Raw genomic sequence first — 89,215 nt, forward strand, 5'->3', positions numbered from 1 at the left:
GCGATCCAGCACCTTGCGGGCATGAAGGACAGCAAAACCATCATCGCCATCAACAAGGACGACGACGCCCCGATCTTCCAGGTCGCCGACATCGGTTTGGTCGGCGACCTGTTCACGCTCGTCCCGGAACTGACCGGCAAGCTCTGAGCCCGCCGCATACAAACAAAAGGCCTCGCGGAAACGCGGGGCCTTTTGCGTTTCAGCGCAACGCCAGAGTCAGGCACTGGCTGAAATCGTCCAGTACATAGTCCGCAAACGGCCCGCAGTTGGCGAAACCATGCTTGCGATACAGTCCCAGCGCGGGTTCGAACGCTGGCCCGCGTCCGGTCTCAAGGCTCACGCGCGCATACCCCCGCGACTGCGCCACGCCGAGCAGGTGAAGCAAAACCGCCTCGCCCACGCCCTTGCCCAGCCACCCATCGGCCACGCGCATCGACTTCAATTCGCCATGCCGCGCGTCCAGTTCGCGGATCGCGCCCATCCCGGCCAGCGCGTCGTCCGTCCACGCCGAATAGAACGTCACCCCCGGTTGCCGCAGCAGCTCGACCGGTAGTGCGTGCACCTTGCAGGCGGGCGAATTGGCATGCATCCCTGACAGATGCCGCGCGACTAATTCGCGGATGGGCTCTCCTGCAAGATCGTCCTCGATGATCGTCAGCTTCACAATCAATTCCCCCCGGAATGCTTGTCCGCCCGCCGCTTGCCAAAGCGCATGCCCATCTCCAGTCGCGCCCGCAACTGGGCGTAATAGGCCTCAAGGAACGCGCGCTCGTCCCCCGATCCGGCAACCCAGTCGATCTTGCGGCAGATCGTCGCGGCCACGTCCTGCATCGCTTCGGCACGGTTTTCGCGCAAAACGCGCTCAAGCACCTGCAGTTCGAACTCGCCATAGACCGCAAGATCGGCATCGCCGAACCGATAGGTCGCACCGGTCACCTGCGAGTGTCCGCGCGCCGCGCCCGCGACCGACAGCGCCTGTTCCAGCTTGCGCTTGGGTGCCTCGACCACCCAAGTGCCTGCGATGATATCGCCACAGCGCAACCGGTCGCGGTTGAAGAACGGGAACAGCACGAAGATCAGGAACCACGCGAGGCCTGCCCAACTCGCCATGTCGGTGTCGCCGCCATCGGCCCATGCCGAGAAGAAGAAGATCAGCGGCATGAACAGTTCGATGTCGCGCACCAGATTGCGCGCGATCACCGCCTCGGTCGTGAGCCGCGCGCCGCCCGCGCTGCCCGACCGCGCGGCAACGCGAATCCCGGTCATGCGCTTGCCCGGCGTCGCCCCGCGCGGTCCGAGTTCGAAGTAGAGGAACCAGGCATTGCGGAACAGGAACATCGCCACGAACCACAGCACGACGATCGCCTGAATCGCGCGACCGGCTGCCGTTTCCTCGCTGCGGTCGAGGTTGATGCCGACCTTCTGCGCGATCGTGATCAATATCAGCGTCAGCCCAACGATCGCACCCGTGATCAGCGCAAGGTCGATGAACAGCGCCGCCGCGCGTGCCCCGCGCGAGGCGAGCAGGAACTGCAGCGGCACGCCTTCGGGGGTCACGATCACGCGCCTGCGCTTCGCCTCATGATCGAGGATCGCGCGTGCCTGCGACCGGCTTTCCTGGTTGCGACGAAAGGGCAATGCCAGCGCCATCAGCCGAGCCTCCGACGCAGGAACGCGAAGAAGTACCCTGTCCACAATACCAGCATGAAGCCGCCGACGATCAACCGCGAAGGCGTCGAATCGACAAGTTGCCGCGCAAAGCCTTCAAGCAACGCGGCAACGATGAGCATCAGCACGACGCCGGTCATGACCTGCGCCGAACGCCGTCCGGCGGCCGCTGCGGCATCGAGCACCGAGGCATTGCCGGGAAAGGCCATCGCCCGCCCGATGTGGATCCCCGATGCGCCTGCCAGCAGGATCGCAAAAAGCTCGGTCGTCCCGTGGATCGAGAGCCAGCCGACGAAATCGAGCAGCAGCCCTTGCCCATGATAGAGCCACAGCATCGCGCCCAGAAGCGCAGTGTTCTGGATCAGCAGCAGCATCGTCGGCAGCCCGAAGGCAAAGCCGAGCGCGAAGCACAGGATAGAGACTTGCGCGTTGTTGCTGAACAGGGCAGCGGCGAACACGCTCATCCCCTCCTGTCCCTGATTGCCGAACAGCGTGCCGCGCAGCACCTCGCGGCTCGCGCCGGGCACGCGTTGATCGGCAAAGCCGCTTCCGACGAGTGCGTAGTACCATTCAGGATTCGACGCGACGAGCAGCCAGCCGACCGCCGTGCCCGCGATCATCAGGGCCAGCGCCACTGCAAGGTCAATGCCGAGCCCGCGCACCGACGCGCTCCATTCGCCGCCGAGAAATCGTTTGAACCACGACCACAACGACGCGCGCGGACCATAGACGAGGAACCACGCGCGTTGGGTCAAGGCCTCGAGATAGCCGACCAGCGCGGCATCGAGCGAGGTCTCGCGCGCGATCGACAGGCTGGACGCGGCGGTGCGGTAGAGCACGGGCAGGGCGAGCAGGTCTTCGTCTGACAGCTTTCGCACGCGGCCCTGTTCCATGCGCTTGACGATGGCTTCGAGCCGCTTCCATTCGGGCTCCCGCCCCAGCCGGAACCGGTCGGAGCGCAGCGCGGCCTGTTCCGCCGCCACCGCCTGTTCGGGAGCCTTGGCGAACCAGCCGCCAACGGTCCGCGCGATGCCTGTCGTGACGGCGTTCATCCAATCCTCCCGTCACGCTTGATCGCGAGGTAAGCGTCGAGCAGCCGCGTGCCGATCTTGTCATGCGGCGCTTCGAGCACGCGAACGCCCAGATGGCGCAGGCGTTGCAGCACCAGCGCGCGCTGGCGGGTGAGCGATGTGGCAGTCACTGCCTCTGCGACGGCCTGCATTCCATCGACCGGGGCGCTGACGATCCGCGCAAGATCGGCATCGTTCATCACCACGAACAGCACCAGATGGCGCTCGACCAGCCGCCCGACGTTCTCGATCATCAGTTCGGCGCTGGTCGGGTCGGTGAAGTCGGAAAACAGCACGATCAATGAACGACGCTGCAGCCGCGCGGCCAGAGTAGACAGCGCGAGCGTGAAGTTCGGCTCGCCCGGATGGTAATCCAACCCCGCCGCCGCACGTTGCAAGCGCGCGAAGTCGCGGCTCGACGTGACGAAGGGCGTTGCGACTTCTGGCCGCGAGGCAAAGCCGAACAGCGCGACGCGATCCTGCGCCTTGAGCGCGACATAGGCCGTTGTCAGCGCGGCGGTTACGGCGCGGTCGATGCGCGGCAAGCCCTCGATCGGTTCGCACATCGCCTGTCCGCAATCGAAGGCGAAGACGATCTGGTTGTTGCGCTCGACCTCGTATTCCTTGGCGAACAGGCGTCCGTGGCGGGCAGAGCTTTTCCAGTCGATCCGCCGGCGGTCCATGCCTGGCTGATATTCGGCCAGCGCCTCGAAGTCGGTGCCTTCACCCCGGATGCGCCGCGCGATCATGCCGAACTGGGCGTCGCGCATGAAGATCTGTAGTGCGGGGCTGCGGATCGGCGCGATGTTGGGCCAGACCCTGACAATATCGTTCAGCGCACGGCTGGCCTGACGATGGGCAAGCCCCAAAGGCCCGTCCCAGCGCAGCCACATGCGCCGCACCGCGCCGGTCCCGCGCCCGGAGGGCGAGAGCATCGCCGAGCCGCTCCACGCCCCATCGGCCGGGGCCAGTGCCAATGTCACGCGTCCGCCGGGGGCGAGGCGCGGGTCGCATTCGAGCGCTGCTTGCGGATGGGCACGAGGTCCGGTGCGGGCAAGGTCTGCCAGCACGATCAGCGGGACGTCCTCACCGACTTCCGCATCGGCAGGGACGATCACGCGCAAGTCGGTCAGCGACCCTGCAAACAGCCCGTCGAGCACGACCAGCACCAGCAGCGCGCCGCCCAGTGCAGGTGCCGCGATCCATGCGCCGGGCGCAGCGGCTGCCAGGACCAACGCCAGCGGGGCAAGCGCCGCAACCAGCAGCACCGCGCGCGCCGTGGGGAGCAGCGCGGGGTAACCGGTCAGGGCGCTGCGCCAGTTCAACGCGGTGCTTCCGTGCCTTCGACAAGGCTCGCCACGATTGCTTCGACCTGCTTGCCCTCGATCTCGGCAGCCGGGCTGAGCAGCAGGCGGTGGCGCAAGACGGCGGTGGCGAGCGCTTTCACATCGTCGGGTATGACATAGCCGCGCCCGTCGAGCGCGGCCCGTGCCCTCGCAGCGCCTGCCAGCAGCACGGCGGCGCGGGGCGATGCGCCCGATACCAGATCGCCGGTCTCGCGCGTCGCCCGCACCAGCCTGACGACGTAATCGACGATCGATTCGGCCAGCGTTACCGAAGCGACGGCCTCGCTGGCGCGGGCGAGCTCGGCATGGCCGGTGACCGCTGCGATGCCCATGTCGGCGGGCCGTGGCGCTCCCCGGCCTTCGCCGTAGCGCGTGACGATCCGCGCCTCTTCGGCGGCGGAGGGATAGTCGACCAGCAGCTTGAACAGGAACCGGTCGAGCTGCGCTTCGGGCAGGGGATAGACGCCCTGACTCTCGATCGGGTTCTGCGTGGCGATGACCATGAAGCGGTCGGACAGGGCGTGCGCCTCGCCGTCGAGCGTCACGCGGCGCTCCTGCATGGCTTCGAGCAGCGCGGCCTGCGTTTTGGGCGGGGTGCGGTTGATTTCGTCGGCGAGCACCAGTTCGTGGAAAATCGGCCCGCGCGTCAGGGTGAACTGGCTGGTCTGGAAGTTGAACAGATTGGACCCCAGAATATCGCCCGGCATCAGGTCGGGCGTGAACTGGATGCGCCCGAAATCCAGTCCCAGCGATGCAGCAAGGCATTGCGCCAGAAACGTCTTGGCAGTGCCCGGCGGGCCTTCGAGCAGGACATGGCCGCCCGCGAACAGCGCGACCAGCAAGTGATCGAGCACCTCGGTCTGTCCGACGACGGCCTTGCCCACTTCGCCGCGAATCTTCGCCGCCAGCGCGCCAAGGTCCTCAAGGGTCATTTCGCTCACGTCAGGTCCTTTTCGATTTCCCGGATCACGGCGGCGCGCCGGGTCAGGTCATGGGGTTTGCGGCTGCTGCGCAGATGCGCGGCAGCGGCGGAAAAGCGAGGCCCTGCAAGCCCACGACGATCTTGCGCGGCATCGATCAGGCGCTCGGTCGCCTCGGGCGTCTGCCCGCGCGGTAGACCGAGCGCGAGCGCCAGCCGCTCGCGCGTCGCATCGGCATAGGGCGCGGCGATAAGGTGGACGCGGCCCGCACGCTGGATCAGCCCCGCCGCGTTGCCAACCAGCGCCGCCTTGCCGTGCGCGATGTCCGGACCGCTTTGCAGAGTCGGGCCGAAGCGATGCAGCGCGCGCCATGCCACTGCCAGCGCGGCCAGCAAGAGGCATATCGTCGCAGCCAGGAAAGGCGGCTCGAACGCCAGCGTCAGCAGGTTGCGGCCTGCCCCGAAGCCGTTGAAGGTCATGTCGAAGGCGATGGGCTGCGCATTGTCGTCGGCAGTTGCCAGCACCAGATCATGTGCCAGCAGCGCGGTCGCCTTGTCGGCCAAGCCCCAGTTGTCCAGCAGGTCGGGTTCGAACACCAGCACCACCGGGTACAAGTCTTCGTCCTCGCCACCATAGCCGGGGTCGATTCCTGCCAGCGCGTTCAGTTCGGGATAGTATCCGTCATCCTCCATCCATGCGGCGAGGATCTTGCCGTTTGCGGCGTTGACGATCGGGACCAGCCCCTTGCCCGATCCGCTTTCGACAAAGCGGTCGTCGGGGAGCCTTCCGCGTCGACCTTCGCTCAATCGCCACCCGCCAGTGGTCGAGCCCTTGTTGGCCCCGATTTCGACGCTGACATTGTCGGCGAACCCCGGCCAATTGGGAGTCGCCGTGCTTTGCACATCGACCCAGCCGCGCTTGGCCTTCTGCGCTCTTGAGGGAACCGCGAACCATTTTGGCGCAACCACGATCGTCGGCCCGATATAGCGCCGCGCCTCGACGACTTTGGCAATCTCCTTGCCCTTCGCCTCGGCGGGCGGAGTCAGGATCAGCAGACCGGGCTGCGTCTCAAGCGCACGGCGGTTGCGCTGGCGGACGACATCGAATCCCTGATTTTCCAGCATCTTGGCAAGACCGGCATAGCCGTTCAATCCGTGCCCCCCGACATGCGCCCCGCCGTTGTTGCCGCTCCCCCCGGTGTTGTTGCCCAGGAACCAGAGCAGCGCGACGAACGCCAGCGCGCCGGTCAGCAGCATCCCGATTACGGTCCCGCGCGAGAAGGGCGAAGCCGCGCTCACGCCGCCTCGATCCGTTGCAATGCGAACCGGGCATAAGCCTCGCGTGCCTTAGTCCAGTCAGTGGCATCGAGCGCGCGCAGCGCATAGCGGGCGCGCTCGACAAGACCCGCGATCTGCCCGAACGCGCTGCGCGCCTCAGCCGGAAGCGCCTGGTTCACGCCGATTTCCCGCGCCGTGCTGGACGGGGTCAACCAGTCGGGCCGCGCGCGGGCGATCTGCCCGATGCTCCGCTGCAGCAGCAGATGCGCCGCCTCGTCATAGCGACCCTGCAGCGCCAGCGCGTCGGCGTCCTCGAGCAAGGCCAGCGCATCCTCGCGCGCAGGAGCCCAGTCGGGCGAGGCGGCGTCGACCCGGTTGCGCCGCGCCAGCCACAATGGCCAGAGCAGCGACCACGCGATCCATGCCACGCCGATGATCGCTCCCAAAAGCAGCGCCTGTTCGATCCAGCTCCACCCGCTGCCGAGAAGTTTGCCGACCGGCGACAGCAGCCATTCCAGCCAGCGCCCGATCGCCGCCAGCCAGTCGGGCGTAACCGGTGCAGGATCGGGAGGAACCGGCGCGAACTGGACATCGCCCGCATCGCGCATCGCGCGCCATGCCGCCTCAGCTGCTGCCGCGTCGCTCGTTGCCGGATTTGCCGCTGCAGTTGCCGTCACGCCGACCTTGGTTGCACGCTCGCCCCGCGCGGGCAAGGGCTACTGTCCCCGGATACGCTCCATCGGGTATGTCCCCAGCATCCGCAGGCGCTTGGCATAGTAGCGCAATTCCTCGAACGCGCGGTCGACCGCCGGATCGCCCGGTGCACCAACGATATCGGCGAAGAACTCGGTCGCGGCGAAGCTCGCCCCGCGCTGGTAGCTTTCGAGCTTGGTCATGTTGACGCCGTTGGTGGCAAAGCCGCCCAGCGCCTTGTAAAGCGCGGCAGGGATGTTGCGCACTTCGAACACGAACGTGGTCATCGCAGCCCGCGTGATCGCCGCAGGGTCGAGCGGGGTCTGCGCCAGAATGACGAATCGGGTGGTGTTGTCGTGCGCGTCCTCGACGTTGTCGGCGATGACCTTGAGCCCGTACAACTCGGCAGCGATGCGTGGAGCCAGCGCGGCAACGGTCGGGTCGCCGAGTTCCGCCACATAGGCCGCAGCGCCCGCCGTGTCGGCATAGCTCAGCGGCACGATGCCGCGCTCACGCAGATAGAATCGCGACTGGCCCAGTGCCTGCGGATGGCTGTAGGCGGCGGTGAATGGTCCATCGCCCAGCGCCATCAGGCTGGCATGAATATCCAGAAAGTGCTCGCCCACGATCGACAACCCGCTTTCGGGCAGGAGGAAGTGGATATCGGCGACGCGGCCATTCTGCGAATTTTCGATCGGGATGATGGCACAGCCAGCGCGGCCTTCCTTTACCGCGTCGAGCGCGTCCTCGAACGAGAAGCACGGCAGCGGGAGGCAATCGGGCATAGTCTCCAGCGCGGCGCGGTGGGAATTGGCCCCCGGCGCGCCCTGGAACGAGACCGCGCGCGCCGGATCTGCGGCGGCGGCGGCGGCCATCTGCTCGACCAAGACGAGCGCGGGTGCGGGATAGCTCTGCATGATCTGCGCGCGATTAGGACCCCATCGCAACGGCGGCAAGAGCGATTGCCGATTTGGGCATCAAACTATCTTGCGCTGGGGCGGGGTGCTGACTAGAGCGTGCCGCAACTCGCGCGGGGGCCGGCAGGGTGTCGGCGTGCGCCATTGGGGTTCGTAGATGGACGACCGTTTCAACACCATTGCCGGATGGACCTTGTTCGGTGGCATCGTGGCTCTGGGCCTTTCGAGCCTTTCGGCGCATTATTACCTCGCCGACAAGGAGCATCGCCCGGAAACGATGGGCTATGCGATCGAGGGCGTCGAGGAAGAAGGCGGCGCTGGCGCTGCGGCTGAATTGCCCCTGCCGAATCTGCTCGCGGCTGGCGACGTCAAGGCTGGTGAGGCGATTTTTGCCAAGTGCAAGGCGTGCCATACTGCTGACCAGGGCGCTGCCAACGGCATCGGACCGAATCTCTACAAGGTCGTTGGCGAAGGCGTTGCCGAAGGCCGCGCTGGCTTTGCCTTCTCCGATGCGCTCAAGTCCAAGGGCGGAACCTGGGATTTCGCCAGCCTCGATACCTGGCTGAAGGATCCCAAGGCTTACGCGCCGGGCACCAAGATGTCGTTCGCAGGTCTGCCCAAGGCGCAGGATCGCGCCAACGTGATTCTCTATCTCAACTCGCTCGGCTCGAATCTGCCGCTGCCTGCGCCGGTCGCGGTTCCTGCCGCAGGCGCTGCACCTGCAGCAGTTGCCGTCGTCGGCGATGCGACCAAGGGCGAGGCGGTCTTCGCCAAGTGCAAGGCCTGCCACACGATCGATCAGGGCGGCGCCAACGGCATCGGCCCGAACCTGTTTGCCGTCGCCGGTGAGAAGGTCGCAGGCGATCGCGGCGGCTATGCCTTCTCCGATGCGCTCAAGACCAAAGGCGGCGTCTGGGACGATGCCACGCTCGACGCCTGGCTGCTGAGCCCTGCAAAGTTCGCACCCGGCACAAAGATGACGTTCGCTGGGCTTCCCGACGCACAGCAGCGCGCCGATGTGGTCGCCTACCTCAACACCAAGAAATAAGCGTCTTTCACAGACACATGATGGGCGTCCGGAGCGATCCGGGCGCCCTTTTTGCATGCACTTTCGGGGCATTGTCGGGGCGAACTGCTTCAGGCAGGCTCAAGGCTTCACGATTGGGAGCCCCGACCTTGCGATCAGCCCTTGCCGTCGTCTTCATCCTGACCGCCAGCCCTGCCTTCGCGGCTGGTCCTGCAACTCAGCTCGACGGGGCGTGGACGGTCGACCTCTCGACCGATCCGGCCCAGCCCTACACCAAGCCGATGATATTGGCACTCAAGCCCGACGGGACGGTCACCGGCAGCTTCTATGAAAGCGACATTCAGGCCGGACGGTGGAAGACCGATCGCGACCGCACTTGCGTGAGCTTCCGGACAACAGACGGCGCTGGCCCATACCATACGGCGGCGTGCCTTGTCGGGGACCGAGTCGAGGGGCAGACCTGGGCCGCACACCGCAACTTCCTGTTCAATTGGAACGCGACGCGCGCTGCGCCCTGATCACTCGGCCTCGTTGCGGCCCTTGAAGCCCTGCGCGATCACGTACCACTCGGACGAATCCTTGCGGCTGGACGGCGGCTTGGCATGCTTCACCGAGGTGAAGTTCTTCTTCAGGATGTTCAGCAAATCGGCATCGGTGCCTCCCGCGAAGACTTTGGCGACGAATGCGCCGCCCGGTGCCAGCGTGGTGATCGCGAAGTCGACCGCAGCTTCGACCAGTCCCATCGTGCGCAAGTGATCGGTCTGCTTGTGGCCCACGGTGTTGGCGGCCATGTCCGAGACGACAAGGTCCGGCGCGCCGTCGAGAGCGCCGAGCAGCGCGTTGGGCGCCTCGTCGATCATGAAGTCCATTTCGAGGATCGTGACACCCTCAATCGGTTCGGTCGGCAGCAGATCGATCCCGACGATCGCCGCGCCCGGAGCTTTCTTGCGCACGACTTGCGCCCACCCGCCGGGTGCAATGCCAAGATCGACCACGCGCTTGGCGCTGCGCAACAGGCTGAAGCGCTCGTCCAATTCGATCAGCTTGAACGCGGCACGGCTGCGCCACCCCTCGGCACGAGCCTGCTTGACGTAGGGATCGTTGATCTGGCGTGACAGCCAGCGCGATGACGACGCGGTGCGTTTCTTGGCGCTGCGCAAGCGCTCGCCCGGGTCCTTGCCTGAGCGGCTCATGCAGCAGTCCTTTGTTGGGCTGACTTGGGAGATGCCCCGCCAGCCATAAGGCTGCGCAGGATGCCCTCGCGGATGCCGCGATCGGCGATGCCAAGCCGGTCGGCCGGCCAGATCTCGAGTATCGATTCCAGGATAGCGCAGCCGGCCACCACCAGATCGGAACGCTCGCGTCCGATGCAGGGCAGGGCGATACGCTCTGCCGGGGTCATCTTCGACAAGCGTTCGCTGATGGCGCGCATCGATTCGGCCGGTACGACCAATCCATCGACCGCGCGCCTGTCGTACTGCGGGAGTTCGAGGTGGAGGCTGGCCAGCGTGGTCACCGTGCCGCTTGTGCCGAGCAGGCGAATGCGCCCGGCACCGGTTGCAGCGTCGCGCATTGACGCCACGCGCTCGGCGAAATCGGCGAAACCTTCGTCGACGCGGCGGCGCATTTCGGCATAGGCGATGGCCCGCGCTTGCGGCGTGTCGTCGATCGCGCCGACGCTTTCGGTCAGCGAAACGACGCCCCACGGAGCCGACTGCCAGTCGATGATGCGCGGCACGGTGTCGCCGGTTTCGACCAGCACCATTTCGGTCGAACCGCCGCCGATGTCGAAGATCATCGCTGGACCCTCGCCCTGTTCGAGCAGGATGTGGCAGCCCAGGACGGCAAGGCGTGCCTCTTCCTGCGCGGTGATGATGTTCAGGCGGATTCCGGTCTCGTCATAGACGCGGTCGATGAACTGCGCCCCGTTGGTCGCGCGGCGGCAGGCTTCGGTTGCGACCGAGCGCGCCAGATGGACGTTGCGCTTGCGCAGCTTGTCGGCGCAGACATGCAGCGCCGCGAGCGCGCGGTCCATCGCCTCCTGCGAGAGGTATCCGGTCTGTGCGAGACCTTCGCCCAGCCGAACGACGCGGCTGAACGCATCGATCACCACGAAATGCTCGCCCGAAGGCCGCGCGATCAGCAGGCGGCAGTTGTTGGTGCCAAGGTCGATCGCGGCATAGGCCTGCCGGTGGTGCGGCAGCGGTTTCTGCCAGATCGCCGGGCGTTCGCTGGTGGCGGGGGCGGCAGGCTCAGACTCTGTCTCGGGAAGGACGGGCGCCGTTGAGAGATCCCCAACATCGGCAAGCGTCGCTGGTCCGGCCAAAGGCGTTGGCGCAATTGGGCTGATCCTGCCGGGAGACTTGCCGGCGATCTTGCCGTGATGCGGCCGGGATTTGCGCTTTCCCTTCTTCTTGCCGGATCGCACGCCATGCCTGTTGGCCGGCGGATGGTTCTCCGCCATAATCGAATTCGCTTATGTTTTCCCGTGCCGCCTGATGCCTGCCGGGTACTTGGCACCAACGCTAGCGATGCCGGGCCTTTCCCGCAAGGGCGACCCCCAAAAATGCGCTGCCCGCCGCTTGACTCGGGCAAGGTCGCCGCCTAATTGCGCGCACTCATTGCCCCGTCGTCTAATGGTAAGACACCGGTTTCTGATACCGTTTATCGAGGTTCGAGTCCTCGCGGGGCATCCATCACCACAGAGCTAACGATCTGATTTGACGGGCTTTTCCTGCGCCTTGTCTTTTGGCGTTCCCTCATGCGCTCCCACAATGCCTGTTGCGCAAGTTCGATCGCGTCAAACTGCCCGGCCGACATCGAAGCGCGCGGAATGCCGGTAAGCTGCTTTGAGTCTCGCGCCCGATTTCGCACCCGAAACCCGCACGAAACTGCCGTTTTTCAAATAGCGAAGGCGTCTGCGTAGCAGCGGTTGGAGTTTGAGTCTGAGGGATAATTACGGGGGATGACAAGCATAGGCCCGTAGTCGGTTGACGGCCCGACCTTGACGCTCTCCATTACCGACACAGCCCGACTCACAGGCTGCAGCTAAGGGGCGATGACGTGGCACTGATCAAATGCGGCGAATGCAGTCGAGACATTTCCGACCAAGCTACAAGCTGCCCAGGCTGTGGTGCCCCGGTGGTAGTGAGTGAGAGCACCGCAAGGGCACCTGACCGGCTGGCGCTGAGCGATGGCAAGTTCATCGCTACTCGAGAGATGATGGCCGCGCTTGGCCGATCTGCCGTCCATGCCTGCAAGTACCGTGTGGATAGCGCGGACGATGCTGCCGGGACACTCACCTTCACCACGGGCGTCACGATGGGCTCTTGGACAGGTGTAAGCGGTACAATCATCTATCGCGAGGCATCGCCATACCTGTTCGAGGTCATCGGCTCGGCAAAGCAGAACGTCAAAGGTGGGCAGGTTGTCGCGCTGGATCTGTTCGGCGAGGCAAAGGGCAAGGTCGACAATGTGATAGCCGAGATGCGGCGCCAAGCCAGTGCAGGCGATGTCGCGCCCGTCTCTGCCGAAAGCAGCGCCGCCACAGGGTGCGCGGTCCTATTGTTCGGCCTCGCCTTCGTACCAGCCGCGCTGGTGGTCGGGCACTTCGTCTAACGCCCAAAAATCGCGGGTCCTACCTACGACATTCCCGGACCCTAAGCGCTGAAGGACCGCAAATTTGGCGTCACGCACCAATTTTTGGCATCGCAAGAGTTTGAAGTTTCACTCGACTGCATATTCGGACTTCGAACTCTCGCAATGCTAAAACTTGGGCTGTGATGCTATGCAAGGCTCGCTTGATCACCTTGCAATGCATAGTAAAGCGCGATCGATGCCGAACGCCGCCGCCCCGCCACCCCATCAAAAATCGCAATTGGCAACTGGCTTGAGCCTAACAACGAATCTAGCCTCTTGTTCACTTTCTCGCGCGCTTCGTGATCTAATCGTCCTGCGCTCGCGAGGAAGCGGGCTGCATTGACGAACCGTTCAAGCGGACCTTCGCAGTCAATCCACATGCGTACTGCCTCGACTGCTGAATTATCGCGCTGAAGCCGTTCGTAGACTGCGAGGTTTGCCGACTCGGGGCGATCCCAGCGGTTGAAACTGGTTCGACTAAAGCTGCCGTCCAATAACTCGACCAACTCAGTCGTTGGCGATACACCCGCGCCTATGAGTAAAGCCGACGCCCATTCTTGGTCCTGTACCCCGATGTCGAGTAGTGAGCGCCTCGGCTTGAACGTGCGCAATCGATCAGGAGCATAAATGGCAACCAGGCATGCGTCCTGAACAGTGCGACTATGTTCAAGCCGGGTCACTAAATGCTCTGTTATGGTGTCGTGATCGGGAAATTGTTCCCGCAGCAATTGCGCTATCAACAATTGGTGCTCGTCGGCGCTGTGGCGGGTTGGCTTCATCTCCAAGCTCTTGAGACAAGCATTCAGCAGCGCGTCAGTGCTTGGCCGAAGCTGCGCATAAGCGCGTAGCGCGTCGACGCTGGCGCCTTCGTCACCACGCTCAAACAAGTCCAGAAACGCTCGTTGCGCCTCGACCGAACGCCAAGGGGCCGCCGCAAGGACGTCGAGAAGGCCTCCCCCGTTGGCGAATTTATCAACTCGCTCAGGCAGCGTGGAACCGAAAACCTTTTCTAGCTGCCCCCAATGCTCGCACAAGAACGAGTGGAGTGATGGTGTATCGTTATGCCATTCGCCAAACACCAGCCGCAAAGGCTCGCCGCGATCCCATTCATCGCGAACCGCGTCTAGTCTATTGATCGCCAGCAGACCAACAAGCGCGGCAGCCCGCTTCACGACGTGTTCTGGACCAACAGACTTCATGTCGGCTACGAGAGCCAAAACCGATTCATCGATCTCCCGCCCGGGCAAATGCCTATAGTTGCCGATACTCAAACGGATTTTGAGTTCGGGATCGCTCTCACGGTCGTACCAAGCGAGTATCCTAGCCATGGGTGGACTTCCGGGATCGCTGATCGCAGTTTCAGCCAGAACCGATCTCAGCTCGACAGGAAGCGGGGCCGCAGCACCGAGTATTTTGGACCGCAACTGGTGATCGTCTTGAAAACCTAGGGCAAGACCTTGGTAAGTAGGGTCAACCGAATCGATGTCCTCAAGCGCGAGGGTGCGCACGTCGGGATGTCGGGAGAATGATGTAAAAAGGTTGCAAGTAACGGAAAAGATGCCCCTTGAGTGCTTGCCTGACCGAAGGAGAATCTCCACAGCCTTCTCGTCTCGCCCGTCGCAGCCAGCATGCGCCAACCCTTTTGCGAGAATATCTTTGCGAGCGTCGTCACGCGAACCCAGGTCCAGCAATCTCTCTCGGCTAGCTACTTGATCGAGAAGAATTTCTGGAATTAGGCTAAGTAGATGGATGCAGCGCGCGTCGTCAGCGACCGCCGCCCGCAAATTGTTTGCAACAGTATCGTCGCCAAGGCCCCACCCCTTGAGTAGGCATCTCGCTGTCCAATAGAGCGTAAAACCGGAACCGGTCCGTAGATCTTCTAGAAGTGCCGACTTGAGGCGTTCATCGGCCACGCTCGAGACGACCAAGAGCAACTCATTGCCGTGATATTCGCGGTTTTTGTCTACGAGCCAGTAGGCGACAACCGCCTGACGGAGAACCGCATCAAATTCGGCGAACTTACAGAGGCCCTCGTTGCGGTGCCGCACAAGAACTAGCGGAAAGTCACGTTCGAACTCATGCTTGAGCCACTTCCTGATGCGGTCGTCGGCCGGAGAACATGCAAGAAGATAACGTGTGGAGTCCTCGGGATCCCAACTGTCCCTGTCCGGACCGCCGTTAACGGCTCTAAGAGCGCTTGTCACCAATGTCTCGTCGTCTGCCCAATACCGACCGAGAAGCTCGCTCGCCACGCTTTGATCATGGTAATCAACGCTCTGGGAGAAATGCTGCCATTTATGCAGGCTGTCTCGAAAGTGGGGCCGCAGATCGCCGATCGCAGCTTGCCGTGCAATTCCCGCGAGACCCAAGCTCGGATCGATCGACAGCGCGGCTTCCTCGAATATTTCGTCAAGCCCTCGCAGCTCTGGCCAGCCGAGGCGAAGCGCTTCAAGCATCGACCCAGCGACATTGAGCCGCTGAGTTTTCCCGAGACCGAAGTGCAAACGCTCGCCAACACTCCTGTCGCCAGCATAGACCTTAGCAAGCGCGGCTGCTGCGGCGTATTGGGTGCCGCGATCGTCATCGTGTAGGCCCAGCCAAAGCGTCTCGAGAAGATCCGGCGCTTGACGCCATGTGCCCAAGGCATCGAAAATGGTGCGCCGCCAGGTGGACCGGCTCGGACTCCACGCTTCGAGCTTGCGTCCGACAATCGGGCCGAGATTGGGATCGTCAAGTGCGCCCAAGGCCGAACTAAGTGCATCCCGCCGCGCGACCAGCCAGTCCCCAGTCTCAATCGTGCTGAACCCGACCTCGATGAGCGCACCTGCCGCAGCCGGAGAACGGTTCGGTGCGGTGAATGCGGCCTCAACCAGCAGACCTGCTGCCTGCATCATCGCCAGCGGTTCGCGAACTTGGGCTTGGATGGCCGCGAGCAAAGCCTCAAATTCGTCGCGCCGAGCCGTGCTCGCAAGCAGCATTACGATGACATTTCGCCAGCGAGGATCGCCTGCTCTCGCAGCAGTGAATTCTTGGGCTTTTGAGAATGGCCAACTTTGAAGGTGCTCGGCGGTCAGAAACTCCTCAAAGCTTGCGTGTGCGAAGCCGATCTCGCCCGGCGCCTTTTCTACAATCAGGCCCTGAAGTTCCGAGTTCACCGCAAGAATCTCTGTGGCGGCGGAGCTTGCTCGGTCTAATGCTAGGCTGAAGCCGTCTACGAGATACTCGCGGATAATGCGCCGCGCCTGAACTAGTGCGAACCCTGCATCGCCCGCTTCGGAGCGAATGTTGAACGCTAAGCAAGCCAACGCTGCTCGGCGTTGCTCCGGATCGCGCGCATGCTCGAATCTCCCGCGCTGGTCAAAGGCGGCGGTCGCTCGTTTCTGCGGATGTTGCTCGAGGAGCAAGTCGATGAGCTGGCGATAGGCCTCAATCTTGCTGCGCGGCAGAATGCGATCACGCAGCGCGAGCGTGATCAGCCCCACTAGAAGGAGCGGCACCTCAGCGAGAGTCGACAGAGCTCCATCGCGCGAAAGGTCGGAAGTAAAGCGTGCCAACCGGCTCGTTGCATCTGTGCTCCCGTCGCGCTCTGGGGCGAAACGTCCAAACCAGCAACTCGCAAGCGCTCGCTGTTGCTGCGGCGAGAACGGCGCCAACACGGCCGATCTCCAAGTTGCCGGGACCGAACCAAGCTTCTCAAAGCCGCGAGGTCTGGCGGTCATCAGCACGGGCACGTCATGTGCGCTTGCAAAAGTCAGAAGCAGTTGCAGCGTTGTCCGGGCCGCCTGCTCATCGGCCCATTCGTCGAGCCCATCGATCAGAAGAACCACGCGTCTCTCGTCCACCGCTCGGTCAACAAGGTCGACAAGGCTGTCGCCCGTCAGGAGCGGTTTGAGGCTTCGACGTACGATCTCTTTTAGGCCAACCCGCGCGCCATCAGCGGCAACTTCGCGCGACCATCGCGCAAATGGAATGTGAAGCGGGAGCTTATCGCCCCATCGGCTAGCCAGCTCAGGAAAGCGATCTTGTGTTCCCAAGAGGTCGAGCGCGAAGCACCGCAGCAAGGTGCTCTTGCCCGAACCAGCGTCGCCGAGGATGACGATTCTCTCTCCATGCCTGCTCCATTCGCGAAACGGCACGCGCCGCCTGTCTAGAGCGCGCTTGGTGCTCCGCAGGAAGTCACCTTTGCTAGGGTCCCCACTGATGGGCGCCATAGCCCGAGAGACTGGCGGCCCCTCCCCTGGATCGGCGGAGCGGAGTTCGGCAACTACGACGTCAGGTAGGAGAAAACGTTCGCCGATCGAAATCGGTGAGCGCTCATCCACATCATGAATGCTTGAATAAGTTCCAGGGTCGATGAAATGAAAATGGCTGTCGTAGACTTTGCCTAGTTGCGCTCGGACGCGGGCGAATGCCACACCGTCGAGCCGTTGGCCGAGTGAGTTAGCGACGTCCGGTCCGAGGAAAGCCTCGACCCAAACGCGACCAAAGAAATCGTCCACGAGTGTGGCGTGGCTGCGCAATTCGTCGGAAAGCTCTTCACTACCTAAGACCCGAAGATTGACCCCAGCGGCCTTGAGCCGCCGCGTCTGCACTTCGATTTCGTCCTGAAAACCAGCGTCAGCAGTGCTCGATTGCAGGGCAAGCGTCAGCGAGATCGAATGTTTAGCCCATTTCCCCTTAAGAAAAAGTCCGACCGAGCTCCGCAGGTTTGTGGCCGAGAATTTTGCGCGTCGTTTCGCCTGCCAACAGTGATAGGTGCCGCCCGGCGAACGCGCGTAGATGTCAATGCCATCCTGCGCCTGACCGCTCCGCCCGTAGCGTGCCGCGTGTTCGACGCTCCCGAGCGTCAGCACGAGACGGTGACACAACCGCTCGAAATTCTCCCAAGTGAGGTCGCCAAAGGGAAGAAGTTGCATGCGCGTGACGACCGGCGGCGGAACGGGCTGGTCATTTGGAGGAGAGAATAATCCGTCGATCGTTTGAGTAGCCATGTCAGCTTTCAGCTATTGCGCAATTGCGCGCCTCTGTCACTCGATAGAAAATGACAGGTCTTCATTCCCAGATGAGGTCGGTCAGTTGGAAAAGTCGGTCGGTTGGAAAAGATAGAAGCGGCCGATTTTCGTTGTTCTGTGCCGAGGATTTTAGCGGCAGTTGCGCTTATAATAACGCACAGTCATCGCTCGATCGGCCCGCATGACACGTCGTGGCTGCTGCACTCACTGCAGCGCAGGCGGGCGCTGACGAACATCATGTCGGTGCTGCGGCGTTGTTCGTGGCGCTGCCTGGATAGTACACCAGCATCGATGCGCCCGACGTGACGACAGGCGCAGCAGGTCACCTGCAGGTCAAATCCGTGCCGCCGATAGTCGCTGATCTTGTCGAGACGCTTGGTTCCCATGCGCGAACGCGGTATTAGATGAGACAAAAAGCCTCCCGGCGGCTTCAAAATCAGCTGCAAGGTCTTCGATTTCGTCCGAGACCATTTTAAGAAATAACCGAATGAACATCGAAGGAGAGCACTGTGAATGTAGTGATCTGGGAGAAGGCTGCCCAGGATGCGCAGCCGCGGGAGTTAATTGAAGCGCAGGTGCAGGTCTGCCCGCGCATTGGTGAAGACATGCTTCTGCTCGTCCAAGGGGACCAGTTTGTTGCCTCTGTGATCGCTGTTGTGCACGGTATCGGTGATGGTGAGCTAAACGACCCTACCACCCGGATAGTCGTGCGTCGCAAAGACGGCTAAATCCGTGGGTCACAAACGTATATTGGTCTCAAATTTTTGTGTTGTTCGTCACTGACCTTAGCTCGAATGCCAAGTACGGGGAGAATGCGACCCGAAGGGCGTGGAGACACGCTCTCAACTTCACCCCGCCCGCGCTAGTCGCTGGCGGGGGTTTTTGTGGCTGGTGGTGAGCAGTTCAGGATTGCGGGCGTCATTGTCAGGGCGAGGTGACCGCAAGCAGTGTGGCGAACTAGTCACCTACGAGAACGGATCGTGAATCATTTCCACGAGTTTGGTTAACCGAACCTTTCGCGCGCGCGTATTTCCGGCTAAAACACGAAGTCCCGCCAATCACTCGGATAGGCGGGACTTTGCTACCAAGGGCCGGCAAGCCCTCGACCTCATGCAAGGCGTCGTATGAATCAAGTTGACGACGCGGTCAAGGCTTGTCGGGCTATTGAGATAAGGAAAATCTTATATGGCCACTGAAGATTACATGCCTGCCGTCGACATCGACAAGTTTCTCAACAAGGTCCGTCGCCAGCGCGAGGCTGCCAACGCGACCGCCGCCCAGATCGAAATGGAGCTCGTACGATTTGACGGCGAGAATGCCGCCATCGAGTTCAACGTGGACTGGTCTGAGGAAACGGTCTGGGCGACCCAAAGGCAGATGGCTGACTTGTTTGGCAAAGATGCCAACACCATCGGGGAGCACATTGGCAATCTGTTAAGCACAGGTGAGTTTGAGTCGGCGGCAACTACCCGGAAATTCCGGGTAGTTCGATTGGAAGGGGGCCGCCAAGTTAGTCGTGACATCGAGCACTACAACCTTGATGTGATCCTCACGGTCGGGTACCGTGTGAACGGCGATAAGGCCGCGTCCTTCCGGAAATGGGCAAACGGGGTCCTCAAAAGCTATCTGCTCAAGGGCTACGCGCTAAACGAACCCCACCTTCGCGAAAATCCGCAGGCCCTGCGCGATCTAGCGGCGCAGGTGCGGGCCTTGCGCAGCGAAGAGATCACCATCTACCAGGCTGTCAGGGACTGTTTCAAAGTCGCGGCGTCGGACTACGATAAGGACTCTTCGCATGTCCGGACGTTCTACGCGACGCTGCAGGATAAATTCCTCTTCGCGATTACCGAGAAGACGGCGTCGCAACTGATCCTCGGCAGAGCAGATGCACGCAAACCAAACATGGGCGTGATCGGTGCAAAGGGCATGTTCCCCACGCTACAAGAGGCGAAAACCGGCAAGAGCTATCTCGCCCGGGACGAACTTTACGTCCTGCACATCCTTTGCGAGCAGTTCCTGCTCTATGCGGAAAGCAAGGCGATCAGAGGTAAGTCGATGACAATGGCTGATCTCGCCCAAAAGCTGGACCAACTGCTTACGACGCACGAATATCCGGTGTTTGAAGGCTATGGGCGAGACTATCTCAAGGACCGCGCGATGCAGCACGCAAAGACGGAATGGGATCGGCTGCAAGTGCTGATCAAGAGTGGAGAGCACCTTCCTGCGGCGGCTGCGTAAGCGGTACGCGTGAAGTTGAGGGCTGCGCCCGCGCAGCCCTCAGGCGTCGCTCAAACCTTGCGAAATCATGGCTATCACGGCGCGTTCAACCCTAACGCCCACTCCCGCGCCGCGATCAGGCGCGCGGTGTTCGTCGTGCAGATCGCGAGATCACCCTCACTCACTCCCACCAGCTCGGCCGCTCCACCGGGTCCGTTAGCACATTGGGCGCTGTCACCCGTGGCGCCGGTTCCAGGCTCGCTGCGTGGACGTGAGATGATCCGCAGAGCAGGACATCAAGAAATCGAGGTGGTTTAGCCACGGTTAACAAATTATTGCCATGGCAGAGTCAGCCCGGAATTATAGGGGCAGAATGGAGTTCACATGGACAATGCCGTATTAGTTTCCTTGCGCATTTTGGTCAGCACTCTCGCCGAGAGCAAAGCGCTCGACGAAGCATCTTTGGCGTCGATCAGAACTGCTTTTCGAGAAGCGGGGGCCTCATTTTATGAACGAGGCGATGACGAGGGTGGCAGGGATCTTGTTGATCTGTCCCTGTGGACATTTGGCGCGCTCAGGCGGGTAAGAGCCGCTGGTTGAGCCAGTTATTTAAGGATATTCAGTCGCCCAGAGCGTCAGCCCACGCCCGGACACCAGCCAGTTTCGCGCGGCAATCGCCCCATGCATCGCGCATCCTGAGCACGTAATCGAGCATCATGGCATCGGTTCGCCTTGCCGGGCACGGCCCGTGCTGGTGTATGACGAGCGGGACCATTGGCCATCTGATGCAATGAACCTCCTTGCCATGGCCGGCGGAGAGAGGATTTCCTTCACGCGAGCATCCGAGGGAAAATTGCTAGCGGCGTAGCTAGGCCTTCCCACTTCTATGCTCGCTGTTCCGTTGACGGCTGTAACGCTATGCTTCGTTAGCCCCCTATTCGAGCCTGTGGTTCGCGTTATCCCCTATTTCGGCTCTCATGCCGATGCAGTCGTGCTCCAAGGAGCAACGCAACCTCGCCGCTCCGATGGTCGCCGGCATGACACAGGCCTGATCCGGCACCCGTCCATGTCCTACTTCCGCGAAACCTGCTTGGCAACGGGCTGGGATCGAGGATCGCTAGCACACGAACTGCCGAGTTGGTCAGGGCGAGCTTACATGCGGCATGCTTGCGGCGACTGATTTCGAAGACTGCTCGCAGACTATAGTGGACTGGAAAGCCGCGACCGAACCTCCCCATCGCCCCCTTCAGCAAAATCAGCCGGTTGCAGTAAACTTCTGCTTGGCCACGGTTGGTTGTGATGCAGGCGGGTCGAAGTTGCCAGACTCACAGTAGCTCAGGATATTTTCGGTTGCAGTTCTTCGAGTCTGCATTCCGCGCATTGGCGGAAATCTGCCGTTTCTGGACAATCGAACGTGTCGGCATATCAGCGGCGATAAAGAGAGTTCTTCGAGTTCGGGCAGTCCTGTGGACACGTGGGCTAGGGTCGGTTGACCCGCTCCTGTCCACACTTTGCTGAGGGCCGCGGAAAAAAGTGCGGTGCCGCGCATTTGGCTCTTGATCGCCCCCGATTGCAGGGAGTCGCTGCATTGCATAGCTGGATACTAGAAGACGAAGCGAATCGGACGTGCGACGAGTGGAGTCTAATTCCGCGCTGCTGCCCTCTTGTGTCTCCAACAGGTTGAGGCACTATAGGTAGTGGTTGGGCTTGAGGGGAACCTCTAAGCCTTATCAGAAAGGCCGGGGGTGCAACCCCGGCCAATCCCGACACACCACTGCACTCGAAGGCGGTGGAACTCGATGCTTTGTTGAAGCCCATGCAATTTGCATGTGGTTGGCTATCGGGTCAAGCGGCCTTCGGGTGTTTCCTTCTGCGGAGACACTACCATGATGACCCATACTAAGCCGGAAAGCCCGGAGATCCTGCCGTTTACCTCCTACTTCGTTGCAGTCGATCTGAGCCGTACGGAGCACGATCTGCGCCCGATCATGGATTGCTTGAGCCATTTCCCGGACTTGTTGAAGGTCCAAGCCAGCGCTTGGATTGTCTCGGTCCTTTGCAGCGCGGAGGAATTATTCGCCACGCTGCAGGCTGCGTTACCAGAGGGCGGTCGGTTATGGATGAGTGAAACCGCTGGCGCGTGCGGCTGGATCGCTGGCGACTATCGCACTGCTCTGCAAATCAGGTCCCGCGTGCGGATCTGACGGGTTATGCGCCGGTCGGCACAGGTCGGCCGGCCCATAGCATGCGATCCGTTTTGAGGGGCAGGAGGCATAGGAGGGCGGTCTAGGCCATGGTGCCACGTCGAGGCCCCGCCTTGCGCCTGCCTGCGATGTCTGGCTGGCATGGCGGGGACGTCGCAGGGAAAACTGCGGGTCCTACCTACGACATTCCCGGACCCTAAGCGCTGAAGGACCACAAATTTGGCGTAATTCCCCAATTTTTGGCATGGCATAAGTTCGGAGTCAGAGTTTGCCGGGCGCAAAAAAGCCCCCGCAAGCCGAAACCTGCGGGGGCAGTCTTTCCCCGGAGAAAAGCCATTAACGACGGGGAAAACTTTACCTGGTGGGCGGAGAGATCTGACTCAGGCGGCGGAATGGAAGCGCCGCGCCCTTGTTGGCGAGTTGGGAGAGAACAGCGTCAATGTCGTCGGGAACCGGCACAGCATGCCCCATCAAAAGCCGCCCATCGAAAATACCGGCAACCGCTGCGCTTGCCGCTCGCTCTTCGAGCCTGCCAGCCCCGGCTGTAAACGAGAGCGCTGCCAATGCTGCGTACGCTTCTGTGATCCGGGCTGCGGCATCCTGCGCTTCGTCCTGCAAAGCCGCTACGAGAGGTGCGGCGAGCGAACGGACACGCTCGAGCGCCTGTTGCCTGATCGCAGGCAACTTCTGCTCTTCGGCCCGGACGCGCTCCCTCAATTCTCGAATTCCCGAGTAGAGCCCCTTGCGTTCCTCCCTCAAATCATCCTCTTTGCGGGTGTTGGCGGAAACCTCCCGCGCCGGGATCTCGGCCAAGAGCGCATTGGCAATCGCTGCGCCCTGCAATTCGGGGTGCCTGAGTTCCGACTGCTCGGCATCGATCTCGCCACAGCGATGTTGCGCGGCCCCTATTGCCTGGTTGAGGCGTGCGATCTCCGCTTCAATCAAACGGATTGCCTCGTTTTCCGGGGTGAGGTCGAGCGACTGAAGGTCGGCCGAAACCGTGGCGAGGGCATTGCTCAAATCGGTCATGTCGATTTCCTGTCTCAGATGATGCGGGGCGATGCGTAGGCCTTGGCCCAACGTGCATCGATTTCGGCTCGGGCCTCCGCACTCGGCTGTGCGCATTTAGCGGCAACGTCCCGGTCGAGCGGCAGACTGCCCAGTTCCTTCACGATCGCTTGCGCGCTGAAGCCGTGGGGCGAAGACAGAAGGGTCGCACACACCCGCTCCCGGCCTCGTGACTTGTCGGACGCAAACACGGTCGCGGCGCGGGCTCGTTCCTGCGCAACAGCGGTCGCAACTGCCCGGTCAAGGTCGGCCTTTGTGACCTGGGGAGCGCGAACGATGGGCGGGGATGCTTGGGCCGGTGCCGACACACGCCTTGCGGGAGTAGCGGCTGCAGGGCGAGGGCTTGCGGTCCCGGCAGAAAGCTTACCCCCTTTGCGGGCATAGAAAGCGGCGAGGCGGGATGAGCCGGTTCCGTCAAATCGGCTCAGGTCTTCTTCAATCTGATATGGCATAGTCATTTCCTTGTCGTTCGAGAGGTTGGGCACAAATTCGTGTGTCAGAAATAGCCGCGCGCGGGGGCCGGCGTTGCCCCGCTCGAGGCGGATGCCCCGTTGGAAACAAGCTGCTTGAACACGGCGATTGTGTTGTCGTTCAGCATGTCCAGCCGTCCCCCGAGCGCATTGATCAGGGCGGATGTCTGGTTATCGATCGCGCTGGTCGTAGCCTGCTGCTGCGAAGCCAGTTGCGAGAACGGGCTGTCGCTGGCTGTCGCGGCGTCGGCGATGGCGGACTTGCCCGCAATGGCGCCGTCCGTGATGGCCTTGACCTGGTTCTGCAGGTCGAAGAACGCGCTGGTCGAGCCGTACAGTTGGCGCTGAATGTCGAGCAAGTCGGACGCGGCCTGAGAAAAGGCGTCGAATGCGGTCGCGTCACCGGCCTTCACTCGTTCGGCAAGCGGGTTGTAGACCGCCAGCGCGGCGCTGTTGCGGTCGCGTAGGGACAGGGCGTCATTGCCGACCGTGAGGGCCTTCTGCAGGTCCTTGAGGCTTCCGAGCACCTTTTCATTCGCCGACTCTACCGCTTCAGCCCGCTTGATGCCGTACAGCGCTTCGAGGTCGGCATATTCCGCCGCGCTGGCGCCTGCTTCGGCGAACACGTCCTTGAGGCGGACGAATGATCGATTGAGCGTGTCGAGCGCAGCGCCGACCGGATCGCGGTAACCCTTGAGGTCGGAGAACACGCTTTCGAAATCGAGTGCGCGCTGCAGCTGCTTGTCGAGATCCTTGCCAGCCTTGAGCAAGCGCTGCGCACCTTCGCGGATGCCAGCGATGGCACCGTCCTGGATAGCATTGAGCAACGCAGCGCGTGCGGCTTCCTCAGGATCTTTCCCGTCATAAATCAGGTCACCGCCCGCGTTCTGCTGCTTCCATTTCTTGTCCGCGACCTGCGACGAACCGGAGCCTGAGACGGAAATCCAGCCGCTCGAGCGCGTGCCGATTGAAACATCATATTTCCCGACTACGCCCCCCAGCCGGTCGGCAATGCTGTTCAGCTTCGCGCTAATGCTGTCGCCCGTGTTCGCCGCGCCTTTGGCAAGTTCGCCGTTGCTCCCGCCGCTGGACACGCCGCGGTTAGAAATCACGGCGAAACCTGAAGTCGTCTTTTTGAACGCGCTGCCCAGCACGCCACCGATCAGACCGCCCGCGATGCTGCCAAGAGGTCCTGCGAAGTCGCCAAGGCCTTTAGCAACGGATTCGAGCCCCTTCGAAAGGAACTTCTCTCCGAGCTTTTCGCCCAGCGCGCCGCCAAGCAAGCTACCCGCTCCCGAGCCGCTCGAGCCCAAGATGAGCTGGCTGGTCGCACCACCGAGGCCCGCGCCTTCGAGCATCTTGGCGAAACTGCCACGCGAGCCAAACACGGAGTCGAGCACTGAGGTTATTTCCTCGCCCAGCAATTTGATTTGCCGGTTGCCGTCAGCATCGGTGGTCGACCAGCCGGCACTGCCGACCGCTTTGACAACGGCACCGGCCGGGCCACGAATGCCGGAATAATCCCCGCTAGACAGGCCCGCGACGATCGATGTCACGCCAGCGAGTGCCGAGCCCGCGCCGCCGACTTGCTGAAGAAGATCGATCGAGTCGGCGATGCGGGCATTCCACTCGCCCTGTGCATCTGCCGTGCGGATCACGCCATCGGTGACGGCGCCCTGCTTGTCGGCGAGCCCTTCGAACATGGCATCCCAGCCGCGATCAAGCGACTTGGTCATCAGTTCCGCGTTCCAATCTGCGCTTTTGCGGATGGTCGCCATTTCCGCATCAAGCAGCTTTTGCAGATCCTTGAGTTCGTCCTTGCCGTCGTCTGCCTTGGCGGCCTTCACCCGCGCCACCTTCGCCGGTTTCGGTGTGGCATAGGTGTCCTTGAGCCGCTTGCCGGCCAGGTCGCCCATCATCCGGTCGAGAGTCAGACTGCCAGCGCGCGCATTGTCGAGCGCCTGCCGCCCCTCCGCGATCTGAGCGTTGATCTCTTTGAGCTCTTGCTGTTGCGCGTACACAAACTGAAGCCGCCCGTTGGGAGCACGAACACCACGCTTGGCAATGTCTGCCTCGAGTTCGCCGCGGCGCTTAACCAGCGCGGCAATGTCCTTGCCAGCATTCGGAATGGCGGCTTTCTCAGCCTGTTGCTGCCGCTGTTTCTTGATCAAGGCGTCGAGCGCGCCGGTTGCCGCGTTGGCGCCATTGTACATTTCCCAGAGTTTGCCGATGAAAGGCGTGGCCACGATTGCAGCCGTGCTGAGTGCGATTCCCCATGGGCCGCCAAGGAAGGCCGCCAGCCGGGAGGTTCCGCCCGTCATGAGTTGCACCGCCTGGACGGTCTGGCCAAGCTGCGAGGCGAATATCTGCGAGGCGTTCGAGCCCAAGCTGAACATCGTTGCGGCATCGCCGATCTGGTAGCCCAACTGGAGCATCCCCTGCCGTGCCGCGCCCGATCTGACGCTCACGTTATCGTTGGCGTTGGCAAGCCCTTTCGACGACACGCCAGCGCGGTCCATTGCCATCTGCAAGCGCTCTGCGGCTTCAGCCTGCACCCGGGCTGCGATCGCTGCTTGCGTCTCGGTTTCGGCAAGATCCTTGGCCGCTGCGATGCTCAGACGCGTGGCCTGGCTGAAATCACGTTCTGCGAGTGCTGCCGCCTTCGTCGCATCTGCCAGTTGCCGCGCAATCGCGGCGCGCTGTTCGGATACCGCAGCGGCCTGTCGCGCACCGGCAACGTCTAGATCGATGCCACCGGTTGCCGTCACCTTGCCCGACAAGGCGGCCTCGAGATTGCGCCGCGCCGACTGCGAGTAGTCCGAAACTCTCGCACTCACCTGTGCGAGTGCCGATTCCATGTCAGACACGAACGCGGCCTTTGTCGAACCCTTGACCATGAGCGCCGCGTCTATGTCCCGTGCCGCCCCCTTGCTGAAGCCGGTGACGCGGTCGGCCGCCTGTGTCGTCATGCTTTCGACTTCGGCAAGGAACGCGGCCTTGGCAGGATCGCTGTTGCCTTTCTCCAAGCGGATGAATGCGGGAAATATTGGAGCGGTCATGATGAAACCTTTTCGAGGGCTTGCGCGGCGAGGCGAGGCAAGTCGGCCTGCACCGCTCGCATGATGGATTGGACGTCGACGCGCGCCGCCCGGCTGGTCCGCGGAATGCCGACGAATGCGATCACGAGTTGCTTGGCGATCTGGCCTTTCCGTGCCGTGCCGTTGCGCTTGAGCGAGCGGGCCGAACGGGACTGCCCAGTGATGGCAACGCCCACGTTTTCGACAGCCAGCAAGGGACGGCCATTCACCGACTTCAGGAAAATCAGTTTGCCGATGCGCTGCTCGAGGCCGGTTTTGACGTAGAGCTCCGGGGTTATCGCGAACCGGCCCGCCTTGCTCGGGATCTGGTCGGTAGCAATCCAAAGCCAGCGGCCCTGGGTTGGTCGGATGTCGGCGCCCCCGGTATAGGCTTCGATCGCGCCACGCGTGCGAGCACTGCGGGAGCGGACGAACACAACGCCCGATGCGCTCCAAGCGTCCGCACCGCGCCGATGGATACCGCGGCCGCTGCTCAGGTCCGATGCCGAGCCTAGCCCGTTGCCGAGACGGCCAAGGCCAGCGCCCTGCATGGCGGCCCGGATTGATCGCAGTGCAAGCTTTGCGGCCTGGTCGGTAGCCTCCAGCGCGGCGAGTTCAAGCCTGCGATCAATGGCGAGACCGAATGCGCGGTACGGGCCGGCATAGTTGGCGCGGCCAATCTTTGCTGCCAGTCTTGGCATGTCATTCCCTCCAATCGAGAGAGAAGGGGGACCTATAGGTATCCCCCTTTCTCTCTATAGGGTTATTAGGGGGAGTGTTTCCCGCACGGCTTCCCGCGCTTCCCGCATGGATTTCTGCGGGTTTCAGGTAGTGTTTCCCGCAGGGGGCCTGCGTTTCCCGCATCAGTGTTGCCCGCAATACTTTCAATGACTTAGCCATTTTCTGCGGGCTCCCCGATTTGCGTTTCCCGCAAGCCGAGAACAGGTTTCCTGTCCTTGCCCCTCCAGAGTTCGGCGCGTTCGATCTTGCCCAGACGAAAGAGCCGATCCATTGCGGCGATGAGCCGTTCCTTAGAAACCTTCTTGGCCTCAGGCATGGCTGCGAATTGTTTGGGCGCGTAGTTCGCCCCGGCCTTTTCGGACACTGCGCGCTGCTGCCTGTTGCGCTCCCGAAGACAGGCCAGAAAGAGGGCATTGTCATAGGCAGCCCGGACGGTTTCACCGTGCTCGCTGCGTTTGTCGTCGGGGAGATCATCCTCTCGCACGAATGCCCAGTCAGCCCATGCGAAGGTGATTGCCTCGCCCTTCCTGGAGTAGTTTGCCTTGGTCACTGTGAGGGTGCGCAAGTCCGTCTCAGGATCATGCGCAAGGGTGACTTGCGAGCGCACCGCGTTCGCCCATGCAGTCGAGCCGCTGAAGCTGGCACCGTTGCCGCCCTTGCTTGTGTGCCCGAATAGAATGATCGCGGCGGCGTGTTGTGAGGCCAGCCGGTTGAGCAAGTTCGAGAAGCGAGTAACCTCGCCCCGGTCGTTCTCGTTGCCCGTGAACAGGTGACTGAGGTTGTCGAGGAACACCAGTTTCGCGCGCGTGCGCTGCATCATGCGATCAAGGCGCCGATATGTCGCGGCTGGTCGGATTGTACCGTCGTGCTGAAAGGTTCCGAGCTCAGTCGAGAGCTCGCCCCTGAGGGTCACAAGGTGCAGGCGGCCTGCCAGCTGTGCCATGTCCTGCCCGAGCGCCTTGCAGATGTGCGCTTGTCGCCAGTGGAGGGCCTCCCCATCATCCTCGCACGATAGATAGATCGCAGGGCCTGAGGTCACGTCCAGACCGATGCACCGCACGCCCGCCGCTGCGGCCGACGCGAATTGCTGCCCTAGCAGAGACTTGCCTGCACTGCCCGGTCCTGAGAGCAGCGTCACCTCGCCAACGGGGGCGATCTGTTCGATCGCGAACGCGGTAGGTTTGGCTTCCCGGTTGGCCAGTGCGGCGAGGTCAAGCGACTTGAACGCCTGCCCAGCCACTGAGGGCGATGGAAAGGCGATCTCGGCAAGCGGCGTAGCTTGGTCGGCGAGCGCATCCTGTGCTGCCTGAAATTCGGTGGTCAGTCGGCGGCGCTCTGCAAGATCAAGGATCTGTGCGGCGAGTTCGTCGGGATTGAGCAGGCCCTGTCCGTCTGCAGTGAGACGTGCGAGGTATGCCACACCGCCAAGTTCCTTCATGCCTTCGTCGGCTTCGAAGTACGGCTTCAGCGTCACCGGGGTGACCTTGCTGCCCCGGCCGATCAGAGCGGAAGTGCGTTCGAAAATCTTTCCATGGATTGTGGCGTGGAAATGTTCTGGCTTCAGGTCGCCGGCCGAGCGCATAGTCGCATTGTCGATTAGCATCGCGCCAAGAAACGCGGCCTCGGCTTCAACATTTGAGGGCGGCGCGCTTTCGGCGCGGCTGGTCGTGAGGGGGTGAATGGTCGCCACGATCAGGACTCACCCCCATCACGCATGTCGATCAGTGCGAGGCGTCGGGTTTCAGACTGGTCCAGAGCATAGGCGAAGGCGTGCGCCTCTTCGCCGAACCATCTACGGCGTGGCGAGCCCGACCGGCCTTTAGTGGTGACACTCCAGACAGTGACCCCTGCGTCCTGATAAGCCTCAAGGATGACTGCCAGCCAATCGGCCGAGCGCAGGGGCGGAAGCGTGAAATGCTTCACCGGCCGGCGCTCTTGGTCTTGTCCTGGAAGACAACACACATGGTGCGGCCCATCCTCGCGCCAATTGCGCGGGCGTGATCGAGATGGTCGAAGTGCGAAGTTGCGAGCCGGAGCGGCTTTCCGTACTGGTCGAGGCCCAGCACGTCGAGGCGGTATCCGTGGGCAAGGCGCTCTAGGACGACACGGCCATTTCGAACCGGGACCTTTACGCCCGGCTGATTACGCCGCGCCAAGATCTCCAGCGCCTCCCGGCGAAAGGATGCCACTAAGGGGCTCCGCTCAGTCATTGGCGGCCTCCTTCAATTCCCTGAGCCTAAGACTGACGACAACAGCAAGGCAGTCAGAAGCCAAACCCAATGCGTCGGCGGCCTGCTCGATCACGCGGGCTTGCTGCGCGGTCATGTCGGTCGACATTCGCGGCAGGTTCTTGAGGTGTGGTGCAGCAAGCGCCATCGCTTTGCTGCAATGGATGATCGCCTCTTCGACCGGGGTTAGGGGCGGGATTTCAACCATGGGCACCGCCCAAGGCGAGAGATGCCACGATCGACGCGCACCCGAGCGTCATGCCGAACCTGAGCGCCAAGATTTGCGCACGCCATGTCGGAGGCGTAGAAGGTGCGACGGCCCCCGAGCCAGCCCCGGCTGCCTTCCGGGGCTTTCCATTGCTGGCCATGATCAGGCCGCCTCGCCCTGCAAAAGCTTCATGAGGCTGGCGGCGGGGATGATCGTACGCCCGCCCACGCGGCGCGTTTCCAGCTTTCCGGCTGCAATGTAATTGTAGATTGTGGACTTCTTCAGGCTGGAAGCGTGGACCGCTTCCTTCACACTATAGGCCAGCTTTGGCACTTCGATGGTCATGGCACGTTCCTATCGGTTGCGTTTGAACCGATATGGAAAATGCTGATTTAGCTGCGGGCTGTCAGTCCGAGCCGCTTAGTGCGGCTTAGGAGTCGGATCCGTATGCCGCAAAGATCTCAAGAAGGTCCACCACGTGCTTGGCATCTCGTTCGGCTGCTTCAGCAAGTGTCATGTTTGGCGGAACGGTTTCACCTCCAGCATCGAAGTTAATGTAGCGTTCTATCAGTTCCTCTTGTGCGTACAGGCCATAAATCGTCCCATCTAACTTAACTGATTTTGCCCAAGAATTCACACGGTTTGCATAGGTCACTGCATCTCTTGCTGATTCCCTACTGCAGTTATGCTTATTTGCAGCTTGCGTGAGTGCATTTTCGTAGGTGCCCGCTATCTTTTGGGTCGCTCGGACAGAGGCGGCGATTTGCAGCCATGATTTCCGCTTCTCAAAAGCCTTGGCTTTTTCTCGAGTGGAGTTTGATCCAACGAATGCCAACGGAGAGCCGAGAGTCACAGGCTTGCTGGAAAGCGCGTCTGCCAAAGCGCGGCGAACCGCCCAATGAATAGGTACTTCAGAGCGCAAGAGGGCGATAAGTGCGTTCTCTCTGTCGACCCGAGCATTCATGAGCGCTCGGAACGCCTCCCGGTTAAGGTCGTCATCCTCCGCTATCCATTCGCGATCTGTCATGCTTCCCCCGGAATTGTGGCGCGGCTGGTCGCCCGGCCGCGCCGCTGTGGTCACTTACGATCAAGCCTGAGCCGTTTCCGAGCCCGTTCGAGGTGTGGCTTCATCATGGCGTGCTCGGCAAAGAGTTGGGGCGGCATCCCCGGTTGCGTTTGGTCCAGTCCGTAGTCTGGAAAGGCGGCTTCGCAATCTTCATTGCTTCCCATGTATAGCTGCCCGTGTGCGAATACCGGCCCGCATCCATCGTCCCCGGCCTCGCATCGGTCCGTCTCCGGGTCGAATCCCTGAGGGTTGTCCTCCACGCCTGAGTCGGGATCATCGTCTTCGGCATCCTCGTGGACCATGCTGTTTGCCATCTCAGCCCCGCCCCTGGCCAACTTATGCCGCCCCCTCGTGTGCCATTCCGGCCAAGCAACATCGCGCCCGTCACCATCCATCATGGCCAAAGCCGGATTATGCGTAACAAAGGCATCCTCTAGTTCTTCTTCTTCGCCATCGGGATCGCCCTCAATCGCCTCGAGGTTGTCGAGCAAGCCGATCGCGCTTTCGACCCACCCCGCAAGCAAAGCGCGATTGTTTGGGTGAAAGAGGCCCATGCGTTTCTCGACGCTGGCAAGCGATTCCCAGCACGCCCTTAGGTCCCATCCGGCCTGATCATAGTCGTTCAAATCCTCCCACCGTTCCCGCCAGTGCCAGTCCTGAGCCTGTGGGAAGCGCTGCGCCCTTTCTGTGTCGAGCATTGCCTTTCGGGCTTTGGCCTTGTCCAGCGCTTGTTGGGCATCCTGAAGCGCCTGCGTAGCTGTGGCGGCATCGGGGAAGTCCGAAACCTGCATGAACACGGTGACGGGCACTACCGGGCCGCGCATATGCGAGTGGTGCATGGTCATGCTGCCTTCTCCATTGCCGAGAGGGAGCGAAGGGCCGAGAACGCCAGCCGCATCGGATATTCGAAATCCTCGTCGCGTTCTGCCAAGCCTTCCATGTCGCCCGTGATGAGCGCCACCTCGCCCTTCTCAAAGTCGATCATGCCGAGCATTGCGGCGTGCAGTTGAATGCGGGCGCCCTCGATCGTCGTTGCCGTAGCTGCACGGATTATCTCGTCTGCGGCGTCGATCTCATCCCAACATGCCTGCGCTGCTGGTGAGCGCTCATCATCCATCCCGCCGCGTTCGAGAGGTGTAAGGGTATTGTAGATTCGCAGCGCCGTAAGTCGGCGGCCCCACGCTTCCTTAATGCTGCTGTCTGGCGCGTGGCTCATCAGTGCGGCGATGTCTCGCTTGATCTGTGTGAGGTGGTCCAAACCGTATGGATCTAGGGAGCCGTTGGACCCCTCGAGAATGTAATCCAGTTTCCAGCGCAAGGCCGGAAGGTCGGGGGCGCCCATACGAATAAGGTCCCAACGTGCATCGCTATATGCGTTGCAGGCGTCATCCTGTGCCGCAACATCGCCCAAGGGGGCAACGCGCTGATACTCAGCTTCGGCCTGAAGGAAGTGCTGCATTGCGATCTGCCAATTGCAGGCGGTGCGGTCGCGTTCTACTGGCTGTACATTCATTTTCGACACTCCGTTTGTCGAGGGTGATAGGGAGCCGTGGAAAGGTCCAGTTCCCACGGCTCCCGCTTCATCGGGATTGCCCCGGTGAATTCATGCGGCCGCTGCCTTGATTGGCGTCACGTTCGCGGCTGGTTTGCCGGTCACATATTCTGCCCATGCGGTCATGAGTGTGCGGCGAAGGTCCATGAGGTCCGAGCGCAAATATGCTCGTTCTGTTTCGGTCCCGACGCTGTGCGCAAGCGCCATTTCCGCGACCATAGGCGGAATCGTCGGCATGATTTCGGCGGCCCAGTCCCGGAAGCTGGAGCGGAAACCGTGGACGGTGAATTGCGCCTGCCCAGCCGTTCGCAGGGCCTTGGTAAGGGTCATGTCGGAAAGTGATGTTTTGCCGCCCTTGCCGGGGAAGATGAGCCCTTTGCCGTTGCCAAGCGCCTTGGCCCGCTCAAGCACTGCCACGGCCTCAGGCGTGAGCGGGATTGCGTGACCTACCTTCATTTTCATGATTTCGGCGGGGCGCGTCCATGTGGCGGCGTCGAGGTCAACCTGCTCCCAACGCGCATTGCGCACTTCGCCCGATCGCGCCGCGGTCAGAATTGTAAAGATCAGGGCGAGGCGTCCCGGCGTGCCATCTTGGCCGATCAGCGCTTGCACAAATGCGGGAGCGTCCTTGAACGGCATGGCGGCGAAGTGGCCTGTGCGCCCATGCTTGGCGAGGCCCTTGCGGACTTCCTTGGCGTCGGGGAGGTCCGACTTTCTCCAGCCCTTCGACTTCGCGAAGCCGAGCACCTGATTTATCCGCACTCGCACCTTGCGCGCCATCACGGGTTTGTCTGTCCAAATCGAGGCGAGGGCATCGCGCACCATCGCGTGATCGATCACGTCGACGCGTTCACGGCCAATATGTGGCACTACATGGGTTTCCAACGAGGCCTTGAATGCGGCGGCATGCTTGACCGCCCAGCCTTTTTTAAATTCGGCATGTGCAAGGTCGACCGCTTCGGCAAAGGTCGGGATCTGACGGCGCTCCCGGTCGCGCTCTGCGATAGGATCAAGGCCGGCATGGGCGATCTTACGCAAGGCTGATGCCTTTTCGCGTGCCTGCTTCAGGGTCAGCGAGCGCAACAGCATGAGCGGGATTGCGCTGGTTGCCTCGTCCTCGCCCTTCTTGCTCTTGGGCGAGAGGTCGACCGCGCCAAGGCCGATGTCACGGCGCTTGCCGTTGGACACCACGCGTAGGACCCATGAGCGCGCCCCGGTCGGCTTCACAAGCAAATAGAGCCCGTCGCCGTCTGCATGGCGCCCTGGCTTTGCGCCCCTGACACTTTCAACAGTGAGCTTGCCCATGTCTCGGTTCCCTCATTCGTTCCCTCACATAACATTGGTTCTGGCTGGATTGCAATGGAGAACATTGGAAAGGGATGCGGCCTACGCCCCGTGATATATAGGCTTTCTTGGATGATGCCGGAGAGCATTGGAAAGGAGTTATAGTCCTCGCGGGGCATCCATCTTCCATCCAGAATCCGGCTGTCGGCAATCGCCTGCTTATGGTGGACTTGCGCCCTCATCGAGCCCAAGCCAACGCGCCGCGCCAGGGATGCGTCGCAGGAGAAGCCATTCGATTGCCAGCACGAGCGGGATCGAAATCGCGAGCATCGGCAGCAAGGCAGCAAGTCCCACGATTATCGCAAGAAGCTTGAGCGAACTGCCCGATTGCGTGGCTGGGAGTGGGGCGCCGAGCCGATTTCGAGCTTTCTGCCGACGCCACATCAAAAATCCGCTGACCGAGAGTGTGATCAGCATCAGCGCGGTTGCCAGGCCGATGATCTGGTTCACGACACCGAACAGTGCGCCCTCATGCCAAGCTATACCATAGCCCACGATGCGGTCGATCGGGTGGCTGTCGGCAAAGGTCTCACGCGCGATCAAGGCACCCGTTGCGGCATCGAAGCGCAGCGTTTGTGCAAGCGGGCGGTTTTGGGTGTCGGATCGCACGGTCCAGTCCGGTCTAGGCGGGGCTCCGAATGCCTGAGGCGCGCCGGGTGGAACGATCATGACCGGGAAAGGCAAGTGCTGCGACTGCGCCTTGGCGACGAACGTCGAGAGTGTAGGCCCTTCCGTAGTGCGCGTTACACGGCTGTTCTCCGGGCCTGCCATTACGTTGTGATCGTGCATGGCGTGGGGATCGACTTCGGCTGCCTCTCCGCCCGTTGACCAAGCCTGACGGCCCTTGACCAACCCCAGTTCACTGCGGACCGCCTTGAAGCCGCTGCCCCAGACCGAGGCCCAAGGCAGGCCCGTGGCCAACAGCACTAGTGCCAGTCCTGCGACCCAGAATCCGGTCACGGCGTGGACGTCGCGCAGCAAGGTACGCCGCCCCCGACCGAAGCGAGGCCAGACTACGCCGCCCAGGCCTGCACGCCTTGGCCACCAGAGATACAGGCCCGACAGGATCATCACGATGGCCCAGCTTGCGGCAAGCTCGACGAGCCAGCTTCCGCGGCGACCGAGCAGCAACTGGCCATGCACGTCGTGCGCAATCTGCGCGATTCGCGTCGCCGGATCAATCGACCCGAGCACCTTGCCCTGAGGTGAAACGAAGACATCGAGCACTTGGCGATCATTCGGTCTACTCAGCAGGATCATCGCCGCATCGCCCGTCCGGGCCGGAAGCCGATAGGCCTGCATCTGCTTGCCGGGAAACGCCGAAAGCGCAGCGGCGACCTGCGCTTCGGGTGCGACACTGCCCCGCGTGGGCAATCCGGCAAACGCGCGCTCCTCCCAGGCATCGATCTGAGGCTTGAACAGGTAGATCGCGCCCGTGATCGAAAGCACCGCGATCATCGGCATGACAAACAGCCCGGCATAGAAATGCCAGCGCCAAATCTTGCGATAAATCGCGGCGGCTTTCGACTCACGGTTCATGTTATTGCCCCCCTTCAGAACCTTGAGCGAATACCTGCATAGACCGCTCGGCGTTCGACCGGATAATAGATCGCCGAAGCTGCGGTAGCGGCGATGACCGCCGAGACGTCTCCGAGCGCCTTCTTGCCGGTCAGGTTGCGCACGTCGGCAAAGACGTCGAGGCCCGGTCGGACGGTCGCGCCTGCGGTCAGGCCGATAAGCGCATAGCCTGCGGTTCGGACGGTGTTGCGATAATCGGCGAAGGCCCCTTGCGGCAGCCATTCCAGCGTTGGCGCGATATGCATGGCGTCGCTGCCGATGCGGACTTCGCTGCGCAGGGCGTGGCGCGGGATAACGGGCAGGCGGTTGTTGCCGAACTGCACATCACCCCGGAAGCGGAAGTCCGAATACTGCCAGGTCTGGCGCAGGCGCAGCCAATCGCTTGGGGTCCAGGTCAGCCCCGCCTCGATGCCCTGATGCCGCGTGCGACCGGCGTTGAAGGTGGCCGCCGGGATGCCGACGTTGGCGTCAGGCGTATATTGCAGCATCTCGCCGGTCAGGTCGGCGCGATAGGCCGAAATGTCCCATTGCACCGGCCCCAGACGACCGCGAGAGCCGATTTCCGCGGTCCAGGCGCGTTGTTCGGCGACCGGTACGAAGGCTGCCTGCTGGGCGAGCTCGACGAATGTCGGGAATTCGGCCGACCGGCTGTAGTTGGCGTAGACCTCGACGCCATCGGCCGCACGCCAGAGCACGCCGAACTTGGGCGAGACGGCGTCGAACGATGCGCGTCCGATCACGCGCGAGGGCACGGTGCGGACCTGCTCGCGAAAGCCATCGGCATAGATTGCGCCGACTATCAGGCTTAGTTCAGGGACCGGCGTCACGCGCAGTTCGCCATAGACGGTCGAAGTCCGCGCACGTTGCTGCGCGCGGAAGGTTTCGGCTCCGCGTTTCCCGGCGATGTTGACGAACTGGCGTGCACGGGTCGTGCCCCAGCGCGATTCTCCACCCAGCGTCAGCGAGACGATCCCGGCATTGAACTCGGACCGCGCAAACACGCCGCGATCTTCGGACTTCTGGTCAATGACCATGAAGATCGGGTGATAGAGCTGCTTGTGGTTATAGAAGCCCCCCAACGAAAGCGAGACGTCGCCGAGATCGACGGTGGTGCGGTTCTGCAATCGCAGCGAATCGATGTCGCGGGCCTGATCGCCCGCGAAGTTGCCCTTTTCCGGGGTCGACAGGGCATCCGCTATGGTCAGCGCACCGGGCAGCTGCTGGCGGATGGTGTTGGAACTGACGTAGAAGCGGGTGCTGACCGCGTCACTGATCCCGATCCCAACATTGCCATTGAACCGCAGCGAGTGCCGGTCGGCGTGCTGGCGGTCACCATCATGGCGGTCGGCGCTGATCGCGCCCCATGCGTTGACCTGCTCATTGCCAAATCCGCCGGATACCAGGCCTCGCACCAGATTGAAGCTACCTGCGTCGAGCCTTGCGTAGAGGCCGGGCGCGGTATCGCCGCGCGGGGTGACGCCGTTGATCGCTCCGCCGAGTGTCCCCGAACCGAAGCGCAGCGCATTGGCACCGCGATAGACCTCGAGATGATCGAAGAAAATCGGCTCGAGTTCCTGAAAGTCGCCGTTGTCGTCGGCAAGGTTGATCGGCACGCCATCCTGCAGCAGCGTAAGCCCACGCATGTGAAATCCGCGCGATAGCCCTGAGCCGCGGATCGAGATGCGCACTTCCTGCCCGAAGCGCGGCTGGGTGTAGATCCCGGGCGAGAACGCGAGCGCATCGCGCAGCGAGACCGCGGTCTTGTCGGCATAATCTTCATAAGTGACGACGTCGGTGCCGCCCGGCGTGTCTGCGGCTTGCTGGCGGGCAGCATCGGCAGCGGCCTTGCCGGTTACGATGATCGTCGGATCGGCGTCGGAATCGGCGTGGGCGACGGATGGCAAGGCGAGCGCGGCGGCGAGCGCCGCCGTCGTGGTAACGGAAAACTTCATGGAATAACTTTCTGGCGCGCCAGTCAGCGCATGCGCAGGCGGTCATTGCCGCGTGATGCGATCTGGCGATTGATCCGGGAGGTGAGGTCTTTGACCGGTGTCAGATCAACGCTGGCGGGCCGCACTGTGGCGGCAGGACATGGCGCATCGGCACCAGTCGCAGGCGCGGCGTGGCGAGCACGCCGAGCAGCAGGATGAGCGCCAATGCGATCGCAAGCTGGATCGAGTCGGTACCGCCGGTCGATGCCAGGCTCAGGACCGAGAACGGACAGGCCTCGTGCGATTTGGCGTCCGCGCCGTGCTTGCGCTCGGCCTTGGGGATGGCGACCTCTATCGCTCCGCGCGCACCAGTAGAGTCTGCACAAACCAGCACGGTCAGGGATGTCGCGCGGGCCTCGACCATAAAGCCTGCAGGGACGAGCGCTTTCATGCACAAGGCAAAGGCCAGCAACGTCATTGCTAGCCCCCGCCTTTGCAGGAAAATTGACCGAAGCGCCCTCATCGCGGCGGCCATATAAGCGAGCGGCAAGATTGTCATCGCCGTTCACGAAAACTTCAATTTCACCCGGCCTGTGATCAAACGGGCTGGGGCGATGTGCGCCGGGCTCAAAAAAGCCGCCGTATCTTGCAACCGAAACGGGCTTGTTACGTTTGGTGCTAGCGCCGCCGTTTTTGCTTCCAGCGTCCGCCATCCAAAAGATCAGCTTCTTTCGAAAGCGAGACCGACTTGAACGAACACGTCCGCCCGCCAGAGGTATTTCCGGGCACTGGTGAGATGGCCACGCTCATGCGGCAGACGGATTGGGCAAACACCGCGTTGGGGCCGGTCGAAAGCTGGTCGCAAGCGCTGAAAACGTCGGTACGCATTCTGCTGACCAGCAAGTTCGATATGTGGCTCGGTTGGGGTAAGGACGTCGCGTTTCTCTATAACGACGCTTACCGCCCCACGCTGGGGAGCAAACACCCCCGCTCGCTGGCCATGCCCACGCGGGAATTGTGGGCCGAGATCTGGTCCGACATCGAGCCGCTTATCCGTCAGGTCTACGACAAGGGCGAGGCGACATGGAGCGAGGCTCTGCCGCTACTGCTTGAGCGCAACGGTTTTCCTGAAGAAACCTACCACACGTTCTCGTATAGCCCGGTATTCGATGACGACGGGTCGGTCGGCGGGCTGCTCTGCGCGGTGGTCGAGGAGACCAAGCGCGTCATCGACCGTCGGCGTCTCGAATCCCTCGGCGACCTTTCGCGCCAGTTGACCAGCGCCGAGTCGCCACTCGATGTGTTTGGCGCGGCGCAAGCAGTGATGCAGGGTAATCCTCAGGATATCCCGTTCAGCCTCACCTACCTGTTCGATGATATCCGCGCGACCCTGATCGACTTCACCGGGTTCGAGACCGTACACGAAGGCATCCCGCGCGACGTCGTGCTGGGGCAGGGGGGCGATTGGTCGCTCGATGAAGATGGCGCGATGCTCGACCTGCGTGGGCTGGAAGGATTGCCGACCGGATCGTGGTCGCGGCCGCCTGAGCGGGCGGTCGTGGTCAAGTTGCAGCGTCAGGGCGCCGAGACTGCGCACGGGGCGATCGTCGTCGGGCTCAATCCGCATCTGCTGGCCGACGACGATTACCTTGGATATCTCAAGCTGCTGGGCGGGCAGATCGCATCGGGGCTGGCCAGCGCAGAAGCCTACGATGCCACGCGGCGGCGCGCCGCGGCGCTTGCCGAAGCGGTGGCGCTGCGCGAGGAGGCCGAACAGGCGCTGCGCCGCGCGAACGAGATGCTTTCGACCGAAGTCGAGGCGCGCACCCGGGAGCGCGATAACTTGCGCGAACTGTTTCGCCGCGCGCCTGGGTTCATGTGTATTCTGAGCGGACCGGACCACGTCTTCGAATCGATGAACGAAGCCTATCATCAGTTGATCGGCCATCGTGACGCGATCGGCCGGACAGTGCGTGAAGCCTTGCCCGAGATCGGCAGCCAGGGCTTCTTCGAATTGCTCGATGAGGTCTACAGGACAGGTCAGCCGTTCGTCGGCCGGAAGGTCGAGGCGGATATTCAGCGAGCGCCCGGAGGTCCGTTGGAGCGGCGGTTCCTCAATCTCGTGTACCAGCCGATCTTCGATGAGAACCGTACGATAACCGGGATATTCGTCGAGGGGCACGATATCACCGATCAGGTGCGCGGCGAAGAAGCCCTGCGTCGCCTCAACGCCGATCTCGAGCGCCAAGTCATCGAGCGGACGCAGGCGCGCGGTCGCACCTGGCAGGTCAGTCCTGACCTGCTGGGCGCGCTCAATTCCGAAGGCTACTTCGTCACGTCGAACCCCGCCTGGCTGACCGTGCTCGGCTGGACCGAGGAAGAGGTTGCGGGGCAGTCGATTTTCGAACTGCTTCACCCCGAAGACGTCGAGGCGACTGAGGGTGGCTTCCTGCTGACACAACAGGGGCAGGCCGCAATCCGCTTTCCCAACCGCTACCGCTGCAAGGATGGCAGCTACCGGTGGATCAGCTGGACTGGTGTGCCCGAAGACGGGATGGTCTACTGCAGCGGGCGCGACATTACCGACGACGTGGCTGCACAGGAGGAGCGCGACCGGCTGTGGACGCTGAGCGAAGACCTGCTTGCAAGGGCCGACTACGCTGGCAATCTCGTTGCGGTGAACCCGGCGTGGACCAAGGTCCTGGGCTGGCCGGAAGCAAAGCTTCTGGCAGATCCCTACGGCGATATCATCCATCCTGAGAACATCGAGACGATCACGTCGGCTCTTTCGGAAATGAGCAGCACAGGACTTCCGACACGGTTCGAAAGCCGCATCCTTGCGGCGGACGGCGTATGGAGGCCGATCGGCTGGACGGTTTCTCCCGAACCGGGGGGGCAATACTTCATCGCAGTCGGCCGCGATCTGACCGATGACAAGGCGCGCGAGGCCGAACTGATCGAAGCGCAGGAGGCGTTGCGGCAATCGCAGAAGATGGAAGCCGTCGGCCAACTTACAGGCGGTATCGCGCACGATTTCAACAATCTGCTCGCCGGGATCAGCGGGGGGCTGGAGATCATCGAACGCCGCCTGTCGCAGGGGCGGAACGAGGGGCTCGACCGGTTCATCAGAGGTGCGCAATCCTCGGCCCAACGCGCGGCAGCGCTGACCCAGCGGTTGCTGGCATTCTCGCGCCGCCAGACGCTCGACCCCCGACCTACCGACGTCAATCGCCTGGTTCACGGCATGGAAGACCTGATCGGGCGCACCGTCGGTCCGGCGATCGAGGTGGAAGTGGTCGGCGCAGCGGGATTATGGCCCAGCCGGGTCGATGCAGGGCAGCTAGAAAGCGCGCTGTTGAATCTGGCGATCAACGCGCGCGACGCGATGCCGGGCGGCGGACGCATCACCATCGAAACCGCGAACAAGTGGCTCGACGAACGCGGAGCGCGCGAACGGGATCTGACGCCCGGGCAATATATCTCGATCTGCGTAACCGATACCGGGACCGGCATCGCCAAGGACATCGTCGAGCGTATTTTCGATCCGTTCTTCACGACCAAGCCGATCGGGCAGGGAACCGGCCTCGGCCTGTCGATGATCCATGGCTTCGTGCGCCAGTCGGGCGGGCAGATCCGCGTCTACAGCGAAGTCGACAAGGGCACCACGATGTGCCTCTACCTGCCGCGCTACACCGGCGCGGTTGCAGACGATGCGCTAATTTCTGAAGCCGAGATCGCGACCATGGGGGCAGGCGAGGTCGTGCTGGTAATCGACGACGAGCCGACCGTCAGGATGCTGATCGTCGATGTGCTGGAGGAGGCGGGTTACCTTCCGCTGGAGGCGCACGACGGGCAGTCAGGGCTCAAGATCCTGCAGTCCGACGCGAAGATCGACCTGCTGATCACCGATGTCGGGCTGCCCGGTGGCATGAATGGGCGGCAAGTGGCTGACGCTGCGCGGCTGACTCGTCCGGACCTCAAGATACTGTTCGTCACCGGTTATGCCGAGAACGCGGCGGTCGGCAACGGGCATCTCGAGCCGGGAATGGAAGTCATCACCAAGCCGTTCGTTATGACCGAACTTGCGGCCAAGATCACCGAGATTATCGACGGGGTGTGATCAGCCCGCTGTCAGTCCAAGATGCTGCGCAAGGTCCTTCAGATCGCGCAGCGCGCCGTCCCCGATCAACGCAGGCTCGCTGCTTTTGAGCAGGAGCCTACCGTCATGCCGTTCGAGCGCGGTTTTTTCGACTAGCCCCACGCAGGCCGTGGTCAGGCGACGGCACAGCCGGGTCGCCAGGCCCAGCGTCTGAGCGTCGCGCAAGGCTTCGGGTGAGGCGAGCAGTTCAAAGTCGTGGGTGTCGTGACCGGCTTTGGCGACATTGCACTGCAACGCCGCGGCGAGGATCGCGCGGCCCGCGCCATCGATGCCGATCCAGCGCTTGCGCAAGCCCCACGCGCGTGGGACATCGCGCCGCAGGTTCGGCTCGATCCGACCCGCCGCAAGGCACAGCATTATGGCAGCACGGCCAAGCGGGGTGCGGGCGAGTGGTACCACGTCTGCCATCCAGCGCGCCACCGCATCGCCTTCATCGGGCGTAATGGCATATTGCGAGACGTAGTCGGTGACCCCGGCGATCAGCGGGTCCTGCGCCTGTACCACTGCAGGCAGATCGCCGTACAGCAGTCCTTCGCGCAAGCCCCACGACGAGAACACGATCCGGCCGGGCTGCAGCTGGCGCAACAGGATCGCAATCAGTCCGGCGGTATCCGGGATGCTGGCAAGGCGGTTGCCCGAGACCCCATCGATCGGTCGTGCAATCTGTCCACGCCGCGACAGCGCGCGCGCCATTTCCAACGCCTTTGCGGCATCGAGGGTGAACCCGTGGGAATCTTCCAGTGGCCAATCGAGGCGGACCATGACAGCGCGCGCAAAGGCGCGCATCGACCCACCGACGAGGTAGAGCGTAGCACCGGGCTCCGCATCCCAGTCGGCCTTCGTCAGCATCGTCCCGACCTTGCGCACGAAACTGCGATCTCCGCCTGCGCGCAGTGCCGGCAGGCGTAGCGAACCGAGTGGCAGGCTGACGCCGTGGCTGGTCGCGCCGTCGGCGATATCGACAAGTTCGAGGCTGCCACCACCCATATCGGCGACGATGCCGTGCGCGCCTGGAAACGCGCCGATGACGCCGTTGGCGCTGATCTCGGCTTCTTCGACGCCCGACAGCAGGCGCGGTTCGAGCCCAAGCGCGCGGACCCGGTCGAGGAACTGCGGGCCATTCGATGCCTCACGCGCGGCGGCAGTGGCGACGACGTCGACCGAGCCGATGCCGCCAAGGTCGATCAGCGCCTTGTAGCGCGCCAGCGCCGTCAACACGTTGGCCATCGCCTTTTCGGTCAGGCGACCGTCTTCGGCCACACCTTTGCCGAGCTTGGCGGTGATCTTCTCGTTGAGCAGCGACACCGGCGCACGCAGCGGCCCGCCGTAGACGACCAGCCGCACGGTGTTCGAGCCGATGTCGATGACCGCGCGGGCCGTGTCCCACGCGAAAGTCCGGTTCTGCACGCTTATGTGATTCACTCAGCCACGGTGGGCCACGCCGCGCCGGAGCGCAAGCTTGGGCACTTTTCGTCCCCGGGAAAGCGCCGCGCCGCGTCCTGAAAGCGACGGGTTGGTCATGAAATAGCGGTGCAGGTTGAAAGGCTGGGCGCCTTTTTCAAAGCGCACGTACTTGCCGTCGGGGCCGCACGCCCAGCTCTGTTCGGTGTCAAGCAGGTTGGCGAGCATGACCTGACCCAGAACCTGATCGTGCACGGTCGGGTTTTTCACCGGCACCAGCACCTCGACGCGGCGGCCCATGTTGCGGCTCATCGCATCGGCCGACGAGATGAACACGCGCGCCCGCTTGTTGGGCATCCGCGCGCCGTTGCCGAACGCCCAGATGCGGCTGTGCTCGAGAAACCGACCGATGATCGACTTGACCTCGATCGTCTCCGACAGGCCGGGCACACCGGGCCTGAGGCAGCAAATCCCTCGCACTACCAGCCGTACCTCGACGCCTTGCCGGCTGGCGAGGTAGAGGCGGTCGATCAGGTCGGGATCGGTCAGCTGGTTCAATTTCGCCCAGATTGTCGCGGGACGGCCCTTGGCTGCCAGCGCGATCTCCCGGTCGATGCATTCGTACAGCTTTTCGCGCAAGTTGATCGGCGAGATCGCGAGAAGTTCGGTGTGCTTGGGCTCGACATAGCCGGTGACGAAGTTGAACAGTTGCCCGGCATCGCGGCCCATGCGCGTGTCAGCCGTGAAGAAGGACAGATCGGTGTAGATGCGCGCGGTTACCGGGTGATAGTTCCCGGTGCCGAAGTGGCAGTAGGTCCGGTAGCCGTCCCCTTCACGCCGCACGACGAGGCTGACCTTGGCGTGGGTCTTCCAGTCGACGAAACCATAGATCACCTGCACGCCCGCGCGCTCTAGCTGCGCCGCCCACATCAGGTTCTGTTCTTCGTCGAAGCGGGCCTTCAGTTCGACGACGGCGGTGACTGACTTGCCCGCCTCTGCCGCTGCGATCAGCGCGGCGATCACTGCCGATTGCTTGCCCGCGCGGTATAGCGTCTGCTTGATCGCCACGACGTCGGGGTCGGCGGCGGCCTGCCGCAGGAAGTCTATCACCACCTCGAAGCTTTCGTAGGGGTGGTGGATCACCAGATCCTTCTCGCGAATGGCCGAGAAGCAGTCGCCATCGTGTTCCAAAACGCGTTCGGGATAGCGCGGGTTGTAGGGATCGAACTTGAGGTCCTGGCGATCCTCGTCGACCACGGTCGCAAGTCCGTTGATCGCCAGCAGGCCCTTGCTCTTGATCACCAGCGCATAATCGAGCCGTAACTGCTCGCGCAGCAGACGCTCGGCATCGGGATCGAAGTCCTCCTGCAGCTGGAGCATGATGACCTTGCCCCGGCGTCGCCGCTGGATTGCCGTGCGGTAGTAGCGCACCAGATCCTCGGCATCCTCCTCGATCTCGATGTCGCTGTCGCGCAACACGCGGAACACGCCGTGGCCGAGGATGCGGAAGCCGGGGAACAGCAGCGTCGCATGGCGACGCACCAGTTCCTCGATGCCGATCCACGAAGCCTTTTCGCCCGGTAGCCGCACGAAGCGCGGCAGAGCAGGCGGGATCAGGATCATCTCGCTCACCCCGGCACCGTCGGCGTTGCGCTGGATCTGGAACAGGATCCCGGTGCCCTGATTGGCGATGAACGGGAACGGGTGCGCCGGATCGATCGCCTGCGGGGTCAGCACCGGGACGACATGTTCCTCGAAGTAATCGCGCAGCCATTCCGCTTCGGCGCGGGAGAACGGGTCGTTGTCGATCAGGCGGATGCCTGCCGCACCCAGCTCGCGCCCAAGGTCTGCCAGCACCAGTTGCTGGGCATCGACCAATGCCTTTACGGCATCGAGCAATGCGCCTAGTTGCTGCTGCGGAGTTTGCCCGTCGATCGACAGTTCGTCGATCTGCCGGCGCACCTGCCCGGCGATCCCGGCCACGCGCACCATCATGAATTCATCGAGGTTGCTGCCGCTGATCGACAGGAACCGCAGCCGTTCCAGCAGTGGGTAATCGGGGTTGACCGCTTCGGCCAGTACGCGCCGGTTGAACGCCAGCCAGCTCAGCTCGCGATTGAAGAATCGCTCATGCACGGGTGGCAGTTCGCCTGAGACCGCGTGCTGTTTTTCTACCGACATGTTTTCGTCCATTGCGCACACCGCGTTACACTTACGTGACAGCTGTGTCGCGGATGATTGCCGTCAATCGATTGTCAAATATGCGTCCCTGATCTGTCGCCGAACTGGCACGATGCTGCAACAGCGAAGGGCTAGCGGATCATCTGCCAGATCAATTGGCGTATGAGGGATCAAACCATGCGTATCGTCGCCGTGCTGCTTGCCAGCACCTCGCTTTTCGTCAGCCCCGCCTTTGCCGCAGATGAACCCGCCCCCGCAGCAGATACCGCGCTTGCGGCCGATGGCGGTGAAGCAGAGATCGTCGTGCTCGGGCAGGGCCAGACCCGTCAGGTGCAGGAGCTTTCGACCGCAGAACTGACCATCCTCGCCTCGGGCACCAGCCCGCTGAAGGCGATCGAGAAGCTGCCGAGCGTCAACTTCCAGTCCGCCGATGCTTTTGGCAACTACGAATGGTCAACGCGCATCACCATCCGCGGCTTCAACCAGAACCAGCTCGGCTTCAATCTCGACGGCATCCCGCTGGGTGACATGTCCTATGGCAACAGCAATGGCCTGCATATCAGCCGCGCCATCTCACCTGAGAACATCGGCGTAACCCGCGTCAGCCAGGGTTCGGGCTCGATCACCGCGCAATCGACCAACAACCTGGGCGGCACGCTCGAATTCTTCTCGGTCGATCCCAAGGATGTGCTCGGAGCAGATTTCAGCGCCTCCTACGGTTCGGCCAATACGTGGCGCGGGTTTGCGCGTGTCGGCCTTGGCACAGCAGATGGCGCGCGCGCGTTCGCCTCGGTCCAGTATCAGGACGGCGACAAGTGGAAGGGCGACGGTAAGCAGCGCACCCTCATGGTCAACGCCAAGGGCATTGTGCCGCTGGGCAATGACGTCGAACTGGACGGCACGATCAGCTATTCCGACCGGGCCGAGCAGGATTATCAGGATCTCAGCCTCGCCCAGTTGAACCGCCTCGGTTATGACTGGGACAACTTCGGCCCTTCGAACTATGCGCTGGCCATCAAGGTTGCCGACATTGCAGCCAACCGTGGCGACAGTGGTACGACGCCGCTCAACCCCGCCGCCGGCACCACCTATCCCGCGCCGATTACGACTGCGGACGATGCCTATTACGACGCTTCGGGCCTGCGCAAGGACACGCTTGCCTCGCTCGGCCTGACGGTGCCGTTTGCCGACACTGCCGTGTTCAAGGTCAAGGGCTACTACCACGAGAACGACGGTCAGGGCACGTGGGGCAGCCCTTACGTTAACAGCCCGAGCGGCGTGCCGATGGCGCTGCGCACGACCGAGTACGACATCAAGCGCAAGGGTGTGTTTGCTTCGATCTCGAACACGTACGGCGCCAACAACCTCACCGTCGGCGGCTGGTACGAAAAGAACGACTTCATCCAGTCGCGCAAGTTCTACGGCTACGAAAGCCGCACCAACCCCGGCCGCGATCACCTGAAGTTCCAGAGCAATCCGATCTTCACGCAGTGGTCGATCGCGTTCGAAACCGACACCATCCAGTATTACGTCAACGACGACATTAACCTGGGTGACCTCAAGGTGAACCTTGGTTGGAAGGGGTTCTCGGTCGACACCAACGCCTTTGCGTTGGTCAACACCAGCGGGCTCGCCACGGGTGACATCAAGGTTGAGGACTGGTTCCAGCCGCATGTTGGCCTGAACTACAAGCTGGGCGGCGGCGTCGAAGCCTTCGCCGGGTTCACGCAGGTTACCCGTGCGTTCCAAGCGTCGGCAACCAGCGGGCCGTTCTCCACCAGCCAGGCCGGGTTCAACAAGATCAAGGGCACGCTCAAGCCGGAAAGCTCGGACACGTATGAAGCGGGCTTGCGTTACAGCACCGGTATAATCAACGCGTCGCTTGCGGGTTACTACGTCAAGTTCCGCGACCGTCTGTTGGTTCTTCCTACCTCGGTCGGTATCGTCGGATCGGCCAACGTGCTGCAGAACGTCGGCTCGGTTCGGGCGCTGGGTCTCGAAGCCGCGCTCGACGTCAAACTGCCCGGCGGCTTTGGTGCGTTCGCATCATACAGCTACAACGACACGACCTATCGCGATGACGTGACCATCACCACGGGCGCGGTCCCCACCGTGTTGCCCACAGCAGGCAAGTCCGTGGTCGATACGCCCAAGCATCTGCTTCATGGCGAACTTTCGTATGACAGCGATACGGCGTTCGGTCGCATCGGCGTAAACTACATGTCTAAGCGGTACTTCACTTATCTCAATGACATGTCGGTGCCCGGACGCGCGCTCGTCGATGCTACGGTGGGTTACCGCCTCGATATCGGCCAGCGCCAGCCGGTTGAACTGCAGCTCAACGCGGTGAACCTGTTCGACAAGCGCTACGTCGCCACGATCGGGTCGAACGGCTTCGGCTTCAGCGGCGACAACCAGACGCTGCTGGCGGCCGCACCGCGCCAGGTGTTCGTCACGCTCAAGGCGGGCTTCTGACGATGGGGGGCCTTTCGACCGCGAAGGCCTTCGTCGCGGGCGTCGCACTGCTTGGCAGTGCGGCGCCCGTCGTCGCAAAGGCCGAACCCGTCCTGCTCATCTCGATCGACGGGTTGCGCCCCGGTGACATCCTCGAGGCCGAGAAGCGCGGACTCAAGGTGCCGAACTTACGGCGTTTCCTGAAGGACGGTGCTTACGCCGCGGGCGTAACCGGCAACCTGCCGACAGTGACCTACCCCAGCCACACCACGCTGATCACCGGGGTCGCGCCCGCCCGCCACGGCATCGTCTCGAACAACACCTTCGATCCCAAACAGATCAACTACGGCGGGTGGTACTGGTACGCGCAGGACATCAAGGCCGAAACGCTGTGGGACGCCGCGCACAAGGCCGGGCTGTCAACGGGCAACGTCCACTGGCCGGTCAGCGTCGGCACCAAGGCGCTGACGTGGAACCTGCCGCAGATCTGGCGTTCGGGCCATGGCGACGACCGCAAGTTGCTCAGCGCGCTGTCGACCGATGGCCTTTACGATGCGCTCGAACATGATTGCGGAGCTTATGCCGGTGGCATCGACGAAGGCATCGATGCCGACGAAACCCGCGCGAAGTTTGCCGCGCGGCTGATCGAAACGAAGAAGCCGCAATTCACGACCGTTTATCTGGCAGCGCTTGACCATGAGGAGCACCTGTTCGGGCCCGGTTCGCCGCAAGCCAATGCCGTGCTCGAACGGCTCGATGCCGCCGTTGGCAAGCTGGTTGCTGCAGAGTTGGCGGCACACCCCGATGCGACGGTGGCGGTGGTCAGCGATCATGGCTTTGTCGGGACCGACACCGAGATCAACCTGTTCCGCCCGTTCATCGATGCGGGGCTGATCAAGCTGGGAGCCGATGGCAAGGTGGCGACGTGGGAGGCAATGCCGTGGTCATCGGGAGGCTCGGTTGCGGTCGTGCTCGCACGACCCGCCGATGCCGCGCTGACCGAGAAGGTCGGGGCCTTGTTGCGTTCACTCGCGGGCGATCCGCAAAACCGCATTGCGCGTGTTGTCGGGCAAGCCGAAATCACGAAGATGGGCGGCAACCCGGAGGCCGCGTTCTTCGTCGATCTCAAGCCCGGCGCGCTGGCTGGCGGCTTTGCCGCAGATGCGCCGCTCGTCAAACCGTCGCGCTACAAGGGCATGCACGGCTATTTCCCTGCCATGCCGGAGATGCGCTCGACCTTCCTGATCATGGGCAAGGGCGTTGCTGCAGGGCGCAACCTTGGCGAGATCGACATGCGCGCAATAGCACCGACGCTTGCCGCGAAGCTTGGTGTGGCCCTGACAGAAGCGCAGGCAAAACCGCTGGTTATCGCGCCATGACCGACCGGGCAGACTGCGCGCCCCGACCTGCGCGCGGTCTGCCTGTCGTGTTGCGGGTTCTTGACCAAGCGGGAATGCAATTGGCGAATCATCGCGGCGCGCGCCAAGACGAATCCAAGAGCACAACCGATCCATCGGACTTTATGAAACGCGGCCTTTATCGCACGTTCGACAACTTCCTCGGCGAATGCGCGCATGTGCATGAGGATGCGGGCGACGCGTTTCCTTTTTTGCTGCGCGAGATTTACGAGACGCTGGGCTTTTCTCCGGCGTACGACGATCTGCCGTTCCAGGAAGTACCGCGCGGCAGGGCTCGTGACCGGCGGCCCCTTGCGCTTTAAGCCTGTTGGTCCGACTTAAGGGCCATGACAGAAGAAGAAAAGCAGCACGAGCTGACCAAAGGCAAGTTCTACAAGGCCGAGCAGGAAGCCGGTTTCGTCGAGAGCCAGCCCCGAACCACCCCGCAGCAGCAGGACCCCGCTTACAGACTGGCGTTCCGCGATACCGATTTCCTCCTGCGCGAGGAATTGCGGCCGGTGCGGTTCCAGCTGGAACTGCTCAAGCCGGACATGCTGCTCGACGAAGCGGGAATCGGATCGACGCTGGTGATCTACGGGTCGGCCCGGATCCCATCGCCAGAGATGGCCGAAGCCGCGCTCGCCACAGCGACCACGCCTGAGAAAAAGGCGGTGATCGAGCGGCTTGTCGCCAAGTCGCAGTACTATGAAGAAGCACGCAAACTGGCGCATACCGCCAGTTCGTGCGGGATCGTCGAAAACGGCCAGCGTCAGTTCGTGATCTGCTCGGGCGGCGGGCCGTCGATCATGGAAGCAGCGAATCGCGGGGCCACCGAGGCCGGTCAGGAATCGATCGGGCTCAACATCGTCTTGCCGCACGAGCAGGCACCCAACGGTTATGTCACGCCGCATTTATCGTTTCAGTTTCACTATTTCGCCCTGCGCAAGATGCACTTCCTGTTGCGCGCCCGCGCGGTCGCGGTGTTCCCCGGCGGTTTCGGCACCTTCGACGAATTCTTCGAGCTGCTGACCCTGATCCAGACCGGCAAGATGAAGCCGATCCCGGTGCTGCTGTTCGGCAAGGACTACTGGAGCCGGGTGATCAACTTCCAGGCACTGGCCGAGGAAGGCGTGATCAACTTCGAAGACCTTGAATTGTTTACCTTGGTCGATACCGCCGATGACGCCTGGGCGCATATCGTCAAGTTCTACGACCTCGATTGCGACTGAATCAACGCACCGCCTGATGGCCGAGCGGGCCGTGGCCTGCGCCGAACCCCGGAGCTGCCAGCAAGGCTGCGCGGACGAATGCGCGCGCGCCTTCGACGGCAGCCTCTAGTGAAGCACCGCGTGCGAGCAGCGTGGCGATGGCGCTGGACATCGTGCAGCCGGTGCCGTGGGTGTGGCGGGTGTCGATGCGGGGGGCGGTCCAGAGCTTCTCTGGCTGGCCGGGGATCACCAGCCGGTCGATGACCTCCGGCCCGAGCGCATCGCCACCCTTGGCGATATAGGCGATGCGGCGCGCGTGCATGCCTGGGTCACCGCCGAGCGCTTCGAGTTCGGGCACATTGGGCGTGGTCAGCGTCGCCAGCGCCATCAGCCGCTCGAACGCGGCAATCGTCGCGGCATCTGCGAGAGCCGCGCCGCTGGTGGCGATCATCACCGGGTCGAACACGATGGGGATGGACAGGCGTTCGAGCCGGTCGGCCACCACTGCTGCGATCTCGGGGGCCCCAAGCATGCCGATCTTCACCGCATCGACGCCGATGTCGTTGACGCAGGCGTCGATCTGCGCTGCGACCATCTCCGGATCGACGGCCATGACCGAACGAACTCCGGTCGTGTCCTGCGCGGTCAGCGCGCAGATTGCGGTCATCGCGTAGCCGCCGAGCATGGTGACGGTCTTGATGTCGGCCTGAATACCGGCGCCGCCGCTGGAATCGGAACCGGCGATGGAAAGGATGCGGGGAGGGGTCATGTCTTGGGGCTACGGGAGCGCGCGTGCTTCGACAAGCTCAGCATGAGCGAGTTTATTTGGCATTCCGGCTACCCTCCGCTCATCCTGAGCCTGTCGAAGGATGCCGCGCAAACCTCACCCTTTGAACTTGCGCTCGGTCGAAGGCGGGTGCTTCCCATGCAACGACTTCGAGCGGGTCGGGCGGTCCGTCAGCTCGCCACCGCAGTTGGGGCAGCGATCGTCGAGCGCATCCGCGCACTCCGCGCAGAAGGTGCATTCGAACGAGCAGATGAACGCGCCGGGTGCCTGCGCCGGAAGGTCGTTGCCGCAGCGTTCGCAGTCGGGGCGCATCTCGAGCATCAGACGGCCTTGCGTACGGCGTTGCAGATCGTGTCGACCACCGCCTCGACTTCGGCGGCATCGTCGCCCTCGGCCATCACGCGAATGACGGGTTCGGTGCCGGAGGGGCGGATGACCAGACGGCCCCGACCGGCCAGTTGCGCCTCGGCTTCGGCGATGACTTGCCTGACGCTGTCGACCTCAAGCGGCTTGCCGCCGGCAAAGCGAACATTCTTGAGCAGTTGCGGCACCGGGTCGAAAAGGTGGAGCAATTCACTTGCAGGCTTGCCCGACGAGACTAGCGCTGCCAGCACCTGCAGCGCGGCCACCGTGCCGTCGCCGGTCGTCGCGTGGTCGGTGAGGATCATGTGGCCCGATTGTTCTCCACCCACGTTGAACCCGCCCGACCGCATTCGTTCGAGAACATGCCGGTCGCCGACCGCAGTGCGCTCCAGTGTCAGCCCCTGCGCGCCGAGATAGCGCTCCAAGCCGAGGTTCGACATCACCGTGGCCACCACGCCGCCGCCGCGCAATTCCCCGCGCGCTGCCAGTTGCGTGCCGATCAGCGCCATGATCTGGTCACCGTCCACCGTCTGGCTCTTTTCGTCGACCACGATCAGCCGGTCGGCATCACCATCGAGGGCAATGCCGATGTCGGCGCGCGTTTCGCGGACTTTATCCTTGATCGCATCGAGATGGGTCGATCCGACATTGAGGTTGATGTTCTTGCCGTTGGGTTCGACCCCCATCGCGATGACTTCGGCACCCAGTTCCCACAGCGCCGAGGGCGTCACGTGGTAGGCTGCACCGTTCGCACAATCGATCACAATGCGCAGGCCGTCGAGGCGAACGTTGTCGGGCAGGCTCGCCTTGACCGCATGAATGTAGCGCCCGCGCGCATCCTCGATCCGCCGCGCGCGGCCGACCTGTGTGGCATCGGCCAGTTCCATTTCCTGACCGAGCAAGGCTTCGATGCTGAGCTCGGCTTCGTCAGACAGCTTGAATCCGTCGGGCCCGAACAGCTTGATGCCGTTGTCCTCGTAGGGGTTGTGGCTGGCCGATATCATCACGCCCAGATCCGCGCGCATCGACCGCGTCAGCATCGCGACGGCAGGCGTGGGCATCGGGCCGAGCAGGACGACGTCCATGCCGACCGAGGTAAAGCCTGCGACCATCGCGCTTTCCATCATGTAGCCCGACAGGCGCGTGTCCTTGCCGATGACCACGCGATGGCGGTGATCGCCGCGCTGGAAATAGGTCCCGGCGGCCTGCCCCACCTTCATCGCGGTGGCGGCGGTCATTACGCCGGCATTGGTCCGGCCACGGATGCCATCGGTGCCGAAGAACTTGCGTGCCATCGGAAACTATTTCCTCGCTGTCTGGGCCGCGCGGCGCGGCGTGCTGCATTGCTATGGGACGCGACATAGCTAATGTCATCTCAAGATGACCTTACCAAATTCCGAAAAATCATCCGCGCAAGCTTCACCGACCGCGCTTCCCCCGATTGCGCAGGTCCCCGCGCTATGGACCTTTGTCGGTCTGGTCGCAGGGCTAGTCGGGGGGCTGACGGTTGCGTTCTTCGCACCCGAGGGTCTTCCGCTTATCACGACATGGGTCCAGCCCATCGGCGAGATGTGGCTGCGCGGCCTGCAGGCAACGATCGTGCCGCTGGTCGCTGCGTTGCTGTTTACCGGCGTCACGCAGGCCGTGGCGATGGCCAGTGCGGGCGCAATGGCGCGGCGCAGCCTTGGCATGTTTCTGGGATTCCTGGCGTTCAGCGCGGGTATTTCGTTGCTGGTCACGCCTGCATTGCTGACGCTTTTGCCCGTTCCTGCCGAAGCAGGCGCTGCGCTGCGCACCAGTCTTGTTGCAGCGCCGACCGGACCGGTGCCGGGTGTCGCCGAGTTCCTGCGCTCGATTGTGCCGACCAACGTGATCGACGCTGCGGCCAACGACCGTATGTTGCCGCTGATCCTGTTCATGTCGGTGTTTGCGCTGGCGGTCGGACGGTTGGCCCGGCCGCAGCGCGAGGTAATGACCACGTTCTTTGCCGCGTTAGCCTCCGCCATGCTGGTGGTGATCGGCTGGGTGCTGGCGCTCGCGCCGCTGGGCGTGTTCGCGCTGAGCATGGCGGTGGCCGCAACCAGCGGGATCGCCGCGATCGGCGCGTTGGCGCATTATGTCATTATCGTCGTGCTTACCGGGTCGGTCGTGCTGATTGCGGGCTATGTGTTCGCCGTGGTCATTGCGCGCCAGCCGCTGGGCGCGTTTGCCCGTGCGATGCTGCCGGTGCAGACGATTGCGCTATCGACGCAATCGTCATTGGCGTCGCTACCCGCGATGCTGGGCGCCTGCCGCAAACTGGGGGTGCGCGAGACGACGTCGGAGTTCGTGATGCCGCTGGCGGTGGCGCTGTTCCGCGCGACGAGCCCGGCGATGAACCTGGCGGTCGCGATCTATGTCGCGCACCTTTACGGAGTCACGCTGACGCCGATGCTGATGTTCTCGGCCTGGGTCGTGGCGATCCTCGTCTCGTTGAGTTCGGTGAGCCTCCCCGGTTCGATCAGCTTCGTCGCTTCGGTTGGCCCCATCGCGATCGCGATGAACGCGCCGCTCGCGCCGCTGGCGCTGCTGGTAGCAGTTGAGGTGCTGCCCGATCTGATGCGCACGCTGGGCAACGTTACGCTCGACGTCGCGGTGACGTCTGCGGTCGATCGTCGGTCTCGTCGCAGCCCTGAGGCGACGATCTGAAGCTCTGCGCCGCCGGGCCGGGCAACCGACCGCGGCTTCAAGCGTTGGGCGGGTGAACGCGTTTCACTCAAGGACCAAACCGACAATGGCTATCCAACTTCCCCCGCTGCCTTATGCCGACGATGCGCTGGCACCTGCAATTTCCGCAACCACTCTGCAAACGCACCACGGCAAGCACCACAAAGCCTATGTCGACAAGACAAACGCGGCGATCGCGGGCACCGATCTTGCCGATGCGACGCTTGAACAGATCATCGCCAGTGCACAGGACAAGGGCGACAAGGGTCTGTTCAACAACTCTGCCCAGGCCTGGAACCATGCGTTCTACTGGAACAGTCTGACGCCCGCATCATCGCAGCCGACCGGTGAACTGCTGGCTGCGCTCGAAGCCTCGTTCGGATCGTTCGATGCGGTGGGCGCCGAACTCGAAGCCCAAGGCACAGCGCATTTCGCGTCGGGCTGGGTATGGCTGGTCGCGCGCGGCGAGGCGATCACGGTCGAGCAGACGCATGATGCCGCGACATTCGCGACCGGCGATGCCAAGCCGATCCTGGTGATCGACCTGTGGGAGCACGCCTACTATCTCGATCACAAGAACCTGCGCCCCGAATATCTCAAGGCGGTGATCGCACGCCATCTGAACTGGGACTTCGCGAGCGAGAATTTCGACCGCGATGGTGTCTGGACCTATCCGGGCTGAGGGGTTTCTTCCGGGTCGTCTTCGTCCATTCCGGCAAGACGACCCGGTTGGAAAAGCGCCTCGCCAAACAGGAAACCGACCAGGTTGGGCCTGCCGATATGTTCGAGCAGGGCAGAAACCGTCAGCAGGATGGGCACTGACAGCAGTGCTCCCAGCACACCCCATATCCACGAGAAGTAACTGATCGAGATCAGGATGGCGACGGGGTTCAAGGTGAATCTCGCGCCGAGGATCGATGGCGTGATAACGTTGGATTCTGTCGCATGCAGGCCGATATAGGCAAGCATAGGCACAAGGCCGAGGGCCACGCTCGACGACGTGCCAAGCCCGACCAGACCCAAAAGTCCCATCATGACCAAAGGCCCGATGTAGGGCAGGAAGTTGAGTACGAAAGCCAGGCCACCCCACATGACCGGGGCGGTCAGGCCGAACGCCCATGCGCCTGCGGCGACGATGAGGCCGATCACAAAATTGACGAGCGCCACGGTCAGGATATAGCTGCCAACGCGCTCCTGCACGTCGCGCAGCACTCGCGCGAGGCGCACCGACGCGCTGAACGAATGCCGGTCGAACAAAATGCGACGCTTCATGCGGATGCGCGATTCGATCATGAAGAACGTCATCAGCAGCGTCAGCAGCATCTCGAGAATGACGCTCGGCGTGGCGAAAGCGAGTTGTTCGATCACCGACGGCGTTGCAACCACGACTTCGCGCGCGGTGCGTCCGGTAATCTTGGCAAGCTGGCGATTGACGTCGGAAATCCAGGACAGGTTGCCGCGTAGTTCGGCAAAGCGCATTGCGACCTGACGCGCCAGCGCCGGCACCTGATCGACCATGACGAAGGCGGGCTGCAGGATCAGCAGCAACGCGAGCACCACGACCGCGATGAGCGCGAGAATGGCAAACAATGACGCCAGCGTGTTGGGCAGGCCCAATCGCGTCATGCGGTCAGCCAGCGGTGACAGCACGATCGTGAAGATCATCGCCGTCACCGGTGGTAAAAAGACCACCGATCCGATCGAAAGGACGAACGGCAACGCGAGAAACAGGCCAAGCCCAAGCGTCAGCAGGATCGCGGACTGCAAACGCACCCGGCGATCGGACGCCTCATCCACAAACGGCGGCTCGAGCGGCGGTGAAGCGGGCATGAAGGGCTGGTTCACCTGACAGGCGGCCTTGGTGCTGGAGTTGCGAAAACTCTCCTTTCACCGCAGCGTCCGCCGATCAAGTGCGCGTTTTCACCTTGCGCTGAATTATGACGAGGCGTGACTGGAAAGCCCCGATCACACGGGTCGCGCTCAGTCCTTGTCGGTCAGGACCGGGTCATTCTGATGGCCTGTCAGCACCGTACGGTCGAGTTCGCCCATGATGGCGGAATGCGCCACTGCGTCGGCCGTGCTGCGGCGCGGGATCTGGCCGCTTTCAATCATCTGTGAAAGTGCAGCGCGGGCACGGCCGACGCGGCTTTTGATCGTGCCTACCGCGCAACCGCAGATCTGCGCGGCCTCTTCGTAGCTGAAGCCGCCCGCGCCGACGAGCAGCAGGGCCTCGCGGCGCTCCGGCGGCAGGGTGAGCAGGGCGCGATGCATGTCGGACAAGTGCATCGGGCCTTCCTGCGCGGCTGGAGCCACGAGAATGCGCTCCGCCACGGTTTCGTCGTAATCGGCACGGAAGCGGTTGCGGCGCATGTCGGTGAGATAGGCGTTACGCAGGATCACGAAGGTCCAGGCCCGCATCGACGTGCCCGGCTCGAACCGTTCTTGCGCGGCCCACGCCTTGAGCAGGGTTTCCTGCACGAGATCATCGGCAAGGTCCGGGCGACCGCAAAGACCACGCGCAAATGCGCGCAAGTGCGGGATCACTCCGGTAAGGTCGCGTTTGAACGCAACCGGGTCGCTAGCCGGTCTTGGCGACTTGTCCTCATCAGCCATGCGACGGATCGTCCAGTTGATCGAGCAATTTGGCGAAGCTGTCGGGCAACGGTTCATCGACGACGGAATCGTACAGACGCTTGAGACCGTCTGCCCATTCCGGCGATTGTGGCTTGCCGCCCTTCCGGCGCGGGTTACCGGGATTCATCGGTTTCTCTTTCGACATTCGCTCTGACAACGCCTCCCCCTCCAGGGATAATCCAAAAACAAGACCGCTGGCGCGGCAGATGCGCTTCTACACCATCTGCGGCCGCTCAAACAGCGATCACACATGGCCCTTCGTACGTGGAACGATATCGACCCCTGTCGGTTCCCGTTTTGCTACGCGCATAGGCATTCCTTTGCGTTACATTTGGTGCAACTAAAGGACCGGGACCAATCCGGGCGGTTAGTTGCATAGGGAGGACACAGGCGCGCGATGGAGAAGCTTCTTGCCTCTAAGAAGCTGAGCCCGAGGTGGTACGAGCGTTTCCCGCGCGCGGTACCCGTCGGGATATTCAGCCTTACCATGGCGGTAGCTCTGCTGAGCGTCTTTGCGATCGAGACTGCCGAGGACCGTCGGCAGTCCGCGCTGATCGCGCAGACCGCGCAAACCATAGCGTCAGGACTTGAGCGCCGCTCCAACGCCAACGCGGCCTATCTGCGAGCGAGCGCGGCACTGTTCGCCACACAGCAGATGGTCGAAGCACCCCTGTTCCGGACCTTCATCCGCCAACTGCACCTCGACGGTCGCTACGTCGGCTCGGACGGGATCGGCTGGGCGATGAAGGTCTCCCGCGACGATATTCCCACGGTGGAAAGCATCATGCGTCGCGACGCAGATGCCGGATTCACCGTTCGCCCGGCACCACCGCCCGCGCAGCCTTATGTCACACCGGTGATGTTTCTCGAGCCCGATACGCTACGCAACCGACGCGCCGTCGGCTTTGACATGACCTCGGAGAGCGTGCGGCGCACTGCGATGAAGGCGGCAGAGCGGAGCGGGCAGCCAACTGCGACAGGCCATGTCGTGCTTCAGCAGGAAGGGCGACCAGGCGGGCCGCAGGGCTTCCTTGTGTTCATGCCGGTGTTTTCGCTTCCGAACGAAGATGGCGCGCGCAACCTTCGCGGCTATGTCTTTTCACCTTACAATGCGCAGCAATTTCTTCAGACGTCAGTCGACGCCGGTCACTTGTCTGGCGCAGGCATCCGGCTGTACGATCAGGATGCGTCAGGCCTGACGCTGATGGCTGCGATCGCGCCCAGCGAAGTATCGGGGCAAGTCATTCGACGGCCGATGGAAATATCCGGCCACCGGTTCCTGCTCGAGATCGAAGCGCCGGCTACGCCGATGCTTTCGACGATGTCGGTGATGACACTGCTGTTCGGGCTGCTGGTCGCGACGCTGCTGCTGGTGCTGGCGCGGCTGCTGACGCAACAGGCGATGGAGGATCGCATCGCGCTCGCATGGTTCGAGCAGCAATCCTCGATCCGCAACTCGTTGACGCGCGAGTTGAACCACCGGGTCAAGAATACTCTGGCCAACGTGCTCTCGATCGTGTCCCTGACGAGGCGCCGTGCCACCAGTCTGACCGATTTCGCCGATAGCCTTGAAGGTCGCATTCGCGCGCTGTCGGCAACGCATGATTTGCTCACCCAGTCCGACTGGGGCACGACGCCAGTGGCGATGGTGATCAAGGCTGAACTCGCCCCTTACGCGCAGGATGTCCACCGCCATCTCGATATCGAAGGGCCGGAGGTCGAGCTTGCTCCCAATGACGCGCTGTCGCTAGGCCTCGCGATCCACGAACTGGCGACCAATGCCGCAAAATACGGTGCGCTCGCGGTGGAGCAAGGGCGCGTGTCGATCAGCTGGCAGATGGTCGGAGAAAATCTGGCGCGGATAGAATGGATCGAACGCGGTGGTCCGGCGATCGACCTTGAAACAAAGCGCAAGCGTGGGTTTGGCACCGAACTGATCGAAAAGATCGTGGCGCATGAGTTGCGCAATCCGGTCGACCTGCGCTTCGAGGCCGAAGGCGTGCGCTGTATCCTGCTGATCCCGGTGCGCCGCCGGAACGACTTCGCGATACGACAAGGCCGCGCCTGACAGACGCGGCCTTGTGGCTACAAAGATTTAGCGAAGGTCAATCGAGCGGACGGCTCGACCCGAAGAACAGTGCCTGACTGATTGCGGTGCGGACGGTCTGTTCCTGGAATGGCTTGGTCACCAAATACGTCGGCTCCGGACGATCGCCGGTCAGCAGGCGTTCGGGATAAGCCGTAATAAAGATCACCGGCACCGAACCGATGCGCAGGATGTCATCCACCGCGTCGAGCCCAGAGCTGCCATCGGCCAGCTGGATGTCGGCCAGGACGAGGCCGGGTTGTTCGCGCTGCACGATTTCAAGCGCCTGGGTACGGGTAGCGGCCATGCCGCACACCTCGTGCCCGAGTGAGCGGACGAGGTCTTCGAGCTGCATCGAGATAAGCGGCTCGTCTTCGATGATCAGCACCGACGTCGATGATTCGCGGTCGATTTCGGAGATCGCGTCCTGCACCAGCCGCTCGACCTCATCGGCCTCACGATCCATGATGTAGGCGGCTTCATCGACGCTGAAATCTTCAAGCGTCGTCAACAACAGAGCCTGACGATTGGCTGGCGTCATCGCGGCAAGCCGCTCCTGCGCAGCAGCTTCATGCTGACCGAGCAGGCCCGACGAGCGATCGACAGTATCGACATAGGCCGTGGACCACACGCGATTGAATGTGTGATAAAGCTGCGGCCGGCCTTCGCCGATGATCGCGCGCAAGCCTTCGTCGGCGAGCGCGGCTTCAAGCGTGGCGCGCACAAATGAATCGCCGGCAGTCTGGCTGCCGGTCAAGGCGCGGGCGTAACGACGTAGATAAGGCAGTTGATTGGCAACCTTGGCACCAAGTGACATGCGGACCCCTTCCCGGACGGTATCGTGCGCCACAACGGTCGAACCGCATATCCGGTTCCCGCGACGCTGCCACGTGCGGCAATCATGTCATCCTATGACACCACTAGCCCACTCCGCCAAGACTTCTGGCGAAACCGGCTTACGGAACTGAACGGCAAAACCGAAGTCAGCGGGTATTGCGTCGGCATCGAAAGCGGAACTGATCGCAATGGCGCAGCCGGCGCCATACAAGCGGGACGCCAAATCGAGCGATTCGCCATCAGGAAGGTGTATGTCGAGGAGCGCCGCGGCTGGTACGCGGGCAGCGACAAGATCAATCGCACCTGCGAGGGTCGATGCGACCGCCACGGAAACGCCGCGCTCCTGCAGGGCGTCTTCGATCGCCATTGCGACCAGAACGCTATCTTCCACAACCAGCACAAACGGCGTTTGAGTCTCGCTTGGTGACACGATGCAACAGACCCCCTAAAACCTTGCCGGCGCGATAGGGCACATTTCGGGAACCAACTCTGTCATTTGACATAGCACAGGCACCGGCGTGCATGCTTGGCGTGCGCGGGCAGGGGGACTTCGATGGCACGCGAGGATGAAGCAGGACTACTGGTCCAGGTAGGCGGCAAGCGTTGCGCGCAGTGCCCGCTCGTGCCGTACGAGAGGCTGAGCCAGCCTTCGCCCGAATTGCGTCGGTGGATTGCAGCCTTCCGCCAGGGCGAGATGCGTTACGACAGGGGCGAGGTGGTGTTCACGCAAGGATCGCGGCCACGGCAGCTCTATACCGTGCTTTCCGGGATCCTGATGCGCAGCAGGTTGCTGGAGGATGGCCGCCGCCAGATCATCAATTTCATGTTTCCCGGCGATTTCATCGGCCTTCAATCGGCGGTCGACAGCGAGATGAGCCACGAAGTCGAAGCGGTCACGTCGGCAACGCTGTGCGTATTCGCGCGCGAACGGTTTTTCGAGCTGGTCGCGAGCCAGCCGCAGCTGTCGTTCGACTTGACCTGGCTCGCTGCTCACGAGGAGTCGGCACTCGAGGAGCACATCGTCTCGCTCGGCCAGCGCAATGCGCGTGAGCGGTTGGCCGCGCTTGCCGTGTTCCTGGTGCAGCGCGCGATCGATACGCGGCTTGCGCCCGACGGAGTGCTGGCGATCACCATAACCCAAGGACAGATTGCCGATATGCTCGGGCTATCATTGGTCCACACCAACCGGACGCTGCAGGCGCTGAGACGGCTGCAGCTGGTCGACTGGACGCTGACGTCCATCGGCATTCCCGATATGGCAGCGGCGCGGCAATTTGCTGGAATTGACGGGGTCGCGAGCGCCAGACCACGGCCATATATTTGATGTCGATGGGATAATGAATCTTATTTGCCGTTGAGAATAAACGACAAAAAAATTTTGAATCTCGTGGGAACTCCGGCCTTGGCGGCTCGTTTTATGTCTGTCACCGCCGAGACCCCCCCTCCCGTCCAAGCGGCTGGTGATACGATCCCGAAAGGTCCCCGCCGGAAACGTCGGGGACCTTTTTTTCGCGGAACGGAAGTCCCCGGTCGTATCCGTTTGGGTATGGCCGGGGATGACGGGGCAAGCCGGGAGCCCTGGCTTAGCCAGGCTTGGAGAGAGCCCCGCGCAGGCGGTCAAGCAGTCCGGCGGGACGTTCGCGATAGATCACGGAAATCAGGTCTTCGGTCCGAAACGGCTTGGCGATGACATGGCCAAGCCGCCGGGCCGATTCCGGGATCGAATCCGGCGTCGCAGTGGTGAACAGGACCAGCGGTTTCGCCTCGCCCAATTGCATCGCGAGTTCGGCAAGCGCCCAGCCATCGTCCCGGTCGGCAAGGTGGACGTCGAGCACCAGCACGGCGGGAACTGCGCGTGACAGTTCCTCCATGGCCTCGGCGATGCTGGGACAGGTCAGCACGGGGTCGGCACCTGCTTCGGCCAAGGCCTCGGCGAGGTCCAGCGCGATCAGGCTGTCGTCCTCGACGATCAGCGCCGGTCCGAGCGCGCGGCGGGGGCGTACCCTCCCCGTCTTGTCGCGGTCGTGGCCTGGCGTCGTCACGTTTTCGTTTCCTTGCAACCTGTAGCCCGAACGCTGGCGCGCTGGTGCCAGTTCCTCGGCGTCGGCTTGGTGTCTGGCGAACTCAGAGCGCCTTGTCGTATATCGCGTAAGACTTGTTGACGTGGCTGTCGATCGCTTCGGCGATCGCGTTCATTCCCTGGTTGTCCTCAAGGATCCAGCCGATCTCGCTGCGGGTCGCGCCATAATCGCGGATCGAGTTGCGGCGGATGTATTCGATCATCATGAAGGCCAGCTGGCTGGCAAGGCGCGAAGACTGCAGGCGCTTGCGCACGCCCATCAGCGGCACGCGCATGGTGCGGACCTTGGGCTTGCGCAGCCACAACAGAAGCTTGGCCCAGTTGAATGGGAACAGCTTGCCGCCCATCGGCTTGAGCACTTCGTTGAGGTCGGGCAGCGTCATCATGAACGCGACCGGCTCGCCCTCGTATTCGGCGATCATGATCAGGTCTTCGCGTACGATCGGCTTGAACTTCTTGCCGGCATACGTGATCTCGGACTCCGAGAACGGCACGAAGCCCCAGTTGTCCGACCAGGCATCGTTGAGGATGTCGAGGATCAGTGCAGCTTCGGCATCGAACTTGGATTTGTCGACGTTGCGAATTCGGATCTTGGCGTTCTTTTCGCCCGAGGCGATGATGCGCTGGATCAGCGGGGGAAAATCGGGCCGAATATCAAGCTCGTAGCAGTTGAGCGTCTTGGCGAGCTGGTAATCGAGGCCGAGAATGTAGTCGTTGTAACGCTCGGGCTGGTGACCCATCATCACCGTCGGCGAGTGATCGAAGCCCTTGATCAGCTGGCCCGGCTCTTCCCAGATCGACATCGACAGCGGAGCGAGAACGCGGGTCATGCCCTGTTCGCGCAGCCACGCCTCCGCGCGGGTGATCAGTGCGCGCGCGACCGCTTCGTCTTCTGCCTCGAGCAGACCCCAGTTGCCGGTTCCGGGACCCATGCCCTGCGACGTGGGCATCGCGATGGCGAGATGATCGATGTGGGCCGAGATACGCCCGACCACCGCAAGCCCACGCCGCGCGAGGAACAGCTGGACATCGGCGTGTTCGAAAAACGGGTTCTTGCCGGGCGTGATCAGCTCTTCGGCCTCCATCCGCAGCGGCGGGACCCAGGCCGGATCCCCTGCATTGAGGCGATAGGTGAGGTCGATGAATGCCTTGCGGTCGCTCTTGCCGGAGACCGGCGTGATGATTACTTCGCCCTGAGCCACGATCTTGCCTTTGTTTGCGGGTAAGCCGATTTCGTCGGGGAACTGCGGTTCAATCTGGCGCAATGTCAAGCCGCGTAGCGCAAGTGGGGGCGCTGGGCGAAAAATGATCGGTGGATGCCGGTTCAACAAGGGCTTAATGGAACTCACGCCATGATCGCTACCGATACTCGCAGCCCACTCCGGGCGGTCGCTCCGTCGGCACCTGTCTTGCCCAAGGGCCTGGCCGGGGTCGCCGATGACAAGGACATGCTTCGCGCAGCCGTCGAGCTGACGCGTGATCTCGCGACGGCGCGGCCCGCGATCTACTGGCCGGACATGCTGGTTTCCGCGCTGGTCGGTTATGTGGCGCTGGCAGGCGCGATCCTGATTCACAACGTATTGCTGGCAGCGCTTTCGGGTGTCGTCGCTGCGCTGGCGCTGTATCGCGCGCTGTTGTTCATCCACGAGCTGACGCACATTCACAAGACCGCGTTGCCGGGCTTCCGCTTTGTATGGAACCTCTTGGTCGGCATCCCGATGCTGACCCCGTCGTTAATGTACGAGGGCGTGCACACGCTGCACCATGCGCGGACGCGCTATGGTACTGCGGAGGACCCCGAGTATCTGCCGCTCGCGCTGATGAAGCCGTGGTCGCTGCCGCTGTTCCTCGTCGTATCACTGCTGTTGCCGATCGGTCTGCTGATCCGCTTCGCTGTGTTGGTTCCGCTCGGCGCGATCATTCCTCCGCTGCGCAAGCTGGTTTGGGAGCGCGCATCGTCGCTTTCGATTAATCCCGAATTCCGACGCCGCCCGCCCGAAGGCGATTTTGCGCGGATGGTGTTCTGGCAGGAGCTGGGCGCATCGGCCTGGGCGCTGTTCGTGCTGGGGTGGAGCGCAACGCATTCGTGGCGTCCGCTGGCAATCGGCATCGCGGTGATGGGACTGACCGCGATGCTCAACCAGGTGCGCACGCTGGTGGCGCATTTATGGGAGAACGAGGGCGAGGCGATGACCGTAACCGGGCAGTTCCTTGATTCGGTCAACGTGCCGCCGCCCGCGCTGCTGGCGCCGCTGTGGGCACCGGTGGGCTTGCGCTACCATGCGCTGCATCATCTGCTGCCATCGATGCCGTATCACTCGCTGAACGAGGCGCACCACCGGATCAAGGCGCATCTCGGGCAGGAGTCGACGTACGACAAGTCGAACTATCCGGGGCTGTTCCCGCTGGTCGGCCGGTTGGCGCGAAGCACGATGCTGCCGCGCGGGTAACGGCTCACTCTTCGGTGCGAATGAGGACGGTCTCGCCGATCAACGCGAACAGCACGAACGGTGCCCAGGCCGCAAGGAACGGCGGATAAGCGCCGAAGTTGCCCATGGCGAGCGCGGCGTTGTCGAACACGAAATAGGCAAAGCCGAGGGCCATGCCGATGACTGCGCGCACGAACAGGTGACCCGAGCGGGCAAGCCCGAACGCTGCGACGGCGCCTAGCAGCGGCATCAGCAGTGCCGACAATGGGCCTGACAGCTTGTGCCACCATTTGCCGTCGATCTCGGTGGTGCGGAACCCGGCTTCGCGGATCGCGGCGATCGAGTCGGACAGCTCGGTCAGCGATTCGGCATCGGCGTCGACCTTGCTGATCACGACCTGCACCGGCTCGACCGCCTTGGCAAAGACCTGATCACTGGCCGACGCCGTCTTGCGCGCGCTCTGCACGTCGAACATCACCGGCTGGCGGAAGGTCCAGCCGGGATTGGCGAAAGTGGCGTCGGGCGCGGTCACGATTTCGGTGACCATGCCGGTGGGGTCGCGGCGGTACCAGCTGACGCCGGTCATGCGCATGTCCTTGCCCTGACCCGTCACCGCGCGGGCGTAGAGGATATTAGGACCGTCCTGCAGCCAGACGTTGTTCTTGATCGCCGATTCGACTGGGATCGGGCCGTATTCGACGTTCTGCCACGCCTTGAGTGTGGACGTCGATCGCGTGACCACGCGCTCGTTGAACACGAAGGTGACCGCCGAGGTCACCGCAGCCACGAGGAACAGCGGCGCAAGCACCTGATGTGCGGACAGACCTGCGGCCTTCATCGCCACGACTTCGCTGTTCTGGTTCAGCGTCATCAGCGTGATGATCGTGGCGAGCAGCACTGAATAGGGCAGGAATCGGCTGACAAGTTGCGGAATGCGCAGCGAGACGTAGGTCAGTAACTCGCCCTGCCCATTGCCCGGAGCGGCGAGCACCTTGCCGCTTTCGCTGAGCAGGTCGAGCATCTGCAGGACCAGCACCAGCATCAGCAGCACGGCGACGATGCGCACCGCGAACATCTTGCCGATGTAGGTGGCAAGCGTGCGCGAGGGGAAGAATTCAAGCTGCATGAGCTGCGTCCTCGCTGTCATCGGCGACAGGCTCGTCGGGTAGGCGCTTGCGCTTGAACAGCTTGCCGATCGAGCGTGAGATCCTGGCAAAACCGGTTTCGAGCGCGCCGATCGGCTGACCGCCGGGGACGTAGGCGATGCGCCAGTACATCCAAACGATCAGCGCGGCAAAGGCGACGAACGGCCCCCACAAGGCAAGCACCGGATCGACCCGGCCGAGGGCGGCCACGTCCTGCCCGTATTGGTTGACCTTGTGATAGGCGACCACCATCACGATCGACAGAAAGACGCCGAGAGCCGAGGTCGAGCGTTTGGGCGGCACGGCGAGTGCCACCGCGAGGAACGGCAGCAAGAACATCATGACCACCTCGACGAGGCGGAAGTTGAGGCTGGCCCTTGTCTGGTTGCGCAATTCTTCGGACGAGCGGTCGTTCCAGCCGATCTTGAGCAGTTCGGGCAGGAAGTACTCGCGGTCAGCGTCGCCGCGTTGGCGGAACTGCTCGATCTTGGGCAGATCGATCGGCAGATCGTGGCTGGCGAAGCTGAGCACGCGGGGCGAGGCGATCTTGGGGCCGTCCTGCACGATCTGGCCGTCGGTCAGACGCAGGATGATCGTATCCGGGCTTTCGCGGTTTGCAAAAAAGCGGCCTTCGCGCGCGGATATGACCATGACCTGCTCGTTGCCGGTCTGGATGCGCGCGAAGATTCCGCGCAGATCACGCCCTTCGTCGCGGCTCGAATCGACGCGCAGCGCGGTCCGGTCCTGCAGCGAATTGAACTCACCTACCTTGATCGATGCGCCCAGCGCACCAGAGCGCAGGTCGAACTGGAGCTGTTCGTAATAGTAACGCGACAGCGGCTGGAGGTAACCGACGATCGCCAGGTTCAAAGCGGCAAGCGCGATCGTGAACATGAACGGAACGCGCAGCAGGCGGGTGTAGGACAGCCCGACCGCGCGCATCACATCGAGTTCCGAACTCGTCGCCAATTTGCGGAATGCGAAAAGGATGCCGAGCATGAGCCCCAGCGGGATCGCGAGGCTGGCATATTCGGGCAAGAGGTTAGCCAGCATCTTGAACACGACGCTGACCGGGCCACCCTGTGTCGCCACGAAATCGAAAAGCTTGAGCATCTTGTCGAGGATCAGCAGCGACGCGGCGAGCACGAACACGGACAGCATCGGCACGAAAACGAGCCGGGCGATGTAGCGGTCGGTGGCGGTGAGAAATTTCACGAGGGTGGGTTGGCTATCTTCAGGCTTTTGTTGGGCATACGATCTGATTGGCGACGGCTTGATCGGGACTTGCCGGACTAGCGGGAACGCCGCGCTCGGGGAAGGAAAAAGCAGGCAAGCGGCATGAACCTAACGAAGGTTATAGATAAGCTATAGAAAAAGATATACGATCTGCCCAAGCAAGCAGGAGATATCGAGCGTGTCATACGAGGCAACCCGTGCCGAATGGTGGACATCCTTCTCGATCGAATCGGTCGATCCGGATGCTCTGGATGGACTGGCACAATGGTGCGAGCAACTCCATCCCGCGCAACAGCGCGAAGCTTTCGCTCGCGTCGTGCCCCAACTGAGCTCGGACAGTCAAGGCATTGATCTGCTTGTGGAAGTCGGTGCCTTCGAAAGCGCTGCGATCGCACTGATACCGCGCTCCGCGATCTTTACTGGCGGGCGTTTGAAGGACGGATCCTTCGTCGCACAAGTCGTCCCCGAAGGCAGTGCGGGCGCGCATTCGCGTGATGCACGGAGCCTTGCAATGGCATGGCTGGCGGCGTTGCTGAGAGCGGTTGCCCGGCATGCGGCAGAGGCGAAGCGCGCGGCGTAACCTGGTATCCCGCTACGCGCTCAAGCCTTTTCGAGCGTGCACTGCAGTGGGTGCTGATTCTGCCGGGCGAAATCCATCACCTGATTGACCTTGGTCTCGGCAATTTCATAGGGGAAAATCCCGCACACGCCGACGCCACGCTGGTGGACGTGGAGCATCACCCGCGTCGCCTGCTCCAGATCCATGTGGAAGAAGCGCTTGAGGACCATCACCACGAATTCCATCGGGGTGTAATCATCGTTCAGCATCAGCACCTTGAACATGCTGGGCTTTTTCGGCTTGGCGCGTGTCTTGGTCGCGACGCCAAGCTGATCGTTGCCGCCGGGATCGCGCGAATCATCGTCACCGGCACAGCGTGGCCCGACACAGCGGGTGACAGCGGACAGGTCCGGCAGGGCAGGGCGATCGATGCTCATGATGAACGCCAATATCGCATCGCGTACCGCTTTGGACAAGAGGCACCGAGGTGAAAGGTGGTCGGAAACCGATGCGAGGCTGGTCAACGGCAAACGGACCGGAGGGCCAAAGCCTTCCGGTCCGTCTAACTGCAGGTGCGCGATCAGGCGATCGATCGCACTCTAGCGATCAGGCTGCGTGCTTGATCTTTTCGACAGCAAGGCTGACGCGGGTCGAGATCGGCTGGAAAGCCTCGCTGACCAGCTTGAGCATCGCTTCGCTGTTCTTCGAGCTGGCAGCAACGGCCGCGTCGAAGTTCTTGCGCATCAGCGCCGACTGCTTTTCAAAGAATTCGGTCGGCGACTTCACCGCGGCCAGATCCTTGACGTCGGCGGTCATTGCTTCGACCGAAGACTTGCTGGTTTCGACATAACCCTTGGTCATGTCCTGCAGGCCGGCTGCGAGGATTTTGGTCGATTCGACCATTGCCTCGACGTTGCCTTTTGCAAACGAGCCGACGTCACCGAAAGCGGCCTTGGCCTTTTCCTGGGCGTCCTTGAATGCTGCCTGCATCTTTTCGGTGTATTCGGTGGGGGTGGTAGCCATGGCGAACAGTTCCTTCCTGGTCGTCGGAGCGCTTGCCGTGCCGACGAATGGTTTCACGCTGGGATTAGCTTTCACGGACGCAATCTTGGGCCGTGAAATCGCGGTGGAAGGTCGCTTGATCGCTGACTTCACCGCTGGCAGCACGGGCGAAGTCGCTACGGGGAGCTTCTTCGCGGGGCCTGCCTTGGTCAGGGTCTTTGCCGGGGTTACGGACTTGGTGGTCTTGGCGGGTTTAGGCAGCTTGGCAGCCTTGGACACGACCTCGAGCGCCTTGACCGAATCAGCCTTCACCTTGGTGGTGCCTGCCGGACGGCCGCGTTTAGGCTTGCTCACTTCAGGAACAACTGCCGCTTCCGGCGCAGCCGCTTCGACGGCCGGAACCTGCGGGAGTGCTTCGGTCGGTTCCACCTGAGGGGTGGCTTCGGCCAAGCTGTCCTTCACTTCATCAACCATATTCGCGACTCCTGCTTGCAAGCTGTCGCCGGTCCAACTCAGACGCGGTTCAATCTTGCTGCAGTGCACAAAATAGTGCTGCGGCGCGTTTTGTCAAGAATATTGTGCACTGCACCATTTCCAAAATGGTCGTAATCCGATGTGTTAGCCTAGCGGCTACGGACGTAGCGGCCCGGGGCGTCCTCGATCACCCTATTACCCTTGCCGCCCGGTACGCGCTTGCCTTTCGAGGCAACCCTGGCGGGAGCCAGCGCGGCGATCCACTTTGCCCAATCGGGCCACCAGCTGCCCTTGGTCTCCGTCGCTCCGCTCACGAATTCCTCCAGAGTGGCAGGATCGTCGGGATTCAGCCAATACTGGTACTTACCGGCCTCGGGCGGGTTGACGACGCCGGCGATGTGACCGGACCCTGCGAGTACAAAGCGCCAAGATCCGGACAGGTGCCGGGTCAATTTCCACACGCTGTTCGCTGGCGCAATATGATCCTCGCGCCCGGCCTGGATATAGCAGGGTACCGCAATGCGGCGCAGGTCTATCGGGGTGCCATCGGCTTCGAGTGCATCGGGGATCACAAGGCGGTTGTCGCGATAGAGATCGCAAAGGTAGGCCTTGTGCCACTTTGACGGCAGGTTGGTTGTGTCGCCGTTCCAGTGCAGCAGGTCGAATGCCGGATAGTCCTGCCCGAGCAGGTAGTTGTTGACCACGTAGTTCCAGATAAGATCGGACCCCCGCAGCGCATTGAATGTCGCGGCCATGATGCGTCCGTCGAGATAGCCGTCGGTGCTTAACTGATCGAGCATCTTCAACTGGCGGTCGTCGATGAAATTACGCAACTCGCCCGCGTCGTCGAAATCAACTTGCGCGGTGAAGAACGTCGCGCTGGCGACCTTGTCGGCCTGTCCGCGTCGCGCCAGAATCGCCAGCGTTGCCGCAAGCGTCGTGCCCGCGACGCAATAGCCGATCGTGTGTACGGCAGGAACCTTCAGCCGGTCGCGCACGTGGTCGATCGCTTCGATCTGGCTGCGGATGTAATCGTCCCAAACCACATCGGCCATCGCGGCATCGGCCGACTTCCACGACACGACGAACACCGTCAGCCCTTGCGCGACGGCCCAACGGATGAAGCTTTTCTGCGGGTTGAGGTCGAGGATGTAGAAGCGGTTGATCCACGGCGGGAAGATCAAGAGCGGTGTGGAAAACACCTCGTCGGTCGTCGGCGTGTACTGGATCAACTGGAACAGCGGCGTTTCATGAATGACCTTTCCGGGGGTGACCGCGATGTTGCGGCCAAGCTCGAAAGCCAGCGGATCGGTGTGGGTGAGCTGGCCCTTGCGCAAGTCCTCGATCAGGTGCTCGGCGCCCTTGACCAGATTCTCGCCCTTGGTTTCCATCGTGCGTTCGATGACGATCGGGTTGGTCAGTGGGAAGTTGGCGGGCGACAGCGCGTCGGTCAGCATCTTCGTGGCGAAGCGCAGCTGCTCCTTGCGCTCGGGCGAGAGACCCTGCGCCTCATCGGCCATGTGCTGCAGCTTTTCAGACAGCAGCAGATAGGTCTGGTGGATCAGCGCGAAGGCCGGTTGTTCGTGCCAGCGCTTGTCGGCGAAGCGTCGGTCGGTGCGGGGCAAGGCCGGGGCGGTGGGTGTGGCGGTTCCGGGAGTGAACTGGCCAAGGACCGAGGTCCACAGCGCCATGCCCTCACTCCAGAGTCTTGCCTGCGTCTCGGCCTGCGCGATGGGCAATTGGCCTGCCATCGACATGAACGTTTCGGTCCACTTACCTATATCGCCAAAGCGGGCGAGCATCGGTTCGAAATGCCCGGACTGCTCGGCACTGTAATCGAGCCACATCTTCTGGAGCTTGGCCGCAGACATCGCCCAGTGCTGCAGATCGGCAGGGTCGGGGGCCGCGACGGCGGCTGTGCCGGCTGGCATCAGTGGCGCGAACATCGCGCGCATCGCTTCGCCCTGCTGGCGGAACAGGTCTTCGAACACGACGGCATCGACGCTCGCCATGTCCGGTTTGCCAGCCATGTCGGTCTTCCCCGTCTTGTCCGTCATGTCTGTTCCTTATGCCCGTGCGACGCAGCGACTATACACCGCCGACGCAAGCTTGTTAGCCCAGACTTGGCGTTGCAGGGCAATGCGACAATGATGTTTCTACGGGGATGTTTCCACGCGTGACCAATTCGCGTAAGGGCTGCCAAGCGGCGATATTGCCGCCTCAATCAACGAGAACCCGCCCGTGGACGAAGAATTCTACCGCATGAAGCGCCTGCCGCCCTACGTCATCGCCGAAGTCAATGCGATGCGAGCGGCCGCCCGCGCCAGCGGCCGGGATATCATCGATCTCGGTATGGGAAATCCCGACCTGCCGCCGCCAGCGCATGTTATCGACAAGCTGTGCGAGGTGGCGCGCAAGCCCGACGCGCATGGGTATTCGGCGTCATCCGGCATTCCCGGCATCCGCAAGGCGCAGGCGAACTACTACAGCCGCCGTTTTGCGGTCGATCTGGATCCCGAGACCGAAGTGGTGATGACGATGGGATCGAAGGAGGGCCTCGCCAGCCTTGCCACGGCGATCACCGCGCCGGGCGATGTGGTGCTGGCGCCCAACCCGAGCTACCCGATCCACACCTTCGGCTTCATTATTGCAGGCGCGACGATCCGTTCGGTGCCGACCACCCCGGACGAACGCTATTGGGATTCGCTCGAGCGTGCGATGAAGTACTCGGTGCCGCGCCCGTCGGTGCTGATCGTCAACTATCCGTCGAACCCTACCGCCGAAACGGTGGACCTGGCGTTTTATGAGCGGCTGGTGGCGTGGGCCAAGGAGAACAAGGTCTGGATCCTGTCCGACCTCGCCTATTCCGAGCTCTATTTCGATGGCAATCCGACGCGATCGATCCTTGAGGTGCCCGGCGCCAAGGATGTCGCGGTCGAGTTTACCTCGATGTCCAAGACGTTCTCGATGGCGGGCTGGCGCGTCGGCTTTGCCGTCGGCAACCCGCATCTGATCGCGGCACTCAAGCGGGTGAAGTCCTACCTTGACTACGGTGCGTTCACACCGATCCAGGCGGCGGCCTGCGCTGCGCTCAACGGGCCGCAGGATATCGTCGAGCAGAACCGGCAGTTGTATCAGAAGCGCCGCGACGTGATGGTCGAGGCGTTCGGGCGCGCCGGGTGGGAAATCCCGAGCCCCAAGGCGTCGATGTTCGCATGGGCACCGCTTCCGCCTGCGCTAATGCACTTGGGGAGCCTCGAATTCTCCAAGCAGTTGCTGACCCATGCCGAAGTCGCGGTCGCTCCGGGCGTCGGCTATGGCGAGGATGGCGAGGGCTATGTGCGCATCGCGATGGTCGAGAACGAGCAGCGCCTGCGCCAGGCTGCACGCAACATCAAGCGTTACCTGCAGAGCATGGGCGTCAACACGTCTGCTGCCTGACCCCTGATACGTGGCGCTGATCGACGGCCCTTCCTGTTATTATGCGGGAGGGGCCGTTCGCATTTCAAGGCAGGCGACCATAGAGGAAGCTGGACCGCGCGGCTGCGCTGCGGCACCATCGCTCTGACAGTCACCAGCGGATCCCGGTCATGAACACTTACCCGATGAACTTTCACGATCGCGTCACCATCACCCTCGATGGTCATGTCGCGCACGTCCTGCTCGACCGGGCGGACAAGATGAACGCGCTCGACGATGCGATGTTCGAGGCGATCATCGCGGCCGGGCATCATCTGCACAATGCCAAGGGCGTGCGCTGTGTCGTACTGTCGGGCGCGGGACGATCATTCTGTGCGGGGCTCGACCTGTCGAGCATGGGCAAGACCGAGCGTTGGGAGGGCGGTGGCCTGACCGAGCGCACGCATGGCAACGCCAACCGCCCGCAACAGGCGGCCATGGTGTGGCGCAAGCTGCCTATGCCGGTGATCGCGGCGGTCCATGGGGTGTGCTTCGGGGGCGGGTTGCAGGTCGCCAGCGGTGCCGACATCCGCCTGATCGCCGCCGACGCGCGTCTGGCGGTGATGGAGGTCAAGTGGGGTCTGGTGCCCGACATGGCAGGCTATGTTCTGTGGCGCGGCAATGTGCGCGACGATGTGCTGCGCGAACTGACCTACACCCACCGCGAATTCAGCGGCGAGGAGGCTGTCGCATTCGGCTTTGCGACCCGCACCAGCGCCGATCCACTGGCCGACGCGCTGGCGTTGGCGCACGAAATCGCGGGCAAGAGCCCGACTGCGGTGCGCGGGGCCAAGTCGCTCTCCAACCGCACGCCCGACATGGACGTCGATGGCGTACTGATGGCCGAATCGATGGCGCAGCATGAACTGATGTTCTCACGCAACCAGATGGAGGCTGTGCGCGCCGGGATGGAGCGACGCGCGCCTGAATTTGTCGATCCGTGAGCGTGCAGGGTAGGGTGCGGCGATGAAGGCTATTCACGATCCGCACGGCGTGCTCGCACACGGGCTCGCCGCGATCCGTTCCCAGTATCAGGTGCCCGCCGGTTTCCCGCCGCAAGTGCTGGAGGCGGCGACGCGTGCTGCCGCGCGGCCCTTGATCGATCATGCCGATCGCTCGTCAGTCCCGTTCGTGACGCTTGACCCGGCGACCTCGACCGATCTCGATCAGGCGTTCTGGATCGAGCCGTCCGGTGCGGACCTGATCCTGCAATACGCCATCGCCGATGTCGCGTGGTTCGTCGACGACGGCGATGCGATCGATGTCGAAGCGTGGCGGCGTGGGACGACGATCTATCTCCCCGATGGCAAGGCGGGGCTCTACCCGCCGGTGCTGGCGGAGGGTGCGGCGAGCCTGCTGCCCGGTGGCCCGCGCCCGGCGGTGATCTTTACCGTGCGCCTGCGTCCCGACGGCGAAGCCACTTTAGACAGCGCCGAGCGCGCGCTGATCCGCAGCCGCGCCAAGCTGGCTTACGATGCGGTGACCGCTGCCGACCTGCCCCCTGCGTTTGCAGAGTTCGCAGCGCGCATGGACGCAGCCGAAAAGATGCGTGGCGCGGTGCGCGTCGATCCGCCCGAGCAGGAAGTGGAAGCACTGGGCGACGGGCGCTACGGCCTTGCGTTCCGCCCGCTGCTGCCGTCCGAGCAGCACAACGCCGCGCTCTCGCTCGCGGCAAACCTTGCGATTGCAGCGGCGCTTCAGCAGGCGGGGACCGGGCTGTTCCGGGTCATGGCCGGGCCGACCGCGAAAGCGATGGCGCGGTTGCGTTCGACCGCTGCCGGACTGGGGCTAGACTGGCCGCAGAGCGATGATCTCAAGGCCTTCGAACGAACGCTCGATCCGACGAACCCGCACCACGCCGCGTTCATGCTGGCGGTGCGGAGGGCCGGAAACGGTGCGGGCTATGCGCCATGGATTCCGGGGGTGACGCCTTGGCACGAGGCGATTTCGGCAACCTATGCGCATGCGACAGCGCCGCTGCGCAGGCTGGCCGATCGCCATGTGATCCGTGCGACTTTGGCGGTGGCCAATGGCAAGCCGGTGCCGGACGAGGTCGAGGACGCCTTCCGCCGCCTGCCGGCAGTGATGGCCAAGGCCGATGCCACATCGGGCGTGATCGAACGCGCGGTCATCGACCTTGCCGAGGTGGTCATGCTGCAGGGCCGCGAGGGCGAGCGATTTGCCGCGTGCGTTACCGACCTCGATGGCGAATCGGCGCGCGTGCAGCTGGTCGATCTGCCGGTAATAACCCGCGTGAAGTTGCCCGGCGCTGCCCCCGGCGCTCGCGTCGAATTGCGCCTTGATAGCGCCGACACGGCAAGCCGCCGCCTGATATTCGCACCCACAGGCTGAATTCCCGCCGACCGTCTCAAGAACCCTTGCGGCACAGTCATGTTCGGGCTAACCGCCTCGAACCACGCAGCACCTGCGATCGAGGCCCGATGGCGGAGTGGTTACGCACCGGATTGCAAATCCGTTTACGCCGGTTCGATTCCGGCTCGGGCCTCCATTACACCGTTCGCTGACGTCCGAATACGTTCGCTAAACGGCTGTTTTCTGCGGGTTTTTATGATAAAATCGACCGTGAGGGTCCGGGTTTTGCCACCCCTATCCGGCCTATTTGATGCGCGATGGCCTCTATCTCATGGTTGAGCAGGCGAAGCTCGGCAAGATCGCCAAGTCGATTGCCCCCACGAACGCCTTCCGGTCGGTCGCGCAGGAACGGCTCGAAAAGATCAAGAACGATTTACTCATGGCGGCCAAACCCTGCGCGTATTTGCTCACGGCTGGGTGCGGCCCTGCTTCGCCGGATTTGTTGCCAGCGTGGGACGAGCTCGCCCGATAGGGAGCAACTTCAACCGTGCCCTTAAGCGGTAGAAATGCCCTTCGAGGCAAAAGGGAGCTCATAAAACTCACAATTGCCTTGAATCTCCCTTGAGCGCCGCGCACTACGCAGCGCGATGCGGATTGCGATCGTCGATGAAAGCGCCACCCGCGCGGCGGTGATCCGCGAAGGGCTCGCCACGTTGGAAGATTGTGAGATCTTCGTGGTGACCGAACGGCGCGGCCTCGTCGCCCGCATCGGCGAGATCGCGCCCGACATCGTGCTGATGGATCTCGGAAACCCCTCGCGCGATGTGCTGGAGGAATACTTCGCCGTCAGCCGCGTGCTGGGTCGCCCGATCGCGATGTTCGTCGATGAAAGCGACGCTGAATCAATCGCCGCCTCGGTCGATGCAGGCGTCTCGTCCTATGTCGTCGATGGCCTTGCTCCGCACCGCATCCGCTCGATCCTCGATCTTGCCGTGCGCCGCTTCCACGCCTTTGCCCGGCTCCAGTCGGACCTTGCCGAGGCCAAGGGCAAACTGGCCGACCGTGAAGTCGTCGACAAGGCCAAGCGGATATTGATGGACAGCCGCGGCTTCACCGAACCGCAGGCCTATACCGAACTGCGCAAGACGGCGATGAATCAGGGCAAGCGCATTGCCGACATCGCCGAGGCGGTCGTCACCGCACACCAATTGATGGGAGGGAAGTGATGCCGCCAGGAAAGACTCATGGCGAACTCACCATCGGCTTTCTTCCCCTGGTCGATGCCTGTCTGCCAATTCTCGCGCGCGAACACGGCTTTGCCGAGAACGAAGGCCTGAGCCTGCGGCTCGTGCGTGACATGAGTTGGGCCACGGTGCTCGACCGCCTGCTTTATGGCCACAGCGACGCTGCGCACATGGTTGCTCCGCTGGCCATCGCCACCACTTTGGGGCGCGGACGTCCGGCACAGTCGTTGTCGGTGCCCTTCGTCCTCGGTCTCAATGGCAATGCCGTGACCATGCGACCCGATCTGGCGCGAGAAGTGAACCCGGCAGGCGGGCTGGGCGATCCGGCAACAGTCGGCGCGGCGCTGAAGACCTGTCTCGCAACGCTTGGCCGTCCGCTGCGTTTCGGTGTCGTCCACCGCTATTCCAGCCACAATTACATGCTGCGCTACTGGCTCGCTGCTTGCGGAATCCGGCCCGACGTCGATGTGGAAATTACCACGGTGGCGCCGCCGTTTTGCGCAGATGCGCTGGAATCCGGCGAGGTTGACGTAATTTGCGTGGGCGAGCCCTGGAACAGTGTGGCGGTAGAGCGCGGAGCAGGCGAGATCGTTTTGGCGACGGCGCAGATCTGGCGTCGGGGCGTGGAAAAGGTCCTCGCCTTTCGAGAACCGGTCATGGAAGAGCGGCGCGGCGATGTTGAGGCGCTGGTGCGTGCCTTGCGCAAAGCGGGCGAACATTTCGTTGATCCGGCGAATCACGATGTCAACGCGGCGATTCTCGCGCGGCCTGAATATCTCGATGGCAATGCAGGGCTCATCCGACGGGCAATTTCGGACCAGTTGCTTCTGGCACGCGGCGGCGAAGTGCTGAAATACCCCGACTTCATGTTCCAGCACCGTGAAGCGGCGAACTTCCCCTGGGTAAGTCAAGCAGAGTGGCTTTACAGCCAGATGGTGCGTTGGGATGGGGCGGGCTACGATGCCGATGAAGCGCGTCTTGCCGCCCGCGTGTTCCGTCCAGATGTATACCGCAGCGCACTATTGGGCACAAACGATCCGCTGCCGGGGGCCAGTTCGAAGGTGGAAGGAAGCCTTGCGGGGCCGACTTCCGTGTCGATGCAGCAGGGCCTTATAACTTTGGAAAATAACAGCTTTTTTGACAGAAAGGTGTTCGACCCAAGCCACCTCGCCGAGTACGTGAAAATGCAGGCGCGAGACTAAAATTCTGCTGCGGTGCAAAAAGCGCTTGCTCAACCGGGGGGGAATCACATAGCTTTGGTTCCAGCAGATGAAGCGCTGTCCAAAGTTGGGCGGGATTTGGCTTCACTCCGCTTTCAGTTTCATTGCGTGGCAACGTCGCCGCCCAGACCTCCCCATCGGGATGCGTTCGGGCGGCTTTTTTGTTGTTTGCGCCGAGCAAGGGGTGGTTCGGATGAGTGGACGTTGGAGCATGAATCGTCAGGGCATGATCGCAGCACTGCTGGCGGGGATCGCTGTGGCGAGCTGCGGCAAGAGCGCGGACACAGCTGAAAAGCCAGTCGCTTCGGCCAACGGTATCGAAAAGCCCGTATTGAAGCTGGGCTTCATCAAGCTGACCGATATCGCCCCGCTGGTCGTGGCGCAGGAAAAGGGCTTCTTCCGCGAGGAAGGCCTGACGGTGACGCTTGAACCGCAAGCCAACTGGAAAGTGCTTCTCGATGGCGTGACCGGCGGCCAACTGGACGGCGCGCACATGCTGGCGGGCCAGGTGCTGGCTGCGAGCGCCGGGATCGGCAGCAAGGTGCCGCTGGTGACGCCGTTCTCGCTCGACATCAACGGCAAGGGCGTGACCGTCTCCAATCAGGTGTGGGACATGATCGCGCCGACCCTGCCCAAGGGCTCGGACGGCAAGGTCCAGATGCCGATATCGGCCGCCGCGCTCAAGCCTGTCGTCGCCAAGTTCAAGGCCGAGGGCAAGCCGTTCAAGATGGGCATGGTGTTCCCCGTCTCCACGCACAACTACGTCCTGCGCTACTGGCTCGCAGCAGGCGGGCTGAACCCCGGGTACTACCTTCCGGCTGACACCGCTGGCGTGACCGGCGCAGACGTGCAGCTTTCGGTCACCCCGCCGCCGCAGATGCCCGCCACGATGGAAGCGGGCACGATCAATGGCTATTCGGTGGGCGAACCATGGAACCAAGCATCGGTCGCCAAGAAGATCGGTGTGCCGGTCATCGTCGATCCCGACATTGCTGGGACCACGGGCGACAAGGTGTTCGGTCTGACCGCAGACTTCGCCAAGAAGAACCCGAACACGGTCAAGGCGCTTACTCGCGCGCTGATCCGCGCGTCGATGTGGCTCGATGCCGAGGGTGGCAAGAACCGGCCTGAAGCGGTCAAGCTGCTGGCCAGTTCCAAGTATGTCGGTGCCGATGAAAAGGTGCTGATGGCCTCGATGACCGGCAAGTTCACCTTCGGCGCCGGAGACACGCGCAATACGCCCGAGTTCAACCTGTTCTTCGATCAACAGGCCAGTTATCCGTTCTATTCCGACGGTATCTGGTATCTGACGCAGATGCGGCGCTGGGGCCAGATCGCCGAAGACAAGACAGACCAGTGGTATCTCGACACGGTAAAGTCGGTCTATCGCCCGGACTTGTACGAAGCCGCCGCCCAGTCGCTCGTCGCCGACGGCAAGGCCAGCGCCGATCAGTTCCCGAAGACCGACGGCTTCCGCGTCTATACCCGCAAGGCAATCGATGGCGTGCCATTCGATGCGCACAAGCCTGCAGCTTATGCCGCCGGGTTCACCATCGGATTGAAGCCGGGCCAGAAGGTTACGCCTGCGGGCGTCAAGTAAGACAGGACGTTAGGCCCATGAACGCCGTTCCACTTCGCAAGGACGAGTTCCTCCCAATCGCAGCGTCGGACAAGGAGGAGAGCATGTCTCTCCTCCCCACTCCCGAGGGAACCCCCGTGACCACTTCCCTGAAACTTCCGTTCGGCATCAAGTTGCCCGCGGGCCGAACGGTGTTTGAACAGCTGTGGCCTCCGCTGGTCGGGATCGGTGGGTTCGTGCTGCTCTGGGCACTGCTCGCGCCACTGGTGAAGACCTCTCTCGGCACCCTGCCGGGGCCGGGCGATGTATGGACTGCATTCGGCGGTTTGATGGAAGAGAATGCGGCGGCGCGTGTGGCCGAAGGCGAGTCGATTGCTTCGGGATACGGCTACACCGGGCCGCCGACATTCGTGGACCAGATTTTTACGTCGCTCGAAACAGTCGCTGCAGGTTTTGTCCTGGCAAGCATCGTTGCGGTCCCGCTGGGGCTTGTTGCGGGCATGTCGAAACGTGTGAATGCCGCGATCAACCCGATCGTTCAGGTGATGCGCCCGGTCAGTCCGCTCGCCTGGCTGCCGATCGTGACGATGGTCGTTTCGGCGTCGGTTACCAGCGATGATCCGACGTTGGCCAAGAGCTTTATCATCTCGGCCGTCGTCGTGATGCTGTGTTCGCTATGGCCCACGCTGATCAACACCGCGATCGGCACGGCAAGCATCGACAAGGACCTTATCGCTGTGGGTCGGGTGCTTCGTCTGGGGTGGTTTGCGCGGCTAACCCGGCTCGTCCTGCCTTCGTCGCTGCCCTATATCTTTACCGGCATGCGCCTGTCCTTGGGTACCGGCTGGATGGTACTGATCGCGGCGGAAATGCTCGCGCAGAACCCGGGCCTTGGCAAGTTCGTGTGGGATGAGTTCCAGAACGGTTCCGAAAAGTCGCTGGCCCGGATCATGGTGGCGGTCGTGGTGATCGGCCTGATCGGCTTTGCTCTCGATCGCGTGATGATGGCCCTGCAGGCTTTCGTCAGCCGCAACCGCAACGTCTGAAGGAGGTCCACGCCATGGCCACGATCCTTTCGCTCAAGAACTTGCGCAAAAGCTATACCGGCAAAGCTGGGGGCACGACCGAAGTTCTTGGCGGTATCGACCTCGATGTCGAGGAGGGCGAGTTCATCGCGATCCTCGGATTTTCCGGAGCGGGCAAGACCACGCTGATCTCGGCTGTCGCTGGCTTGGTGGAACCCGATGCGGGCGAAATGTTGCTGCACGGACAGCCCATCACCGGCCCGGACAAGGATCGCGGCCTCGTCTTCCAGTCCTACTCGCTGTTCCCATGGCTGACGGTCGAGCAGAATGTCGCGCTGGCGGTGGACTCTGTGCACAAGGATCGCAGCAAACAGGCCCGCGCTGATCTGGTTCGCCAGAAAGTGCAATTGGTCGGTCTTGGCCATGCGATGGACCGCAAGCCCGCGCAGCTTTCAGGCGGGATGCGCCAGCGCGTTTCGGTGGCGCGCGCCTTGGCGATGGAGCCGGAAATCCTGCTGCTGGACGAGCCGCTCTCGGCGCTCGATGCCCTCACCCGCGCCAAGCTGCAGGACGAGATCGACCGCATCCGCGAAGAGGAAAAGCGCACGATCATCCTTGTCACCAACGATGTGGATGAGGCGCTGTTGCTGGCAGACCGGGTGGCGGTGCTGACGCCTGCGCCCTCCGCCCGCATCGGGCGGATCTTCCCCGTCACCTTGCCGCGTCCGCGCGATCGCGAAGCGGTGAACGACAGCCTGGCGTTTCAATCGCTGCGCACAGAAATCGTCAATTACCTCGGCGGCCTGGCAGGCGAAAAGGCGGCGAAGGGCAGCGAGTACGGCAGCTTGCCCAATGTTACGCCACTCGATCTTGCACCGCCCCCCAAGGCTTATCAGGACGCCGCACGCAAGGGCGCGACGCGGCGCTACATGGAGTTCTGGAAGCTTAACAAGATATACCCCACGCCCAAGGGTCCGCTGACCGTGGTCGAGGACTTCAACCTGATGATGGACAAGGGCGAGTTCGTCTCGCTGATCGGCCACTCGGGCTGCGGCAAATCGACCGTGCTGACGATGGCAGCAGGCCTCAACGCGATCAGCAAGGGCGGTATCATCCTCGATAACCGCGAGATCGACGTGGCCGGGCCGGACAAGGCGGTGGTGTTCCAGGCACCCAGCCTGATGCCGTGGCTGACCGCGCGGCAGAACGTGGCGCTGGGGGTTGAGCGGGTTTATCCGCACGCAACGCGCGCTGAACGCCGTGAAATCGTGGACTACTATCTCGACCGCGTTGGTCTTGCCGATGCGATGGACAAGATGGCAGCGGAAATGTCGAACGGCATGCGCCAGCGCGTTGGCATCGCGCGCGCCTTTGCGCTTAGCCCGCGCTTGCTGCTGCTCGATGAACCGTTCGGCATGCTCGACAGCCTGACCCGGTGGGACCTGCAGGACGTGCTGGTCGAGGTGTGGAACCGCACCAAGGTGACCGCGATCATGGTCACGCACGACGTGGATGAAGCCATCCTGCTGGCGGACCGCGTGGTGATGATGACCAATGGCCCAAATGCCACCATCGGCAAGGTCCTGAAGATCGATCTGCCGCGTCCGCGCGACCGCAAGGCTTTGCTGCGGCATCCGGATTTCTACGCCTACCGGCAGGAGGTTTTGCGCTTCCTCGCCGAATACGATCACGGACCGACCGACAAGGCGGCCTGACGCAAATTTGAGGATGCCTGATCGGCCTCAGGGGTCAATTCAGGAGGGAAAACATGAAGACACGTATTCTGGCGGCGGCGCTGCTCGCGTCGCCGGTCGCACTCGCGCATCCTGCTTTTGCAGCGGACAAGCCGTTCGGCGCGCCGGTTCCGGTGAGCGAGGACATCACGTTCGATCCGATCATCGACGCGCGCCTGCGTTATGAAGCGGTGGATCAGCCGACGCTCGATGCCGACGCTGTGACCGTCAGGCTGCGTGCAGGCTTCGAGGTCAAGCATGCCCCTTCACACCTGTCGTTCCTGGTCGAGGCAGAAGGCACGCTGGGTATCCAGAACGACTACAATGCATTTCCGTTCGCGGTGCCTGGCTCGGCGCAACGCCGTCCCGGATTTTCGGTGGTTCCCGATCCCGAAAGCATCGATCTCAACCGGCTGCAGGTGCAGTACCGGACCAAGGCCTTTGCGCTGACAGTCGGGCGCCAGCGGATCAATCTGGATGACCAGCGCTTTGTCGGCTCGGTCGGCTGGCGGCAGAACGAGCAGACCTTCGATGCCGTGCGCGCCGAAGCGGCTTTCGGCCCGGTCACTCTCGACGGCACTTATGCGATCCAGCAGGATTCGATCTTCGGTTCCGAGGCCGGGCCACGCCGGAGCATGGACGGCGACTTCGTGTTTCTGGGGGCAAGCGCGAAAGTGGGGCCATTGACCGCCAAGGCGTTCTCCTACCTGCTCGATTATGACGAGGCTTTTGCCTTTGCCAGTTCCTCGCAGACCTATGGCGGGCGCATCGTGGGCAGCGTGCCGCTTTCGAAAGCGGTGAAGCTGAACATGCTGGCAAGCTACGCCCGCCAGTCCGGCTTCGGATCGAACCCTGTAGCGTTCGAGGCGGACTACGTGGCAGGCGAACTGGGTCTTGCCGCCAAGGGCTTTACCCTGACGGGCGGCTACGAAAAGCTGGGCGCGGCGCGGACGCCCGGCAAATCGTTCCAGACACCGCTGGCCACGCTGCACAAGTTCAATGGCTGGGCCGATCTGTTCCTGACCACGCCCGCAGCTGGGCTCGAGGACACATACGCCTCGCTCGCCAAGGTGTTTCCCAAGGTCAAGGCACTGCCGGGCCTCAACGCGACCGTCGTATATCATGAATTCCGCAGCGACCGTGGCAGCATCAAGTACGGCACGGAATGGGATGCCAGCCTGGGCTTCAAGGTCAGCAATGTCGGCATGCTGCTGAAGTACGCCGATTACAATGCCAAGGCATTCGGCGCGGACAAAAGCATCCTGTGGCTACAGGCGGAAGTTGCGTTCTGATCGCTCCTTCGTGCTGCACTGCAAAATAAAACTTGCAGTGCAGCCGCCGAATCGGTTAGCCAAGTGAACGAAGGTCTTTGCGCCGCCCAGTGTCGGGTGGATTGTCGCAAGGCCTGACAAATCAACTTTGCGTGGCAACGTCGCCGCCCAGACCTTCCCAATCGGGATGCGTTCGGGCGGCTTTTTTGTGTCGCGCGTCTGGCAAGGAAAAGTCCAAGTGAACGCGCCCACAACATTGATGGAAGAGGACCGGTCCGCCAGCGTGCGTCCCCACTTGCGCGAACGCCTCGTGGTGATCGGCAACGGCATGGCCGGATGCCGCGCGGTCGAAGAAATCCTGGCCCGCGACCCCAACCGGTTCGATGTAACGATCTTCGGTGCCGAGCCGCGCGTGAACTACAATCGCATCATGCTCTCGCCGGTGCTGTCTGGTGAAAAGGCGTTCGAAGACATCATCATCAACGGCGACGATTGGTACGCCGAAAACGCGATCACGCTCGTTGCTGGCGATCCCGTTGTTTCGATCGACCGCGCCACGAAAACCGTCGTGGCAAAGTCAGGTCGCGTTGAGCCCTACGACCGCCTGCTGATCGCCACCGGTTCCGATCCGTTCATCATTCCGGTGCCGGGCAAGGACCTGGCAGGCGTGGTCACTTTCCGCGATCTGGATGATGTCGACAAGATGCTGAGCGCCGCCGAAAAGGGCGGCAGCGCAGTGGTGATCGGCGGTGGCCTGCTCGGGCTTGAGGCAGCGCATGGCCTCTCGCTTCGCGGCATGAAGGTCGCCGTCGTTCACCTGATGCCGACGCTGATGGAGCGTCAACTCGACGAAGCCGCGGGCTACCTGCTCAAGACCGAACTGGAGCGGCGCGGCCAGACCATCGTGACAGGCGGCGACACTGCCGAAATCGTCGGGCGCGATGGCCATGTTTCGGCGGTGCGCCTCAAGGATGGGCGTGAATTCGCCGCCGACATCGTGGTCATGGCCGTGGGTATCCGTCCCGGCACCACGCTTGCCAGGGCGGCGGGCCTTGAGGTCGAGCGCGGCATCGTCGTGGACGATCACATGGTCACCAGCGATCCTGCGGTCATGGCGGTGGGCGAATGCGTCCAGCATCGCGGTAACTGCTACGGCCTTGTCGCACCGCTGTGGGACATGTGCCGCGCGCTGGCCGATCAAGCCTGCGAACAGCCTTCAGGCTACGAAGGGTCGGTGACTTCTACCAAGCTGAAGGTATCAGGCATCGACCTGTTCTCGGCAGGCGACTTTTCCGGCGGTGACGGTGCGGAAGACATCGTCATGCGCGATGCTTCGCGCGGGCTGTACAAACGCGTGGTGGTCAGGGACAACAAGCTAGTCGGCGCGGTGCTCTATGGCGATACCGCTGATGGGTCGTGGTACTTCGATCTCCTGCGCAAGGGCGAGGATATTTCCGACATTCGAGAGGCGCTGATCTTCGGCCAGGCTTTCGCTTCCGGGGGCGCCTTGCTGGACCCTAATGCCGCCGTTGCAGCACTTTCAGACGACGCAGAAATCTGCGGCTGCAACGGCGTTACCAAGGGCAAGGTCGTTGCCACGATCAACGGGGGCGCATGCAGCCTCGATGCGGTGCGCAGCACCTGCAAGGCTTCGGCCAGCTGCGGCAGCTGCACCGGGCTTGTCGAAAGCCTGCTGGCGTCGACGCTTGGCGGTGCGGTTCAGTCCGGCCCCAAGACGATGTGCAAATGCACCAGCTTCAGCCATGACGATGTGCGCCGCCTGATCCTCGAGAAAGATCTGCGCGCGATCCCGCAGGTCTTGCAGGAACTGCACTGGACCACGCCCGATGGCTGCTCATCATGCCGTCCCGCCCTCAATTACTATCTGCTCTGCGCGTGGCCGGGCGAATATGTCGACGATCAGAAAAGCCGCTTCGTGAACGAGCGGATGCACGCCAACATTCAGAAAGACGGCACTTATTCGGTGGTCCCGCGCATGTGGGGTGGGCTCACCAACCCCAGGGAATTGCGCGCGATCGCAGATGTGGTCGAAAAATACAACGCGCCGATGGTTAAGGTCACCGGCGGTCAGCGGCTCGACATTTTCGGGATCAAGAAAGAGGACCTTCCCGCCGTATGGGCCGACCTCAACGCGGCCGGAATGGTCTCGGGCCACGCTTACGGCAAGTCACTGCGTACGGTGAAGACGTGCGTCGGGTCCGAATGGTGCCGCTTCGGCACGCAGGACTCGACCGGGCTTGGCGTGAAGCTGGAACGGATGACCTGGGGGTCATGGATGCCGCACAAGTTCAAGATCGCAGTCAGCGGCTGCCCGCGCAACTGCGCGGAAGCCACGATCAAGGACTTCGGCGTCGTCTGCGTGGATTCAGGCTACGAACTGCACGTTGGCGGCAACGGCGGGATCAAGGTCCGCGCGACCGATTTTCTGTGCAAGGTAATCACTGAAGACGAAGCAATGGAACTCTGTGCTGCGTTCATTCAGCTCTATCGCGAACAGGCGCATTACCTTGAACGAACCGCACCGTGGATCGAGCGCGTCGGACTTGATCATATCAAAGCCGGACTGTTTGATCAGCCTGACACGGTAAAGCGTCTCGCGGCCAGATTCCGGTATTCCCAGACCTTCTGTCAGGATGATCCGTGGGCACAGCGCGTTGCAGGTGAGGATGCCGATTTGCACCAGCATATGGCGCAAGTTCGTCCGCTTCAATTGGAGGCCGCACAATGATCGGCGATTGGCTCGATATCGGTCCGGTAGACCAGATCACACCCGGCACTGCGCGCACTTTGCCCGTGCTGGGCGGCGATGAAATCGCGGTGTTCCGCACGCAGGCCAATGAATTCTACGCGCTGATCAACAAGTGCCCCCACAAGCAGGGGCCGCTTTCGCAGGGGATCGTTCACGGCAATGTCGTGGCGTGTCCGCTCCACAACTGGAACATCTCGCTGAAGACCGGAGAAGCGTTGGGCGAGGACAAAGGTTGCGTGCCGACGATCCCGCTGCGGGTGGACGCCGGGCGGATTTACCTGTTGCGCTCCGCCGTTGTGGGCAAGCGCGCGGCGTGAAAGAGGTCCGTACCACTTGCGCCTATTGCGGGGTCGGCTGCGGCATTCGCGCCACGGTGACGGGGGCACGGTCGGTCACGATCAAGGGTGATGCGGTCCATCCCGCCAACTTTGGCAAGTTGTGTTCCAAGGGCACGCACCTTGGCGAAACGGTAGGCCTGGAAGGGCGGTTGCTGCACCCGATGCTGGGCGATCAGCAAGTCAGCTGGGATACTGCGCTTGAGGCCGTCGCGGATAAAATGCGCGATTGCATCGAACGCCACGGGCCGGACAGCGTGGCGTTCTACGTCTCGGGGCAACTGCTGACCGAAGACTACTATGCTGCCAACAAGCTTATGAAGGGCTTCGTCGGCAGCGCCAACATTGATACCAATTCACGCCTGTGCATGGCCAGCGCCGTGGCAGCACATACCAGAGCCTTTGGCGAAGACATCGTGCCCGTCACATATGACGATCTCGACGAGGCGGACCTGATCCTGCTGGTGGGCTCGAATACCGCATGGTGTCACCCTGTGATCTGGCAGCGGATCGAAGCAGCACGTGAAGCGCGTGGCACGAAGATCGTGGTGATCGATCCGCGCCGGACCGAAACTGCCGAACAAGCAGACTTGCACGTGCCCGTCCTGCCCGATGGCGACGTGGCTTTGTTCGGTGCGCTGCTGGACGACATGGTCCGGCGAGGGCTGGCGCCAGGCGATGATCACTCCAGCGAGCATGGTGTGTCGCCTGACGTTTTCGCCGCTCTGGCCGACATCGTGGCTGAAAATCCGCGCATGGTTACGGTTTTCTCGATGGGCGCAAACCAGTCAGTTGCGGGCACCGACAAGGGCAACGCCATCATCAACCTGCATATCGCCACAGGCCGCATCAACGCGCCGGGCATGGGACCATTTTCGATGACCGGACAGCCCAATGCGATGGGTGGGCGCGAGGTGGGCGGGCTTGCCAACATGCTGGCATGCCATCTCGGATTTTCGAACGCAGAGCGCACCGATGTCGCTGCATTCTGGCAGACCGATCGACTGAGCGCCGCGCCGGGACTCAAGGCCGTAGACATGTTCCGTGCCGTGCACGAAGGCCGCATCAAGTTCCTGTGGGTGATGGCCACGAACCCGGCCGTATCGATGCCCGACGCGGGCTTTGTGCGCGAGGCACTGGCGCGGTGTGAAACAGTGGTCGTGTCCGATGTCATCGCAGATACCGATACCGCCAGGTTTGCGCACATCCGCCTGCCCGCGCTCGGCTGGGGTGAAAAGGACGGGACGGTTACGAATTCCGAACGTCGGATCAGTCGCCAGCGCGCGCTGTTCGCCGCACCCGGAGAAGCGCGCGCCGACTGGTCCATCATCGCCGATGTGGCCGCACGACTGGGCCACGGCGATGCTTTTGCGTGGCAGTCTGCGGCAGGCGTGTTTCGCGAATATGCTGCAATGACTGCGCTTGCGGTAAAGCACGGAAAAGTGCTCAACCTTACGGCCAAGGCCGCAGTTTCCGACGCCGAATATGAGGCAATGGAGCCGTTTATCTGGGGTGGCCGTCATCCGATGGCGGGGCGCGAGATGCGGCACGTTTCGGTGGAAGCGCGCAAGCGCGCGTTCGATCCCGATTTCCCTCTGCGGCTGAACACCGGACGCTATCGCGATCAGTGGCACACCATGACGCGCACCGGCCTGGCGCCAACTTTGTCGCAGCATCGGCGCGAGCCATTGCTCGAAGTGCATCCCGCCGATGCGGTGGCAGCGGGCGTCGTACATGGCGCTTTGGCGATGGTGATGACCGCCAGTGGCCAATCGACTTTCCGCGTCTGTGTCACCGATGCACAGGCGCGGGGCCAGGCGTTCGTACCAATGCATTGGACCGATGCGATGGCTAGCGGAGGCCGCGGCAATCTCCTGCTCGATCAGGCTGTCGATCCCATATCGGGCCAACCCGGCTTCAAGGACAATGCCTGCCGAATAGCGCCGGTGCCAAGCGAATGGCGCGCATTCCTGGTGAGCGCAGAGGCCGTGACGCCGTCCGGTCTGGTGTGGTGGAGCCGATCACGCGTCGCAGGTGGTTGGTTGCACGAACTGGCGGGCAATGGCGCGGTGGATGCCGAGGCTTTGTTGCCTCATGGCGACCGGGTGGAAGCGGTTGATCTGGTGCGCGGCATGCGGCGCGTGGCCGTGCTTGATGGCGACGGCGCGTTTGCTGCCGGGCTTTACGTCACGCGCGGCGGGCAATTGCCGGACCGCGATTGGATCGCCGGCCAGTTAGGCAGTGCTCTCTTGCCGGTGCCAGAAATGCTCGCCGCCCGGCCCAGCACACCTGCGCCTGATCGCGGTGCAATGGTCTGCGTGTGTCACGGCATCGGCGCAAACCAGATCTTGGCTGCGATTGAGAGCGGCGCGGGCACCGTCGCTGCAGTTGGCCAAGCGTGCGCGGCCGGCACCAATTGCGGGTCCTGCCGACCGGCTATCGCCCGACTGCTGCGCACATCGAACGAAGAACTGACGGAGATGGCACAATGACCGATTTCCCCGCAGGCATGGTCTGGCTGGTTGGCGCAGGTCCGGGCGACCCCGAACTTCTGACGCGCAAGGCCGAACGACTGATCCGCACCGCCACGGTGGTCTTTCACGACGCTCTGGTCGGTCCCGAAGTGCTCGACATGGTGCCGCAAGCCGCGCGCCTGGTTCATGTTGGCAAGCGCTCGGGGCGGCATTCGAAAGATCAGCGAACGATCGACCGGATGATCGTTGACGCAGCACTGCGTGGCGAACGCGTGGTGCGGCTGAAGGGCGGTGATCCCTCGATCTTCGGCCGTGCGACCGAGGAGCTTGAGGCCTGTCGTCTGGCGGGTGTACCGGTGAAAGTATGTCCCGGCGTAACGGCGGCCAGCGCAGCGGCTGCAAGCATGGGCCTGTCGCTCACCCTGCGCGGGCTGGCGCGAAAGCTGGTGTTTGTGACGGCGCATGCGCGTGCTGGCGAGGAACTGGACCTCGATTGGCAGGCCTTGGCTGATCCCGATGCGACGTTGGCTATCTACATGGGCAAAGCGGCGGCAGGGACAATCTCTCGCAGTTTGATACGGGCAGGATTGGCGCCTGAGACGCCCGTCACTCTGGTCGAATCTGCGAGCTTGCCGCAGGAACGCCAATTCCATTCACGGCTCGACCTGCTGCCACTCGCGGCGCGCACCGCGCTGGGCGAAGGCCCTGCGCTGCTGTTGATTGGCAGAGCCATGCAGCGTGCAGCGCCTGCTGGAGAATATCCCCCGCCTAAACACGTTCGACAGAAGCAATATGCCAAGCTGGCCGATCAAAGCGCCAAGGCTGTTTAGAGCGACCAGACCGCCAATGGCCTGAACGAAGGGCAAATATACGAGGTCTCGCCAAGACAGTTTCCATTTCAGATCATTGCGACCTACGTGCCAAGAGTTGCACGCCCTGTTTCAAGGATTGTCATGTCACCCGTCCGCGCAGCAAGTTTCGCCCGTATCGCCTTGGGTCATGTGACACGTCCTTATCCACACAAGGCCGACCATGTCATGGCAGCAGAAACGGATGGCTACAGTCTGCAGCAAATGCATCCCATCTTTTTCGGCAGCTACGACTGGCATAGCTGCGTCCATGGCTATTGGCTGCTCGCCCGCATCCGACAGCTATACCCCGAGCTGCCGGAGGCTTCGGCGATTGACGCGTTGTTCGCCGATGCCTTTACCTCTGACAAGGTGGAGGCAGAGCGCGCATATCTGGATCGTCCAGCAGCGCGCACATTTGAGCGGCCCTATGGCTGGGCTTGGTTGTTGATGCTGCATGGACTTGTAACGGTTTTGCGCCGGTCACCTGAGCGTTTTAAGCTCGCAGCAGGAGATCGACGAGATGATCAAGCATACTGAAGAGTTCAAGCAG

General features: G+C 62.6%; 79 protein-coding genes, 2 tRNA genes and 1 pseudogene. 36 read left to right on the plus strand and 46 right to left on the minus strand.

Annotated features, from left to right (window positions below; translation table 11 throughout):
* Positions 1-147: pseudogene (locus tag GGQ88_RS17170) on the plus strand (electron transfer flavoprotein subunit alpha/FixB family protein); the annotation flags it as partial.
* Between the two features lie 52 nt (positions 148-199).
* Here GGQ88_RS17170 and GGQ88_RS17175 read toward each other — a convergent pair.
* From GGQ88_RS17175 to GGQ88_RS17210, 8 genes are read right to left on the minus strand one after another with little or no spacing between them, the layout of a single operon-like run.
* Positions 200-670: a GNAT family N-acetyltransferase gene (locus GGQ88_RS17175; RefSeq protein ID WP_246386226.1), complete on the minus strand. Its 471-nt coding sequence runs from the start codon at positions 668-670 to the stop codon at positions 200-202.
* Positions 667-1,650 carry an RDD family protein gene (locus GGQ88_RS17180; protein WP_183614688.1) on the minus strand — a complete coding sequence of 328 codons (984 nt, stop codon included), beginning with the start codon at positions 1,648-1,650 and terminating at the stop codon, positions 667-669. The genes GGQ88_RS17175 and GGQ88_RS17180 overlap by 4 nt, the downstream gene beginning before the upstream one ends.
* Positions 1,650-2,720, minus strand: a complete 1,071-nt coding sequence (locus tag GGQ88_RS17185; protein WP_183614689.1) for a stage II sporulation protein M — start codon at positions 2,718-2,720, stop codon at positions 1,650-1,652. The genes GGQ88_RS17180 and GGQ88_RS17185 overlap by 1 nt, the downstream gene beginning before the upstream one ends.
* Positions 2,717-4,063 carry a DUF58 domain-containing protein gene (locus GGQ88_RS17190; RefSeq protein WP_246386228.1) on the minus strand — a complete coding sequence of 449 codons (1,347 nt, stop codon included), beginning with the start codon at positions 4,061-4,063 and terminating at the stop codon, positions 2,717-2,719. Before GGQ88_RS17190 ends, GGQ88_RS17185 begins: the two co-directional genes overlap by 4 nt.
* On the minus strand, positions 4,060-5,016 hold the full coding sequence (locus GGQ88_RS17195) for an AAA family ATPase (protein ID WP_183614772.1): 957 nt from the start codon (positions 5,014-5,016) through the stop codon (positions 4,060-4,062). The genes GGQ88_RS17190 and GGQ88_RS17195 overlap by 4 nt, the downstream gene beginning before the upstream one ends.
* 5 nt (positions 5,017-5,021) lie before the next feature.
* Positions 5,022-6,302: a DUF4350 domain-containing protein gene (locus GGQ88_RS17200; RefSeq protein WP_221214746.1), complete on the minus strand. Its 1,281-nt coding sequence runs from the start codon at positions 6,300-6,302 to the stop codon at positions 5,022-5,024.
* Positions 6,299-6,958, minus strand: coding sequence for a DUF4129 domain-containing protein (locus GGQ88_RS17205; RefSeq protein ID WP_343057263.1), 660 nt, complete (start codon positions 6,956-6,958; stop codon positions 6,299-6,301). The genes GGQ88_RS17200 and GGQ88_RS17205 overlap by 4 nt, the downstream gene beginning before the upstream one ends.
* A gap of 39 nt (positions 6,959-6,997) precedes the next feature.
* Positions 6,998-7,891: a prephenate dehydratase gene (locus tag GGQ88_RS17210; protein ID WP_183614691.1), complete on the minus strand. Its 894-nt coding sequence runs from the start codon at positions 7,889-7,891 to the stop codon at positions 6,998-7,000.
* A gap of 157 nt (positions 7,892-8,048) precedes the next feature.
* On the opposite strand from GGQ88_RS17210, the gene GGQ88_RS21830 reads away from it, so the two are divergent.
* Positions 8,049-8,939 (plus strand): c-type cytochrome, encoded by an 891-nt coding sequence (locus tag GGQ88_RS21830; protein WP_183614693.1) that lies wholly within the window; start codon positions 8,049-8,051, stop codon positions 8,937-8,939.
* Positions 8,940-9,067: 128 nt separating this feature from the next.
* Positions 9,068-9,436: a cytochrome c-type biogenesis protein gene (locus GGQ88_RS17220; protein ID WP_183614695.1), complete on the plus strand. Its 369-nt coding sequence runs from the start codon at positions 9,068-9,070 to the stop codon at positions 9,434-9,436.
* On the opposite strand, the gene GGQ88_RS17225 is transcribed toward GGQ88_RS17220, so the two are convergent.
* Positions 9,437-10,111, minus strand: a complete 675-nt coding sequence (locus GGQ88_RS17225; protein WP_183614697.1) for an RlmE family RNA methyltransferase — start codon at positions 10,109-10,111, stop codon at positions 9,437-9,439.
* Positions 10,108-11,382: a Ppx/GppA phosphatase family protein gene (locus tag GGQ88_RS17230; protein ID WP_183614699.1), complete on the minus strand. Its 1,275-nt coding sequence runs from the start codon at positions 11,380-11,382 to the stop codon at positions 10,108-10,110. The genes GGQ88_RS17225 and GGQ88_RS17230 overlap by 4 nt, the downstream gene beginning before the upstream one ends.
* A gap of 158 nt (positions 11,383-11,540) precedes the next feature.
* On the opposite strand from GGQ88_RS17230, the gene GGQ88_RS17235 reads away from it, so the two are divergent.
* Positions 11,541-11,614 (plus strand) — tRNA-Gln (locus tag GGQ88_RS17235).
* 451 nt (positions 11,615-12,065) lie between these two features.
* Positions 12,066-12,536 (plus strand): hypothetical protein, encoded by a 471-nt coding sequence (locus GGQ88_RS17240; protein WP_183614701.1) that lies wholly within the window; start codon positions 12,066-12,068, stop codon positions 12,534-12,536.
* Positions 12,537-12,703: 167 nt separating this feature from the next.
* Here the strand turns inward: GGQ88_RS17240 and GGQ88_RS17245 are convergent, their stop codons facing one another.
* Both GGQ88_RS17245 and GGQ88_RS17250 read right to left on the minus strand, forming a co-directional pair.
* Positions 12,704-17,548: an NACHT domain-containing protein gene (locus GGQ88_RS17245; protein ID WP_183614703.1), complete on the minus strand. Its 4,845-nt coding sequence runs from the start codon at positions 17,546-17,548 to the stop codon at positions 12,704-12,706.
* Between the two features lie 182 nt (positions 17,549-17,730).
* Entirely contained in the window at positions 17,731-17,955 is a 225-nt protein-coding gene (locus GGQ88_RS17250; RefSeq protein ID WP_183614705.1) for a hypothetical protein, read from the minus strand.
* A gap of 123 nt (positions 17,956-18,078) precedes the next feature.
* Here GGQ88_RS17250 and GGQ88_RS17255 point away from each other — a divergent pair, with 123 nt between their 5' ends.
* From GGQ88_RS17255 to GGQ88_RS17265, 3 genes are all read left to right on the plus strand, one after another.
* Positions 18,079-18,297: a hypothetical protein gene (locus GGQ88_RS17255; protein WP_183614707.1), complete on the plus strand. Its 219-nt coding sequence runs from the start codon at positions 18,079-18,081 to the stop codon at positions 18,295-18,297.
* A gap of 457 nt (positions 18,298-18,754) precedes the next feature.
* Positions 18,755-19,807 (plus strand): RhuM family protein, encoded by a 1,053-nt coding sequence (gene rhuM / locus GGQ88_RS17260; RefSeq protein ID WP_183614708.1) that lies wholly within the window; start codon positions 18,755-18,757, stop codon positions 19,805-19,807.
* A 363-nt stretch (positions 19,808-20,170) separates the two neighbouring features.
* Positions 20,171-20,386: a hypothetical protein gene (locus GGQ88_RS17265; protein ID WP_183614709.1), complete on the plus strand. Its 216-nt coding sequence runs from the start codon at positions 20,171-20,173 to the stop codon at positions 20,384-20,386.
* 19 nt (positions 20,387-20,405) lie between these two features.
* Here the strand turns inward: GGQ88_RS17265 and GGQ88_RS17270 are convergent, their stop codons facing one another.
* Entirely contained in the window at positions 20,406-20,561 is a 156-nt protein-coding gene (locus tag GGQ88_RS17270; RefSeq protein WP_183614711.1) for a hypothetical protein, read from the minus strand.
* Positions 20,562-21,672: 1,111 nt separating this feature from the next.
* Between GGQ88_RS17270 and GGQ88_RS17275 the strand changes: the two genes are divergently transcribed.
* Positions 21,673-21,990 (plus strand): hypothetical protein, encoded by a 318-nt coding sequence (locus tag GGQ88_RS17275; RefSeq protein ID WP_183614712.1) that lies wholly within the window; start codon positions 21,673-21,675, stop codon positions 21,988-21,990.
* 354 nt (positions 21,991-22,344) lie between these two features.
* Here the strand turns inward: GGQ88_RS17275 and GGQ88_RS17280 are convergent, their stop codons facing one another.
* From GGQ88_RS17280 to GGQ88_RS17355, 16 genes are all read right to left on the minus strand, one after another.
* Positions 22,345-23,019: a hypothetical protein gene (locus GGQ88_RS17280; RefSeq protein ID WP_183614714.1), complete on the minus strand. Its 675-nt coding sequence runs from the start codon at positions 23,017-23,019 to the stop codon at positions 22,345-22,347.
* A 14-nt stretch (positions 23,020-23,033) separates the two neighbouring features.
* The gene (locus GGQ88_RS17285) at positions 23,034-23,510 is read right to left on the minus strand and encodes a hypothetical protein (RefSeq protein ID WP_183614715.1); all 477 of its coding nucleotides are present in this window, start codon (positions 23,508-23,510) and stop codon (positions 23,034-23,036) included.
* A 44-nt stretch (positions 23,511-23,554) separates the two neighbouring features.
* Entirely contained in the window at positions 23,555-26,587 is a 3,033-nt protein-coding gene (locus GGQ88_RS17290; protein ID WP_183614717.1) for a hypothetical protein, read from the minus strand.
* The gene (locus GGQ88_RS17295; RefSeq protein ID WP_183614719.1) at positions 26,584-27,306 is read right to left on the minus strand and encodes a hypothetical protein; all 723 of its coding nucleotides are present in this window, start codon (positions 27,304-27,306) and stop codon (positions 26,584-26,586) included. The genes GGQ88_RS17290 and GGQ88_RS17295 overlap by 4 nt, the downstream gene beginning before the upstream one ends.
* Before the next feature lie 191 nt (positions 27,307-27,497).
* Positions 27,498-29,036, minus strand: coding sequence for an AAA family ATPase (locus GGQ88_RS17300; protein WP_183614721.1), 1,539 nt, complete (start codon positions 29,034-29,036; stop codon positions 27,498-27,500).
* Positions 29,037-29,038: 2 nt separating this feature from the next.
* Positions 29,039-29,269 (minus strand): hypothetical protein, encoded by a 231-nt coding sequence (locus GGQ88_RS17305; protein WP_183614722.1) that lies wholly within the window; start codon positions 29,267-29,269, stop codon positions 29,039-29,041.
* Positions 29,266-29,556 (minus strand): hypothetical protein, encoded by a 291-nt coding sequence (locus GGQ88_RS17310; protein WP_183614724.1) that lies wholly within the window; start codon positions 29,554-29,556, stop codon positions 29,266-29,268. The genes GGQ88_RS17305 and GGQ88_RS17310 overlap by 4 nt, the downstream gene beginning before the upstream one ends.
* Entirely contained in the window at positions 29,549-29,782 is a 234-nt protein-coding gene (locus tag GGQ88_RS17315; protein WP_183614725.1) for a hypothetical protein, read from the minus strand. The genes GGQ88_RS17310 and GGQ88_RS17315 overlap by 8 nt, the downstream gene beginning before the upstream one ends.
* 162 nt (positions 29,783-29,944) lie before the next feature.
* Positions 29,945-30,127, minus strand: a complete 183-nt coding sequence (locus GGQ88_RS17320; protein ID WP_183614727.1) for a helix-turn-helix domain-containing protein — start codon at positions 30,125-30,127, stop codon at positions 29,945-29,947.
* An 85-nt stretch (positions 30,128-30,212) separates the two neighbouring features.
* On the minus strand, positions 30,213-30,809 hold the full coding sequence (locus tag GGQ88_RS17325) for a hypothetical protein (protein WP_183614728.1): 597 nt from the start codon (positions 30,807-30,809) through the stop codon (positions 30,213-30,215).
* A gap of 50 nt (positions 30,810-30,859) precedes the next feature.
* The gene (locus tag GGQ88_RS17330) at positions 30,860-31,693 is read right to left on the minus strand and encodes a hypothetical protein (RefSeq protein WP_183614729.1); all 834 of its coding nucleotides are present in this window, start codon (positions 31,691-31,693) and stop codon (positions 30,860-30,862) included.
* Positions 31,690-32,361 (minus strand): hypothetical protein, encoded by a 672-nt coding sequence (locus GGQ88_RS17335; protein WP_183614730.1) that lies wholly within the window; start codon positions 32,359-32,361, stop codon positions 31,690-31,692. Before GGQ88_RS17335 ends, GGQ88_RS17330 begins: the two co-directional genes overlap by 4 nt.
* Positions 32,362-32,451: 90 nt before the next feature.
* Positions 32,452-33,705, minus strand: coding sequence for a tyrosine-type recombinase/integrase (locus tag GGQ88_RS17340; protein ID WP_183614731.1), 1,254 nt, complete (start codon positions 33,703-33,705; stop codon positions 32,452-32,454).
* A 198-nt stretch (positions 33,706-33,903) separates the two neighbouring features.
* The gene (locus GGQ88_RS17345; protein ID WP_183614732.1) at positions 33,904-35,283 is read right to left on the minus strand and encodes a PepSY-associated TM helix domain-containing protein; all 1,380 of its coding nucleotides are present in this window, start codon (positions 35,281-35,283) and stop codon (positions 33,904-33,906) included.
* 14 nt (positions 35,284-35,297) lie between these two features.
* Positions 35,298-37,274: a TonB-dependent receptor family protein gene (locus GGQ88_RS17350; RefSeq protein WP_183614733.1), complete on the minus strand. Its 1,977-nt coding sequence runs from the start codon at positions 37,272-37,274 to the stop codon at positions 35,298-35,300.
* 100 nt (positions 37,275-37,374) lie between these two features.
* Positions 37,375-37,704, minus strand: a complete 330-nt coding sequence (locus tag GGQ88_RS17355) for a hypothetical protein (RefSeq protein ID WP_183614734.1) — start codon at positions 37,702-37,704, stop codon at positions 37,375-37,377.
* A 297-nt stretch (positions 37,705-38,001) separates the two neighbouring features.
* On the opposite strand from GGQ88_RS17355, the gene GGQ88_RS17360 reads away from it, so the two are divergent.
* Positions 38,002-41,373: a PAS domain-containing hybrid sensor histidine kinase/response regulator gene (locus tag GGQ88_RS17360; RefSeq protein ID WP_221214748.1), complete on the plus strand. Its 3,372-nt coding sequence runs from the start codon at positions 38,002-38,004 to the stop codon at positions 41,371-41,373.
* Here the strand turns inward: GGQ88_RS17360 and GGQ88_RS17365 are convergent, their stop codons facing one another.
* Together GGQ88_RS17365 and GGQ88_RS17370 are read right to left on the minus strand one after the other, a co-directional pair.
* Entirely contained in the window at positions 41,374-42,834 is a 1,461-nt protein-coding gene (locus GGQ88_RS17365; protein ID WP_343057265.1) for a Ppx/GppA phosphatase family protein, read from the minus strand. It abuts the gene before it with no gap.
* Complete coding sequence (locus GGQ88_RS17370) at positions 42,835-44,994, minus strand: RNA degradosome polyphosphate kinase (RefSeq protein WP_246386230.1); 2,160 nt, start codon at positions 44,992-44,994, stop codon at positions 42,835-42,837. It abuts the gene before it with no gap.
* Positions 44,995-45,171: 177 nt separating this feature from the next.
* On the opposite strand from GGQ88_RS17370, the gene GGQ88_RS17375 reads away from it, so the two are divergent.
* From GGQ88_RS17375 to GGQ88_RS17390, 4 genes are read left to right on the plus strand one after another with little or no spacing between them, the layout of a single operon-like run.
* A complete protein-coding gene (locus GGQ88_RS17375; protein ID WP_183614736.1) occupies positions 45,172-47,469 on the plus strand; it encodes a TonB-dependent receptor in 2,298 nt (765 codons plus the stop codon).
* A 2-nt stretch (positions 47,470-47,471) separates the two neighbouring features.
* A complete protein-coding gene (locus GGQ88_RS17380; protein WP_183614737.1) occupies positions 47,472-48,827 on the plus strand; it encodes an alkaline phosphatase family protein in 1,356 nt (451 codons plus the stop codon).
* The gene (locus tag GGQ88_RS21390) at positions 48,824-49,168 is read left to right on the plus strand and encodes a hypothetical protein (protein ID WP_246386233.1); all 345 of its coding nucleotides are present in this window, start codon (positions 48,824-48,826) and stop codon (positions 49,166-49,168) included. The genes GGQ88_RS17380 and GGQ88_RS21390 overlap by 4 nt, the downstream gene beginning before the upstream one ends.
* A 24-nt stretch (positions 49,169-49,192) precedes the next feature.
* The gene (locus GGQ88_RS17390; protein ID WP_183614738.1) at positions 49,193-50,074 is read left to right on the plus strand and encodes an LOG family protein; all 882 of its coding nucleotides are present in this window, start codon (positions 49,193-49,195) and stop codon (positions 50,072-50,074) included.
* Position 50,075: 1 nt separating this feature from the next.
* Here the strand turns inward: GGQ88_RS17390 and thiD are convergent, their stop codons facing one another.
* The 3 genes from thiD to glmM all read right to left on the minus strand — a co-directional run bounded on the left by thiD (position 50,076) and on the right by glmM (position 52,498).
* Complete coding sequence (gene thiD, locus GGQ88_RS17395; protein WP_183614739.1) at positions 50,076-50,822, minus strand: bifunctional hydroxymethylpyrimidine kinase/phosphomethylpyrimidine kinase; 747 nt, start codon at positions 50,820-50,822, stop codon at positions 50,076-50,078.
* Between the two features lie 114 nt (positions 50,823-50,936).
* Entirely contained in the window at positions 50,937-51,161 is a 225-nt protein-coding gene (locus GGQ88_RS17400; RefSeq protein WP_183614740.1) for a DUF1272 domain-containing protein, read from the minus strand.
* A complete protein-coding gene (gene glmM, locus GGQ88_RS17405) occupies positions 51,161-52,498 on the minus strand; it encodes a phosphoglucosamine mutase (protein WP_183614741.1) in 1,338 nt (445 codons plus the stop codon). Before glmM ends, GGQ88_RS17400 begins: the two co-directional genes overlap by 1 nt.
* An 85-nt stretch (positions 52,499-52,583) precedes the next feature.
* On the opposite strand from glmM, the gene GGQ88_RS17410 reads away from it, so the two are divergent.
* Positions 52,584-53,891 (plus strand): dicarboxylate/amino acid:cation symporter, encoded by a 1,308-nt coding sequence (locus tag GGQ88_RS17410; protein WP_183614742.1) that lies wholly within the window; start codon positions 52,584-52,586, stop codon positions 53,889-53,891.
* Positions 53,892-53,976: 85 nt separating this feature from the next.
* The gene (locus tag GGQ88_RS17415) at positions 53,977-54,591 is read left to right on the plus strand and encodes a superoxide dismutase (protein WP_183614743.1); all 615 of its coding nucleotides are present in this window, start codon (positions 53,977-53,979) and stop codon (positions 54,589-54,591) included.
* Here the strand turns inward: GGQ88_RS17415 and GGQ88_RS17420 are convergent.
* The 3 genes from GGQ88_RS17420 to GGQ88_RS17430 all read right to left on the minus strand — a co-directional run bounded on the left by GGQ88_RS17420 (position 54,579) and on the right by GGQ88_RS17430 (position 56,670).
* A complete protein-coding gene (locus tag GGQ88_RS17420; protein ID WP_183614744.1) occupies positions 54,579-55,739 on the minus strand; it encodes an AI-2E family transporter in 1,161 nt (386 codons plus the stop codon). The genes GGQ88_RS17415 and GGQ88_RS17420 overlap by 13 nt on opposite strands.
* Positions 55,740-55,889: 150 nt before the next feature.
* The gene (locus GGQ88_RS17425) at positions 55,890-56,522 is read right to left on the minus strand and encodes a sigma-70 family RNA polymerase sigma factor (protein ID WP_183614745.1); all 633 of its coding nucleotides are present in this window, start codon (positions 56,520-56,522) and stop codon (positions 55,890-55,892) included.
* The gene (locus GGQ88_RS17430; RefSeq protein ID WP_246386235.1) at positions 56,515-56,670 is read right to left on the minus strand and encodes a NepR family anti-sigma factor; all 156 of its coding nucleotides are present in this window, start codon (positions 56,668-56,670) and stop codon (positions 56,515-56,517) included. Before GGQ88_RS17430 ends, GGQ88_RS17425 begins: the two co-directional genes overlap by 8 nt.
* A 270-nt stretch (positions 56,671-56,940) precedes the next feature.
* Here GGQ88_RS17430 and GGQ88_RS17435 point away from each other — a divergent pair, with 270 nt between their 5' ends.
* Positions 56,941-58,611 carry a CHASE domain-containing protein gene (locus tag GGQ88_RS17435; RefSeq protein ID WP_183614747.1) on the plus strand — a complete coding sequence of 557 codons (1,671 nt, stop codon included), beginning with the start codon at positions 56,941-56,943 and terminating at the stop codon, positions 58,609-58,611.
* 37 nt (positions 58,612-58,648) lie between these two features.
* Here the strand turns inward: GGQ88_RS17435 and GGQ88_RS17440 are convergent, their stop codons facing one another.
* The gene (locus GGQ88_RS17440) at positions 58,649-59,446 is read right to left on the minus strand and encodes a response regulator (RefSeq protein ID WP_183614748.1); all 798 of its coding nucleotides are present in this window, start codon (positions 59,444-59,446) and stop codon (positions 58,649-58,651) included.
* A gap of 87 nt (positions 59,447-59,533) precedes the next feature.
* The gene (locus GGQ88_RS17445; protein WP_343057267.1) at positions 59,534-59,896 is read right to left on the minus strand and encodes a response regulator; all 363 of its coding nucleotides are present in this window, start codon (positions 59,894-59,896) and stop codon (positions 59,534-59,536) included.
* A gap of 123 nt (positions 59,897-60,019) precedes the next feature.
* Between GGQ88_RS17445 and GGQ88_RS17450 the strand changes: the two genes are divergently transcribed.
* Positions 60,020-60,790: a Crp/Fnr family transcriptional regulator gene (locus GGQ88_RS17450; protein ID WP_183614750.1), complete on the plus strand. Its 771-nt coding sequence runs from the start codon at positions 60,020-60,022 to the stop codon at positions 60,788-60,790.
* Between the two features lie 259 nt (positions 60,791-61,049).
* On the opposite strand, the gene GGQ88_RS17455 is transcribed toward GGQ88_RS17450, so the two are convergent.
* Complete coding sequence (locus tag GGQ88_RS17455) at positions 61,050-61,508, minus strand: response regulator (protein ID WP_183614751.1); 459 nt, start codon at positions 61,506-61,508, stop codon at positions 61,050-61,052.
* 82 nt (positions 61,509-61,590) lie between these two features.
* The gene (locus GGQ88_RS17460; RefSeq protein ID WP_183614778.1) at positions 61,591-62,748 is read right to left on the minus strand and encodes an N-acetyltransferase; all 1,158 of its coding nucleotides are present in this window, start codon (positions 62,746-62,748) and stop codon (positions 61,591-61,593) included.
* 150 nt (positions 62,749-62,898) lie between these two features.
* Here GGQ88_RS17460 and GGQ88_RS17465 point away from each other — a divergent pair, with 150 nt between their 5' ends.
* On the plus strand, positions 62,899-63,996 hold the full coding sequence (locus GGQ88_RS17465; RefSeq protein WP_183614752.1) for a fatty acid desaturase family protein: 1,098 nt from the start codon (positions 62,899-62,901) through the stop codon (positions 63,994-63,996).
* A 4-nt stretch (positions 63,997-64,000) separates the two neighbouring features.
* Here the strand turns inward: GGQ88_RS17465 and lptG are convergent, their stop codons facing one another.
* Both lptG and lptF read right to left on the minus strand, forming a co-directional pair.
* Positions 64,001-65,101 carry an LPS export ABC transporter permease LptG gene (lptG, locus tag GGQ88_RS17470; RefSeq protein ID WP_183614753.1) on the minus strand — a complete coding sequence of 367 codons (1,101 nt, stop codon included), beginning with the start codon at positions 65,099-65,101 and terminating at the stop codon, positions 64,001-64,003.
* Entirely contained in the window at positions 65,091-66,335 is a 1,245-nt protein-coding gene (gene lptF, locus GGQ88_RS17475) for an LPS export ABC transporter permease LptF (RefSeq protein WP_183614754.1), read from the minus strand. The genes lptG and lptF overlap by 11 nt, the downstream gene beginning before the upstream one ends.
* Positions 66,336-66,534: 199 nt before the next feature.
* Between lptF and GGQ88_RS17480 the strand changes: the two genes are divergently transcribed.
* On the plus strand, positions 66,535-66,936 hold the full coding sequence (locus GGQ88_RS17480) for a hypothetical protein (protein ID WP_183614755.1): 402 nt from the start codon (positions 66,535-66,537) through the stop codon (positions 66,934-66,936).
* 20 nt (positions 66,937-66,956) lie between these two features.
* Here the strand turns inward: GGQ88_RS17480 and clpS are convergent, their stop codons facing one another.
* From clpS to GGQ88_RS17495, 3 genes are all read right to left on the minus strand, one after another.
* Positions 66,957-67,352, minus strand: a complete 396-nt coding sequence (clpS, locus tag GGQ88_RS17485; RefSeq protein WP_246386238.1) for an ATP-dependent Clp protease adapter ClpS — start codon at positions 67,350-67,352, stop codon at positions 66,957-66,959.
* A gap of 169 nt (positions 67,353-67,521) precedes the next feature.
* Positions 67,522-68,391 (minus strand): phasin family protein, encoded by an 870-nt coding sequence (locus GGQ88_RS17490; RefSeq protein WP_183614756.1) that lies wholly within the window; start codon positions 68,389-68,391, stop codon positions 67,522-67,524.
* Positions 68,392-68,540: 149 nt separating this feature from the next.
* Entirely contained in the window at positions 68,541-70,448 is a 1,908-nt protein-coding gene (locus tag GGQ88_RS17495; RefSeq protein ID WP_246386241.1) for a PHA/PHB synthase family protein, read from the minus strand.
* A gap of 184 nt (positions 70,449-70,632) precedes the next feature.
* Here GGQ88_RS17495 and GGQ88_RS17500 point away from each other — a divergent pair, with 184 nt between their 5' ends.
* From GGQ88_RS17500 to GGQ88_RS17575, 16 genes are all read left to right on the plus strand, one after another.
* The gene (locus GGQ88_RS17500; RefSeq protein WP_183614757.1) at positions 70,633-71,832 is read left to right on the plus strand and encodes an LL-diaminopimelate aminotransferase; all 1,200 of its coding nucleotides are present in this window, start codon (positions 70,633-70,635) and stop codon (positions 71,830-71,832) included.
* Positions 71,833-71,981: 149 nt separating this feature from the next.
* Positions 71,982-72,794, plus strand: coding sequence for a crotonase/enoyl-CoA hydratase family protein (locus GGQ88_RS17505; RefSeq protein WP_246386244.1), 813 nt, complete (start codon positions 71,982-71,984; stop codon positions 72,792-72,794).
* Between the two features lie 22 nt (positions 72,795-72,816).
* On the plus strand, positions 72,817-74,202 hold the full coding sequence (locus tag GGQ88_RS17510) for an RNB domain-containing ribonuclease (protein WP_183614758.1): 1,386 nt from the start codon (positions 72,817-72,819) through the stop codon (positions 74,200-74,202).
* A gap of 83 nt (positions 74,203-74,285) precedes the next feature.
* Positions 74,286-74,359: transfer RNA gene (locus tag GGQ88_RS17515), tRNA-Cys, on the plus strand.
* A gap of 114 nt (positions 74,360-74,473) precedes the next feature.
* On the plus strand, positions 74,474-74,695 hold the full coding sequence (locus GGQ88_RS17520; protein ID WP_183614759.1) for a hypothetical protein: 222 nt from the start codon (positions 74,474-74,476) through the stop codon (positions 74,693-74,695).
* Between the two features lie 115 nt (positions 74,696-74,810).
* Positions 74,811-75,389 carry an ANTAR domain-containing response regulator gene (locus GGQ88_RS17525; protein ID WP_183614760.1) on the plus strand — a complete coding sequence of 193 codons (579 nt, stop codon included), beginning with the start codon at positions 74,811-74,813 and terminating at the stop codon, positions 75,387-75,389.
* Complete coding sequence (locus tag GGQ88_RS17530) at positions 75,389-76,609, plus strand: ABC transporter substrate-binding protein (protein ID WP_183614761.1); 1,221 nt, start codon at positions 75,389-75,391, stop codon at positions 76,607-76,609. Before GGQ88_RS17525 ends, GGQ88_RS17530 begins: the two co-directional genes overlap by 1 nt.
* Positions 76,610-76,820: 211 nt before the next feature.
* Complete coding sequence (locus GGQ88_RS17535; protein ID WP_183614762.1) at positions 76,821-78,227, plus strand: CmpA/NrtA family ABC transporter substrate-binding protein; 1,407 nt, start codon at positions 76,821-76,823, stop codon at positions 78,225-78,227.
* A gap of 116 nt (positions 78,228-78,343) precedes the next feature.
* Entirely contained in the window at positions 78,344-79,252 is a 909-nt protein-coding gene (locus tag GGQ88_RS17540; RefSeq protein WP_343057269.1) for an ABC transporter permease, read from the plus strand.
* Positions 79,253-79,266: 14 nt separating this feature from the next.
* Complete coding sequence (locus tag GGQ88_RS17545) at positions 79,267-80,946, plus strand: ABC transporter ATP-binding protein (RefSeq protein WP_183614764.1); 1,680 nt, start codon at positions 79,267-79,269, stop codon at positions 80,944-80,946.
* A 53-nt stretch (positions 80,947-80,999) separates the two neighbouring features.
* Positions 81,000-82,256 (plus strand): alginate export family protein, encoded by a 1,257-nt coding sequence (locus GGQ88_RS17550; protein ID WP_183614765.1) that lies wholly within the window; start codon positions 81,000-81,002, stop codon positions 82,254-82,256.
* A gap of 238 nt (positions 82,257-82,494) precedes the next feature.
* Positions 82,495-84,984, plus strand: a complete 2,490-nt coding sequence (gene nirB / locus GGQ88_RS17555) for a nitrite reductase large subunit NirB (protein WP_183614782.1) — start codon at positions 82,495-82,497, stop codon at positions 84,982-84,984.
* On the plus strand, positions 84,981-85,322 hold the full coding sequence (gene nirD, locus GGQ88_RS17560) for a nitrite reductase small subunit NirD (RefSeq protein WP_183614766.1): 342 nt from the start codon (positions 84,981-84,983) through the stop codon (positions 85,320-85,322). The genes nirB and nirD overlap by 4 nt, the downstream gene beginning before the upstream one ends.
* Complete coding sequence (locus GGQ88_RS17565) at positions 85,319-87,832, plus strand: molybdopterin-dependent oxidoreductase (RefSeq protein WP_183614767.1); 2,514 nt, start codon at positions 85,319-85,321, stop codon at positions 87,830-87,832. The genes nirD and GGQ88_RS17565 overlap by 4 nt, the downstream gene beginning before the upstream one ends.
* Positions 87,829-88,644 (plus strand): uroporphyrinogen-III C-methyltransferase, encoded by an 816-nt coding sequence (cobA, locus tag GGQ88_RS17570; RefSeq protein WP_183614768.1) that lies wholly within the window; start codon positions 87,829-87,831, stop codon positions 88,642-88,644. Before GGQ88_RS17565 ends, cobA begins: the two co-directional genes overlap by 4 nt.
* A 123-nt stretch (positions 88,645-88,767) precedes the next feature.
* Complete coding sequence (locus GGQ88_RS17575) at positions 88,768-89,202, plus strand: DUF2891 family protein (protein WP_183614769.1); 435 nt, start codon at positions 88,768-88,770, stop codon at positions 89,200-89,202.
* Positions 89,203-89,215: the final 13 nt, after the last annotated feature.

The sequence above is a fragment of the Novosphingobium hassiacum genome, assembly GCF_014196055.1.
GTDB classification, from domain to species: Bacteria; Pseudomonadota; Alphaproteobacteria; order Sphingomonadales; family Sphingomonadaceae; genus Novosphingobium; species Novosphingobium hassiacum.

Coding starts and splice junctions, on each gene's coding strand:
- GGQ88_RS17180 (WP_183614688.1), bottom strand. CDS start 1,650: ATGGCGCTGGCATTGCCCTTTCGTCGCAACCAGGAAAGCCGGTCGCAG.
- GGQ88_RS17185 (WP_183614689.1), bottom strand. CDS start 2,720: ATGAACGCCGTCACGACAGGCATCGCGCGGACCGTTGGCGGCTGGTTC.
- GGQ88_RS17195 (WP_183614772.1), bottom strand. CDS start 5,016: ATGACCCTTGAGGACCTTGGCGCGCTGGCGGCGAAGATTCGCGGCGAA.
- GGQ88_RS17210 (WP_183614691.1), bottom strand. CDS start 7,891: ATGCAGAGCTATCCCGCACCCGCGCTCGTCTTGGTCGAGCAGATGGCC.
- GGQ88_RS21830 (WP_183614693.1), top strand. CDS start 8,049: ATGGACGACCGTTTCAACACCATTGCCGGATGGACCTTGTTCGGTGGC.
- GGQ88_RS17225 (WP_183614697.1), bottom strand. CDS start 10,111: ATGAGCCGCTCAGGCAAGGACCCGGGCGAGCGCTTGCGCAGCGCCAAG.
- GGQ88_RS17230 (WP_183614699.1), bottom strand. CDS start 11,382: ATGGCGGAGAACCATCCGCCGGCCAACAGGCATGGCGTGCGATCCGGC.
- GGQ88_RS17245 (WP_183614703.1), bottom strand. CDS start 17,548: ATGGCTACTCAAACGATCGACGGATTATTCTCTCCTCCAAATGACCAG.
- GGQ88_RS17250 (WP_183614705.1), bottom strand. CDS start 17,955: ATGGGAACCAAGCGTCTCGACAAGATCAGCGACTATCGGCGGCACGGA.
- rhuM (WP_183614708.1), top strand. CDS start 18,755: ATGGCCACTGAAGATTACATGCCTGCCGTCGACATCGACAAGTTTCTC.
- GGQ88_RS17265 (WP_183614709.1), top strand. CDS start 20,171: ATGGACAATGCCGTATTAGTTTCCTTGCGCATTTTGGTCAGCACTCTC.
- GGQ88_RS17270 (WP_183614711.1), bottom strand. CDS start 20,561: ATGGTCCCGCTCGTCATACACCAGCACGGGCCGTGCCCGGCAAGGCGA.
- GGQ88_RS17275 (WP_183614712.1), top strand. CDS start 21,673: ATGATGACCCATACTAAGCCGGAAAGCCCGGAGATCCTGCCGTTTACC.
- GGQ88_RS17280 (WP_183614714.1), bottom strand. CDS start 23,019: ATGACCGATTTGAGCAATGCCCTCGCCACGGTTTCGGCCGACCTTCAG.
- GGQ88_RS17285 (WP_183614715.1), bottom strand. CDS start 23,510: ATGCCATATCAGATTGAAGAAGACCTGAGCCGATTTGACGGAACCGGC.
- GGQ88_RS17290 (WP_183614717.1), bottom strand. CDS start 26,587: ATGACCGCTCCAATATTTCCCGCATTCATCCGCTTGGAGAAAGGCAAC.
- GGQ88_RS17295 (WP_183614719.1), bottom strand. CDS start 27,306: ATGCCAAGACTGGCAGCAAAGATTGGCCGCGCCAACTATGCCGGCCCG.
- GGQ88_RS17310 (WP_183614724.1), bottom strand. CDS start 29,556: ATGACTGAGCGGAGCCCCTTAGTGGCATCCTTTCGCCGGGAGGCGCTG.
- GGQ88_RS17315 (WP_183614725.1), bottom strand. CDS start 29,782: ATGGTTGAAATCCCGCCCCTAACCCCGGTCGAAGAGGCGATCATCCAT.
- GGQ88_RS17320 (WP_183614727.1), bottom strand. CDS start 30,127: ATGACCATCGAAGTGCCAAAGCTGGCCTATAGTGTGAAGGAAGCGGTC.
- GGQ88_RS17325 (WP_183614728.1), bottom strand. CDS start 30,809: ATGACAGATCGCGAATGGATAGCGGAGGATGACGACCTTAACCGGGAG.
- GGQ88_RS17330 (WP_183614729.1), bottom strand. CDS start 31,693: ATGACCATGCACCACTCGCATATGCGCGGCCCGGTAGTGCCCGTCACC.
- GGQ88_RS17335 (WP_183614730.1), bottom strand. CDS start 32,361: ATGAATGTACAGCCAGTAGAACGCGACCGCACCGCCTGCAATTGGCAG.
- GGQ88_RS17340 (WP_183614731.1), bottom strand. CDS start 33,705: ATGGGCAAGCTCACTGTTGAAAGTGTCAGGGGCGCAAAGCCAGGGCGC.
- GGQ88_RS17345 (WP_183614732.1), bottom strand. CDS start 35,283: ATGAACCGTGAGTCGAAAGCCGCCGCGATTTATCGCAAGATTTGGCGC.
- GGQ88_RS17350 (WP_183614733.1), bottom strand. CDS start 37,274: ATGAAGTTTTCCGTTACCACGACGGCGGCGCTCGCCGCCGCGCTCGCC.
- GGQ88_RS17355 (WP_183614734.1), bottom strand. CDS start 37,704: ATGAAAGCGCTCGTCCCTGCAGGCTTTATGGTCGAGGCCCGCGCGACA.
- GGQ88_RS17370 (WP_246386230.1), bottom strand. CDS start 44,994: ATGTCGGTAGAAAAACAGCACGCGGTCTCAGGCGAACTGCCACCCGTG.
- GGQ88_RS17375 (WP_183614736.1), top strand. CDS start 45,172: ATGCGTATCGTCGCCGTGCTGCTTGCCAGCACCTCGCTTTTCGTCAGC.
- GGQ88_RS17380 (WP_183614737.1), top strand. CDS start 47,472: ATGGGGGGCCTTTCGACCGCGAAGGCCTTCGTCGCGGGCGTCGCACTG.
- GGQ88_RS21390 (WP_246386233.1), top strand. CDS start 48,824: ATGACCGACCGGGCAGACTGCGCGCCCCGACCTGCGCGCGGTCTGCCT.
- GGQ88_RS17390 (WP_183614738.1), top strand. CDS start 49,193: ATGACAGAAGAAGAAAAGCAGCACGAGCTGACCAAAGGCAAGTTCTAC.
- thiD (WP_183614739.1), bottom strand. CDS start 50,822: ATGACCCCTCCCCGCATCCTTTCCATCGCCGGTTCCGATTCCAGCGGC.
- GGQ88_RS17400 (WP_183614740.1), bottom strand. CDS start 51,161: ATGCTCGAGATGCGCCCCGACTGCGAACGCTGCGGCAACGACCTTCCG.
- glmM (WP_183614741.1), bottom strand. CDS start 52,498: ATGGCACGCAAGTTCTTCGGCACCGATGGCATCCGTGGCCGGACCAAT.
- GGQ88_RS17410 (WP_183614742.1), top strand. CDS start 52,584: ATGACCTTACCAAATTCCGAAAAATCATCCGCGCAAGCTTCACCGACC.
- GGQ88_RS17415 (WP_183614743.1), top strand. CDS start 53,977: ATGGCTATCCAACTTCCCCCGCTGCCTTATGCCGACGATGCGCTGGCA.
- GGQ88_RS17420 (WP_183614744.1), bottom strand. CDS start 55,739: ATGCCCGCTTCACCGCCGCTCGAGCCGCCGTTTGTGGATGAGGCGTCC.
- GGQ88_RS17425 (WP_183614745.1), bottom strand. CDS start 56,522: ATGGCTGATGAGGACAAGTCGCCAAGACCGGCTAGCGACCCGGTTGCG.
- GGQ88_RS17430 (WP_246386235.1), bottom strand. CDS start 56,670: ATGAATCCCGGTAACCCGCGCCGGAAGGGCGGCAAGCCACAATCGCCG.
- GGQ88_RS17435 (WP_183614747.1), top strand. CDS start 56,941: ATGGAGAAGCTTCTTGCCTCTAAGAAGCTGAGCCCGAGGTGGTACGAG.
- GGQ88_RS17440 (WP_183614748.1), bottom strand. CDS start 59,446: ATGTCACTTGGTGCCAAGGTTGCCAATCAACTGCCTTATCTACGTCGT.
- GGQ88_RS17450 (WP_183614750.1), top strand. CDS start 60,020: ATGGCACGCGAGGATGAAGCAGGACTACTGGTCCAGGTAGGCGGCAAG.
- GGQ88_RS17465 (WP_183614752.1), top strand. CDS start 62,899: ATGATCGCTACCGATACTCGCAGCCCACTCCGGGCGGTCGCTCCGTCG.
- lptG (WP_183614753.1), bottom strand. CDS start 65,101: ATGCAGCTTGAATTCTTCCCCTCGCGCACGCTTGCCACCTACATCGGC.
- clpS (WP_246386238.1), bottom strand. CDS start 67,352: ATGAGCATCGATCGCCCTGCCCTGCCGGACCTGTCCGCTGTCACCCGC.
- GGQ88_RS17490 (WP_183614756.1), bottom strand. CDS start 68,391: ATGGTTGATGAAGTGAAGGACAGCTTGGCCGAAGCCACCCCTCAGGTG.
- GGQ88_RS17495 (WP_246386241.1), bottom strand. CDS start 70,448: ATGACGGACAAGACGGGGAAGACCGACATGGCTGGCAAACCGGACATG.
- GGQ88_RS17505 (WP_246386244.1), top strand. CDS start 71,982: ATGAACACTTACCCGATGAACTTTCACGATCGCGTCACCATCACCCTC.
- GGQ88_RS17510 (WP_183614758.1), top strand. CDS start 72,817: ATGAAGGCTATTCACGATCCGCACGGCGTGCTCGCACACGGGCTCGCC.
- GGQ88_RS17520 (WP_183614759.1), top strand. CDS start 74,474: ATGCGCGATGGCCTCTATCTCATGGTTGAGCAGGCGAAGCTCGGCAAG.
- GGQ88_RS17525 (WP_183614760.1), top strand. CDS start 74,811: ATGCGGATTGCGATCGTCGATGAAAGCGCCACCCGCGCGGCGGTGATC.
- GGQ88_RS17530 (WP_183614761.1), top strand. CDS start 75,389: ATGCCGCCAGGAAAGACTCATGGCGAACTCACCATCGGCTTTCTTCCC.
- GGQ88_RS17535 (WP_183614762.1), top strand. CDS start 76,821: ATGAGTGGACGTTGGAGCATGAATCGTCAGGGCATGATCGCAGCACTG.
- GGQ88_RS17545 (WP_183614764.1), top strand. CDS start 79,267: ATGGCCACGATCCTTTCGCTCAAGAACTTGCGCAAAAGCTATACCGGC.
- GGQ88_RS17550 (WP_183614765.1), top strand. CDS start 81,000: ATGAAGACACGTATTCTGGCGGCGGCGCTGCTCGCGTCGCCGGTCGCA.
- nirB (WP_183614782.1), top strand. CDS start 82,495: ATGGAAGAGGACCGGTCCGCCAGCGTGCGTCCCCACTTGCGCGAACGC.
- nirD (WP_183614766.1), top strand. CDS start 84,981: ATGATCGGCGATTGGCTCGATATCGGTCCGGTAGACCAGATCACACCC.
- cobA (WP_183614768.1), top strand. CDS start 87,829: ATGACCGATTTCCCCGCAGGCATGGTCTGGCTGGTTGGCGCAGGTCCG.
- GGQ88_RS17575 (WP_183614769.1), top strand. CDS start 88,768: ATGTCACCCGTCCGCGCAGCAAGTTTCGCCCGTATCGCCTTGGGTCAT.